Source organism: Flavobacterium sp. DG1-102-2 (assembly GCF_033042555.1).
Taxonomy (GTDB): Bacteria; Bacteroidota; Bacteroidia; order Flavobacteriales; family Flavobacteriaceae; genus Flavobacterium.
Genome location: NZ_JAWLIK010000008.1, coordinates 1 through 115343, shown reverse-complemented (window position 1 = coordinate 115343; position 115343 = coordinate 1). Strand labels below are relative to the sequence as shown.

Annotated in this window: 101 protein-coding genes and 1 tRNA gene (1 of these 102 running past the window's edge); 36 read left to right on the top strand and 66 right to left on the bottom strand. The window is 40.5% G+C overall.

Features of this window, described 5'->3' with window-relative positions; genetic code table 11:
* The 9 genes in view from R1T16_RS12580 to R1T16_RS12540 are tightly spaced (at most 54 nt apart) and all read right to left on the bottom strand, a layout consistent with a single transcriptional unit that may run on beyond the window.
* Window positions 1-347: the start of a beta-ketoacyl-ACP synthase III gene (locus tag R1T16_RS12580; protein ID WP_317501461.1), read on the bottom strand. The gene continues 787 nt to the left of window position 1, outside the view; only the first 347 of its 1134 coding nucleotides appear in the window; the start codon lies at window positions 345-347; its stop codon lies off the left edge, out of view.
* A gap of 15 nt (window positions 348-362) precedes the next feature.
* Window positions 363-1274 (bottom strand): dialkylrecorsinol condensing enzyme DarA, encoded by a 912-nt coding sequence (locus tag R1T16_RS12575; protein ID WP_317501460.1) that lies wholly within the window; start codon window positions 1272-1274, stop codon window positions 363-365.
* The gene (locus R1T16_RS12570) at window positions 1275-2954 is read right to left on the bottom strand and encodes an NAD(P)/FAD-dependent oxidoreductase (RefSeq protein WP_317501459.1); all 1680 of its coding nucleotides are present in this window, start codon (window positions 2952-2954) and stop codon (window positions 1275-1277) included.
* Between the two features lie 54 nt (window positions 2955-3008).
* Window positions 3009-3890 carry a lipid A biosynthesis acyltransferase gene (locus R1T16_RS12565; protein ID WP_317501458.1) on the bottom strand — a complete coding sequence of 294 codons (882 nt, stop codon included), beginning with the start codon at window positions 3888-3890 and terminating at the stop codon, window positions 3009-3011.
* Window positions 3890-4141: an acyl carrier protein gene (locus tag R1T16_RS12560; protein WP_317501457.1), complete on the bottom strand. Its 252-nt coding sequence runs from the start codon at window positions 4139-4141 to the stop codon at window positions 3890-3892. The genes R1T16_RS12565 and R1T16_RS12560 overlap by 1 nt, the downstream gene beginning before the upstream one ends.
* Window positions 4142-4143: 2 nt before the next feature.
* On the bottom strand, window positions 4144-5361 hold the full coding sequence (locus R1T16_RS12555; protein WP_317501456.1) for a beta-ketoacyl-[acyl-carrier-protein] synthase family protein: 1218 nt from the start codon (window positions 5359-5361) through the stop codon (window positions 4144-4146).
* Window positions 5362-5389: 28 nt separating this feature from the next.
* Window positions 5390-6121 (bottom strand): 3-oxoacyl-ACP reductase FabG, encoded by a 732-nt coding sequence (fabG, locus tag R1T16_RS12550; protein ID WP_317501455.1) that lies wholly within the window; start codon window positions 6119-6121, stop codon window positions 5390-5392.
* 10 nt (window positions 6122-6131) lie between these two features.
* The gene (locus tag R1T16_RS12545; RefSeq protein ID WP_317501454.1) at window positions 6132-7235 is read right to left on the bottom strand and encodes a WG repeat-containing protein; all 1104 of its coding nucleotides are present in this window, start codon (window positions 7233-7235) and stop codon (window positions 6132-6134) included.
* A 29-nt stretch (window positions 7236-7264) separates the two neighbouring features.
* Window positions 7265-8782 (bottom strand): aromatic amino acid ammonia-lyase, encoded by a 1518-nt coding sequence (locus R1T16_RS12540; RefSeq protein ID WP_317501453.1) that lies wholly within the window; start codon window positions 8780-8782, stop codon window positions 7265-7267.
* A 130-nt stretch (window positions 8783-8912) separates the two neighbouring features.
* Between R1T16_RS12540 and R1T16_RS12535 the strand changes: the two genes are divergently transcribed.
* A complete protein-coding gene (locus tag R1T16_RS12535) occupies window positions 8913-10157 on the top strand; it encodes an NAD(P)/FAD-dependent oxidoreductase (RefSeq protein ID WP_317501452.1) in 1245 nt (414 codons plus the stop codon).
* Window positions 10158-10187: 30 nt separating this feature from the next.
* Here the strand turns inward: R1T16_RS12535 and R1T16_RS12530 are convergent, their stop codons facing one another.
* From R1T16_RS12530 to R1T16_RS12485, 10 genes are all read right to left on the bottom strand, one after another.
* On the bottom strand, window positions 10188-10793 hold the full coding sequence (locus R1T16_RS12530; protein ID WP_317501451.1) for a hypothetical protein: 606 nt from the start codon (window positions 10791-10793) through the stop codon (window positions 10188-10190).
* A 155-nt stretch (window positions 10794-10948) separates the two neighbouring features.
* Window positions 10949-13105 carry a T9SS type A sorting domain-containing protein gene (locus R1T16_RS12525; RefSeq protein WP_317501450.1) on the bottom strand — a complete coding sequence of 719 codons (2157 nt, stop codon included), beginning with the start codon at window positions 13103-13105 and terminating at the stop codon, window positions 10949-10951.
* A 34-nt stretch (window positions 13106-13139) separates the two neighbouring features.
* On the bottom strand, window positions 13140-13658 hold the full coding sequence (locus tag R1T16_RS12520) for an ankyrin repeat domain-containing protein (protein ID WP_317501449.1): 519 nt from the start codon (window positions 13656-13658) through the stop codon (window positions 13140-13142).
* 6 nt (window positions 13659-13664) lie between these two features.
* Window positions 13665-14216 carry a YceI family protein gene (locus R1T16_RS12515; protein ID WP_317501448.1) on the bottom strand — a complete coding sequence of 184 codons (552 nt, stop codon included), beginning with the start codon at window positions 14214-14216 and terminating at the stop codon, window positions 13665-13667.
* A gap of 11 nt (window positions 14217-14227) precedes the next feature.
* Complete coding sequence (locus R1T16_RS12510) at window positions 14228-14593, bottom strand: cytochrome c (RefSeq protein WP_317501447.1); 366 nt, start codon at window positions 14591-14593, stop codon at window positions 14228-14230.
* A gap of 1 nt (window position 14594) precedes the next feature.
* On the bottom strand, window positions 14595-15440 hold the full coding sequence (locus tag R1T16_RS12505; RefSeq protein ID WP_317501446.1) for a DUF5777 family beta-barrel protein: 846 nt from the start codon (window positions 15438-15440) through the stop codon (window positions 14595-14597).
* 13 nt (window positions 15441-15453) lie between these two features.
* Entirely contained in the window at window positions 15454-15843 is a 390-nt protein-coding gene (locus R1T16_RS12500) for an OB-fold protein (protein WP_317501445.1), read from the bottom strand.
* Between the two features lie 276 nt (window positions 15844-16119).
* Window positions 16120-17172, bottom strand: coding sequence for a phytase (locus tag R1T16_RS12495; protein WP_317501444.1), 1053 nt, complete (start codon window positions 17170-17172; stop codon window positions 16120-16122).
* Window positions 17173-17192: 20 nt separating this feature from the next.
* Complete coding sequence (locus R1T16_RS12490; protein WP_317501443.1) at window positions 17193-20003, bottom strand: TonB-dependent receptor; 2811 nt, start codon at window positions 20001-20003, stop codon at window positions 17193-17195.
* Between the two features lie 120 nt (window positions 20004-20123).
* Window positions 20124-20528: a hypothetical protein gene (locus R1T16_RS12485; RefSeq protein WP_317501442.1), complete on the bottom strand. Its 405-nt coding sequence runs from the start codon at window positions 20526-20528 to the stop codon at window positions 20124-20126.
* A gap of 203 nt (window positions 20529-20731) precedes the next feature.
* Here R1T16_RS12485 and R1T16_RS12480 point away from each other — a divergent pair, with 203 nt between their 5' ends.
* Genes R1T16_RS12480 through R1T16_RS12470 form a run of 3 tightly spaced genes read left to right on the top strand, consistent with a single transcriptional unit; the run spans window position 20732 to window position 26028 of the window.
* On the top strand, window positions 20732-24286 hold the full coding sequence (locus R1T16_RS12480) for a PAS domain S-box protein (protein ID WP_317501441.1): 3555 nt from the start codon (window positions 20732-20734) through the stop codon (window positions 24284-24286).
* A gap of 15 nt (window positions 24287-24301) precedes the next feature.
* Window positions 24302-25009 carry a hypothetical protein gene (locus R1T16_RS12475; protein ID WP_317501440.1) on the top strand — a complete coding sequence of 236 codons (708 nt, stop codon included), beginning with the start codon at window positions 24302-24304 and terminating at the stop codon, window positions 25007-25009.
* 59 nt (window positions 25010-25068) lie between these two features.
* On the top strand, window positions 25069-26028 hold the full coding sequence (locus R1T16_RS12470; protein WP_317501439.1) for a hypothetical protein: 960 nt from the start codon (window positions 25069-25071) through the stop codon (window positions 26026-26028).
* A 27-nt stretch (window positions 26029-26055) separates the two neighbouring features.
* On the opposite strand, the gene rlmF is transcribed toward R1T16_RS12470, so the two are convergent.
* The 6 genes from rlmF to R1T16_RS12440 all read right to left on the bottom strand — a co-directional run bounded on the left by rlmF (window position 26056) and on the right by R1T16_RS12440 (window position 30561).
* The gene (rlmF, locus tag R1T16_RS12465) at window positions 26056-27012 is read right to left on the bottom strand and encodes a 23S rRNA (adenine(1618)-N(6))-methyltransferase RlmF (protein ID WP_317501438.1); all 957 of its coding nucleotides are present in this window, start codon (window positions 27010-27012) and stop codon (window positions 26056-26058) included.
* A gap of 611 nt (window positions 27013-27623) precedes the next feature.
* Window positions 27624-27965, bottom strand: a complete 342-nt coding sequence (locus tag R1T16_RS12460; RefSeq protein ID WP_317501437.1) for a hypothetical protein — start codon at window positions 27963-27965, stop codon at window positions 27624-27626.
* A gap of 205 nt (window positions 27966-28170) precedes the next feature.
* Window positions 28171-28572 (bottom strand): hypothetical protein, encoded by a 402-nt coding sequence (locus tag R1T16_RS12455; protein ID WP_317501436.1) that lies wholly within the window; start codon window positions 28570-28572, stop codon window positions 28171-28173.
* A gap of 46 nt (window positions 28573-28618) precedes the next feature.
* Window positions 28619-28795, bottom strand: coding sequence for a hypothetical protein (locus R1T16_RS12450; protein WP_317501435.1), 177 nt, complete (start codon window positions 28793-28795; stop codon window positions 28619-28621).
* 991 nt (window positions 28796-29786) lie between these two features.
* On the bottom strand, window positions 29787-30311 hold the full coding sequence (locus tag R1T16_RS12445) for a hypothetical protein (protein ID WP_317501434.1): 525 nt from the start codon (window positions 30309-30311) through the stop codon (window positions 29787-29789).
* A gap of 176 nt (window positions 30312-30487) precedes the next feature.
* Window positions 30488-30561, bottom strand: a tRNA-Ala gene (locus R1T16_RS12440).
* 119 nt (window positions 30562-30680) lie between these two features.
* On the opposite strand from R1T16_RS12440, the gene R1T16_RS12435 reads away from it, so the two are divergent.
* Window positions 30681-31451, top strand: coding sequence for an enoyl-CoA hydratase/isomerase family protein (locus R1T16_RS12435; RefSeq protein WP_317501433.1), 771 nt, complete (start codon window positions 30681-30683; stop codon window positions 31449-31451).
* On the opposite strand, the gene R1T16_RS12430 is transcribed toward R1T16_RS12435, so the two are convergent.
* Complete coding sequence (locus R1T16_RS12430; protein ID WP_317501432.1) at window positions 31452-32078, bottom strand: 2OG-Fe(II) oxygenase; 627 nt, start codon at window positions 32076-32078, stop codon at window positions 31452-31454. It lies immediately after the preceding gene.
* A gap of 107 nt (window positions 32079-32185) precedes the next feature.
* Here R1T16_RS12430 and R1T16_RS12425 point away from each other — a divergent pair, with 107 nt between their 5' ends.
* Entirely contained in the window at window positions 32186-32638 is a 453-nt protein-coding gene (locus tag R1T16_RS12425; RefSeq protein ID WP_317501539.1) for a 6-carboxytetrahydropterin synthase, read from the top strand.
* Between the two features lie 270 nt (window positions 32639-32908).
* Here the strand turns inward: R1T16_RS12425 and R1T16_RS12420 are convergent, their stop codons facing one another.
* The 3 genes from R1T16_RS12420 to R1T16_RS12410 all read right to left on the bottom strand — a co-directional run bounded on the left by R1T16_RS12420 (window position 32909) and on the right by R1T16_RS12410 (window position 42076).
* Entirely contained in the window at window positions 32909-34774 is a 1866-nt protein-coding gene (locus R1T16_RS12420) for an OmpA family protein (RefSeq protein ID WP_317501431.1), read from the bottom strand.
* Between the two features lie 20 nt (window positions 34775-34794).
* The gene (locus R1T16_RS12415) at window positions 34795-35724 is read right to left on the bottom strand and encodes a type IX secretion system membrane protein PorP/SprF (RefSeq protein WP_317501430.1); all 930 of its coding nucleotides are present in this window, start codon (window positions 35722-35724) and stop codon (window positions 34795-34797) included.
* Window positions 35725-35875: 151 nt separating this feature from the next.
* The gene (locus R1T16_RS12410) at window positions 35876-42076 is read right to left on the bottom strand and encodes a choice-of-anchor L domain-containing protein (RefSeq protein ID WP_317501429.1); all 6201 of its coding nucleotides are present in this window, start codon (window positions 42074-42076) and stop codon (window positions 35876-35878) included.
* A 228-nt stretch (window positions 42077-42304) separates the two neighbouring features.
* Here R1T16_RS12410 and R1T16_RS12405 point away from each other — a divergent pair, with 228 nt between their 5' ends.
* On the top strand, window positions 42305-43057 hold the full coding sequence (locus R1T16_RS12405; RefSeq protein ID WP_317501428.1) for a UDP-2,3-diacylglucosamine diphosphatase: 753 nt from the start codon (window positions 42305-42307) through the stop codon (window positions 43055-43057).
* Window positions 43058-43064: 7 nt separating this feature from the next.
* Here R1T16_RS12405 and R1T16_RS12400 read toward each other — a convergent pair whose 3' ends face one another.
* From R1T16_RS12400 to R1T16_RS12380, 5 genes are all read right to left on the bottom strand, one after another.
* On the bottom strand, window positions 43065-43418 hold the full coding sequence (locus R1T16_RS12400; RefSeq protein ID WP_317501427.1) for a hypothetical protein: 354 nt from the start codon (window positions 43416-43418) through the stop codon (window positions 43065-43067).
* A 121-nt stretch (window positions 43419-43539) separates the two neighbouring features.
* Window positions 43540-45237, bottom strand: coding sequence for a single-stranded-DNA-specific exonuclease RecJ (gene recJ / locus R1T16_RS12395; protein ID WP_317501426.1), 1698 nt, complete (start codon window positions 45235-45237; stop codon window positions 43540-43542).
* Window positions 45238-45285: 48 nt separating this feature from the next.
* The gene (locus R1T16_RS12390) at window positions 45286-46053 is read right to left on the bottom strand and encodes a hypothetical protein (protein ID WP_317501425.1); all 768 of its coding nucleotides are present in this window, start codon (window positions 46051-46053) and stop codon (window positions 45286-45288) included.
* A 4-nt stretch (window positions 46054-46057) separates the two neighbouring features.
* Complete coding sequence (rsmI, locus tag R1T16_RS12385) at window positions 46058-46768, bottom strand: 16S rRNA (cytidine(1402)-2'-O)-methyltransferase (RefSeq protein WP_317501424.1); 711 nt, start codon at window positions 46766-46768, stop codon at window positions 46058-46060.
* Window positions 46768-48141: a hypothetical protein gene (locus R1T16_RS12380; protein ID WP_317501423.1), complete on the bottom strand. Its 1374-nt coding sequence runs from the start codon at window positions 48139-48141 to the stop codon at window positions 46768-46770. Before R1T16_RS12380 ends, rsmI begins: the two co-directional genes overlap by 1 nt.
* 101 nt (window positions 48142-48242) lie before the next feature.
* Here R1T16_RS12380 and R1T16_RS12375 point away from each other — a divergent pair, with 101 nt between their 5' ends.
* From R1T16_RS12375 to R1T16_RS12325, 11 genes are all read left to right on the top strand, one after another.
* Window positions 48243-48875 (top strand): thymidine kinase, encoded by a 633-nt coding sequence (locus R1T16_RS12375; RefSeq protein ID WP_317501422.1) that lies wholly within the window; start codon window positions 48243-48245, stop codon window positions 48873-48875.
* A gap of 10 nt (window positions 48876-48885) precedes the next feature.
* Entirely contained in the window at window positions 48886-49062 is a 177-nt protein-coding gene (locus R1T16_RS12370) for a hypothetical protein (protein ID WP_317501421.1), read from the top strand.
* Window position 49063: 1 nt separating this feature from the next.
* Window positions 49064-51505, top strand: coding sequence for a bifunctional UDP-N-acetylmuramoyl-tripeptide:D-alanyl-D-alanine ligase/alanine racemase (locus R1T16_RS12365; RefSeq protein WP_317501420.1), 2442 nt, complete (start codon window positions 49064-49066; stop codon window positions 51503-51505).
* Between the two features lie 64 nt (window positions 51506-51569).
* Complete coding sequence (mscL, locus tag R1T16_RS12360; protein WP_317501419.1) at window positions 51570-51956, top strand: large conductance mechanosensitive channel protein MscL; 387 nt, start codon at window positions 51570-51572, stop codon at window positions 51954-51956.
* Between the two features lie 170 nt (window positions 51957-52126).
* Window positions 52127-53116, top strand: a complete 990-nt coding sequence (locus R1T16_RS12355; RefSeq protein ID WP_317501418.1) for an aspartate-semialdehyde dehydrogenase — start codon at window positions 52127-52129, stop codon at window positions 53114-53116.
* Between the two features lie 448 nt (window positions 53117-53564).
* Entirely contained in the window at window positions 53565-53921 is a 357-nt protein-coding gene (locus tag R1T16_RS12350) for a hypothetical protein (RefSeq protein WP_317501417.1), read from the top strand.
* A 66-nt stretch (window positions 53922-53987) separates the two neighbouring features.
* Window positions 53988-54329, top strand: coding sequence for a hypothetical protein (locus R1T16_RS12345; RefSeq protein ID WP_317501416.1), 342 nt, complete (start codon window positions 53988-53990; stop codon window positions 54327-54329).
* Window positions 54330-54582: 253 nt separating this feature from the next.
* Window positions 54583-56934 carry a TonB-dependent receptor gene (locus R1T16_RS12340; protein ID WP_317501415.1) on the top strand — a complete coding sequence of 784 codons (2352 nt, stop codon included), beginning with the start codon at window positions 54583-54585 and terminating at the stop codon, window positions 56932-56934.
* A 17-nt stretch (window positions 56935-56951) separates the two neighbouring features.
* The gene (locus R1T16_RS12335) at window positions 56952-57518 is read left to right on the top strand and encodes a type 1 periplasmic binding fold superfamily protein (protein WP_317501414.1); all 567 of its coding nucleotides are present in this window, start codon (window positions 56952-56954) and stop codon (window positions 57516-57518) included.
* A gap of 257 nt (window positions 57519-57775) precedes the next feature.
* The gene (locus R1T16_RS12330) at window positions 57776-58153 is read left to right on the top strand and encodes a DoxX family membrane protein (RefSeq protein ID WP_317501413.1); all 378 of its coding nucleotides are present in this window, start codon (window positions 57776-57778) and stop codon (window positions 58151-58153) included.
* Between the two features lie 41 nt (window positions 58154-58194).
* Complete coding sequence (locus tag R1T16_RS12325; protein ID WP_411162033.1) at window positions 58195-60321, top strand: prolyl oligopeptidase family serine peptidase; 2127 nt, start codon at window positions 58195-58197, stop codon at window positions 60319-60321.
* A gap of 182 nt (window positions 60322-60503) precedes the next feature.
* Here the strand turns inward: R1T16_RS12325 and R1T16_RS12320 are convergent, their stop codons facing one another.
* From R1T16_RS12320 to R1T16_RS12280, 9 genes are all read right to left on the bottom strand, one after another.
* Complete coding sequence (locus tag R1T16_RS12320; protein WP_317501412.1) at window positions 60504-62189, bottom strand: ABC transporter ATP-binding protein; 1686 nt, start codon at window positions 62187-62189, stop codon at window positions 60504-60506.
* Between the two features lie 670 nt (window positions 62190-62859).
* Window positions 62860-63069 (bottom strand): hypothetical protein, encoded by a 210-nt coding sequence (locus R1T16_RS12315; RefSeq protein ID WP_317501411.1) that lies wholly within the window; start codon window positions 63067-63069, stop codon window positions 62860-62862.
* A gap of 62 nt (window positions 63070-63131) precedes the next feature.
* A complete protein-coding gene (locus tag R1T16_RS12310) occupies window positions 63132-64508 on the bottom strand; it encodes an N-6 DNA methylase (protein ID WP_317501410.1) in 1377 nt (458 codons plus the stop codon).
* Window position 64509: 1 nt separating this feature from the next.
* Entirely contained in the window at window positions 64510-65451 is a 942-nt protein-coding gene (locus R1T16_RS12305; protein WP_317501409.1) for a hypothetical protein, read from the bottom strand.
* A gap of 117 nt (window positions 65452-65568) precedes the next feature.
* The gene (locus R1T16_RS12300; protein ID WP_317501408.1) at window positions 65569-66282 is read right to left on the bottom strand and encodes a 3'-5' exonuclease; all 714 of its coding nucleotides are present in this window, start codon (window positions 66280-66282) and stop codon (window positions 65569-65571) included.
* Window positions 66283-66390: 108 nt separating this feature from the next.
* Window positions 66391-67605 (bottom strand): serine hydrolase, encoded by a 1215-nt coding sequence (locus R1T16_RS12295; RefSeq protein WP_317501407.1) that lies wholly within the window; start codon window positions 67603-67605, stop codon window positions 66391-66393.
* Window positions 67606-67719: 114 nt separating this feature from the next.
* Entirely contained in the window at window positions 67720-67920 is a 201-nt protein-coding gene (locus tag R1T16_RS12290; protein WP_317501406.1) for a helix-turn-helix transcriptional regulator, read from the bottom strand.
* Entirely contained in the window at window positions 67910-68389 is a 480-nt protein-coding gene (locus tag R1T16_RS12285; RefSeq protein WP_317501405.1) for a hypothetical protein, read from the bottom strand. The genes R1T16_RS12290 and R1T16_RS12285 overlap by 11 nt, the downstream gene beginning before the upstream one ends.
* 187 nt (window positions 68390-68576) lie before the next feature.
* Window positions 68577-69062, bottom strand: a complete 486-nt coding sequence (locus R1T16_RS12280; protein ID WP_317501404.1) for a DUF1573 domain-containing protein — start codon at window positions 69060-69062, stop codon at window positions 68577-68579.
* Between the two features lie 253 nt (window positions 69063-69315).
* On the opposite strand from R1T16_RS12280, the gene R1T16_RS12275 reads away from it, so the two are divergent.
* Both R1T16_RS12275 and R1T16_RS12270 read left to right on the top strand, forming a co-directional pair.
* Window positions 69316-70593 (top strand): HAMP domain-containing sensor histidine kinase, encoded by a 1278-nt coding sequence (locus R1T16_RS12275; RefSeq protein WP_317501403.1) that lies wholly within the window; start codon window positions 69316-69318, stop codon window positions 70591-70593.
* Complete coding sequence (locus tag R1T16_RS12270; RefSeq protein WP_317501402.1) at window positions 70590-71273, top strand: response regulator transcription factor; 684 nt, start codon at window positions 70590-70592, stop codon at window positions 71271-71273. The genes R1T16_RS12275 and R1T16_RS12270 overlap by 4 nt, the downstream gene beginning before the upstream one ends.
* Before the next feature lie 240 nt (window positions 71274-71513).
* Here R1T16_RS12270 and R1T16_RS12265 read toward each other — a convergent pair whose 3' ends face one another.
* From R1T16_RS12265 to R1T16_RS12245, 5 genes are all read right to left on the bottom strand, one after another.
* Window positions 71514-72458, bottom strand: coding sequence for a lipid A deacylase LpxR family protein (locus R1T16_RS12265; protein ID WP_317501401.1), 945 nt, complete (start codon window positions 72456-72458; stop codon window positions 71514-71516).
* Window positions 72455-73138, bottom strand: a complete 684-nt coding sequence (gene mtgA, locus R1T16_RS12260) for a monofunctional biosynthetic peptidoglycan transglycosylase (RefSeq protein WP_317501400.1) — start codon at window positions 73136-73138, stop codon at window positions 72455-72457. The genes R1T16_RS12265 and mtgA overlap by 4 nt, the downstream gene beginning before the upstream one ends.
* A gap of 442 nt (window positions 73139-73580) precedes the next feature.
* Entirely contained in the window at window positions 73581-74693 is a 1113-nt protein-coding gene (locus tag R1T16_RS12255) for an FAD-dependent oxidoreductase (protein WP_317501399.1), read from the bottom strand.
* A gap of 12 nt (window positions 74694-74705) precedes the next feature.
* Complete coding sequence (locus R1T16_RS12250; RefSeq protein ID WP_317501398.1) at window positions 74706-75425, bottom strand: DedA family protein; 720 nt, start codon at window positions 75423-75425, stop codon at window positions 74706-74708.
* Window positions 75426-75457: 32 nt separating this feature from the next.
* On the bottom strand, window positions 75458-76687 hold the full coding sequence (locus tag R1T16_RS12245) for a dicarboxylate/amino acid:cation symporter (RefSeq protein WP_317501397.1): 1230 nt from the start codon (window positions 76685-76687) through the stop codon (window positions 75458-75460).
* A 213-nt stretch (window positions 76688-76900) separates the two neighbouring features.
* Between R1T16_RS12245 and R1T16_RS12240 the strand changes: the two genes are divergently transcribed.
* From R1T16_RS12240 to R1T16_RS12230, 3 genes are all read left to right on the top strand, one after another.
* On the top strand, window positions 76901-78808 hold the full coding sequence (locus tag R1T16_RS12240) for a S9 family peptidase (protein ID WP_317501396.1): 1908 nt from the start codon (window positions 76901-76903) through the stop codon (window positions 78806-78808).
* A 74-nt stretch (window positions 78809-78882) separates the two neighbouring features.
* Window positions 78883-80085: an aminopeptidase C gene (locus tag R1T16_RS12235; protein WP_317501395.1), complete on the top strand. Its 1203-nt coding sequence runs from the start codon at window positions 78883-78885 to the stop codon at window positions 80083-80085.
* A 194-nt stretch (window positions 80086-80279) separates the two neighbouring features.
* Window positions 80280-81863, top strand: a complete 1584-nt coding sequence (locus tag R1T16_RS12230) for an FMN-binding glutamate synthase family protein (RefSeq protein ID WP_317501394.1) — start codon at window positions 80280-80282, stop codon at window positions 81861-81863.
* Window positions 81864-81886: 23 nt separating this feature from the next.
* On the opposite strand, the gene R1T16_RS12225 is transcribed toward R1T16_RS12230, so the two are convergent.
* The 9 genes from R1T16_RS12225 to pdxA all read right to left on the bottom strand — a co-directional run bounded on the left by R1T16_RS12225 (window position 81887) and on the right by pdxA (window position 88577).
* Window positions 81887-82282, bottom strand: coding sequence for a hypothetical protein (locus tag R1T16_RS12225; protein WP_317501393.1), 396 nt, complete (start codon window positions 82280-82282; stop codon window positions 81887-81889).
* 181 nt (window positions 82283-82463) lie between these two features.
* Window positions 82464-82841, bottom strand: a complete 378-nt coding sequence (locus tag R1T16_RS12220; protein WP_317501392.1) for a hypothetical protein — start codon at window positions 82839-82841, stop codon at window positions 82464-82466.
* Window positions 82842-82960: 119 nt separating this feature from the next.
* Window positions 82961-83398 (bottom strand): DUF4890 domain-containing protein, encoded by a 438-nt coding sequence (locus R1T16_RS12215; RefSeq protein ID WP_317501391.1) that lies wholly within the window; start codon window positions 83396-83398, stop codon window positions 82961-82963.
* A gap of 122 nt (window positions 83399-83520) precedes the next feature.
* Window positions 83521-84867 carry an acetyl-CoA carboxylase biotin carboxylase subunit gene (accC, locus tag R1T16_RS12210; protein WP_317501390.1) on the bottom strand — a complete coding sequence of 449 codons (1347 nt, stop codon included), beginning with the start codon at window positions 84865-84867 and terminating at the stop codon, window positions 83521-83523.
* Window positions 84868-84958: 91 nt separating this feature from the next.
* Window positions 84959-85453: an acetyl-CoA carboxylase biotin carboxyl carrier protein gene (gene accB, locus R1T16_RS12205; RefSeq protein ID WP_317501389.1), complete on the bottom strand. Its 495-nt coding sequence runs from the start codon at window positions 85451-85453 to the stop codon at window positions 84959-84961.
* A 30-nt stretch (window positions 85454-85483) separates the two neighbouring features.
* A complete protein-coding gene (locus R1T16_RS12200) occupies window positions 85484-86482 on the bottom strand; it encodes a beta-ketoacyl-ACP synthase III (RefSeq protein ID WP_317501388.1) in 999 nt (332 codons plus the stop codon).
* A 163-nt stretch (window positions 86483-86645) separates the two neighbouring features.
* Entirely contained in the window at window positions 86646-86840 is a 195-nt protein-coding gene (gene rpmF / locus R1T16_RS12195; RefSeq protein WP_026993360.1) for a 50S ribosomal protein L32, read from the bottom strand.
* 9 nt (window positions 86841-86849) lie between these two features.
* Window positions 86850-87392 (bottom strand): DUF177 domain-containing protein, encoded by a 543-nt coding sequence (locus tag R1T16_RS12190; protein ID WP_317501387.1) that lies wholly within the window; start codon window positions 87390-87392, stop codon window positions 86850-86852.
* A gap of 135 nt (window positions 87393-87527) precedes the next feature.
* On the bottom strand, window positions 87528-88577 hold the full coding sequence (gene pdxA, locus R1T16_RS12185) for a 4-hydroxythreonine-4-phosphate dehydrogenase PdxA (RefSeq protein ID WP_317501386.1): 1050 nt from the start codon (window positions 88575-88577) through the stop codon (window positions 87528-87530).
* A gap of 52 nt (window positions 88578-88629) precedes the next feature.
* Between pdxA and R1T16_RS12180 the strand changes: the two genes are divergently transcribed.
* The 6 genes from R1T16_RS12180 to R1T16_RS12155 all read left to right on the top strand — a co-directional run bounded on the left by R1T16_RS12180 (window position 88630) and on the right by R1T16_RS12155 (window position 94340).
* Window positions 88630-89220 carry a riboflavin synthase gene (locus tag R1T16_RS12180; RefSeq protein WP_317501385.1) on the top strand — a complete coding sequence of 197 codons (591 nt, stop codon included), beginning with the start codon at window positions 88630-88632 and terminating at the stop codon, window positions 89218-89220.
* 228 nt (window positions 89221-89448) lie between these two features.
* Window positions 89449-90711 (top strand): putative DNA modification/repair radical SAM protein, encoded by a 1263-nt coding sequence (locus R1T16_RS12175; RefSeq protein WP_317501537.1) that lies wholly within the window; start codon window positions 89449-89451, stop codon window positions 90709-90711.
* A gap of 96 nt (window positions 90712-90807) precedes the next feature.
* Window positions 90808-91584, top strand: a complete 777-nt coding sequence (locus R1T16_RS12170) for a TIGR03915 family putative DNA repair protein (RefSeq protein WP_317501384.1) — start codon at window positions 90808-90810, stop codon at window positions 91582-91584.
* Between the two features lie 108 nt (window positions 91585-91692).
* On the top strand, window positions 91693-92511 hold the full coding sequence (locus R1T16_RS12165) for a helix-turn-helix domain-containing protein (RefSeq protein ID WP_317501383.1): 819 nt from the start codon (window positions 91693-91695) through the stop codon (window positions 92509-92511).
* A 47-nt stretch (window positions 92512-92558) separates the two neighbouring features.
* Window positions 92559-93671, top strand: a complete 1113-nt coding sequence (locus R1T16_RS12160; RefSeq protein WP_317501382.1) for an NAD(P)/FAD-dependent oxidoreductase — start codon at window positions 92559-92561, stop codon at window positions 93669-93671.
* Window positions 93672-93758: 87 nt separating this feature from the next.
* Window positions 93759-94340: a tRNA-(ms[2]io[6]A)-hydroxylase gene (locus R1T16_RS12155; RefSeq protein WP_317501381.1), complete on the top strand. Its 582-nt coding sequence runs from the start codon at window positions 93759-93761 to the stop codon at window positions 94338-94340.
* Between the two features lies 1 nt (window position 94341).
* Here the strand turns inward: R1T16_RS12155 and R1T16_RS12150 are convergent, their stop codons facing one another.
* Window positions 94342-96804, bottom strand: coding sequence for an AsmA-like C-terminal region-containing protein (locus tag R1T16_RS12150; RefSeq protein WP_317501380.1), 2463 nt, complete (start codon window positions 96802-96804; stop codon window positions 94342-94344).
* 425 nt (window positions 96805-97229) lie between these two features.
* A complete protein-coding gene (locus tag R1T16_RS12145) occupies window positions 97230-98057 on the bottom strand; it encodes a carboxypeptidase-like regulatory domain-containing protein (RefSeq protein ID WP_317501379.1) in 828 nt (275 codons plus the stop codon).
* A 128-nt stretch (window positions 98058-98185) separates the two neighbouring features.
* On the opposite strand from R1T16_RS12145, the gene R1T16_RS12140 reads away from it, so the two are divergent.
* Window positions 98186-98740, top strand: a complete 555-nt coding sequence (locus R1T16_RS12140) for a 2'-5' RNA ligase family protein (protein ID WP_317501378.1) — start codon at window positions 98186-98188, stop codon at window positions 98738-98740.
* A 122-nt stretch (window positions 98741-98862) separates the two neighbouring features.
* Here R1T16_RS12140 and R1T16_RS12135 read toward each other — a convergent pair whose 3' ends face one another.
* Complete coding sequence (locus tag R1T16_RS12135; RefSeq protein ID WP_317501377.1) at window positions 98863-99621, bottom strand: SDR family NAD(P)-dependent oxidoreductase; 759 nt, start codon at window positions 99619-99621, stop codon at window positions 98863-98865.
* 271 nt (window positions 99622-99892) lie between these two features.
* Window positions 99893-100288: an AraC family transcriptional regulator gene (locus R1T16_RS12130; protein WP_317501376.1), complete on the bottom strand. Its 396-nt coding sequence runs from the start codon at window positions 100286-100288 to the stop codon at window positions 99893-99895.
* Between the two features lie 525 nt (window positions 100289-100813).
* Between R1T16_RS12130 and R1T16_RS12125 the strand changes: the two genes are divergently transcribed.
* Both R1T16_RS12125 and R1T16_RS12120 read left to right on the top strand, forming a co-directional pair.
* Window positions 100814-101425, top strand: a complete 612-nt coding sequence (locus R1T16_RS12125; RefSeq protein WP_317501375.1) for a 2'-5' RNA ligase family protein — start codon at window positions 100814-100816, stop codon at window positions 101423-101425.
* Window positions 101426-101489: 64 nt separating this feature from the next.
* Window positions 101490-105398 (top strand): hypothetical protein, encoded by a 3909-nt coding sequence (locus R1T16_RS12120; protein ID WP_317501374.1) that lies wholly within the window; start codon window positions 101490-101492, stop codon window positions 105396-105398.
* Between the two features lie 12 nt (window positions 105399-105410).
* On the opposite strand, the gene R1T16_RS12115 is transcribed toward R1T16_RS12120, so the two are convergent.
* Window positions 105411-106241: an AraC family transcriptional regulator gene (locus tag R1T16_RS12115; RefSeq protein ID WP_317501373.1), complete on the bottom strand. Its 831-nt coding sequence runs from the start codon at window positions 106239-106241 to the stop codon at window positions 105411-105413.
* 93 nt (window positions 106242-106334) lie between these two features.
* Between R1T16_RS12115 and R1T16_RS12110 the strand changes: the two genes are divergently transcribed.
* The 3 genes from R1T16_RS12110 (at window position 106335) to R1T16_RS12100 (ending at window position 111282) form a co-directional block, all read left to right on the top strand.
* Window positions 106335-107501 carry an MFS transporter gene (locus R1T16_RS12110; RefSeq protein ID WP_317501372.1) on the top strand — a complete coding sequence of 389 codons (1167 nt, stop codon included), beginning with the start codon at window positions 106335-106337 and terminating at the stop codon, window positions 107499-107501.
* Window positions 107502-107856: 355 nt separating this feature from the next.
* A complete protein-coding gene (locus R1T16_RS12105) occupies window positions 107857-110634 on the top strand; it encodes a PAS domain-containing protein (protein WP_317501371.1) in 2778 nt (925 codons plus the stop codon).
* 69 nt (window positions 110635-110703) lie between these two features.
* A complete protein-coding gene (locus R1T16_RS12100) occupies window positions 110704-111282 on the top strand; it encodes a hypothetical protein (RefSeq protein ID WP_317501370.1) in 579 nt (192 codons plus the stop codon).
* A 62-nt stretch (window positions 111283-111344) separates the two neighbouring features.
* Here R1T16_RS12100 and R1T16_RS12095 read toward each other — a convergent pair whose 3' ends face one another.
* The 3 genes from R1T16_RS12095 to R1T16_RS12085 all read right to left on the bottom strand — a co-directional run bounded on the left by R1T16_RS12095 (window position 111345) and on the right by R1T16_RS12085 (window position 113198).
* Window positions 111345-111866: a GNAT family N-acetyltransferase gene (locus R1T16_RS12095; RefSeq protein ID WP_317501369.1), complete on the bottom strand. Its 522-nt coding sequence runs from the start codon at window positions 111864-111866 to the stop codon at window positions 111345-111347.
* Window positions 111867-111869: 3 nt separating this feature from the next.
* Entirely contained in the window at window positions 111870-112760 is an 891-nt protein-coding gene (locus R1T16_RS12090) for a DMT family transporter (protein ID WP_317501368.1), read from the bottom strand.
* Between the two features lie 246 nt (window positions 112761-113006).
* Window positions 113007-113198 carry a cold shock domain-containing protein gene (locus tag R1T16_RS12085; protein WP_317501367.1) on the bottom strand — a complete coding sequence of 64 codons (192 nt, stop codon included), beginning with the start codon at window positions 113196-113198 and terminating at the stop codon, window positions 113007-113009.
* Window positions 113199-113812: 614 nt separating this feature from the next.
* Between R1T16_RS12085 and R1T16_RS12080 the strand changes: the two genes are divergently transcribed.
* Complete coding sequence (locus tag R1T16_RS12080) at window positions 113813-115072, top strand: phage integrase SAM-like domain-containing protein (protein ID WP_317501366.1); 1260 nt, start codon at window positions 113813-113815, stop codon at window positions 115070-115072.
* A gap of 34 nt (window positions 115073-115106) precedes the next feature.
* Here R1T16_RS12080 and R1T16_RS12075 read toward each other — a convergent pair.
* Window positions 115107-115343, bottom strand: a 237-nt coding sequence (locus R1T16_RS12075; protein WP_317501365.1) for a hypothetical protein, incomplete at its 5' end; no start/stop codon positions are given.

Genomic DNA, 115343 nt, shown 5'->3' with positions numbered 1-115343 from the left:
TCTATAGACCTGTTCCCCATAAGACCATGCACCATAGAGGCATGCGAAGGAAAAAGATTATCAGGAGATGATGTACCGCACGACAGCAGTTCTACATCATTTTTTGTAAACACCTCATCATAAAGCTGTTCTATAGCATTATGTGTAAGCTGTGCATTGTTGTGTGTTATATTACCTTCCCTGTCAATTGCATAGTAGCGGTTTGTAATACCGTTGTTGCGAAGTACTATCCTGCGTGCTTTAGATGTAGTTTCATTTATAAGCCCCAGTATATCTTCCATCTCATCATTAGAAACCGGTTCATTGGGCAAATATTTTCCCGCTCTCGTTATATAAACATCAAACATAGTTCTCTATCTCCTTTATGCGCTCTCGACGCCTTTATAATATTGTACTGTTTTTTTGTGTTTGCTAATTGTAAAAGGATAAGTAAGGACGTGCAAGATATACACAATTGGCGATATAACCCAAATTGCAAGCACCAAATAAATCACAAAAATCTTAAGCAGCTGCCTACGTTTTTCGTTCCTTTTACTAATAATTCCTGTCCATTTAGTAAACACATAATTGCCTTTTTTATCTACTGCAACAAGGTATGGGCTAACCGTTACGGCATCCTGTTTTAGCAGGTTTTTCTGCAGGCTGTCAAACTCATCATGCTGCAATGCTGTATTTATGGTATGGCCAAATTTAACCGAATCATCTATATCTTTTTGTGATACCCCCGGCAATGGAAAAATGCCAAGGTGTTTCGCTTTTTTGCCACTAAACATCCATTCTACGATGGTAATAACGCTTATCAGGTTGCCTGCCCTATCCACAAGGGCTATATTACCTTTAAGCAATGCGCCGTTTTGTTTAAGCAATGCTTTTATTTTTTCCTGTGCAAGGAACCACATATTCCTGCTGCCGCTAACGGTTACCACGGGCGTATTATTGAGCAGCTGTTTAGCTTCGGGACTTTTTAAGAATGAATTTACAGGGATGGAAGGCGACAGGAACCACACCTGGTAATGCAGCAATACCAAATCGTATTTTACATTTAAAATTTCTTGTGGAACTGGTTTAAGCTTTGCCGGAATCTGCAGAAAAGATTCTGGGAAAGCATCAAAAAATGATTCTTTTTCCCACGGAAATGGAAATGGCTTTTCCATCTCAATCTTATGGAACACCACATTAACATTAGGGTCATCAATTAACGGCTTAGCAATGGTGTCGGCTATTTCCTTTAACTGCCCTGACTGCGAAAAGTATACTACAAGAACATTCTTCATTTAAACCTTATCCTTACTTACATTTATTTCTTTAAAATGCCTTATTTTATCTTCACGTTTTTTATGTACCCACTCAGGCCATGAACCAGCATCATCGGCATCAAAAATCCTTAATTTCTGCTCGTCGTCAGCTACCATCAAATCGTCGCGTGAGCAGCCCAGTATTTTAGCTGCTGCCTCCATACCCGAATAAGTTGCCCCGGCCACACCATGCGACAGCGTACTTGCGCCGCAAAGATACAGATTATTGATCTCTGATTTATTTTTATATGCGAATGGCCCTACAGCTTTCAATGTCTTTTCCGTTCCGTAAACATTACCATTGGTACTGTTTACATAAAACTGGTTCGTTTTAGGCGTACCAAGCTCTGCCTGAACAATTTGCTGCTTTGCTCCCGGAATTACACGCTCTATCGTGTTCATGAATTTCGCGATCACTTTTTCCTTAAAAGCAGTATATTCTGCACAATGATAATCTTCAGAACCCTTAAAATCCTGCAAATTATCATAATCTATATAAGTAACCGCCTCAAAATTATGATACCTGCCATTAAAGCTCACGGGGTCTTTAAGTGTGGTACAACTCACAAACATTGCCGGAAACTCTTTACCTTCAGATATATCGCCGGTAGTCAAATCTTCAAACTGGGCATCAACATCGTCATCCCTAAAAATCCATGTATTACCGGAGTCTATTCCCGCAGCAGTTACATCCATATCTAACGTAAGGAAAAGTATCAGGGAGGTAACAGAATATTTAGTTTTATCAAGCCGCTTTAACAGCTTTTTACTCAAATTTTCACGTCCTGCCAGTCCAAGATATGTAATCGACGGATCGGCATTAGATATAATTGTTTCAGCAAATATTTTTTGGCCGTCAGCCATTTCAACACCTATGGCTGAATTGTTTTCAATAAGTATTTTTTTTACATCTGCACTTACCCTTACTTCGCCGCCATGCCGCTTAATGGCATTTGTCATTGCTTTTACAATACCGCTGCCACCACCCATAGGGTAATACCCCCCATCAGAATAGTGGCCCATTACAGAGCTGTGCACTATAAAGCTGGCTTTTGCAGGCGGAAGTCCGTGATCGCCGCACTGTACATTAAGTATGGCACGCACTTTACTGTCCTTTACATTTTTGTTGATGATATATTTTAAGCTGAAAAAAGCGTTGTGCACAAAATCTTTAGTCTTAAAAGGCGCAGTAATTATCTGCCAGACCCCCCTTAGTCTGGGCATCATCTGCATCTGATAATTTACTTTTTGTATAAGCGTCAGGTATTTTTTTATCTCTTTTTCACTTTCAGGAAAAGAGCGGCTAAGGCTTTCGGCAAAATTATCCAGCCCGGCAGGAATATCAAATTTTTCATCGCCAATGACACAATGCTCAAATGCCTTTGTATTCATCCTGAAGAAGACTAGGTCGTTAGCTATGCCAAGCCCCTTGTATAAATCGCTTGTAGCCTGCCCTTCGTTAAGAAGCCCTACATAATGCACGCCCGGGCTAAAACGCTGGCCTCCCAACGTAAAGCTATGGCACCAGCCCCCAGGGACATAATGCTGCTCAAGCACAAGCACTTTTTTGCCTGCCCTTGCAAGACACAATGCTGCCGCAAGGCCTCCGGCCCCGGAGCCTATTATAATAACATCTAAATCGTTGCGTGAGTGCTCCATGCACTAAAGATAGAAAAGATGGTCAATATTACTATATAGCATAGTAAAAATTATCTATTTTTTAAAGGACTGCCAAAAATCAAAGTAATTAAACCATTGCAGCGGATACTTTTTGAGCATCCATTCAAGATTATCTGCATAAGCTGCAAGCAGGCCTTTATCGTCCCTATGCTTAACCTCTGCCTGACGGGCAAAAAGGTGGTAATGCAGGTTCTTTTCTTTCATTACATATACAAAAACAACGGGAACTTTAAGCCGTGACGCTATAAGAAAAGGCCCGGCAGGAAAGTTAGCATTTTCACCCAGGAACGAGTGCGTGTAGTGCTTAACACCTTCCATGTAACGATCGCCGGTAAGGCATATCAGTTCGTTATTGCTTAGTGCATTATTTATTTCATAAATATGCGAAAGGTCTTCTTTAATAATGATAAACTTTACCGACGATTTAGACGCTATGCTCTCCAGATATTCTTTTATGGCTCGGTGTTCCATATCTGTAGTAAGAAGGTTGATCTGAAACTGGTCGTCAAGGTCTGATAAAAAATATTCGGCAATCTCAAAGTTGCCGATGTGCGCACTTATAAGCACCCCCCCGTTTTTATCGGCCAGCAGATCGCGCAGCCGCTGAATACCGTCAAACTCATAAGTAAACCTGTTGCGCATTCCTGCCGAAATAGCGGTTTTATCTATAAGTGTCTGCCCAAAGGTGTAATAACTCATAAAGACCATTTTCCGCGCTTTGGCACGTGAATAGCCCAAACGGTTATGAAAATAGTAAAAGGTAACCCTATTAGTCTTTTTCAAGAATAAAAAGTAGTAGGTGGCTACAAAGTATAATACAAAATAAGACGGCCTTATACCCAGCTTCCTGATACAGAATACAAATATTTTGTATCCTATCAGGCTTCCTTTAGATTTGCCATCCCATTCGCTCATTACTGTTTTGCCTTGATCTTATTTTCTATAAGGTCATAAAAATTCTGGAAAGTAGAAATGCCTACAAAATCGGCTTCACCCAGTTTTACGCCAAAGTTAGACTCAACCGTTACTACAAGATCTACATAATCAAGGCTGTCAAGACCAAGTGTATCTTTTAAAACGGCATCTGGTGTTATAGCATCTCCATCAACTTCAAACTCATCGATTAAAAAGTCATTAATCTTATCTATAATCACTGTTTTGTCCATGTCTAGTGTTTTTTTATAATTAAAGCAGAGTTGGTTCCTCCGAACCCGAAAGAATTCGACAAAAATATATTAATTTCCTTATTTATAGTCGTTGCTGCCAAATTTAATTTAGCCGAGTCTTCATCCGGATTTTCAAGGTTAATATTTGGCGCTACAAATGAATTCTGCATCATGAGTATCGAATAGATAACCTCGCTTGCACCGGCCATCCAGCATTCATGCCCCGTCATAGACTTGGTAGAACTTACATGAGGCCCACTACCAAATATCTCATAAATAGCCTTTGCCTCATTGCCATCGCCTACAGGTGTAGATGTAGCATGTGCATTGATGTAATCTATATCTTCTGCCTTAAGGCCTGCCTGATCCAGTGCTTTTTTCATGGCACTTGCAGGGCCTTCAACATTTGGTGTAGAGATATGCCCACCGTTAGACGAGAATCCATACCCTATAACTTCTGCTAATATTGTCGCCCCTCTTTTTACTGCCGAATCATAATCTTCTAAAATAAGGGTTGCGCCTCCGCCACTTGGAATCAATCCATTACGCGATGCATCAAATGGGCGAGATGCCTTTATAGGATCGGCTTCATCGGGAGAAAATACACCAAGCCCGTCAAAACTTGCCATAGCATATTTGTTGATTTCCTGTGCACCTCCGCAGATTATTGTATCCTGAAGGCCGCTTTTTATAAGATAATACCCCATACCTAACGAGTGCGATCCGCTGGCGCAGGCTGCACTAATGGTAAGGTTTATACCCCTTAGCTTAAATATGGTAGAAAGATTCATGGTTACTGTAGAGTTCATCGATTTAAAGATGGCTCCTGACCCTATAAGTGCTGTATCTTTCTTTTCCCTTATAACATCTGTAGCATCAATAATAGCTTTAGACACACTATCGTTGCCATACATGATACCCACTTCGTTTTGCTCAAGGAAACTGTCATCAATACCTGCCTGTTCAAGTGCTTGTATTGTTGCCATATAAGCATACTCTGTTTCTTCGCCTATGCTTATCCGCTGCCTCCTGTTAAGCATATCCTTAAGTTCCGGTTTCGGAACCATGCCCGTTAAGCATGACCTAAACCCAAAATCCTTCCTGTCTTCATCTATCACTATACCCGACTTACCGTTGTACAGCGATTCCTTCACCTCCTCAAGCGATGTGCCAATACAGGAATAGATCCCCATGCCGGTAATTACCACTCTTCTTTCCATCTTTTAGTGTTTTGGATTTAGTATATATTTACGAGTAAATTCCGCCGTTTATATTAATAACCTCTCCTGTAATATAGCCTGCTTTTTTTGAAGCAAGAAAACTCACAAGATCTGCCACTTCTTCTGCTTCGCCAAAACGGTTTGCCGGAACCATCTTAATAAGTTCCTTTTCATCAAGGTCTCCGGTCATATCTGTGCGAATAAACCCGGGAGCTACAGCGTTAACCGTAATATTGCGCTTTCCTACCTCTTGTGCCAATGCTTTAGTGGCCGCAACAACTGCGCCTTTAGCAGCAGAATAATTTGTTTGACCCGGTGTACCTTTTACACCCGATACCGAAACCATATTGATGATCCTCCCGTATTTGTTGCGCAGCAGCTTCTGGATAAAGAAATTAGTCACATTATAAAAACCATGAAGGCTTGTATTTATAACGCTTGACCAGTCTTCCTGAGACATCCACATAAAAAGGCCGTCTCTGGTAATGCCCGCATTATTTACAATAACCTCAACAACAGCATCAGGATTATTATCCTGCCATTGCCCCAAAACGGTTTTTACTTCATCGGCATTTGCCACGTCAAATTTTAGCAGCTCGCCCGTGGCGCCGTTTTCAATGACTTTTTGTAAAGTCTCTTCGGCTGCTGCTGCGTTAGACTGGTAATTGATAAGAATATGGTAACCTCCATCGGCAGCAAGCTTTTGGCAGATAGCGCTGCCTATACCTCGTGAACCGCCTGTAACTAATGCACACTTCATAGAATATATCTTAATTAAATAATTCGGCATTTTCATACCATTGGTTACCTAACAATTGCCCCTTAGTATCTAAAAAGCCCCATTTGCCATTATTCTTGACTCTGGAAACCCCTTTTATAAAACCTTTTGCATCGCTGTTCAAAAAGCTGAAAGCAGTGCTTATATCATAGTTTGTAGGTATTACAACCTTACCTTTTACATCTATAAAGCCCCAGTCTTTTTCCTTAACAGGTGCAAGACCATCTTCGCTAAAAACCTCTGCATCATTGTATATAGCCTGTACAACAAGCGTACCTGTTGTATTTACATAACCCCACTTTTTACCTATATAAACAGGCGCAAGGTTTTTGTTGAATGCACGCGCCTTATCAAATTTAGGTTCTATAAGCCAGTTGCCTTTAGTATCTATAAAACCTATCTTTCCTCCTTTGCGTGCATAGGTATTATCCTGTACATGAAAATCCCAAATCTTATCTACGCCATCTATGGCTTTGAACTTACCTCCAATAATCAGTCCAAAAGATGTTCCGTTCTTTGCCCAGGTAACTCCCTTAAAGTAGTTCCCTATCTCATCATAAATAACCTCAACAACTTCTTTACCCGCTTTATCTATAATGCCCCATCGGTCATTATTTTTTACGCGAGCATAACCGCCTTCAAAAGATTTGATCATGTCATACTTTGGCTGAAGCACGATTTCGCCTTTAGGGTTTATCAATCCTACTTTTTTAGTCTGTAGTATAAAAGCAACACCATTTTCAAAAGGGAAGTATTTATCTGTAGGTGGTGTTTTTACCTCTTCTCCTTTTTTGTTGATGTAGAAACGTCTTTTATCTTTTTCTACAATACAAAGACCGCTGTTAAAGTCTTCGGCATCATCAAAAGAAGCCTTGATAACCCATTTGCCCTTTGTATCTATAAAACCCCATTTAGACTGGTCTTTAACTGCAGCAAGCCCTTCAGAAAAACCTCTTGCCTTATCGTAAGAAGGTGTGATGGCAAGCTTACCTGTTTTATCTATATAGCCTATTTTGCCATTTTGTTTTACAAGCGCCATTTCCTGCGCAAAAGATACCTGTGTACATAAGATCAGCAAGAACAGAATTTTTTTCATGATGTGATTATTACAGATTAATTAGTTGGTTACTTCATTAAATAGTCTTTGATTGCCTGCACATACGGATACATTGCCTTGTCTTGAGAGAAAACAGGAAGTATCGCCCTCACTTCATCATATATTTTTCGCGTACCCGGAGACACTTCATCTTTATAACCTAATGCATCTACCGCCTGAACAATTGCCATTGCCTCTATAGCCAGTACCTCAAAAGTATTTTCTATAACCTTTGCGGTAAGCACCGCTGCATTTGTACCCATGCTCACAATATCCTGGTTGTCGTTATTGTTAGGTATACTGTGCACGTACATTGAGTTAGACAGCATCTGGTTTTCGGCAGTTGTAGACACTGCGGTAAACTGAACACCCTGCAATCCAAAGTTAAAGCCAAGCTTACCCAGGTTTGTAAACGGTGGCAGCAGTTCGTTTATCTTGGCATTCATAAGGTAGTTAAGCTGGCGCTCCCCAAGCATAGAAAGTTTAGTAACAACAAGGCGCAGCTTATCCATTTCAAGCGAAATATAATCGCCGTGAAAGTTACCACCATGATATACCTGCCTGTTCTTAACATCTACAATTGGGTTATCGTTTGCAGAGTTAATTTCGTTTCCCAGCACTTTGGCTGTTTCATTTATAGTATCTAATACAGGCCCCAAAATTTGCGGAACGCAGCGCAATGAGTAATATTCCTGTACTTTTTCTTTAAATATCGTTTCGTTGTTTTCGCCGGTATACAGATGGTCTGCCCTTTTGCGTATAAGCTTACTGCCTTTAACATGCTCACGCATACGCTTGGCAATTTCCTGCTGGCCTTTATGCAGTTTTGTCCCGTTTAGCTCTTCAGATAAATGGTCATCATAAACCCTTACCACTTCGTTTATCGCTGCCGAAAATTTAAGCGACAGGTCGGTAAGTTTTCTTGCATTGGCAAGGTTTACAATACCTATCCCCGTCATTACAGATGTACCATTCATAAGGGCAAGGCCTTCGCGAATTTCCACATTTATTGGTTTAAGTCCTTCAAGAGCAAAAACCTCTTCTGTATTTTTGCGTTCTCCTCTGTAGAACACTTCGCCTTCGCCAATAAGCACTAAGGCAAGATGGGCAAGCTGAACAAGGTCGCCGCTCGCACCCACGCCGCCATGCTCAAAGATAAGCGGGGTGATATCCCTGTTGATGAATTCTTTCATAAGGTGGATAACCGACTCATGAACACCGGAGTTGCCTAGCGAAAGCGTATTAAGCCTGGCAAGCATAGCCGATTTTACAAAAACCTGAGATAACGGCTTTCCTGTACCAGAAGCATGGCTCCTTATAAGGTTATATTGCAGCTGGTTCCTGTCTTTATCCTCAATACGGTATTGGGCCATTGGGCCAAAACCTGTATTTACGCCATATATAACTTTGTTCTCTGAAAACTCCTTCAAAAAATCAAAACTCGCTTTCACTCTTTCAAGCACCTCTGCACTAACCTCTACCTTACTGCTCCCGAATACTATAGATTCAAATTCTGCAAGGCTTAAATACTGGTTTATACTGCTCATTCTTGTTTAGTTATGTTATTTGGCGTACCTTAAAATATAATTTTCAATCTATGTAAAATTCTTATAATTTTACAGGGTTACAAATGTAGAATTTTTTTTAAGAGAATTTTAAGATTAATACGACTTATCAATGTTAAAAGAAAGTGTAGAAGTACTGGTTATAGGTGCAGGGCCGTCTGGCTGTGTTGCAGCATCTTATCTCCACAATAATGGTGTAAAGGTTAAAGTTGTAGAAAGGTCAAAATTTCCGCGGTTTGTTATTGGTGAAAGCCTAATACCAAGGGTAATGGATCATTTTGACGAAGCAGGCCTGCTGGATGCTTTGTTAGTTAAAGATTTTGAGAAGAAATTCGGCGCACGCTTTATACGGGGTGAAGAGCTTTGCGTGTTTGACTTCAGCATAAAATTTGGCGAAGGCTGGGACTGGACATGGCAGGTACCGCGCGCTGATTTTGATAACACCCTTGCGCAGGAAGTTATACGAAAAGGCATTGACCTTGAGTTTGAGACCGAGGTGCTCGATGTTGTTTTTAATGGAACAGATTCTGTAACTACTGTTCGCAATAAAGAAGGCGAAACACGCCAGATTGAGGCTAAATTCATTATTGATTCGAGCGGATATGGTCGTGTGCTGCCGAAAATTTTAAAACTTGATGCTCCGTCATCAATCCCCGAAAATTCTTCTATGTTTACCCATGTAAAAGAGATAAAAAGACCGGAAGGTGTAGAAGGAACCCAGATAACTTTTGATATCCTTGAAACCGAAGTATGGCTATGGGTAATTCCTTTCTCTAACGGCAATACAAGCATAGGCGTGGTAGGCCCTACAAAATATATTAATTCTATTGGCGGTGCAAATAATACCGAGGCGCTTAAGAAGATAATAAATAAATCTGATTTTTACCGCGACCGTTTTGAAGGTGTAGACTTTTTGTTTGAACCGAATAAAATAGAAAACTATTCCTGTTCTGTTACCCAACTGTACGGCCCGGGCTATACCCTTACAGGAAACGCCTCTGAATTTTTAGATCCTGTTTTCTCATCGGGTGTATGCTTTGCTACAGAATCGGGCATGCTGTCTGCCAAGTTATTCCTTAGAGAAAAAAATGGCGAAAAGGTAGACTGGGAAGTTGAATACTCTGATTACATGCGACGCGGTGTAAACGTATTTGCTACTTATGTAAAAGAGTGGTACACCGGAAACCTGCAAACTTTATTTTTCCATAGGCCGGAAAATCCTGAGGTAAAAGAAAAAATATGCTCTGTACTTGCCGGCTACGTTTGGGACGAAGAAAACCCATTTGTAAAGAAACACGACAGGGTCATAAAAACCATGGCATATATGCTGCAAAACGAAAAAAGCGCCCAGGAATAGGCGCTTTTTTTATGTTGTATCGGTTCAGGATTATTTTAATTTCTTAACGATCATCTTACCGATTGTTTTTGCAGTCTTGGCAAAGCCTTCACCAATTCTTGACTCGTTGCTAAAGTTGTTACCCCACTGGTCACCAGGAGCTTTATCTGTTTCAATTTCCATTAAAACGTTGCTTTTGTTAGCTGTTTCAACAAAACGAAGTACTGTAGATACTTTTGCAGGCTGCTTCATGATAGCTGCATCCCATCCCGGATAGATCCAAACCACATCTACAACAAGCGTGTATTTTGCGCTTTTAAGGTCGTCGCCTATGTTCACATCTTTTTCTTTTCCGTAGGTTTTTAATAAAAGCTCAAGGAATTTAGTGTTCCATATCATATCCGGTGCCGACTTCCATTTCTTTTTCCAGATTTCGCCGTTACCCTTGTCTTTTTCGTTAAGGTCTTTAGCCCTTTGCTCTACATACTGCTCGTTAGTAAGGTTTTCTTTAAGTAGCCTTAAGTTGCTGTAGTTAAACTCTACATTAAGTTCTTTCTCTCCTTTTAAGAAACCGAAATCACCTTTTTTAATGTCTACATCCTGAGCAAAACCTGCCACAGAAGCAAACAGCAATGCTACAAATAAAATTTTTTTCATGTTTGGTATAATTGATTAAGTTGCGTCAAAAGTACACATTAATTTAAAGTGACAATAAACCCCATTGCTATTTAATATAGAACTAATTATCATATAACCCAAAACAAAAAAAGACTCCCTTGCGGGAGTCTCAAATAAATCAACACAATTTTTATTTACTTAACGATTTTCACTGTTGCTGTGCCTGCACCAGCCGTAACTTTCAGGATATAAGTTCCGCTTTGCAGTTTAGCCGTATTTACCTCTACAGTATCGCTGTTTGTTTTTTGAGTTATAACCACCTGACCCAGCATATTAATTACAGAAACCTCTGTAATCGTTTCCTTGTAAGATACCGTAAGCGCATCAATTACCGGGTTAGGGTATACCATCAGGTTTTTAATACTGAACGCAGGAGTTCCCAGGATCATATCTGCTGTAATTTTTAACGGAGCACTTTCGCAGCCGTCAATTGTTTGAGTAACATAGTAATCTACACCATCAGCAAGAAGATGATCTGCGCCTATTGGCTGTAATGTACCGCCATCCATGATGTACCATTGAACAGTAGCTCCTACAACAATACCTATTGTAAAATCACTAACTGTTTCGCCTTCATCAAATTGCTGTGTTGCCGCACCCGACGGAGTTTCAGGCGCAGGAAGCAATGTAACATTCACTTCTTTAACAGCGCTTGTACATCCGTTAACCGTTTGCACCGCATAATAATTACCTGCTTCAAGCACTGTGCTGCCTGCTAATGTCGGGCTGCCCTGTGGCCTGTGCCAGGTAATTACAGCACCTGTAACACCTGTTGCTTCAAGGTCTTCTACCGTAGACCCTTCACATAACGTTTGGCTTGACTCGGCTTCCACTAATGGCAGTTCGTCAATATTTATCGTTACTTTTCTCCTGTTGCTCACACACGTTCCAACAGTTTGCGATACAAAATAATCTTCGCCGTCTACAAGCACTGTTGTAGTTGCTACGGCGTTGCCGCCAGTTTCATTTTCATACCATGCAAAAGTTGCATTTGGCAATCCTGTAACGGTAAGGTTTGCAATAGTAGATCCTGCACAAACTGTAGCGATTTCATTTGGCACTGTAGGCGAAGCAAGCGTTGTATAGCCTACAGCCACAAGTTTTCTGTTACTTACGCAAGATCCTACTGTTTGAGACACGTAATAGTTACCTGCTACAAGCACTGTAGTAGCGGCAAGAGGTGTTCCGCCAGTAGCAACATTATACCAGTTTATAGTTGCACCTGTCGGGCCTGTCGCTGTGAGGTTTGCCACCGTACTTTCTGAACAGAAAGACTGGTTTTCGCTCGCTGTGGGCATAGGGACAGGTACAAACTGAGGTGTTATCATTAATCGGGCACTTGTACATCCATTTACGGTTTGCGACACATAATAATTAGTGCCGTTTACCAATGCTGTTGTGGTTGGCAGGACTGTACCTCCATTAGGTTCATTATACCATGTAAATGTTGCACCTGTCTGCCCTGTAACTACTAAACTTGCAATAGTTGAAGATGCAGCACAAAAATCAGGCGTAGTATCTGCAGTTTGCGGAAGCGGCACTGTAGTAATCGTAACTGCAGATGGTGTTCTTGTACTTTCGCAGTCGCCCACCGTTTGCGACACATAATAGGTTGTGTTGTTAGTTAAAACAGTTGTTGCAGCAAGAGCTGTACCGCCCGTAGCCGCAGCATACCATTTAAAGGTCGCGCCTGCCGTGCCTGTAGCCGTTAAATTGGCTACCGTAGCACCTGAACAGAACGTTTGTGCCGAAGCTGTAGGGGCACCCGGAGCTACACACGTATAGACATTGTTAAGGCTGTATCCGCGAAAATTTCCATGCGACACAAGCACGTTTGAAGCGCTGCTCGCCCTTGCCCAGGCAAAATCTATGTTTGCATCGCTGTATACAAAAGTAAAATCTTCAGCACTGCCTGTATTAAACGCCCTTGTAGCAGTTATTGTTCGTGTGGTTCCCGAAACGGTACTGGAACTTGTCCAGTCGTTTACAGCATCCGGACTTGGAGAGGCACCAATACCATTTTGAGAAGCATCAACCAATGTTGTACCGTTCCAGTAAACCACATCTGTTCCTTCCTGCATACCACCGCCGTTTGCAAAAGACCCTATCTGAAGGGCAAACCACCTATCTGAAGGGCCTGTAAATGTAAGCGTGGCAACAGATGTTGAACTATTAAGTTCCAGCTTTGCAGTCATACCCGTTGTAAGGGCTACCGCTGCAGTGGCCTTAGTCTGGGCGTTCAGTGCTGCCGTACCCATAAGTAAGGAGGTAAGTAGTAAAAGTTTTTTCATCGCGTTAGTTTTATTTATATTAGTAGTTCATGTTCTATTTCAGCAGTGCTTCAGCTTCACTACTCTTGTTGAATACTGCAAAATCCATTGCCGATTTTCCGTCGTTATTCACGATCGTCCTGTTTGCCTTGTATTTTAAAAGCAGTGTTATCATTTCCTTATTATCAAACTGTGCTGCATATAGCAAAGGCGTCATGCCTGTAGCATCTTTTACATCAGGATTAGCCTTGTTTTCAAGAAGTATCTTAACCATTGCTACATTTCCTTTTACCGCCGCCGCCGCAAGGGCTGTACCGCTTGGGCTATCGTAGTTAATGTCTTTTACCGTTTTGGCAAGATATTCTGCCACCGGCGCATTGCCTCTGTAACACGCGAGGATAAGCGGAGAGAATCCACTTGGGTTTACCGCATTTATGGTGTCCTTCTTTTTTTGTACCAATGCGGTCATTTCGTCAACAGTGCCCGACCGTGCAACATCAAATACATCTTTTGACTTTACCTGAGCTGTAGCGGCAACGCTGATAAAAAGCAATAATGCAGCAATCTTTTTCATGATCAATTATTTTGCAAGAGTGAAATTGTAAGTGACCTGTACTTTTTCAGACACTTTACTGCTAACCATTTTTGGTATCTCAATATCAAAATCAGCTGGCTTCACAATAAAATTTCCCGAAATAATTATGTTATCTCCCGATTTGCTGATTTTTGCAGCGTCAGTAATTTTCTTTGTTTTACCATGAAGGGTAAGGTCGCCGGTTATGTTGTAGGTTTTAGCTTCAGCCGTCACCTTTGAAACATCAAAACCTTCAATCTTTCCTTTAAAAGTAGCTTTGGGGAACTTGTCTGATTCCACATAGTTTTCATTAAAGTGCTCCTCCATAAGTGCCACCTTAAAACGGAAACCTTTCATAAGTCCAAGAACTGCCAGCTCTCCTTTTTGCGAATCAAGCACTGCAGATGCCGTTTTATTATCGCCTACAATCTCTTCAAAAGAAGGTACAGTAGCCTCAAATTTTAAATTACCGTTCCTTGTACTGTATTTTTGTCCGTAAAAAACAGCCGATGCCAAAAGGCAGCTGATACAAATTAAAACCTCAATATATTTTTTCATAGCGCTTTATTTTAGTTTTCTAACAATCCGTCTTCGTTCCATTTCAGGATAAGGTCTATCCTGTTTTGCGGCATCCTTCCGCCCTGCGGCATTAGTCCCGGTTCGCCGTTCTCAAGCTGAATGCGATCTAATAGTCCTGCATTTTGCACTGCATCTTTTACCTCTGCATAGGTAGTAAGCGGCCTGAACGATGCACTTCCATTTGCCGAATGGCAGCTGGTACAAACGTTGTCTATAATCGTTTTTACATTTGCAGTATACGTAACCTTTCCTTCTACAACAGGCGGAGTTTCTTCCAGTTCTGTGTAGGTATGCGAGTCGCAGCTGTATAAAAACAGGGCCATAAGCGCCGCACTTAAAAATTGTATTGCTTTCATATTAAAAAACCCTGTATAAGTTAAACCCAAAGAAAAAATCTGATTTGCCCCAGTCTCCGGCGGCATTGGTTATGTATCCGCCTTCGGTCATTGCCTGAGAATTTGTAAACAACAGCTGGAAAACGTGTCCCCCTGTTTCTATATCAAGCCCTACCGATAGCGGATTTGCATAAAAGCCGGGCTTATCAAAATTGTATACATACTCTGCATTAAGCGAAAGCCTTTTGGTAAGCTTAAGCCTTCCGCCTGCACCCATGGAGAATTGGTTATCATTCTCTGTTCCGGGATTGTAAAGGTTCTTATGGATGTATGAAGGAATAACCTCAACCGAAAGCTTGTCTGATATTTTTCTTGATACTAATAGCTGCGTTATGTATGTTAGCCTGTCGCCAAATTGAATTTTAGGATAATCCTCTTTCTCTAAAAAAGTATTTATATCTACCGTATTGTAACCCACTATCTCTAAGGGAAAATCGGCACTTTGCCTTGCCAGTCTGTATTTTACTCCTACTTCATATACTTTTAAAAGCGTATGGCGTGACGCACTAACCGAAAGCCAGTCGGTAACTCCATACACCCCTCCTATTTTTGTAGTAGCTTTATCAAGCCCAAAAAATTCGGAAATCCCATCTTTCACTGTACCAAAACGGTGAGACACTACAAAATATACCTCTTTGGCTGCAGGCATTTTGGTGGTTTGCAGAGTAACAATCTGTAACCCTTTAAAAGCCGCCGAAGCATGCGTATCTACTACCTGCGTAGAGTCAAGTTCAGATAACAGGTCGTCCTGGCTGTAAGCTGTTGCCAAACCAAACAGGCACGCCGTCATTACAAAAAATCGTTTCATTTGTTTCATTCTGTTATTTAATGGTGCACTGGTCAAATTTCACTTCGCCAAAAAGTTCGTCAAACCCAATGCATCTGCCTTTAATGGTTATTTGTTTGTTTAGCCCAACAGTTGGTTTCGTATCAAAACTGCAAACTATCCGCTCATCAAGTATCAGCAAAGAATCCCTTATTTCGGTCACTCTGCCGTTAACCTCAACCGTATGGTTAAGATATTTGGCATCGGCCGTCTTCATATTCCTCTCATATTCATCTGCCAGTGGGCCGGCGGCCAGTTTAAACGCCGACTCTTCGGTACTTATATCCCGTACCGGCTTATACAAAATGCCATAGTAGCCATAAAGCAGTCCTGAGAGTATTATCAGGCCTGCTATAGCCCCTATTTTCAAGGTTCTCTTTTTCATTATAATTTGATAATCAACTTTTTTCAATGTTAACAAAACAAATCTTTCGCTTATTTTAACAAAAAAACGAAAGATTAAAAACACACATCTTATTAAAAACCCGAAATTACTTATAATAAAACCGTAAGATGCGGCAATTTAGAATTCGACAGGTATGACCGAGAATTGTAACATTATGATTTAGAAAATCATTTTTTTGATTTGATAAAAATGAAAAATCCCCTTTCCTGAGGATGGAAAAGGGATTTGACAACTAAACCTACTAAACAACTATCTTTATTTTTTTATCTGTTCATCTATGCGGGCCTGTATATCATCCCACGAGTAGTAATGAAATGTCATGCCGTTGCTCATGGCTACAAACATTCCGTTCTTGAATTTACCGCCAAGGTTAACGTTGGTTACATCGGCACCGTCGCATTCTATGGTAGATGTTGGCACTTCGGCAAGCAATTTATATTCATCAGGATTGCCATTGTCACCTTCACGGGCGTATACCATAAACGTGTTGGCCTGCTGGTTAGACACAAGAATATATCCTGTTTTAATGTCTTTTTTATAGATGGCGATGCCTTCATGGTCTGCCTTAAAATCTTTCATGCCAAAGAAGGCCAACTGCGTATCGTTCTTTGCGGCAGGATCGGCAAGATATTTACGAATTCCAGCCTGCTCATCGCAATAATATATATAACCCAGTTCATTATCTACAGCAATTGCCTCAATTTCTTTTTTACCGCTAAACTGGCCAAACTTCCTTACGACCGCAGCAGACACTTTACCATTGGCTCCTGAAAGCTGGTATTGCCAAAGGTATGTTCCCGCAGGACCTGTCTTTCTGCCTACGATGGCAAATATTGCCTTGTCTGACGGACGGGTGTAAAGCGCCACTCCCATAGGATCGCGTTCTGTTTCGCCTGTAAACACTTCTATCCCTCCGCCATCAATCGGTTCAAGATCAGGCAGGCTGAATATCCTTATTTTATTGGTAAGCCTTTCGGTAGTTACAGCAATGTCAGTCTTTTTCCCGTCTATCATCAGTCCGTAAGCAATATCAACGTTGTTAGGGCGTAATAACGGGATAGATTTTTTGAGGATCTTACCCTGAAGATCGTACATGTATAAAGCACCATCGGTATCTTTATCGGTGCCTATCACAAGGCTTTTTGAAGCATCTGCCGGATTTATCCATATCGCAGGATCATCGGTATCATGCAGTGTCTGGTCTGTTACCACTGCCGGCCTTACGGCATCTTGTCTTACTGCGGCCAATTTTGTGCTGCACGAAAAATAAAATGCTGCAAACACAAATAGTACTATTATTTTTTTCATGTCTTTGTTTTTAGGTGCTCTTATAAATCAAATTTTACACCAAGGTTAAAGCGTGCCTGGTAGTATTCAAGCTGTTTTACCCTTGACGACACTCCCTGGTAATAACGTAACGGCTGATTTGTAAGGTTCTTCGCTTCGGCAAAAATGCTCAGGCTCTTTGTTACTTTAAACGAGGCATTTATATCTAAGAAAAACTGCTTGTCATAATAGCTGTCGTTAAAATTGTCAGAGCCCAGTTCGTCAAGGTAATCTGATGCAAAGTTACCCGATGCCCTCGCCGAGAAACGACTGTTTTCCCACGATAAAGATCCGTTGAACATGTGCGGTGCAGTACCCGGAAGGCTAACATTTTTTCTCTCGTTACCATCTTCATCGGCAATACCCTTAGCTTTAGAATCAGTATATGTATAGTTAACATACACACCCAAATGTTTCAGGAAACCCGGAAGGAAATCAAGCTGGCGCTGAAAGGCCACCTCAAAACCATAAACATCCACATTATCGCCATTTCTTGACTGGATAAGCGTCCACTGCTCTCCAAGCGGAACCGGATTCATCTGGTCAGGGAAATCTGAAGCAAAATCGGCTGTAGAATACTGGTTGTTGCTGTAAGTATAAATAAAATCCTTTAGGTTTTTGTAGAATACACCTCCTGAAATAAGCCCAACCGACTGGAAGTAATTCTCTGCCATCAAATCAAAATTATAAGAATAAGTAGCATCAAGGTTAGGGTTACCGGCCTGTATCTCAGAATCTGATGCTATGTTATTGATGTATGGCGCAAGCGCATAATAGTTAGGCCTTGCTAATGCCGTTGTAGCCGCTGCCCTTATAACAAAATCGTCGGTCACATTATATTTAAACGACAGGTTAGGCAGTACGTTAGTATAGCTGTTGGTGTTATTAACCGTGCCTTCAAGCTCTTCTTCATCCAATACCCTGTTTCCTGTATAATCTATATGTGTATTTTCTACACGTACCCCTAAGATCATTGAGAGCTTATCGCTTAAATCCTGATCCCAGCGCACATAAGCCGCATAAATGTTCTCCTTAGCTTTGTAGTTTACAGCAAGGAATTCTGATGGGTCTGCTTCCTGCTCAAATAATGCCGGATTGCTAAGATTAAGTCCGCCAAGGTATGCCGCGCTTGCAAAAGTTCCTGCAACATATTTACTGCCCGGATTAAATCCGTCACCGCCAAAATATGACTTAGGCACATTAGCTAAGGTAACATCGCCTGAAAGTGGCGAATACGAATAAAAGCTATTGTTCCTGTCCTTGTCTTTTATCCTGATGCGAAGACCTGTTCTTAAACGGCCTTTTTGCCCTGCAAATACAGAAAACGGCATACGGATATTAACTTTAGCCCCAAATTCTGTCTCTTTTGTATCATCTGTACTCTGAGTAAGTTCTGACATTTCAAAAGCCGAAAGATCTTCGCCTGTACTTGTTACCAATGGCTTTTTAGGATCAAGCAGGTTCTGACCCATATCAAGGCCTTCCTGTTCAAATTCTATGTAACGCTCATTTGGTTTGTACTCGCTTGCATACGCATAGTTCATAGACCAGTCCAGGTCAAGCTTAGAGCTTAAAAGATGCTCCCCGCGAAGTGCATAATTTTGTACTTTTTGTACTTCAAGCCTTTTGCTTTTACCCCGGTCACTGTCTATACCTCCTTTATTCTCACGTTTTACGTTTCCTGTAAAACCTGCTATCGTTTCGCCATCATATACAGGTTCCATATCATCGTAGGTAAGAGCAAAACGGTTTTCGCGGTCATCCCTCCAGTTGTATATGGCATTGGCATAAATGGTATTATTTTCGTCAAATTTAAAATCAGCTGCAAGGGCAACACTTCTTCTTACACGCTGCACATCATATTTCCTGATTTGCTGCTGCTCAACATAAGTATTATTAAAATCGTCCTGAACCCAGGCCGCTTCAATATTATCCGATCCAAAATTGTTATTATTGTATGATCCGCTGGCCACGATACCCAGCCTGTTTTTCAGGTAACGGTTACCATATACAAAACCTCCAGTGTAAATCCCTTTTTCCCTAATTGGCCCATATCCACCGGCTAATGTGGCAGATATCCTCTCGCCGTTTGGCGTTGCGCGGGTAATAAGGTTTACCGATCCTCCTATCGCATCGGCATCCATATCGGGTGTAAGGGTTTTGTTTACCTCTATGGTAGCTATCATGTCTGACGGAATAAGATCCATCTGTACATTACGGTTATCGCCTTCTGCCGAAGGTATCCTGTCGCCATTAAGTGTAACTGAGTTTAAAGACGGTGCAAGCCCGCGGATGATAATATTCCTCGCCTCGCCCTGGTCATTTTGCATCGTGATTCCCGGTACGCGCTTTAATGCATCGCCCACGTTAGAATCAGGAAAACGGCCTACCTGGTCAGATGAAATTACGTTAGTAATGTTCCTGTTGTTCTTTTGCTGGTTTAATGCCCTTGCCTGCCCTTTAAGCGCATCGCCCACAACAACAACTTCGTTCAGTGTTTCTGTACCGCCTGCCAGTGTAAAGTTTATTACGGCGTGTTTGCCTTCTTCTACGGTTACTTCCTGAAACTGCGTCTGGTAACCAAGATAAAGCACCTCTACTTTATAAGTGCCGGCAGGGATGGTAAGAAATTCAAAATCTCCTGTTTGGTTAGACACCGTGTAGCGGTTAGTTTCTGCTAACCTTACCGTTGCGCCGGGAAGCGAAAAGTTTCCGTCGGCATCAATAATCTTTCCTGATATGACCCCTGCCTTTTGGGCATAAACAGAAAAGCCTGCCATTACTATTAATAGCAATACGAGTAATTTTTTCATCTATAAGAACTTTGTTTGTGTTAATTGGCGCGAAACTAAACCACAAACGTAAAGCCGATGTTACCCATACATTACCGTTACTTAAGAATAACGCTACTAAAATGTTACCAACTAATAGTATCAGGCCGAAAGAAGAGGACTTCCACTGCCAAAATTAGGAGGAATGTTACCCAGGTCTATATAATCAAGGGTAACAAGCTGAAAGTTATCATCAGCATCAATCAGTGCCTCCGAATTGCCTACTTCGAGAAGATCTCTGGCTTTTTGAAGAATAAGTTCTTCATTGTTTATTTCATGCTTTTCCAGCATAAGATAGAAGATAAAATAACTGGCAAAACACTTGCCGCAAACATGGCTGCGAAGCTCTTCAGATACTCCTGTATCCTGCCGGATAGACACGATGTGCGCTTCTTTATTATTTATAGCTTCAGAAACTGTTTTCCAGAAGTTTCCGGGACTGTTTCCGTCTATAAATTTTAATCCGCAGCTGCCTGGCAGCTGAAGGACTACAAAATAAACCTCCATAACACCTCTATTTTACTTAAAGTTAACTCAAAGTATTTTTTATATTATGTTAATTATAAGAACCTTAACACCAATCATTGACTACAAAAACGATTTTATCGCCAATTTTGAGCCGATTAAAGTATTTCTTCAAAATTGTTTGTTTTTGATTTGCCATTATTATATTTTTATTTGCTTGGGGGAAATCCGGAATATTTAACGTTATGCCATTACAAATCAAATCCGAATTTCAGGATTTACTTACAACAGATTCAGATCTTTTTAACTGGATAATGGAAGATGCACATCTTGGCATCGTGCATTATAACCTGTCAAAACCGCAAGGAGTGTGGACAAGCGATTCGTTTAAAAAAACGCTGGGTTTTGATGCTTCTAATGCCGGTAACGATTACAACGATACTGTAACTGATTTGATCAAAAAATCAGGAGGGAATGATTTTGAAGACTCCGCAAGTCTAAAAAATGCCGAAGACAATACAGTTTCTTTTAAGGCATCGGGAAAATTTATCGTTAAAGATGACACCAGGCACGTTGTTATTAAATTCAGTGAAAATAAACCAGGCGCTTGCGGCGATATGGAAAATCCTGAAAACCTTAACCGAATATACGAAACCACTAACACTATAGCCAAAATAGGTGGTTGGGCATCTGACGTTGCCACCGGACAGCTTATCTGGACCAATGTCACTAAAGATATACATGAAGTAGACCAGGATTATGAGCCTACTATAGAAAAAGGAGTGTCTTTTTTTAAAGAAGGCTGGAGCCGGGATAAACTTACATCTCTTTTTAACGAACTACTGGAAAAAGGAACTCCATTTGATGCCGAGTTAAAAATCATCACGGCAAAAGGAAACGAAAAGTGGATACATGCCTTCGGCAAGCCTGAGTTTGAAAAGGGCAAATGCGTAAGGATATTCGGTGCGTTTCAGGATATTGATTTTAAAAAGAAACAGGAAGAAGAATACCTTCTTACCCGTGAACGTTTTGAGACAATTTTTAATTATTCCGCAGTTGGAATTGTATTGGTAAATACCAATAATAAGATATTAATGGCCAATCCTGCCAGTATAGACATTTTTGGTTATGCGCCCGAAGACAAGGAGTACATAATGCATTATATGTCTTACAAGGATATGGTTCATCCTGATGACCTGCCTAATGCCGTAAAATTAAGAACACAACTTCTTGCAGGGGAGATACCGAGCTACACCATGGAAAGCCGTTTCTTTAGAAACAACGGGGCAACTATATGGTGCAGGGTAAATACATCGCTTGTAAAAGGACACAATGGGTCTGACGATCTTATCATTACCCAGGTTGAAGACATTACGATAAGCAAAAGGCTTGAAGAGCTTGCTACCGAAAATTCTAACCGTTTTATAAGTGCCTTTGAATATTCACCAAACGGTATGGCGCTTGTAGGACTTGACGGCAGCTGGCTAATGGTAAATGAGACGATGTCACAGATGTTAGGCTACGACCGTGAAGAGTTCCTTACGCTTACCTTCCAGAATATGACGCATCCTGAAGATCTGGATGCAGACCTTCGCCTGCTGCATGAAACGCTGGACAACAAAAGAAAGACATATAGCATAGAAAAACGATACATCCACAAAAGCGGAAATATTGTTTATGGCTTGCTAAACGTATCGTTAATACGCGATCCCGAAGGTCAACCGCTTTATTTTATATCGCAGATAAACAACATTACCAAGAGGGTAATTACACAACTGGAACTCCAGAAAAGCCTTAACGAGCTGGAGAACCTTATGAATGCCACCACACAGGTTGCGATTATAGAAGCCGATATAACAGGCATCATTACAAAATACAATAAAGGTGCAGAAAATCTTTTAGGCTACAAGCCTGGCGAAGTGATTGGCAAACACAATGTGGGCATATTCCACGTTGAGGAGGAGGTTGCCAAAAGAGCCGCTGCGCTTGAAGCAAAACATGGCAGGCCTTTTAGCGGATTTGAAGTTTTTACCCACAGGCCAAAACAAGGCAAGTATGATGCTGCCGACTGGACCTTTATCCGGAAGGACGGAAGTAGTTTTTCTACCCATCTTGTTATAACATCTGTACTAAACCCGGAAGGCGAGATTACCGGATATCTTGGTATAGCAACCGATATTTCTACACTTAAAGAAATGGAAGTTTCACTTATGCTGGAAAGGGATAAAGCAGAAGCGGCCAGCAGGTCTAAGTCAGAATTCCTTGCTAACATGAGCCACGAAATAAGGACACCGCTTAATGGTGTTATTGGATTCTCTGACCTGCTCATGAAAACAGAGCTGAATGACAGCCAGCGAAAGTACATGCAGATGGTAAACACATCGGCACATTCGCTGCTTGACATTATTAACGACATTCTTGATTTCTCTAAAATTGAGGCAGGTAAACTGGAGCTCAACGAAGAAAAGACAGATATAATTCAGCTGTGCAGCCAAACTATAGATATTGTTAAGCATCAGGCACATGCCAAATCGCTGGAAATACTTTTGGATATAACACCCGGTCTCGACCGCTACATTTATGCCGACCCTGTGAGGCTACGCCAGATATTGGTCAACCTTTTAGGCAATGCTGTTAAATTTACCACCGACGGTGAGGTTGAACTTAAGGTACGTGCCAATCCCGATGATTACAGTAACGAGATGCTGTTCTCTTTTGCTATACGCGATACAGGCATAGGTATTGCGCCACAAAACATAGACAAAATATTTAATGCTTTTGACCAGGAAGATGCCTCTACCACCCGTAAATACGGAGGCACAGGCCTTGGCATCACCATAAGCAACAAGCTGCTGGCATTAATGGGTAGTGAGCTTGAGGTAGAAAGCGAGCTTGGTAAAGGGAGTACCTTTAGCTTTAAGATAAAATTCCGCACAGAGAAAGACAGCGGCGACATTAAGAAGACCAAGGTTAACGTTAAAAATGTACTTGTAGTAGATGATAACGCAAACAACCTTACCATCTTAAAAGAAATGCTCGCTGTAGCCCAAATTAAAACCACCCTTGCCTCAAACGGTATTGAGGCACTGGAGATTCTGGAGAACAATACAGGTTTTGACCTCGCCATTGTAGATTATAATATGCCATACCTAACGGGTACAGAACTTGTTAAGCAAATCAGGGAAACCCTGAATATTGATGCAAATGAGCTGCCTGTTATGCTGCTGCACAGCTCTATAGATGACGAAAAACTGATACAGGACTGCATAGACCTCGATATTCGCTTTAACGTGACCAAGCCAATATTGAGTGATGACCTGTACGACCTGCTCGATAACATCCACAAACCTGACTCAGGTATTACAGCAATTGCTGAAACTACACAGTCAGTAGGTTTCGATGCGTTATACAATGTGCTTATCGCCGAAGACAACCCGGTAAACCAGATGCTGGCAAAGACTATTATTCAGAAAATAGTGCCCAACGCAGCAATAATGCTGGCCGAAAACGGCCTTGAAGCGGTTAAAGCCTATCAAACACAGGAGCTTGACATTATATTCATGGACATACAGATGCCTGAAATGAGCGGCTTTGAAGCGACAGAACAAATACGCCTGCTGGAAAATGGCGAATCGCGAATACCTATAGTTGCCATCACAGCACGTGCTCTTGTAGGAGAAAAGGAAGAATGCATTAAACTGGGCATGGACGATTATATTACCAAACCTATAAACTATGATGCCCTTCAGGAAATAATACGAAAATATTTAGTTAATCCATACAACGACAGGCAGGTTTAAGCCGGCTTTATTTATATGAGCAATAATAAAAACATCCAAATACTTCTTGTAGAAAGCAATCAGGAAGAAAAAGAAAACTTTAATAGTCTTGCTGCTACCGAAAACTGGACGGTAATCCAGATGGGAAGCAGCTATGAGGCTATACAGTGGCTCAAGAAAAATGATACTGCTTCTCTTGTTGTCGTACCACACGATGCGGCACCACTAAATGCCTACCAGACTTTTGACTATATACGAAAAGAAATCAAAATCGACATTCCTGTAGTGATAAGTAGAAATAACGCCACCGAAAGCAACGACGGGCACAACTACATTGATAAACCTTTTACTGCAAACAGCATAAAGTCGCTTAAAAATACACTTCAGCCCATTGAGGATGAAAATACTCAAAAAGTGTATTCGTTAGAATACCTTGAAACAATTTCAGGAGGTAACCACGAATTTCTTATTGACTGCCTTAAAACATTCATCTCATCTGTAAGCGGTAAAATGGATGAATTAAAAGTTGCCGTGCAGGATAATAATATTGAAAACATAGGTGCTATTGCCCATAATATAAAACCATCATTTGAAATGCTGGAGAGTACCATTGGCAGGGATATCTGCAATAAGCTGACGTATGAAGCAGAAACGTCGGACATTCCTGTGTTGGCAGAAGAACTTAATAACGAATTTTCAACTATTGAAGCGGCTCTTAAAAACGACTTTAAGGAATTGAGATAAGTTTAATAAATCATGGTTAGGCTTTAAGAGGCGGGCATTTAATTAAATTGACAATGGCTATGAAAAGGCAGACATTATGTTTCATATTATCATTTTGCCTCCCATGGCTTAATTCTTTCGCCCAGTTACCACGCATCAAATTTCAAAAGGCGGAAAGTTATAACTCCAATGAATCTGTCTATACAGGATCGGTAAACCCTGATTACCTGGCCTCTTTTGAACCTGTAGCTTTTAACATTTACTTTTGGGGAATAAATAGAGGCGATGGCACTTCAGAAAAACCTATGACATATAACGACGTAGAAGGCGTTATGCGCTCCATAAACGAGGTGTTTAACCCTCACGGAATATATTTCGTATTAAAAGGCTATTCTTACGTTAATAATGACGCCCTGAATTCAGGCGCCACACATTGGCAAATTCGGGATTATATGCAACAAAACAAGCACATAGTATCTGACGCCTTTAATTGCTTTGTACCATATGATTTTAAAGAAGGCGCAAGCGCAAATGGATGGACAGAGCTATTTTCTAAAACGCTTTCAATACGAATGAAATGGGCCTTCAATTACAAATCTAAATCTACGCCCCATGAACTGGGACATATACTTGGGCTTTACCATACATTTGGCAAATCAGGAAATGGCGACATTATAAAAGAACATGTGACAAGAAATCCTGATGATCCAAACTACAATGCGCTAACCGAAGGAGACTATATACACGACACCCCAGCCATGCCCAACTTTTTCAATCCAAAAAGCTTTGGTACTGTACCTAAACCGCCCAATCAGGACGCATCAGTTGTTGACTGCATTTATATAGGCAACATTACAGACGAACAGGGCACCCCATTTGTTCTTACTCCATATGATGTCGGTAATATTATGGGTTATACCCCATGCAAAAATGCTAATTTTACGCCGGGGCAGGCGATTAGAATAATGGAAACCATTTATTGTAATGAAGCAAAAAATAAAAGCATACTGGAAGCTAAAACAAAAACGCTGAAAAAATAATTTTAGAAGCTAACACGCAGCGCTATCTCACTTCCATCTGAATTCACGCCATTGCTTTTGTTCCTCTTTAGACAGAAAGGACCACGCAACCACTCTTGTAGATTTATTGCCTGTACCCATAGGTATGGTTTTTACCTGTACAGCTTTTAGGATTTCCAGCGCTTTGTATATACCTTTAAGATTAGATTGCTTAGATACGAGCGTTGAGAACCAATACACATTCTGCGCTACTTTTTTGCTCTCAGCGATCATGGTATGAACAAACTGGTGTTCTCCCCCATCATAAATTAGTTCATTGCTTACGCCCGAAAAATTCAGTTGGGCAGATTCAACCTTCCTGTCGGTTAAATTCTGTACTTTTCGCTTAGCGCCCTTTTGGGCATCTTCCGCAGAAGAATGGAACGGAGGATTGCAAAGCGTTATATCTATCTTTTCGTCTTGACAAATTATATTTTTAAAAATTGCTGATTTATCTTTTTGCAGGCGAAGTTCAATTTTGGCATCAAGTCCGTTTGCCTCAACAATTTTTTTTGCCGATTCTAACGATTTTGGATCAATGTCTGAGCCGATAAATCTCCAATCATATTCCGTTACCCCAAGGAGCGGGTAAATGCAGCTAGCGCCTGTTCCCGTATCAAGACAGGTTATTTTTTCTCCGGCGGGCATCCTGCCGAAATTACTTTCTTTTAGAAGGTCGGCGAGATTATGGATATAATCGGCACGCCCCGGTATTGGAGGACACAGGTTTTCATCGGGAAATTCCCAATATTTTATTCCGTAGTAATGCTTTAGTAAAGCCGTATTAAGCAATTTAACCGCTTTAGGATCGGCAAAATCTACTGTATCATCTCCAAATTTGTTAGGCTTAATATGCGCTTTCAAATCAGGAACTGCAATTAAAAGGGCTTTCAGGTCATATCTTTCCCTGTTTTTATTACGGGCGTGAAGTTCTGATTTTTCCTGCTTATTTTTTTCTGAAGACATACAATGTTTTTGAGTCTTTAAAGGTAGTAAAAATAGAATTAACCGTCTTGCGAGATTCAAATAGCGACAGCCCTCAAAGATAAATATCTAAGCAGAAGGTGGATTAAACATAAACAACGCCATTGGTGATCAATGGCGATTTGGTGGAGTGAGAAGATGGGAGTCGAACTCCATCCGTAAAGCCTGCATAACTGCTGGCTTAAAATATTTAAAATTTCAAAATGCCACGAAATTGCAATAATTTACAGTTATTGTCTTAACTTAACAAGTGGTATAATTCAATGCTGTAAATATACGTAAAGTTAACAGCCCATCTACCCAAGTCAAATACGGTATAGTGGCCAGCAAGTTTATGACTGGCATAGAGAACCACCACAAGCGCAACCCACCAGTATCTTTAAGCAATGACGTTGGGTTAGTTGGAGCTGTTTTACAAGGTCTGGTGGCCTCGGCTTTAATTCTTACAGCAGGTATACGGTGGGCTTTTAAAAAACTATAAAACCACTCGACCAGGAATGGTTTTCTAGCCTACACCGTATTATAAGGGAATAGTCATAGCTTATGACTTGTTAACCGTATTAAATTATAGTCTATATACATTTTAAAGAAACCTAACCTTTTTCAGCATAACGTATTCTATGTTCCCTCGTAAATAAAATTACATAAATTTTCTTATCCTGTTTTTCCGAGTAAGAGTTTCTGTAATAATTATCACCATATTTTTCAAATTCTTTTAAATTAATTTTTTTAACCATTTGGTTGTAATCGTTTATATTCAAAGTAATATCTACTATTTTTAAAGATTGTCTAAACCCTTCATTACTTGAATTTACCTGTATATTGGTTGCAGGCATATTTACCCCTAAAAAGTCTTCTATATCTTTTATGTTTTCAGATTCATTATTAGAACATGACACTAGAAAAAAAAATAATATCAAAAATAAATTTTTCATTTAATCAGAAATTTTAGTTGTACCAATAAAGTTTATCCAATATTGAGTTTCACCTACATTATACATTCCTCCTACGAATAATTTGAGTAACCGCGCGCATTACCATAACCGTTACCTACATCCATATATTGAAACATATCAAACTTATATTAAAAAGAATCTTGAGGTTTTAAAAAAACAATAGGAATCTTATTTTTTAACTTAATTACACCGTTAAAAATTTTATAGTTGTTTTTTTTTTAATAGTTTGCAAGTCCGGCTTACTAATTTTATTAGCATAATCATGGCCGTCACTATATATATAAAATTCACTATAATAACTTTTAGTTTTATCCAAGTCTATGTAATATCGAATGTCTTCTGCAAAAGTACCGAATGGTAACACTAAAAACCATTCAAAATACAAGGTTTCATGGGCATGTATGATAATACTATTTTTGCTTTGATAAGGATTAAGATTATTGTCAAAATATTGGTTCATCACATACGTGCAATTATTCTCCGTCGCCCGTCCCTTTACGTTGACATTTATTCCATTATTATCCAAAAAGGCAACAGACGCTTTATCAATAGGAATAAAATAATCTTTGTTTTGCTTCCTGTTCAAATCACCAATATTAAAATAATATGTATCATCAGTGTTGTTTGTTAAGCTATATTCTACAATTGGTTAAAGATTCTCTAGGAGGATTTTTCTCACCTGAAAAATAATCTTTATAATTCTCAACATCTAAATAATTTACTTGCTTGGTTTGAATTTCCAATTCAAAATTTTGTTTAGGCTTACACCCTACAAAAGTAAAGGATAAAAAAATGATAAAAAATTTCATATGCTATCTTGTTTAATATCCCGGAGGTAATGGATAGTTTGAATATACTTGTTCAATAATTAATAGTTTACCTTAACAAAAGATTCGCTACCGCTACATCTAAACCTGTTTAAAAGACTATTTTTAAAATTTAAAACCCCTCCATTTATGCTCCCTGATCCTCTATATGATCAATATCCCGCGCTAGCGCCTGATAAATTTAAATTATGCTTCAAAATTATCTCTTCCTCTGAATGTTTTTACATTTGTTCTCCTCATACCACTTTAACCAAGTAACCCTGTCTTCTTCATAAACTCCGTACGGGTAGCCTCCACTATAATTTGCCATCGACTCAAATGAAACACGAGTGTATTGCGATATAAATAAGAGCGACGATTTAAAGTCAGCTATTTTTTGTTCAGTTATCACCCTTTCCAGTTCGTCTATGTCTTTGAATTCCCTACTTTCAATCGACATAAAATCGTCAATTATATTTAAACGTCTCACAAATTCGTCCTTAAATTTTAAATTCTCAACACATGGTGAATCCGTTACGTTCGTTTTTTTTATACTTGAACACGAGCAGCATATCAACGCCAACCAAAGCATTATTAATCTCATAATTTATTTTTTTTAAACCGATAATTGTTGAAGACAATGAATCAAGTACGATTAATTTGTTCTGATATAAAATAAACGACATTATTAATTTAATCTTGAATATCTAATTTCCTCATCGATTAACAAAAATAAAACCTTCCCGTCTTTTAAAAATTTCAAAGTATCGTTGTTTGGTTTCTTGCTTTTAATTACAAAAGGAGGATTAAAATCTTTTAATCGAAATACTTTGCCTTTATAATGTACTCTTGAATACCCACTAATACCTCCTGCATAACAAGCTGTCATTTAAAAATAAACCGTTCCTCTCAAATGAAATAGACGTAATATCCTCCTCCAAAGGACGCATAAGTTCCTTGAATCATATCATAAAATAACCAGATCCTGAAGTGTCTACTTAAATTTTAAGTTTGGAGATACATCCATTGCGTTCAATTGGGCATAAAAGTCTTTTTCGGAAAATGGCCCATACACCTTTTCAGAATTTTTATCAATAATGTAAAAATTTATTTCCCTCGAAAACATTTTTTTAAAGAATTCATCTTCTGATAAAACAATTCTGGCTGCTTTTTGAAGTGCTCTGTAATTTCGGATATAATTTCCTCGGAGGATTTCATTACTAATATTTCGATTCCATAAACTATCTTTCCAAACTTTGGAATTTAAAAAAGAATTAGCAGATGTTGGTAACAATTCATCAGAATATAAAATATATCCATATTTAACTCTTAACTGATCTATTAAATAAGGCTCTACACTTTCTTTGGTCGCTTTCTGCATTACCAATATATAATTTTCATCAAATGTATAATTCAATACGTTTGGATAAATACCGTCCTTGAAAATAAAATCAGTAATAATAAACCTGTTACTTCCTTCAGATAAAAACGTGTAGCCTTTTCCTAAATCCTGGTCCATATCGCCGATCCCAGGCCCACACGACAAAAACGAAGACAAAATAAAAATATATAAACAGCGCATATTTACTTATTTGGATTAAATTTAAGTGAGTATTTTCCAACAAAGTTAATAATGAAAGGTGTTCCAGCTAAATATAAATAAACAACGCCATTGATGGTCAATGGCGTTGTTTGTGGAGAAGATGGGAGTCGAACCCACGACCTCTTGCATGCCATGCAAGCGCTCTAGCCAGCTGAGCTACATCCCCGTTAAGTCAGGGCAAATATAGCATAATTAATTGCGAACTCACAAATTTCAAAATATAATCTTTTAAAGATAGCTCCGGTTTTTGCCAATTCTTTTAAATTTACCTAAAATTTATTTTATATGTCAGTTACAGCAAGGTCAAACGGTTCATTATATACGAATATCGAAAATAAAATAGCCACGGTAGAATTTGGGCATCCGGCAAGTAACTCGTTTCCTGGAGAGTTATTGCAGCGGCTTACAGACGAGCTGAAGATACTAAGCAACAATAATGATGTTAACCTGATTATCCTAAAAAGCGAAGGCGATGGTGCATTTTGTGCTGGCGCATCTTTTGACGAACTTTTAGCTGTAACAAACCTTAAAGAAGGAGCTGTTTTCTTTTCAGGATTTGCAAATGTCATCAATGCCATGCGCAATTGTTCAAAGCTAATTGTGGGTCGCATACACGGTAAAGCCGTTGGAGGTGGTGTAGGATTAGCCGCAGCATGCGATTATGCCATAGCAACGGTAAATAGTGCGGTTAAATTATCAGAGTTTACCATTGGCATAGGTCCCTTTGTTATAGCTCCCGCAGTAGAGCGCAAAATGGGTGTGGCAGCACTGGCAGAAATGACGCTTGCTGCACATGAATGGAAAAATGCATACTGGGCACAGGAAAAAGGACTTTATGCCAAAGTATTTGAGACCATACATGACCTCGATAAAGAACTCGACATCTTTACGCAAAAGCTGGCAGGCTACAATCCTGAGGCTTTGGCCGATATGAAAAAGGTTTTATGGGAAGGAACTGAAAACTGGGACAAGCTGCTAACTGAGAGAGCCGCCATATCAGGCCGACTTGTATTGTCAGACTTTACTAAAAATGCCCTTGGGCAGTTCAAAAAATAATTATCCCCTTGTTTTAAGCCATCCCGTAATACTAAGCCGTGCGCGTTTTACGGGTTTTACTTCATGCTCCAGTACCTGGCTTTCAAAAATGACCATCCTGCCTTGCAGCGGATAAATATCTATGGGCTTTTCAGAACCATTTTCGTCAAGATAAATAGTCAGTTCTCCACCATATTCCGGCTTCCAGTCTTCGTCATTAAGATAGCAAACCATAGAAAGTTTACGCCTGCTGTCGTTCTGAAACGTATCCAGATGCCTTTTGTAAAAAGTACCTTCAGGATATAGTGCATAATGAAATTCCTTTTCATTAATACCCATAAAGCACGTCCTGTTAAGGTACTCTTTAAAGCCATTTAGCTTATCAAAGAATTGAGCTTCGCCACCTGATGCATTATGTTCATCAAGCCACAAAATAAAATCGCCCCTAACAGCATCAACCACCTGTTCATTAGATTGCTTGCCTATGGCCGATTTCTTAAACATGTCCTCTTCATATTTCTCTAAAAGTGAGGTGCGTAATAACAACACTTCTTCTTTAGAAAAAAAATCATCAACAATGCTATACTGCTGACCCATAAGATCATCAATAACTTTTTCGTATAACGGATTCAACTGCAATTCGTCCATGGTAAATTAAATAAGAACAGGCAAAGATAGTTTGAAAACCAATAGCATTACAATAAATTAGAATGCTGCATATTATTTAGTAAATTTGTTGGCTTAATACCATTATGATGAGCAAAATCAGGATTACCAAGCAGTTTACTTTTGAGACCGGCCACGCACTTTATGGCTACGACGGCAAATGCAAGAATGTACATGGGCATAGTTATAAACTGTCGGTAACAGTCATCGGGTCGCCCATAACCGATTCAGGCAATGTAAAATTCGGCATGGTAATAGACTTTGGCGATCTTAAGAAGATAGTAAAAGAGGAAATCGTTGATATTTTTGACCATGCAACGGTGTTCAATAAAAACACACCTCACGTAGAACTGGCTCACGAACTGGAGCAGCGTGGCCATCACGTAATACTAGTAGGCTACCAGCCTACCAGTGAAAACATGGTAATAGACTTCGCTAAAAAAATAAAAGACCGCTTACCGCAAAACATAGCATTACACTCACTGCGCCTGCAGGAAACAGACACTTCTTTTGCAGAGTGGTATCAAAGCGATAACTTATAATAATCAGCCTCCTCACAAGGTAGGCTTTTTTATACTGAAGCGGCCCGCTAAGCGCCTATTTGCATTCGCCGGTCCTGCTAATCGCCTTTATACCGCTTCGCTCAAGCTGCGCGGCGATAACGGCTCTATCAGGGCTAACAGTAAAGCTTCTGTGTATTCTGTGATTGAAAAGCTTCACGCAGACTCCGGCATAATAAATGCGTTAAACAAAAAATCCTGCCCATTGGGCAGGATTTCTGTTATTATAAATAATGGATTTCTTTCGTAAGATTATTTCTTAACGATAAGGAATTCACTACGTCTGTTTTGTGCATGCTGCTCTTCAGTACAATTGTCGCCACAGTTAACTTTAGGCTCGCTCTCGCCATAACCCTGTCCTGAAATGCGCTCTTTAGCAATACCTTTAGAGATGATGTACTGCACTGTAGATTTAGCCCTTCTGTTAGACAGGCTCATGTTATATTTATCAGAACCTCTGCTGTCAGTGTGTGCTTTAACCATAACAACCATAGTTGGGTTTTTCTTCATTGCCTCAACAGCTTTGTCAAGTTCAAACGCACCTTCTTTAGTTATGTTACTCTTATCAAATTCAAAGAATATATCGTTAAGCGTGATAACTTCTTCAGTAACAATTTTCTCGATTGGATCAAGATCCGCAGCTACATTTACAGTACCACCATTTGTTTTAGCAATTGGGAAACTACCGTTTACATAACCTTCTACTGAAGCCTGAACAGTGTAAGCCCTGTTACAGTCTATGCTGTATTCAACTTTACCATCTGCACCAGAAGTTCTTGTTTCAATAACATTGTTTCTGTCATCAAGGATAGCAACCCTTGCACCAGAAAGAATTTTACCTGTAGATTTATCTCTAACCACAATAGCAGCTTCTACACCACATACCGGAGTTGCAAGATAAAGCTTGTCTACACCAGAACGGTTACTTGAGAAGAAACCAATGTTCTTAGATGTATTAAAGCTGAATGCAAAATCGTCTTTAGCTGTGTTAACCGGAGCCCCAACGTTTTTAGCCTCTGTACCTTTGTTAATATCCACAACAAATACATCAAGTCCTCCAAGACCACCTGGCCTGTCAGTTGAGAAATATAATTTATTGTCTGAAGTTATGAAAGGGAAACTTTCTTTTCCTTCAGTGTTAATCTTGTTACCAAGGTTTACCGGCTCGCCGTAGCTATTGTTACCTTTAACCTCTACTTTCCAGATATCCTGTCCACCTATAGTACCAGTCCTGTCAGATGAAAAATATAACCATTTACCGTCTGCGCTGATAGATGGGTTTTGAGTAGACCATTCTTTACTGTTAAAAGGCAGTAATTGAGCCTCGCCCCATTTGTCACCCTCTTTAACCGATTTGTAAAGGAAAACCTGACCTAATTTTAGGTTCATATCTTTATCCCTTTCAAACTGTTTCTTTTCGTTGAAACTTTCACTATTAAAGTATATTGTCTTACCGTCAGGGCTTAAAGCTGCCGGTCCGTCATGCCATTTGGTATTCAGGTCAGATACCGGAGTAGGCTCGCTGAAAGTACCGTTAGCATTGTAAGTAGATGTATAAAGATCTAAGAAAGGCTGCTCGTTTGTACCATATTTCTTTCTTGCAGTATTTCTTGTACTTGTAAAATAGAAGCTGTTATCATCAGCTAACACACCACCAAATGATCCGTATTTGTCATCGTTGATGTCAAGTACTTTCTCATCAAAAAGTTTAGTCTGGCTTTTTAATTTTGGTAAATAGTTAGGATCCTGATTGAAAAGAATTGCCCTTTGGTCGCTCGGTGCTATAGATGCAAATTTTTTCATCTGTACGTTTGCCTCTTCATATTTACCTTCTGCCTTAAGCATTTGTGCATAGTGGTAGTAAATGTCAGCTTCCTGCTGTGTAGCAGTAGCTTTAGCATACCATGTTACAGCATTCTTTGAGTCAAAGATGTTGTAGTAGCTCTCAGCAATTTGTTTGTAAACATAAGGCGTAGCCTCAAGTTTCTCATACTCTTTAGCAGCGTCAATATAGTCAAGCTTTGCATACAGCTTGTCTGCTCTTTCCGTTTCTTTTGTCTGGGCTGATACTGCCATAGTAGCTAATACCAGTCCAAGTGTAATATATAAGTTCTTCATTTTCTTTAAGTCGCTTTAGATTAGAAATAACGTGGTGAACGTGATACTTTTTTAGGGAAGTTCAGGTCAAACAACAGTATGATCTCGTGAGATGCCGGTGTTGTTACATTAAGGTCAGATACGATGTGGTCGTAAGCATAACCCACTCTAAGGTTTGGAGTAATGGCAAAGTTTACCATACCGCCAAAGCTGTCGTCAAGCCTGTAGGTTGCCCCTATCTCAAAACGTTCAAAGAATAAGAAGTTTAATGATCCATCGATAGATGGCGATACATTGAAAGATGATTTAACCATAAACGATGGTTTCATCTTTAAATTATCGGTAAGCTGGAATACATATCCACCGGTAATGAAGTAGTGTGATTCCTCAGATCCAAATTTTTGGTTGTTTGGCTGGAAATCAAGGTGCTTGCTTTTTAGCATGTTTGGAACCGATGCTGCAAAGTAATATTTGTTCGTGTAGTAAAAGAATCCTGCTCCTACGTTAAAAAACGTATTATTTACGTTTGATGAGAATGCCGGGTCATCAGCTGCAGGCACACGACCATCTCCAATATCGCTGAACAAACCTACTTTATGGAAAGTCGCCCCCGCTTTAAGTCCTAAAGCAAGACGGTGCTCACCACCAAGGTTAAGCGTATACGAGAAATCTGCGTAAGCATTAGTCTCATCTACAGGACCAATCTTGTCATTGATAACAGATAATCCAAGACCTACATTTTTACCTACAGGGCTGCTCCCTGAAAAGGTCATTGTAGTTGGCGAATCTTCTATATCAACCCACTGCTTACGGTATAGCAATCCAAAAGAAAGGTTCTCTTTTGAACCCGCATAAGCCGGGTTAATTACGTTCATGTTGTACATGTACTGCGTGTAGTGTGGGTCCTGCTGGGCAGTAGCGTCCGCAAGGCCGCCAAGAGCCAATAGTGCTGCAAGGTAAAGTTTCTTCATGTAATGTGTGTTGGTTAATTTTGCAAAAAAAATATAGGGCAGATTTTTTATAAGCACCCTCTGAAAAATCAATTACTAAGTTGTTAGACTTTTTAAATCGTAAAAGGTTTAATCAGAAAGTAAAAAAATCTGCCCTATTTATTAAAAAATTTTATTCCTGTCTATTTATGTATACCCATCCGGTTTTTGTTTCACCGTTTTGGCGCTCTATCATATAGTAGTAAGTACCCGTTGGAAGTTCGTCTCCGTTGCTTCCTTTACCGATGAACTCTTTAGTATAGTTAGATTTGCTGTATACTTCCTGTCCGTAACGGTTAAATATCTCAAGTTTCTTAACATTAAGTGTAGTTAAGTCAAACTCGTCGTTTTTACCATCGCCGTTAGGAGAAATACCACGCGGAATTAAACATGTTGTATTATCAATTTGTGCCTCAACAGTAACAGGACATCCTGAACCATTACCTACAGGTGTTACAGTAAGGTAGTAATTACCCACTTCTGTAATTGTAAGCGTAGCATCTGTACCTAATGTTGCACCAGCTTCGTTTTTCCATTCAAAAGTTACATTGTCTGCAGTGTAAACTTCGTCATTATCAAAATTAGCTTCAAGAACATAGTCATTACCATGACACTCTTCAAGTATAGCTACAATTGCTGTTGGTATGATCGTAACAACGAAGTTGCTTTCAGCAAAGCACTCACCTGAAGCACTGTTTCTTGCAACGATAAATATTTCACCACTAGCTGTAATTACATCACCAGCACTATACTGAGTACCTGTAGAACCAGTACCTGAGAAATAATTATTATTTGCATTTAACGCAGGCAGTACATAGCTGCTGCATACAATAACATCATCAAGCTCATCTGCTACCGGCGTAGGTATTACTGTAAGAACTACTGCATCTGTAGCAGTACATCCCTGGTTGTTAACCGTTACCTCATACGTACCTTCTGTACTTACAGTGATAGATGGCGTTGTTTCAGCAATTGGGGTACCATTAAATGTCCAGCTGTAAGTAACGCCTTCTGCCTGAGCAGGAGAAACACTTATAACAGTTGTTGTATTCTCACAGATAGAGAAATCGTCATTGATTGTAAATGCAGGCGTAAGATCTTGTATAACAAGAGCAAACGTTTTAATACCCACACAACCTTTTTCATTAACGATTCTTACATAGATCTGCTGGTTACCCTGAGTTACGTTATCATAATCTGTCTCCGGAAGCGGGTTCAGGTTATCCTGAGCATCAGCTTCTGTTAAGTGGTATGAAATGGTGTAATTAGCCGGATTAGTTACCGGAGCAAGTATTACAGGCGTATTATCAGACAGATTAAATGTTCCGAATCCGTCAGCATCACACACAATAAGATTAGTAGGCTCTCCTGTAACTTCAACAATAGCGTTATAGAACTCTATCACGATACTGTCTTCAGCTGAACAAAGTCCGCCGAACGAAGCTACAACTTTATATTCACCTGTACCGTTTCCATCATCATTACTAACTGTATAAGTTGGTCCTGTCGCTCCAGTAATTTCAACAAATTCATTCGGGTTAGGAACAGTTTCAGATGGTTCTTTTTTGTACCACGTAAAGGTATAATCATCAGCCGAAAGCGTACTTTCTATAGTATAAGTAGCTTCGCTACAAACACCGTTACCATCATTGATTGTAAGGTCTTCTCCAAGATCAGGTTTACCGATATCAAATGCACCAATAAACACAGCAGAATCCATAGAGTTGTCATTCCTATCAGCGATTACCAGTTTGATATGGTAGGTCTTATTAGGGATAACATCAGATTCAGCGTACATTTTAACAGTAGAACCATTAAAGTTGATTGGGGCAAACATAGGATCTACCGCAGCGTCAGGATTCTGAATATTAGCTGTAGGACCATAATAATCTGCAAAGTATTCAGGATTAACCGAAGGACAGTCACTAAATATAGGATTAAAGTTATTATCCCTAATCGTTACAACTGAAACAGGATCGTTAGTTCCCGGAACAATTGCAAGGTTAGTAACCGGTCCATCAGGCGTTCCAGCTGCATCCAGCGGCGTAAGGAAGAATGCAAATGCATCTGAATAATCACACTGATACTGCCCATATTCTTCTGAAGCAAATACAAACGGGAATCTCAATTTGCTTGCAAGAGGCGTAAAATCAAACTCAAGCACTGTAGCATCATTGTACGTGTACAGATTAGGATCTATACCAAGGTCTGTAATATAGTCAAACAACTGTTGGTCTCCTGCCCAGCTTCCGCCAGATAGGTTAGCACCTAAATTTGGACCCGGAGCTTGAGAAGCAACACCTGTCATTAAAACTATTCCATTTTCTATACCAAAGTTAGAAAGCCCTTTTTCAAAGTATGCAATACCATTTACACCTGCATCTGTACCAGTACTGTACGTGATGTTTTCAGGAGGTGAAGCACAAGACTCAACAAATAAGGTATTCATAACTATATCTTCTACAGCTATAGTATCATCTACAACGATACTTGCCGGTGTAGTTATACAAATATTAAAACTTGTAGGGTCTGATGGGTTTGGCATATAAGATGCGTAAACCTGAATATAATAGGTAGACCCAACAGTTAATCCGTGAACAACACCTTTAGCGCCATTTTCAGGGTAATTAGGATATTCACAAGCAATCTCAGTAAGGTTACCACAATCGTCACCTTCGAATACTGCATATGAAATCGAAACTCCGGTAGCATCATTTAGTGCGACTGCATGGCTATCTCCCGTTGCAGTAAATTTATACCACACATCATAATCAGGAGCCGAGAAGTTACAGTCATTAGCAACACCAGACGATGTAGCACCTGTCACCGTACCAGGCGTAAACTCGGTACAGTTAAGACCTGAATTTACCGGAACGTTTATAGCTTCATCACAGTCGTCATTCTCAATCGCAGTTACAAACACGCGAGGAGATGAAATCGTACTATAACCATCTGCAGTACCACAATTAGCTCTTACGTAGTATACATAAGGCGTACCTGAGGTAAGATTTTCTGCTGTGTAAGGATTAGTTGTTACAACCGTACCCGGCGTTACAGCAGGATCAGGAACTGGCGAACCAAATGGCAGTACCCAAACCTCCCAGCTTGTAGCTGTAGATCCCTGGGTATTCCATGAAAGCTCAACAGAGTTCTCTCCTATTGCATTTACTGCAAGCTCAATTGGTTTGATACAAGCAGGAGGATCACAGCTTACAAGACCTGTAAAGATCGTTTCTCCCTGGTTGCCTTCACCAAAATCTTTTACGAATACATCTTCCCAGTATGGAGAGTATACGTGAAGTGCTTTATCATCCTGGTCGTATCCCTGGTTTTCCCAAACGATCTCTACTTCAAGACCAGGGCAAAGAGGAACGTCTACCATGTATGAGTGAGAATCCGGTGCATTCCAGTCAAAGCCAGGCCCTAGAACCACAGCAGGAACGCCTCCCTGATAAACAGTCATTCTGTTATCGCTAAAGTTCCATCCGTTTTCGCTTAAAAGCTCAAAATGGAACATACATTTATCTTCTGGGTTACACGCTTCAGAATGCATTGCATAAGGACCTGCCCAAGTACTTGTAGGCTCGGCAGCACCTGTACATACAACTCGTACATAGTACTCGTAGTTTGTTGCAGGAGCGGCTAAAGGCACAGCAACCGCAGGATTTGTAGCCGTAGCTACACCTGGTGTAGCAGGAGTAGGCGCAGGAGAACCTGCCGGCAATACAATATATTCCCATGCTCCCGTAGCAGGACCATCCCATGCAAGATCAATGCTTGTCATCGTTCCGTTAGAAGCGGTTAAGCCCGTAGGAGGTAGACATGCAGGGTGATCACAATCAACAGCAGCGCTGAATATTACACTGCCTGCACCTGCATTAGAATAAAGTTCCTGAAGGAAAAGTGTCTGGTCAAAGTTATTGATAACCTCGATACCAACCTGGCCTCCCCAACCTGCATCATCATTCCAGAAAATTTCAAAAGGAATGTTAGAACACAGCGGTACATTCACCGTCATTGTAGTTCCGCTTGTAAAGCCCGGGCCTAAAAGCGCAACATTAGTATTATTTTGTCTTACTGTAAGCAGAACATCGTCATCCCATCCGTCCCACGGTGCAGTAAGTACAAACTGGTACTCACATTTTGTTGCAGGATCACAAACAGAAGAGCTGAATTTAGAAGCAGTACTCCACGGACTTACATCGGTACTTGCATTTTCACAATGCATCCTTACATAATACTCGTAGTTTGTTGAAGCTACAAGCGGACCTGCCGCAACGGTAGGATTTGTAGTTGTAAGTACTCCAGTATCAGTATCTGCCGGTGCAGGAGCACCTTCAGGTACAATAAAATATTCCCACTCACCTGTTGCAGGGCCATTCCATGCTAAGTCCACGGTAGTTTCTGTAGCATTTGTAGCCGTAAGCCCTTTTGGAGCAAGACAGTATGGATTTTCACAATCTACAAGTACTTCATAAAGAAGTGTGTTTTGTAAACCTTCGCCAAAATCTTTTACATAAATTTCCTGATTAAATGAGTTTTTAACGCTTATCGCTATCTCATTACCTGCCCATGTACTGCCGCCTGCATTCCAGAATAGCTGTACCGGCATATTGTCACAAACTTTAACAACCTGGTCTACCGGCTGTCCATCTGAACCCGGGCCTGTTAATGTTGCTAATGTAACACCATTTTGTTTAACAGACATTGTGTGTCCGTTCCATGTATCCCACTGATCCCACATTGTAAATGTAAATTCACACTGGAACGCTACTTCACATATCATTGTATTGAATCTGAAAGGGCCTGCCCACGCACTAAAAGTACCGTTTCCGCAGTCTGCCCTTACCCAAAATTCATAAGCTGTAGAAGCCGTAAGGTTACTCCATGTATAATCAGAGTTGTCGGTAACCGTAGTGCCCGCACCCTGTGGTACGCCTGTACCTTGTGGCTGAACAACAAGTCCCCATGACGTAGCCCCTGTAGGGTTATCCCAAGAAAGGTCTGCAGCAGTCATACCAACATTGTCAACCGAAAGGTTAGTTGGCTCATCACAAGCAACCGCCTGAATTGTTAACGTATAAGGAGTTGTTGGGTTATCATAACTTGAAATTACGATATAATAATCTTCGCCCGAAACAACAGCAAAATCATCAAAAGAAACTGGAGTTCCATCCTGACCTGCGGTTCCTCCTTCTAAACATGCAGAACCAATATTTTCACATTCGTTATATATGAATATACCAGAATAAGGCCCATTGTCGCTAAGGTCTATATTTACAGCACCTGTAAAGTTTGCCGTATATTTATATACTACGTCATTACCGCTCAGGTAGTTTTCCCACGGACTGTTTCCACAACCTGTACCGGGAACACCTTCATAAGTATCGGCAAAGTTTCCTGTATTATCTGAATCAGAAAACGGAAGCGTAGTTATCGCAATAGGATCATTACAATCATCACCTACACGCTTAGTACAAAAGTAATAAGCACCTACCCAGCCGCTTTTTCCGCCGCCGTCACATAATGCACGTACATAGTACTTATAACATGTATCTTCAGTAAGATTTGTAAAAGTATACGGCATAGTATTTACTGTTATACCTGCACCGGTAGGCGTATCATTTTCACCTACAAGTTCAATCTCCCATTGTGGAGCCTCACTTGTGTTTTCCCATGAAAGCGTTGCCGAAGTCAGGCCAATTGTATCAACCGTAAGGTTTTGAGGATCAACGCATCGTTTTACAACAGACACATTATCAACAAGCCAACGGTCTGCGTCATCTCCTGCCATCATAAAGGCAATACGCACGTTAGCCCCTACATAAGCATCCGGGATGATTACTACTTTCTCAACATACTCTGTCTGCACAGGGTTGATCTGTAGCTCTGTCCACGTCTGAAGCTCAGTGTAAGAAGCCGGAGAGTTTAAGTCTGCCGTAGGATTGGCAGTAAGGTTAAGGATAAACACCTTATAGATGCTTCCCTGGTCTCCCGGAGTTGTTAAACGGGAAAAGAAGTGAATCTCAGGATTCTGAGGAACAGAAAACTGTTTAGACACTAAGTAATCTTCAGGAATTCCTGTAGTTACATTTTCTTTTTGCAGGTAAGCAGCCCGCTCACCGGCATAAGCAGGTTGTGTCGTGGTGTTGTTTGCAGCACCCTGAACCCACTTAACTGTTAGCCCCACGCCGTTTTGCATTGTAAACCAGTCAGTCGTACCCGTGCCTGTGGCAGCAAGTGTCCATCCGGTTTCAAAGCCTTCCATTGCAAGCTGGCTATAGCCGCAAAGTGAAAGCAACGACATGAAGATTACGAAGGTAATTTTCTTCATAGACGAAATAAATTAATTAGTAGTTTACGTTTAATGTTCGGAAAATTAGCAAAAAAAACTGTTCAGCAAATAGATTTATTAAAGATTATTTATCTTTTTGTTAAAAAAAACAAATTAAGCGTCAATTGTTACGAATATAAAATTACCAATCATAATTTTATATAGGTTAATTTACACATAAAGCATCCTGAAAAATAGTTTTATCTTTGCTCCTCTCTTACAAACCTTATGGACACAAACAAACGCATATACTTTGCTTCAGATCAGCATTTTGGAGCACCAACACCAGAACTAAGCTTTCCGAGAGAGCAAAAATTTGTAGCGTGGCTTGACGAGATCAAACATGATGCAGGCGTGCTTTTCCTTTTAGGAGACCTTTTTGATTTTTGGTTTGAATACAAAACTGTTGTACCGCGCGGATTTGTAAGGGTACTTGGAAAACTCGCTGAGTTGCGCGACAGCGGAATCACGATTTATTTCTTTACCGGTAACCATGACTTATGGATGGGCGATTATTTTGAAAAGGAACTCAACATACCGGTTTTTCACAGGCCGCAGCAATTCACTTTTAACGAAAAGGTGTTCCTTATAGGTCATGGCGATGGTCTGGGTCCCGGTGACAAGGGGTATAAGCGCATGAAAAAAGTATTTACCAACCCTTTCTCAAAATGGCTGTTCAGATGGCTTCATCCCGATATTGGTGTAAAACTTGCCCAATACCTGTCTGTTAAGAATAAACTTATATCCGGCGATGAGGATGTGAAATTTTTAGGCGAAGAAAACGAATGGCTGGTTTTATACTCTAAACGAAAACTGGAGACCAAACACTACGACTATTTTATATTTGGACACCGACACCTCCCAATGACTATTAAAGTAGGTGAAAACTCAACTTATATGAATCTGGGTGACTGGATAGGTTATTTCACATACGGCATTTTTGATGGAGAGAAACTGGAACTTAAAGAATATAAAAAATAATGCAGGATTAGTTCCTGCATACATTTGTTATATAGTCATATAGATCCATATTAAAGAGCGTTCCTTCAACAAGGTCTTTAATCTGATACAATTCATTACGCGACACGGCAAGATCTATCTGCTCTACAGGCGTCTTAAGCAAAAATTTATGACACTTGCCTTTGTGGCAGCAGCCGTCACAGCTCATTTCTTCGCAGGTATTATCTATTATCTGGGCGAAAGCTTTTATTTCTTCATACGAAAGATAAAAACCCATCTCCTTAAAAACGATTTGTACCTTTTGTGTAAACACTTCATTGTTTTTCTTCCAATGAAAAGCTACACCAAACTCATTATAATATATCTGTTCTACTTCTCTCATGTCGCGATTGATTTCAAACAAAAATAACGATTATTTAAAACCATTCTAAATAAAAACGGATTATTTTTCACTATCGCTTATTTGAAAGAGATTCTTCCTCCGCTAGAATGATAAAATAAGATTAATCCTTACACCTTATGTCGCGTAACCTCAACTGAAGGCTAACCGTTCCATTCCATTCATTTTCATCAATAGAATAAGCAGCATCAAAAACTTCTCCGTTACAGGCAAGGTCCATTTTTTTGGCAAGGCCGAAGCCTATCGCGGCATATCCTTCCGATTCTCCCTGCTTTACAAACAGTCTTAAATGAGTTTGGTCACCCCCTATCGGTTTACCAAAACCGGTGTCCTTAACGCCACGCGAAATAAACACAGGCGACATATTACCCGGGCCAAAAGGCTCAAACTGTTTGAGCAGGCGATGAAACTTTGGTGTGATATCTGCAAAATCAATTTCAGCATCAATAGATATTTCAGGAATCAGCAGGTCAGGATGTATGGTTTGCTGCACTACTTCCTCAAACTTTTGCCTGAAAAGCGGATATTGCTCTTCTTTAAGCGTTAATCCGGCAGCATACATATGCCCCCCAAACTGCTCCAGATGTTCGGCGCATGCCTCAAGGGCGTTATACACATCAAAATCTTTAACCGATCGTGCCGAAGCCGCCAGTTTATCGCCACTTCTGGTAAAAACCAATGTTGGCCTGTAATAGGTTTCTATAAGGCGCGATGCCACGATACCAATTACACCCTTATGCCAGTCTTCCTGATATACAACGGTTGTAAATTTATCGTGATCACTATTATCTTCTATCTGAAGCAGTGCTTCAGCAGTTATAACTTTATCAAGGTCTTTACGATCGGCGTTCAGCCCTTCGATCTGCGAAGCAAATTCCTCGGCCTGTTCCAGGTTAAATTCGGTAAGCAGTTCTACCGCATGGTTGCCGTGTTTTATACGTCCCGCGGCATTAATGCGCGGTGCAATGATAAACACAACATCACTTATAGTCAGCATTTTCTTTTTTACATTCTGAATAAGTGCCTTGATACCCGGCCGCGGAAATGTATTGATAACATCCAATCCGAATTTTGCCAGTACGCGGTTCTCGCCTGTTATAGGAACAATATCTGCTGCAATGGCAGTAGCTACAAGGTCAAGGTAAGGCACGAGATTTTCTATGGTCTGCCCCCTGTTGGATGCCAGCGCCTGGATCAGTTTAAAGCCAACCCCGCAACCACAAAGCTCGTCATACGGATAATGGCAGTCTGCACGTTTAGGATCAAGTACCGCAACAGCATCGGGAAGTTCGTCACCGGGGCGGTGGTGGTCGCAGATGATAAAGTCGATATTCTTATCATTGGCATAAGCCACTTTATCAATAGATTTGATACCACAGTCTAACGCTATAATCAGGGAGAAGCCGTTATCATCGGCAAAATCGATCCCCGCATTAGATACGCCATAACCCTCTTTATAACGGTCGGGAATATAGGTCGCCACATTTGGATAATACGAACGCAAATAAGAAGATACCAGCGAAACAGCTGTTGTACCATCTACATCATAATCGCCAAAAACCAGTATATTTTCACCTGCTGCAATAGCATGTTCAATACGCTCCACGGCCCTATCCATATCCTTCATCAGGTACGGATCATGCAGATCGCTCAGCATAGGGCGGAAAAACGTTTTTGCCTCTTCATAAGTTTCAATACCGCGCTGCACCAGCAATGCTGCCGTAATAGCATCTATACTCAGTACCTCAGCAAGGTGATTGACTTTATGGGAATCGGGTTTTGGTTTAAGGTTCCAGCGCATTTAAATTATTGGAATAATTATCCTGATAAAAAATCAGACATGAGAGTATTAATACTGCACTAAATCTGCAGATTCAGATAAGATCGCTTTACCGCTTTTGTAAATTGTGAGATAAGCGGGCGAACTATTTTCTTCACCAATCACTACAATGCCGCACTGATATATAAACTTGCCGTTTTTAAAGGTGTAGTGATGGTTACCTCCGCTGCCATCGGGCGAAAATTCTCCGTTCTCAATAATAAGATCCGGCTTATCACTTATCTTGGCAGATTTGCTCCACGAGGCATAGCGATACCTGCCCTGCCCCAAATCGTCGATACGAATTCTGAATTTTTTAGTTTTCAATACCGCGATAGGCTTATAGAATTTATTTACAGACGGATGTAATGCCTTTTTTTCTGAAGCTATTAACTCCGCTGATTTTTTAACTTCCTGAGCAGATTGGTAGTTTATGGCGAGCAGGGTGCCGTCGTAATCCAGCCACAGGTCTCCATTACCCAGCATGATGCCGCGCCAACCTACAGCAGACCAATCATCTTCTTTTAAAGGATTTGAGTTTACAATTGTTTTGATGAGTTTTGAATCAAAAACCTCATTAAACCGGTCTAAAAATTCAACTTTACTTTTTATTTCAGGGAGCGGATATTCCCTCTTTAGAGGGTATGAAACATTAGCTGCAATCTTCTGCCTGTCGTTGTTTTTAAAGAAGCCTATAAATTCTGTTATCGTTTCCTGATGTGCCTTAGTAAGCTTATCCTGAGCATTAAAATGCACAGAGTAAAACAAAATCAGTGCTACAATAACTGCTTTTTGCATATGATTATTCTTCTTCGTCCCTATTCTTTTTCTTCTTTCCTTCAACTACAAACCCACCAACAATAACCACAATCTCGCCTTTAGGTTCTTTCTTTTCAAAATGTGCCAAAACTTCCGTTGCGGTACCTCTCACAGTTTCCTCATGCAGCTTAGACAACTCACGTGAAACGGAAACCGGTCGGCTTTCGCCAAAGTACTGGATGAATTCGGCTAAGGTTTTAACCAGTTTATGCGGCGATACATAAAATATCATGGTACGGGTTTCTTCTGCCAATGCAAGAAAGCGCGTCTGCCTTCCTTTTTTATCGGGCAGGAAGCCTTCAAAAACAAATTTATCGTTGGGCAGGCCACTGTTTACGAGTGCAGGCACAAAAGCCGTAGCGCCGGGAAGGCACTCTACAGGGATATTGTTCTCTACACAGGCACGGGTCAGCAGAAATCCGGGATCTGAAATGGCAGGTGTCCCTGCATCCGATATAAGGGCAATCGTTTCGCCATTAGCCAGGCGCTGAATAATACCCTCAACCGTTTTATGCTCATTGTGCATGTGGTGGCTGTGCATGTGCGTACCAATATCAAAATGCTTGAGCAGTTTGGCGCTGGTACGGGTATCTTCGGCGAGGATAAGGTCTACTTCCTTAAGCACCTTAATGGCACGGAACGTCATATCCTCCAGATTGCCGATAGGTGTAGGAACTATATATAGTTTGGACATTAATTAAATTTTTTCTCAACTATAGCCATAAAGCGCTCTTCATATTCCTCTTTGCCATCCCAGTTGTTATAATCTGGTTTTACAAGATTTTCAATAAAGCCTTTAGCTTCGTCATAGGTATTTATGGTGTTTAGCTGAGACAGTACGCGGTTAAGGTCGTCTGTGCTTCCGCTAAAGAGGTTCTTTTCAAAAGCAATGCGGTCATTAAGGCCCAGCGAAATGCTTTTACCTAAACTGTCATTAAGCGATTTCGGCCTCTCAAAATCAGAACGTGTTGCAATATTGCCTCGTACGCTGCTTTCCTGCTTTGGCTCTTCTTTAGGTGCTTCCTGTTTTGGCTGTTCTGCCACAGGTGCGGACTTAGTCTCTTCTTTAGCAGGTTCAGCCTCTGCAGATTTTGATGGTTCCCAGTCGCGCCAGTCCCTGTACTCTTGCTTTAGCTCTTCTTTAACCGGTTCAGCCTGTTTTGGGCTATTTGCATCTTCTTTTTTTACAAACTCAGGCTCTTTATAGTCCTTATAGTCTTCAAAAGTAATCTCTTTTTGTTTTGCAGGCTCTTCCTGTGCGGCAGGCCTTTCAAAAGCGTAATCAAAGCGAAGCCCTGAATCTTCTACTTTTGTTTTAGGATCCGGCGCTATCGTAATTATTTCGGCATCGGCAGCTTTTTCCTCTTCTTCAATGGAGCTCTCGTCTTCTTTCTTAAAAACGGCAGCCGCTGCTTCTTCCATTGCCTTTAATTCTTCTTCAGGTTTTTCAACCTCTATCTTTGTTGCAGGCTCTTCAACCTTTTCTTCTTCTTTAGGTTCAGGTGTCGATTCCTCCTCTACTTCAGTTTGTTTCTTTTCGGTTTCAGCTTCTTCCTTGGCTTCTTCAACAGCAGGCTCTTCTTCAGCATCTTCTGGTTTCGGATCGCCTTCCTCTTCTTCAGCCGGAAGTTCCTCATCAGACTGCTCTTCTGTTTCCTCTATCTCTTTTTCAGAAACAGGTGCTTCTTCTTTTTCTGCCGCCACGCCTTCGCCGCTTTCATCAGCAGTTTCTTTCTCTATAGCTTCTTGTTTTGGTTCAGCTTCAGCTTTTTTCTCCTGTTCGGCTTTCTTTTCTTCCCTGGCTTTTTCTTCTTTAGCCTCTACTTCATTAGCGTGAACTACAGGTTCTTCTTCAAGTCCGTATATTTCCTCAAGCGTCTCCTCTGCCGATGCATGCCCTATAGTAGGCTTTACATCGCTAAAATTATCTTCCACAAACCTAAGCACAGCTATTTTTTCATATAGCTTAAGTGTTTCCTGCTGTAGCTGGTCAAGCTCGGCCCTGTTCTTCAGTTTCAGTATCCTGTGAGCGATGCTTATCAGTTCGGCTTCTAATCTTTTCTTCATAACTTTTAGAATTATAGGAAGTGGCGCAATAGTTTTTTAATAAATTTGTTTTATACAAAGTAAAACAAAACATTTAAGTTTTACACCCTGAAAAATACAAAATGTTTCTTGAAAATACAGTAAATCATAAAGAACAATTCGGGTGGATAGAGGTCATCTGCGGATCGATGTTCTCAGGTAAGACCGAAGAGCTGATACGCAGGCTCAAAAGGGCACAGTTTGCAAAACAAAAGATAGAAATATTTAAACCTGCAATAGAAACCCGCTACCACGAAGAGATGGTGGTCTCTCACGACGCCAACGAAATTCGCTCTACCCCTGTAACTTCTTCTGCCATGCTTAAACTGCTGGCGCAGGGCTGTGATGTGGTGGGCATAGACGAAGCCCAGTTCTTTGACGATGAGATCGTAACCGTTTGCAATGACCTTGCTAATAGCGGTATTCGCGTTATTGTAGCCGGACTTGATATGGATTTCAAAGGAAACCCTTTCGGTCCCATGCCTGCCCTAATGGCTACCGCCGAATATGTCACCAAAGTGCATGCTGTCTGCACCCGCACAGGAAACCTTGCCAACTACAGCTTTCGAAAAGCCAATAATGACAACCTTGTATTGCTTGGAGAAACCGAAGAATATGAACCTCTTAGCAGGGCTGCTTATTATGCGGCGATGAAGGAAGCGGCAAAGCCAAAAACCTTTAAAGGAGGTGCTGAAGGACAGGCAGAAACTTTGTAATTTACATCTTATGAAACATAAATCAGACAGTTTAGGTTTTGATTCAGAAGGAAATCCAATAATTGCCCATGAATTTATTGAAGATATAAATTCAGCTTTGTTACAGATTAGTAATAATACTGTCGAAACACTATCAAACGAACAATTAAGGCTGAAAATACTTGGCTCTAACAATACCGCGATCTAACTTGAGCATAAAAATCCAGGATATCATCCCCGCGCTGCATTCTCACTTTGAGGGAATTGAGCAAAATATGGAAATTGATAATGTTTCTATAGACAGCCGTTCGCTGCAAAACAACAGCGGCACATTGTTTTTTGCCCTTGGCGGACAAAACCGCGACGGACACCAGTACATAAACGAGCTCATTAACAAAGGCGTTGTCAATTTTGTGGTAACGCATATCCCTGCTGAAACAAAAGACAAAGCCAACTTTTTTATCGTTGACAATACCCTGAAAGCGCTTCAGGATTTTGCGGTATACTACAGGCAGCTTTTTAGTTTTCCGGTTATTGCCGTTACCGGCAGCAGCGGAAAAACCATTGTTAAGGAATGGCTTAACTATCTGTTGAGTCCTGATTATACTATTATCAGAAGCCCGCGGAGTTATAACTCTCAGGTGGGTGTGGCATTATCTGTCATCGGTATTAACCAAAAGCATAATCTTGGCATTTTTGAAGCCGGTATTTCTATTCCCGGCGAGATGGAAAAACTGGAGCCGATAATCCGCCCGGATATTGGGTTGCTGACCAACATTGGCTCAGCCCATGACGAAGGTTTTAGCAGTCGTGACGAGAAGATCAGCGAGAAGCTGAAACTTTTTACCAATGTAAAGACGTTTATCTATCAAAAGAATGATGCCGTTTCTGCATTGCTCAACCCAAGCATAAAAACGTTTACCTGGAATTTTGAAGCAAGTGCTGATGTTACCATTGGCAAGAATCAAAACTTCGGAAAAACCACACTTACCATTACGCAAGGCATAATTAGCTTTAAAGTTGATATCCCATTTACCGATGATGCTTCGGTAGAAAATGCCATCAACAGTATGATGGTATTGTTATATCTCGGCTATAGCCATGAGATTATAAAAGAACGCCTTGCCGGATTGTACCCTGTTGAGCTTCGCCTTCAGGTAAAGAACGGCATTAATGGCTGTACGATTATTGACGACAGCTTTAGCTCTGACTACCAGTCGCTTAAAATTGCGCTCGACTTTTTAGAACAGCACAAGACACATACCAAGAAAACAATAATACTCTCTGATGTTTTCCAAAGCGGATTTGAAACCGAAGAGCTCTACGCTAAAGTTGCTAAATTGCTATCAGGGCATAACATTAGCCAGGTAATAGGTATTGGTGAAACGATAAGCCGCGAACTGGCCGATTTCCCCAACTTCTTTCCGTACGACACAACGCAGGAGTTTCTTGCCCATTATAAAGCCAATGCTTTTGAAAATGAAACCGTACTGGTTAAAGGCGCACGAAGCTTCCGTTTTGATGAGATCGTGGTATTCCTTGAAGAGAAGACCCACGAAACAGTATTGGAGATTAATCTCAATGCCATCATCCATAACCTGAACTTTTACAAAAGCCGCCTGAAACCCGAAACCAAAATAATGGTGATGGTCAAAGCTTTTGGCTATGGCAGCGGCAGTTATGAGATTGCAAAAGCCCTTTCACATCAAAAGGTAGATTACCTGGGTGTAGCGTTTGCCGATGAAGGTATCGCCCTGCGCAATGCAGGCATCAAGACACCTATTATCGTAATGAACCCGGAACGTAGTGCCTTTGCAGCAATGGCAGCCTACAACCTGGAGCCGGAAGTATATTCGGCTAAAGAGCTTAGGGCATTTATAGCAGTAGCACAACAAAAGAACCTTTCCAACTACCCTATCCATATTAAGCTCGACACCGGCATGCACCGACTTGGTTTTATGGAAAATCAGCTTGATGAGCTTATTGATCTGCTTAAGAACAATAATCTTGTGTCGGTCAAAAGCATCTTCTCGCATTTATCGTCAAGCGATGTGCCGGAGTACCGCGACTTTACTTTAGGACAGATTGACAATTTTGAGCATTGGTCATCAAGACTGATTTCTGAATTAGAGATAGATCCTCTCCGCCATATACTGAATACCTCAGGTATTTATAATTTCCCGCAGGCGCAATACAATATGGTGCGCCTGGGCATTGGCCTGTATGGCGTAGGCAACGATGAGACCGAACGTACCCATCTTGAAACCGTAGGCACACTAAAAACTGTTATACTTCAGATAAAAGACATAGAGCCGGGCGAAAGCATTGGCTACAGCCGAAAATTCATTGCTACAGAAAACATCCGCATTGCAACCCTGCCTATAGGCTATGCCGATGGTATTCCGCGCGCGTGGGGCAACCAGAAAGGCTATGTAATCATAAACGGCAAGAAGGCTGTGATAACCGGAACCATATCTATGGATATGATGATGGTAAACGTTACAGGCATTGATTGCAAAGAAGGCGACAGGGCTGTAATTTTTGGAAAAAACCCATCGGTTGTTAACATGGCAGAGGCGCTGGGCACCATTCCGTATGAGATCTTAACAAGCATTTCACAACGCGTTAAGAGGGTTTTTTATAAAGAGTAAAAAATTGTTTGTACCTTAGCTTTCATACCAAAACAAAATTATTCTAAAACTAAAATTTGAGCTTATGGGATTAATGAAAGAATTTAAAGACTTTGCCCTTAAAGGCAATGTAATGGATCTTGCTGTCGGTGTTATCATAGGTGCTGCTTTTAGCGCCATTGTAAAATCGCTGGTAGAAGATATCATCACGCCGCTGATATTAACCCCGGTTCTTAAAGCCGCCAATCTTGAAAACATTAAGGACCTGACCTGGGGAGCGGGAGTTAAATACGGTAATTTCCTGTCTAACGTAATCTCTTTCCTTATTGTTGCCTTTATCCTTTTTCTTATTATTAAAGGAGTAAATGCTGCACGCAAAAAAGACGAGGCTGCTCCGGCAGCCCCTCCTGCACCAAGCAACGAGGAAAAACTACTTATGGAAATCAGGGATGCCCTAAAATCAAGGCCATAAGTTATAGCCGCAACAGGCTTGTTATAAAAGACGTATCCGCTACGCTATATATTCTATTGTTTAACAAAACCGCTCCGTGAGGGCGGTTTTTCTTTGTTATATTTTTGTGTTTTGAAACACTTTTATAACTAATTTTGCCTGAAATATTATAATTAATAACACGTAAAATTATGAAAGTTGCAGTTGTAGGCGCTACCGGAATGGTAGGCGAAGTAATGCTGAAAGTACTGGCAGAAAGAAATTTCCCGATAACCGAATTAATCCCCGTAGCCTCTGAGCGATCTGTAGGTAAGGAAATTGAATTTAAGGGAAAGAAGTTTAAGGTGGTAAGCCTTGATACTGCAGTGAGCATGAAGCCGCAAATCGCGCTTTTCTCGGCAGGCGGCGACACTTCTAAAGAGTGGGCACCTAAATTTGCCGAAGCAGGTACTACCGTTATTGACAACTCAAGCGCCTGGAGAATGGACCCAACCAAGAAACTGGTTGTTCCTGAGATCAATGCAGGCGAACTGACTACAGACGATAAAATTATAGCCAACCCTAACTGCTCTACCATACAAATGGTATTAGCTTTAGCCCCGCTGCACAAAAAATACAACATTGAGCGCGTGGTGGTATCTACCTACCAGTCGGTTACAGGAACAGGAGTTAAGGCTGTTAAACAATTAGAGAATGAATATGCGGGCATTGAAGGCGAAATGGCCTACAAATACCCTATTCACCGTAATGCGATCCCTCAGATAGACGTTTTTGAAGAGAACGGATATACCAAGGAGGAAATGAAAATGACGAAAGAGACAAAAAAGATCTTATCTGACGATTCTATAAAAGTGACGGCTACAACAGTGCGCATACCAACTGTAGGCGGGCATAGTGAAGCAGTTAACGTAGAATTCTCTAATGATTTTGATGTTAAAGAAGTACGTTCTATTTTAGAAAACACACCGGGCATCACCGTTCAGGATGATATCAGTGCGTTCTCGTACCCAATGCCATTGTATGCAGAAGGTAAGGACGATGTTTTTGTAGGCCGTATCCGTCGTGATGAAAGCCAGGACAATACCCTTAATATGTGGATCGTTGCCGATAACCTTAGAAAAGGTGCTGCAACCAACGCAGTACAGATCGCGGAGTATTTAGTGGCGAATGGATTAGCATAGTCTACATAAAATATGATATAGAAAACCTGCAGGCAAAAGCTTTGCGGGTTTTTTTATTCTGTATCATTTCGACAAGCGTCAAGCCAAATATAGACTAAAGGTCGAAAGTTGACTGGAGCAATCTCAAAATAAAAGAGATTTTTCCTATCGTCAAATGACAAGCAAAATCTAAAAAATAGTACATTTAACTTATGAGATTAAGTAAAAAATATCTTTTATCGGGAGTTATTGCAATTGTTTCTGGCTGGTTAGCTATAGGTTTTGGCTATTCCGTTAATTTGGGCCCTCACCCAATAAATACGATTTGCTTTTGTGGGGGCATGATTCTTCTACTGTTAGGTATAGTAAGTTTTATAATTGGACTAATACTAAATCTTAGGAAACATATCTCTTGAAAACCGATAAATCATTATATAATATATCAACGGCCGCCATTAAGCGATCTTCAATGGATCCTGAAACATGGCTATATTCGAAAATCATAGCAACGCCAACGGTGTACGGCTTTTCTTTAAAAAAAGAGGAATTGCCCGTTTTTCTAATTGAAGGCAATAATGCCAAAACACTTGTCACTACACGAAGGATCATTGAAATATCAGGTATTGAAAGGAAAGAAATTTCAATTATAGATATAGATGACATTATTTACGGCGACTTTAAAGGGCGCCCAAACAAACCCTCGATGTCAATATTTAGAACTATTGATTTGTACGGCGATGAATTAAACTTTCAGCTGGAGACCGGAGCAGCGTCTGTGGGACTAATTACAAGCCTTAATACGCTGATAAATCTAATATCTGAATAGTAATAAATCAAACCCTAAATGCAACTTTATTGCAATTACTAAAATTCTTTTTATATCTTTGCTTCCATGAAAAGAAAGTTCGCCATATTTAACCTGGCCCTGATGGCATTAGTGCAGCTCACTATTGCGTATCAATCTTTTCATGCCTTTAGCCATGTCCATGAGCCGTTTGCGCACCATGGTGAGCTAAAGAAAGAAACCAAACAGATAAGTGCAAACGATCATGAACATGAAGAAGATTGTTCTGTCTGTGATTTCCATTTTGACTATTTTATCCAGCCACAGCAATTCTGCTTAAGGCTTGATTTTCCTTTTTCAGAGATACCTTATCGCGCTACCAGCGTAGAAAATAATGTTGCGGCATTCGCCGGAAGTTTATTTTCTCATAGGGGGCCTCCGTTAGTATAATTTATTATACCACAGAGACACACTGAGTTTACACAGAGACACACGAAGATTTTAGTTTGAGTAGGACTCAAAGCGGCATCTAAATTAGGATAATGCTTTGCGAACTATTCATTACTATACTTTACTCATTATTTCCTTTGCAAATCTTTGTGCCTTCTTTGCGAATCTCTGCGGTATAGCTCTCTTCACCTCAATATTCATTACTGAATAAAACTTTCCTATGCGATTTTATTATTTAATCCTGGCCATATTTATGGCAGGAGGCCTGTGTGCGTATTCCCAGAACACCATCAGCGGAAGCGTAACCACAGCCGACAAAACCCCTCTTGACGGGGCACATATTCATATCGAACAGCTGCATGCTGTTACTAAACCTGACGGTCTATATACGCTTTATAATGCACCATCGGGTCAGCATCATGTGGTGGTATCGTTTGTAGGCTTTAAAAACGTTGACACCCTTGTTACCATCAACGGACCTATGCGCCTTGACGCTGTCCTGAAACCCGAATCAGAGCAATTGCAGGAGGTGGTGCTTAGCCAGTCTTCGGTACTTTCTAAAAACTCCGTACACGAAGAAAAGCTAAAGACAGAGACCATCGAGAAATACAGCATCGCTTCACTGGGCGATGCCTTAAAGGAGGTAGCCGGGGTGTTCAGCCTTAAGACAGGAAACACGATTGTAAAACCTGTCATTAACGGACTGCACAGCAGCAGAGTGCCGATAATTTCTAACAATGTGCGTATGGAAGATCAGCAATGGGGCACTGAACATGCCCCTAACCTTGATATCAACTCCGCCGGAAAGATATCGGTCATTAAAGGGGCGAATGCCCTGCAATATGGTGGTGATGCCATTGGCGGACTCGTTTTGGTAGAGCCTGTATCGGTACTTAAGGATACACTTTTTGGCAAGACCATTGTAAATGCGGCAAGCAACGGCCGTGGCGGCAGCATCTCATCCAGCCTGCATCAGGGTGCCGAAAAAGGCTGGGCATGGAACGCATCGGGCACGTACAAAAATTTTGGCGACAGGCAGTCGCCAGATTATATATTGTCTAACACCGGAAACCGTGAAACCAATTTTGCAGGCGATTTAAAGTACATTGGCGACACGTATGAAATTACCGCTTCGTATAGCCTTTATGATGCCACGATAGGTATTGCAAAAGCAATGCACATAGGAAATGTATCCGATCTTGTGCGTGCCATTAACAGCGGACAGCCTTCGGTAATTGAGCCATTTACACACGATATCGGTTCGCCGAAACAGGAAGTTATGCATCATTTGGGCAAGCTGAATTTCACCAAACACTTTGAGGACAATTCATCGCTTTCGGTGCAGTATGCCTTTCAGCATAACAGCCGTAAAGAATTTGACATCCGCAGGGCGCAGTTTACCGATAAGCCTGCCCTTGACCTAACGCTCATTACCCATTCGGCGCAGGCCGACTGGAAAAAGGAAATGGACAACCTTACCCTTAAAGCCGGGGCAAGCGGATCGATGCAGAAAAATACCGCCGACCCGCTGACGGATATCCGTCCGCTTATTCCTAATTACAAGAGGTTTGATGCCGGAGCGTATGGTATTGCGAGTTATGCGATATCTAACACCCTTACTGCCGAAGCAGGGCTGCGTTATGATTTTTCTAAAATGGAGGCTTCTAAATATTACCAAAAATCAAGATGGACAAGCCAGGGATATGACGGCATGTATGATCAATTTATTGTAGCCGACGCCGGCACACAATGGCTTACTGCCCCTGAGTTTACTTTTCATAATATATCGGCTAGCCTTGGCATACGCAAGCAGTTAGGTTACGACTATCAACTTTTGGCCAATGCCGGGCTTGCCATGCGTAACCCTAACCCGTCGGAGCTTTTTAGCGACGGGCTGCACCATTCTAACGGAACGATCGAACTGGGTAACCTAGGCATAAAAAAAGAGAAAGCCTATAAATTTTCGGCAACTTTGCTTAAAACCCACGGCGATTTTACGTTTGAAGCAACGCCCTATCTTAACCTGATAGATAATTTCATCTATCTGTCCCCAACAACTATAGAATATACCATAAGGGGAGCATTCCCTGTATACCAATATAAACAGGCCGATGCAGTTATGGCCGGGGTCGATTTGCATACCAACTGGAAGATAGACAGCCACTGGCAGCACAATTTTACCGGAGCTTACATTTATGGACAGGACAATACAAACAATCTTCCGTTGATAGATATGCCGCCACTAAATCTTACCAACACCATCCGTTACACAAAGGATGACTGGCACAATCTCTACCTGGAAGCACGGAGTGAAGCTGTTTTTAAGCAAACCCGCTACCCTGATAACAATTTTAGTGTAGATATTCCGGTAGACGGTCAGCAGGTTAGCACGCTTGTTGACATAAGTACTCCGCCAAAAGGGTATCATCTGGTGCATTTTGCATCGGGCATGACATTTAAAACTTCAGAACATACATCCCTTGCGGTGAACTTTTCGGTACTCAATATATTCAATACAAAATACCGCGACTACCTAAACCGCCAACGATTATACACTGACGACATAGGCCGCAACTTTCAATTGCAATTAAAATTTAATTATTAATCCATAAATATCATAAAATGAAAAACGTAAAAATTTCACTATTTGCCCTTTTAACTGCTATTACTATCACTTCGTGCAGCGACGACGATAATACTGCTGCAATCGTAAACGAAGAAGAAGTGATCACGACCATAACAGCAACTCTTACCCCTGCTGACGGCGGTACGGCTATAGTACTTAAATCTCAGGACCTTGACGGCGATGGGCCAAATGCTCCGGTGGTTACGGTATCGGGTAATTTTGCAGCCGGTAAAGTATACAATGGCACAGTTGCCTTTTTAAACGAACTGCAGACACCGGCAGATAACATTACCGCAGAAGTTGAGGAAGAAGGTCACGAGCACCAGATATTCTTCCAGCAGTCGGGCCTTGGTACTTTCACGTATGGCGACCAGGATGTTAACGGCAGGCCGATAGGACTAAAATTCACGTATGCAGCGTCACAGGCTCCGGTATCAGGAAACCTTACGCTAACGCTTAGGCATGAGCCAAACAAAGCGGGCGAAGGCGTTTCTAATGGAAATATAACAAACGCAGGCGGTGGTACCGATGCAGAAGTTGTATTTCCTGTAGTTGTGCAGTAGTTTATTTTTTTTTTGAAATAACACACCCCTAACCCCTCTCAAGAGGGGAACACTCAGACGTGTTTACTCATACTTACTATTCGAGTGAAGTTGGTTCCCCTCTTGAGAGGGGTTAGGGGTGTGTTTAAAAATTAAGGCTATTATTCTTACTATTGCAATTTTACTATATCGAATATCATTTTTGTTAAATTCCTAATAATAAATTTATTAACTTTCAGCTAATGTTCTTTAATTCACAAATTTAAACTCATTAGCCTATGAATTCCAAATTTACTCAAATTGTCAGGATACTGCTTGGCGTTATCCTTATTGTCTTCGGCGCTAACAAGATCCATCCTTTTATTCCGCTGCCACAGCCGCCACAGGATGCAGCCGATTTTATGGCATCCCTGGCAGCAACCGGCTATGTACTCACAGTTGTAGCCATCTTCGAAATTTTTATCGGCATACTATTGCTTACCAAATTTTGGGTACCTTTTGCCATCCTCCTGCTTGTTCCCATATCGCTTAACATACTGCTGTTTCATCTGTTTCTGGATATCCCGGCCATTGGCACGGCTATACTCGTAGTAGCGCTTAACGGAATACTGCTGTATAAGCACAGGCAGAAATACAGGCCGCTATTCGCATCTTAAACAGATAGTTTTGTTATTTTTGTGTATCTAACAACCAACTGATGAAAAAAGCAATAACCCTGATGGCCGCAGCCTGCAGCCTGACCATTAACGCACAGATGCACGATAATAACAAAACTTCTATTAAATATCCTGTAACACGTAAAGCTGACAACACCGATACTTACTTTGGAACTAAAATTCCCGATCCCTACAGATGGCTTGAAGACGACCGCTCTGAAGAAACAGCGGCCTGGGTAAAGGCAGAAAACGAGGTTACATTTGATTATCTTTCTAAAATACCGTTTCGTAACCAGATTAAGGCACGCCTTGAAAAATTGTGGAATTATGAAAAGATAGGTGCTCCTTTTACAGAAGGCGACTATACTTACTACTATAAAAACAACGGCCTGCAAAACCAGTCGGTGCTATACCGCAAGGACAAGAGCGGCAAGGAAGAAGTTTTTCTTGACCCAAATACATTGTCTAAAGACGGAACAACATCGCTTGGCGGTATAAACTTTACAAAGAAAGGTGACCTTATGGCATACTCCATATCTGAAGGCGGAAGCGACTGGCGAAAAGTCTTTGTGATGGATACCAAAACAAAAAAACTGGTAGGCGAAACCATTGTTGATGTAAAATTCAGCGGTGTTTCATGGTATGGCAACGAAGGTTTTTACTACTCTAGCTACGACAAACCTGTAGGCAGTGAACTTTCGGCAAAGACCGACCAGCACAAATTATACTACCATAAGCTGGGTACTGCGCAAAAAGATGACAAAGTGATCTTTGGCCTTGAGCAGAAAAGACGCTATGTGGGCGGAGGCGTTACAGAAGATATGCGCTACCTAATCGTTTCGGCAGCGAATTCTACTTCTGGAGGAGAGCTTTACATTAAAGACCTTACCAAGCCAAACAGCAAATTTGCAGTTATAGTAGATAACTTTGACAGCAACAGCCACATTATAGATAATAACGGCAGCACTTTATACATCGCCACCGATTATAATGCGCCAAACATGAAAGTGGTTACTGTAGATGCTGCCAACCCACAGCAAAAAAACTGGAAAGACCTTATCCCCGAAACTGAAAATGTACTTTCGGCTTCTACAGGATCGGGATATATTTTTGCAGGATATATGAAAGATGCCGTATCGGCAGTAAAACAATATGACTACAACGGCAAGCTGGTGCGCGACATCACCCTGCCCGGATTAGGCACTGCCGGAGGCTTTGGCGGTAAAAAAAATGAAAAAGTACAGTATTATTCGTTCACCAATTACATTACCCCGGGAACTATCTATTCGTTCGACCCAAAAACAGGAAAGTCGGAAATATACCAAAAACCAAAAGTAGACTTCAACAGCGATGATTACGAATCAAAACAGGTTTTCTATACGTCTAAAGACGGTACGAAGATACCAATGATCATTACCCATAAAAAAGGCCTTAAACTTGATGGCAAAAACCCAACGATACTTTACGGTTACGGCGGCTTTAACATAAGCCTTACGCCAAGCTTCAGCATATCTAATGCGGTTTGGATGGAAAACGGCGGTATTTATGCTGTTGCCAACCTTCGCGGTGGTGGGGAATACGGTAAGAAATGGCACGATGCCGGAACAAAACAGCAAAAACAAAACGTATTTAACGACTTTATAGCAGCAGGAGAATACCTTATATCCAACAAGTACACATCGTCAGATTATCTTGCAATTAGCGGAGGCTCTAACGGCGGATTACTTGTAGGCGCAACCATGACGCAACGCCCTGATCTTATGAAGGTAGCTTTACCTGCGGTTGGTGTGCTTGATATGCTTCGTTACCACACCTTTACGGCAGGCGCCGGATGGGCATACGATTACGGTACCGTCGAAGACAACGCCGAGATGTTTGACTACCTGAAAGGCTATTCGCCTGTTCACAACGTAAAGAAAGGCACTAAATATCCTGCAACACTGATTACCACAGGCGATCATGATGACCGCGTTGTACCGGCACACAGCTTTAAGTTTGCTGCCGAGCTTCAGGAAAAGCACCAGGGTAACAATCCTGTATTGATACGCATTGGCGTGAAAGCAGGCCATGGCGCAGGAAAATCTATCGCACAGATGATTGATGAATACACCGACATTCAGGCATTTACACTTTACAATATGGGGGTAACGCCAAACGTGAAGAAGTAGTGTTAAGTATTTAAACTTGACCCGAAAAATCATAGTATAAAATGAAATCTATTATTGCACTTTGATAAGTGTAATAATAGATTTTTTTATTGGAGATAATCGATATTTTCAGTCAGCTTCGTTTGTTTATTATGACCTGCAAAATTTAACTCTGGAAATCCGACCAACCTTGGATAAAACAGCTAATTTTTCGGTATAGCAGCGATAAGTTTCTTAGTGTATTCTTTCTGCGGATGCTTATACAGGGCATCGGCTTCATTCATTTCTTCAATTTTTCCTTTATTCATAACCAGCACCTGGTCGCTCATGTATTTTACTACGGCAAGGTCGTGAGAAATGAAGATATAGGTAAATCCAAAGTTTTCCTTAAGCTCATTCAGCAAGTTGAGCACCTGTGCCTGCACGGAGATATCTAGAGCAGAAACCGATTCGTCACAAACAATTAGCTTGGGTTGCAGGGCAATGGTACGCGCAATACCTATACGCTGCCTTTGGCCTCCTGAAAATTCATGAGGGTAGCGATTAAAGTGTTCTTCGCCCAAACCAACGCGGTTCAGTATCTCAATTGTTTTTTCGCGGCGTTCAGTATCATTTTTACAGAGCTTGTGTACCTGCATAGGTTCCATGATAGCCTTACCTACCGTGATACGCGGGTTTAGTGATGAATATGGATCCTGAAAAATTATCTGTATCTCTTTACGCAGCGCGCGAATGTCTCTAGCGGATAATTTTGTAAGGTCTACACCGCGATATAATATGTTTCCGGCTGTAGCTTTGTCAAGCTGCAAAATGGCATTGCCAAGGGTAGATTTACCACAGCCCGATTCACCCACAAGGCCTAAAGTTTCGCCTTCGTAAATTTTAAAGCTAACATCGTCAACAGCTTTAAAGCTTACATTTTTCCCTAAGATTCCGGCAGAAGAAACATATTCTTTCTCTACGTTCTTCACCTCAAGCAATGGTGTCTGGCTGTATAGCTTTTCCAGGCGTTCTTCGCGTTGTTTTGGGGTCACTTCTTCAGGGTTTACCGTGTTTTCAAGATAGTCTTGTATTGTGGGCAGCCTTTTGAGGCGAACATCCAGTGATGGCCTCGAACTAATAAGCGCTTTAGTATAAGTATGCTGTGGATTGTTGAAAATTTCAGATGCATTGCCCTGTTCCACAATTTCGCCCCTGAACATTACCAATACCCTGTTGGCAATCTCTGACACCAGCGACAGGTCGTGCGAAATGAAAAGGATGCTCATTTTGGTTTCCTGTTGCAGTTCTTTCAGCAGCAGGATTATTTCTTTCTGAACCGTTACGTCAAGCGCTGTAGTAGGTTCGTCGGCAATAAGTATTTTAGGTTTGCAGGCAATAGCCATAGCAATCATAACACGCTGCTTTTGCCCACCCGATATCTCATGCGGATAACGGTTGTATATCTTCTCAGGATTCGGCAGCTTTACCTTTTCGAATAAGGAAAGTACCGCAGCCCTTATATCTTTTTTTGATAATGATGTGTGTTCTGCCAGTATCTCTTCTACCTGAAAACCGCAATTTAACGATGGGTTGAGCGAACTCATAGGCTCCTGGAAGATCATCGCGATATCGTTGCCACGAAGATTACGCAGTTCCTTTTGGCTCATGGTCGAAATATCTTTCCCGTCAAATTCGATTTTTCCTTCGGTAATCTCAAGTATGCCTTTTGGAAGCAATCCCATTACCGCCAGAGAGGTAACCGATTTCCCTGAACCCGATTCGCCCACAATACCCAGTATCTCGTTTTGGTTAAGCGTAAAATGGCTGTTCTTAACGATAGGTATCCATTTGCCGTCCTTTCGGGCATAAATGGTAACGTGGTCTATGTGGAGCAGGGGATTGTTCATGAGATAAAAATACTACTCTTTCTTTTGTCTTGAAGCAAAAGCGTTAAAAATTAGAAAAATATTTATATTCATAAATGACTGAAGTACAGGTAGTGGCGATTTTATTGTTAAAATAAAAAAGAAATAGCTTGTCGAAATGAAAAATTTTTGATAATTTTGCAAAATTATAGCTACTCCCGTCTTGTGAAAGGGTGCTATAATTTTTGATGTTTGATCAGATTATATCCGATTGTATAAATCTGAAGATGTAATGTTCTTTGATAAAAGACTCTGATAAGTTTAGTTTGCAGACTAAACTATTAACCGTTTAATTTTAAATTCGACAAGTGAAAAAGATTTGTTTCTGGAGCTTCATCCACTGGAGGAGTAAAAAAAGAGTACAACTTAGTAAGCCTTTCTGCTTCTGTAAAAAGTAGCGAATAGTAAACTAAAGTTTTGGGTTTACAGGTCTGTCAAAGATGCTGTTTGAAGGTCAACTAAACTCTGTAATCGGACAGAGTTTTTGTTTTATGTCCTAAACACGAGACAAATATATATGTTTCTTTATTTGTAGACAAATTTTAATGGTTAATTTTTACTCAGTCTAAATAACAGGCTTTATGTCAATTAAAAAATTTCTTCCTTAGATTATAAATAAAAGCAAGAGTATGTAATTAAGTACTTTAATAATCTAAAGAACCTTCTGTAAATAAAATTTGCGGCCGTCTTCGGCTATGTGTTCCATATAGTCTATTTTTTTGAACAGCCTGTAGTAGAACATATAGGGTTTAAGGTTTTTTACCACGCTGTTTAGCGAGATCACAAAATCCTTAAGGTTTGAGCCGTGAACAATTACTTTATTGTCTATCTGGGCTACATATAAATTAGGAAAGTCTTTCATCCGGTAAAAGTAATTTAATTACTTTTAACTTAATTCAACAACGGTTAAATTAATACCATTTATCATTCGATAGATTTAGAATATGGTAGGCTCTTAACAAAATTTTCCATAAACTTAAAGTCAGGTTTTCCATTAATAGCAGGTAATTTTATAGTGGATAATTCCATTCTAGCTTTACCCCATTTTCTACCATAATTAAATCTATATTTTTCCATTCTTATAACAGTTATAAAAAAGATTGCTATATATACATTTAATTCAAATTTTGCGTGTAATATGTTAACATCTCCAGTTGCAAAATATTCATAAGGCTGATAAAACGCTTCCCCAGTAGATGCCCCATTTGAAGGTACAGTAATGGTATTGATGGGGAATAATTTATTCCCTTCCAAAATGAAACTGTTTATTCCATTATTGTCTCTCGTAGCACTTATTAAAGGAATATTTCCTTTTTCATTGCCGCCAGAAGAATCCCTTCCTTTCTCAATATTAAATAAATCTCCAAGGTTAAAAAATTTCCATTCAAATGAGTCAATTATTATGTTATTCGTAAATGTTTTTTCATTAGATATATTCGCTTTCTTTTTATTAAACAGTAAATATGTAGAATATTTCAGTATTTCATTTTCAAAAACATCGTTGTTAATTGTGGAATAATCAGTTTCCATAAATGCTTCTGCACACCATTCATCCTCTGCTGAAACTATTTTATTAACACTAAAACCGGGCTCTTCATTACGGCTTAAAAAATTATTTACCCATTTTTCTTTTACTTTTTCCCATGTTCCAAATTCATCAATCCTTCCTTTGTATTTACGTTTAATAAATCCATCATTCTTATAATAGCCAAAATATGTTCTCTTACTGTAATTGTGAGGTCTATGAGCTGTTAGAATCATTATACAAGATATAACTCCAACATCAGAATTAATAAATAATTCATCAGGCATAGTTAAAACAGCTTCCAAAGTGTGATTTTTTAAAAGACGTTCCTTTAATTCAAGTATTTTTCCTTTTTGTTCTAATGCGCAGTTAACAGGAATTATTGCAATGCATGTACTATTTGTGCTAAGACATTCTAAATTGTTTAAGATGAACTCAAGTTCATCTGTGTCAACTTTTTTATCTGATTTATATGGAGGATTAAGAAATCCTACGTTTGGATTTGATTTTTTGACAGTTTCAATCACATCAGCATCAAAACAACTTCCATTTATTATATTAGTTTTTCCATCCTGATGGATGTACATATTTGAGACAGCTAAAGCAAATATATGTGCTTGATATTCAACCCCTATAAGTTGAGTTGATTTAATTTCAGCAATTTTAGAAGTATCACCTTTTGCATCTTCTATCATTCTTTTCATGGCTGAAATTAAGAATCCTCCTGTTCCTGTACAATTGTCGAAAGCAATTGAATCTTTATTGACCTGAGCCAATTCAGCAAATAGTTCTGTTATATGTGGGGGGGGTTAAAACAATCCCTAAACCTTTATCACTATTAGCATATCTTAGAAACTCAATATACAATTGTCCCAAAACATCAAAATATTCATGAGTTTTAATAAATTGATTAATGTTTATATCAATTTCTTCAACTAGTTCTTTAAGAATATCCTCTTTAGAGGATAAAGATGTGTCAGTTTTAATAAACCCAAATTGTATATTTAAATTTTCAAGTTTTTTCCCTGCGATATTTGCTTCTTCTAATTTTTCAGAAACTGTTTTTGTCAAAAAATCTGCTAAACTTTTTGGCGTTGTTTTTTTCTTAAAAGATGTTTTAAATGCTTCATCTTCAAGAGCTATTAATATGCAGCTAATTAATAAGCTTCGTTGACTTTCTAAGATTTTATGACTATGAAGTTTTTCGTTTAATTTTTTTGTAAAATCTAATAATGTGTTATAATCTTGGCGAAATTTTTCTGGACTTTTAATGTATCCTTCGATGTAATCAGAAGAAGAAAGAAGTTTATCTCCAAAAATATCAAAAGCATTTTTCTCACCTTTAAGATGTAAAAAATGAGAAATTTTGAGTTCATTTTCCTTCTCACCGCTTACTGCAATAGCAAGAACGTCATATTCTTTTGCAAGAAAAGATGTATATAATAATACTCCATCAACAGCATAATCACCATATTTATCTCGGGTTTTACTTTCATGTTTTCTAATATCATGCTTACATTCTATAACGATCAAAAGATTGTCATTTTTATTAAATGATATTATAAACTCTGGATTGCCGTGATTTAATCCTTTTTTAGATGCATTTTTTAGTAGTTTATTTATCTTTATACTATCAGATTTTTGTTCTTCAATACTTAAATCTGAGAAAGTCTGAAAGTGCTTTCTAACAATATTTTCTGTTTTTCTTTCGTTTCCCATTGTTATCAAGTTAAATCGTGAGGCTATTTAGTTATAAATTCTTAATAGTTGTAAATAAATATTTTGCCTAGATGAAAAATTTAATTTTTGCAAATATAAGGCTAAAATTATCATAGTTTACACATGGATAATCTCATCATCCGCCAATAACTCTTCCCTGCGGAAACGCAGCAGCACCTGTGCCACGGCAATAACGTCTTTTTCGCAATAGGTAACAATGCGGTCTATGTCTTTTTCAACGTAGAAAACATGACCAACCTGGCTGCCGTCTATATCGCCTTTTGGCGATGGGATACCAAGAATTTTGGTCAGCAGTTTTAGCGATGTGAAACTTTTATAATCCCCAAATTTCCATAGTTCCATAGTGTCGAGATGTGGCACTTCCCACGGTTTTTTGCCAAAGAGGTTTAGCTTAAGCGGAATGGCAATATTGTTTATAATCATCCTGCGGGTAATAAACGGAAAGTCGAATTCCTTAGCATTATGCCCGCACATAATATGCTGCGGCTGGCTGAAATGATTGTTCAGCAGGTTGTTGAAATCTTTGAGTATCTTAGGTTCGTCGCCAAAAAAGGATGTAACCCTGAAATGGCGGATATCGCCCTTAAAGGTAAAGTATCCCACAGAAAGGCACACGATCTTACCAAACTCTGCCCATATCCCTGCACGTTCATAGAACTCTTCGGGCGATTGCCCATCCTTGCGCTGATATTGCGTCTTTAGGTCGTAGAGCTGTTGGGTTTCAGGATCACATTCGTTAAAATCAGGATGCTCCGGTACAGTTTCTATATCAAGGAAAAGTACATTTTCCAGGTTTATTCTTTCAAGCATATTCTTTTAATACATCTTTGTCATCCTGACGAAGGAAGGATCTCTATTATATCTATGAGGAGATTCTTCACTACGCTGCGCTGCGTTCAGAATGACATACTGCGCGACTTACTTTTTCATTCCCTGTGCTTCTGCCTCTTCTTTTGTCATTGCCAGTTCGTTGCCTTTGCCATCGTTTGGCTTCATGAATCCCATCATTTTATAGGCTTCGTCTACATAAACATAAAAGTCGTTGCTGTGCGGGTCGGTGTCGGTTTGCAATCCTTTTGTATGACCAAGGCGAACAATGATTATATCGTCCTCAGGAATAACGATTACAAACTGACCCAGGTGACCGCGCAGATAATACATCTTTTTGCCAAGGTAGTTATTAAGCCATGTTCCGTAACCATATTGCGGCGAAGCAGCAAACTTAGGCGTAATCATTTTTGCAACGGCAGTACTGTCCAGAAGCTGCTGGCCGTTCCATTTGCCGCTGTGTTTAAATAATTTACCAAAACGTGCAAAATCGCGCGCGTTGCTGGCAAAGCAGCAATATGCTTTTTCTATACCGCCTTTATGGTCGGTTTGCCATAAGGCATCGTTCTCGGCGCCCATTGGCTTCCAGAATTTATCAGAAACATAATCTGATAATGTCTGCCCGGTCGCTTTAGTGATTACCATAGCTAACAGTTCTGTAGCGCCGCTCACATATTCAAATTTTGTTCCCGGCTCATAAATTACAGGGACTTTAAGCATGGTTTCTTCCAGATGGCTGCCAAAGTAAGCGCGGGTAGTAATGGAAAACGCACTGCTGTACTGCTCGCCCCAGTCTAAACCCGTACTCATGGACGAAAGGTCACCAACGGTAAGCTTTGCCGCAAATCCTTTAGAAAATTCAGGGAAATAATCGCCTACTTTCTGGTCCGGGCTTTTGATCTTTCCTTCTTCAATAGCCTTAAACATGGCTGCAGTAACAATGGTTTTTGCCATGGAAAATGAATTCGACTTAGAATCTTTACCATAGCCGTCGTAATAACTTTCATGCCAGATGCTGTCGTTCTTTATGATAAGATAGGCAACAGTGCCAAGTTCTTTATGCACCTCTTCCAGTCTCTTGGTAGCCTTAATTTCATTGTAGTCTTTATGTACTGCCCATGGCTGTCCTGTTCCTTTTGCAACGACACGGTTATCAAAATGGGTATAGTCGTCAAGATAGGCCGTAGTTTTGCCATGGAGGTACACTACACGTACCGCCTTAATAAGGTAATCAACATCAAAAATGTATAACAAAACAATGATGGCTGCAAGGACGCCTGTAAACCAGAGCAGGAATTTTTTCATAATGATCGGTTAGGATGGTATGACGAATTTACATAAAAAATGTTTTAGCACTACAGAATTCTTTAAATGCAAAAAAGCGGATGTTTTACATCCGCCTTCATAGTATCTATAGATTTAATCTTCATCTTCGAGTTCAAATATCTCGTTAACCGGTTTGTCAAAAAGTTTAGAAAGCTTTAGGGCCAAAACGGTAGAGGGTACAAATTTTCCTGCTTCAATCGCATTTATCGTCTGCCTGCTCACAGCAATTTTTTCTGCAAGGTCTGCCTGGGTAAGGTTGGCAATGGCGCGTTCTATCTTTAATCTATTCTTCATTTGAAATTCGGTTAAATTTATAAATTTCCCAGTTGAAGCGCAGTATAAAAAACAACAAATGTGTAAAAAAGGCAAACATAATAATATTAAGGAAGATCATGCCGTAAATAAATATCACGCAGAACAGAAAGATAAGGTAGTTGGCATAAGTAGCCCAGACAAGGCTTTCAAGGCGAATCTTAGAAGTCATCTCGTCTTCAATTTTCTCTTTAGAAAAAGCAAATACAAGTCCGCTTATAATAACTGTCGCCATAAGCAGTTCGTCAAGGATATTCGTGTCTATTATGCCAAAAAATACATTGTCGCCCATAAAAGGTGTTTCTGCAATTGCAAATACTTTAGTCTTAATTTCAATATCTTTAAAAATATCAGGTTCTATGAGCCAGATAAGAAGGATTGTTACAGACAGGGCGAAGATTATTCCGCTTATCCACTTAAACTTGTTTGGAAATAAATAATTCGTTTTCATGATGATTGATTTTAAAGTTGAAACGAATGTAAAACAAAATTTCCAATATGACAAACAAACTTTACATTTTGTAAAACAAAACATCCTTTAAGTCAAAAAATGTTTACATATTATTGTTGCTTACAAACAAAAAAGCCACCGCATTGCGATGGCTCTTAAGCTATATAGTGAGGTGATTTACCTTTAATTACTGGTTTGATGCAGGTGTTGCAGGTGCAGAAGCATCAAGAACTTTACCTTTGATAGTAAGGATCTTGTTAACATCGCTGTCGTTTGTAGTAACAGTTACATTTTTAGAGAAGCTTCCTGGGTTAGCAGCATTGTAAGTAGCAGTTACAGTAGCAGTTTCTCCTGGTTTGATAGGAGTCTTAGTGTAGTTTGTAGCTGTACATCCGCAAGATGCCTTAACGTTTGTGATAAGGATCGTTTGTTTTGTAGTGTTTTTGAAAGAGAAATCGTGAGATACAGGTTTTCCTTTTTCAATATCACCAAAGTTATGAGTATCTTCTTTCCATGTAACTGCAGATGGAGTGTTGTTTTTTGGAGCCTCCTGTGCAGCAGCAGCCGGAGCAGCAACAGCTTTTTTAGCAGTAGCTTGTTGTGCAGATGCACCCTGAGAAACAAAGAAGAACGCACCTACAAGAGCAAGAGCAGAAAGTTTTAAAGTTTTCATAATCGTAAACAATTAATATTAGTTAATAAATTTTTTTCGGTTTTTCAATTACACAAATATATTCAGTAAAGTTTAGATATTTGTTAATCGGTTTCAAAGTATTGTTAATGACATGTTAACGACCTGTATGTTAGCACTTTTTAATCTTGCGGCATACTAATTTTATATCCTGCCGTTTATACCGGTACATTTTGCTAACATAAAACCCCTGTTTCATAACAATGCATGGGGTATTACAAATAACATTCCAAAGTTGAAATTCAATACGTTAAATATAATTGTCCTGGTGGGCCTTATCGCCATAGTAGGCGTTATTACCATGCAGCTGGTCATGCTCAATCAGGCCTATACCTTCGAAAAAAAGGAACTTGGTGAAAAGATACACTTTGCGCTTCAGGATGTGGTAAACAAGATTTACCGCGACAATAAGAATGAACTACCCAATACTTCGCCCATAAAAAAAGTGTCTGAAGATTACTATGTTGTAAACGTAGACGATGTTTTTGAAGCCGACATCCTTGAGTTTTACCTGAAAAACGAGTTCCAGAAGGTAAAGCTGGACATGGATTATGAATATGCCATCTACAATTGCGGATCTGACGAGATGATGTATGGCAAGTACATAAATGCCATGGGGGTAAAAAAGAACGACAAGCTTAAGTGCAAGAACTGCTTTACCAAACGTGCCGGGCTGGTGTATTACTTTGCGGTACGTTTTCCGCAGCTGCGTTACAATTACATCACGTCGTTACAGCAATACTGGATTTATACCGGGGTATTATTCCTGGTACTAGTCATTTATGTGTATTCTGTTATCCTTTTGCTAAAGCAGAAAAAATATACAGAGCTGCAAAAAGACTTTATCAATAACATGACGCACGAGTTTAAAACACCACTGTCGTCTATACTTATAGCATCTAACTATGCTGCAAAACAGGAGGCCATAGAGTCTAACCCCAAGCTGAGCAAATACCTGCGGATTATTATTGAGCAGAGCAATAAGCTTAACCAGCACATAGAGCGTATCCTTTCGGTCGCCAAGACCGAATCTGGTGTAGTATCGTTAGAGAAAAAGGAATTTAATGTTGTTGAAACGCTGGACCTTGTAAAAGAAAATGCCGGACTTAAATTTGACAAAGCGACCGTAACACTGCAAAGCAGCAGTCCTGATTATCTTATTAAGGCCGATGAATTCCATTTTTACAATATTGCTTATAATGTTGTTGAGAATGCTATTAAATACGGCAGCGACAGGCCAAATATAGCTATCAGCATAAATGAGGAACACAAGGGACTCGCCCTGCGTTTTACAGACGACGGCCCGGGTATTCATCCTGACCATATCGATTATGTGTTTGACCGCTTTTACAGGGTTCCGAGGCAGGACAAATCAGAAATTGAAGGATTTGGCATCGGACTTTTTTATGTGAAAAAGATATGCGAACTTCACGGATGGAAAATCAGCATTCATAATAACGAGGGCAATGGGGTAACCATAACCATCCATATTCCTAAAAGCAGCATCGTATGAGCCGAAAGAGAATATTATATGTAGAAGACGACAACACACTGGCATTCTTAACCGCCGATAACCTGGAGCAATACTATGATGTAGTTCATTTTGCCAATGGCAAAGAAGCTTTTGAGGCGTTTAAAACCGAAGAATTTGACCTTTGCATCCTTGATGTAATGCTGCCCGAGATGGACGGTTTTGAATTGGCCGCCGCCATTCGTGAGCGTAATGTGGCTGTGCCTATTATTTTCCTTTCGGCAAAAACACTTAAGGAAGACCGTATTAAAGGGCTTAAGCTTGGCGCTGATGATTACCTTGTTAAGCCTTACAGCATTGAGGAACTTATATTGAAAATTGAAGTCTTCCTGCAGCGCAGCCACAAGGTCGCGCCCGTTAAGAACACAATATGCACAATAGGCTCTTTTACATTTGACCCGGAAAACTATGTTGTCATAAAAGGCGAAGAACGTACCAGCCTTACCGAAAGGGAGTCGGCATTGCTGAAGCTGTTTATAGATAACAAGAATACAATACTAAAACGCGAAAATATACTTACCGCGCTTTGGGGGACAGATGATTATTTCATGGGCCGCAGTATGGACGTATTCATTTCGCGCCTGCGAAAAATATTTAAGGATGATGAAAACATCCGCATCGAAAACATACCAAGAATAGGCTTTAAGCTGGTAGCGCCTTAGTGCAGTGTCAGTTGGAAAGTTTTTAACTTAAAATTTTAACCTAAAATGAAATCTATTATTGTACTCAGACAAGTGTAGTAATAGATTTTTATTGAGGTTAAATTCTAAATGCGACGAAGTGGGATGAAGAATCTATAGGCACTATCATATTCGTAGGCGATTCTCCTAATCCAGAATGGACTTAACGATTTTCGGCGCTCAAAAAAATCCCTTTACAGCATCGGACTTCTGACCGCCGCCTTACAACATATACGACACCTGTATCGACCCGTAATAGAACCCTGAAATCACATTATTAGAAAGTTCTTTACCGCGGTAGTTGAAAGAGTACGAATAGTTCCAGTTGTTGTAACGGTATTTCACACCAACTTCGGCATTAAAACGAAAGGGAATAAGCGGAAACGTAACCGGGCTGGTATCGTTAAAATGGCTGCCCTGTATCGTGGCGTCATACTGCATGTATTGCAGGTTAGGGTTTAAATATAGAAAGAGTTCGCGGTGGTCTTTATAGGTTTCTTTATCCTTATTGAGAACCGAGTTGTGCAGGCTTGAGTTATACATCGCCTCGAGTGGCCTTTTAAGGCTTATACGCATCATTCCGCCAATGCTCGCGCTATTCCATATCGTACCAACATTTAATTCGCCTAACAGATGAAAATCTACTTTTTCTTTAAAGCGGTTTCCTAAAACTTTATGCGAATAATAAGCGCCAAGCTGTGCCGCTGCTGTAGTGGTGATCTGGTGCTGCCAGCCGCGTACTGTTGGGTAATGTATTACCTTATGAAGCCCACGCTGTACAGCTTCCGCTCCAGCCTCGGGACCCACGACTCCGCCCTGGACTTTTAGTTTCAGCACGCTTTCGTCAGAATAAAAATAGTTGATGCCAAACTCCCCGAACAGGTAGCCTGCAAAAGGCCTGTCGTTTACGTTTATATCCTCTGCCCTTACCGACTGTGGATTGTAAATGTACTGCCCTATCCTGAAGTCATATATTTTTTTAGCCAGCTTATCGTTACTTTTATCGCTAAGATAGCGATAAAATAATGTCGTACCGGCAGTGTAATACTGGTCGTTTACGGGAGAAGTATAAAGGTCATTATCGGTAATAAGTCCGATTTCAGCAGGCTTTTGCGCCCGGGCGAAACCAAAACATAAAAATGCCGTTATGGCTAGGATTTTTTTCACTTTTCGTAGTCAAGCTTAACGTAACGCATGAGTTTTACAATCCTGCCTTTACGTCGTTCTGTATATCCTGACGATCGTATAGCCCTGAATTTACGCGGGTTGGGTAATATGGCCGCTATACCGGCAGCCTCATATTTAGTTAAGTTTTTAGCATCTTTGTGGTACCAGTGCTGCGCTGCAGCCTGTGCACCATAAACGCCATCGGCCATTTCTATACTGTTAAGGTATACCTCCATAATACGCTCTTTGCTCCACAGCATTTCTATAAGCACGGTAAAATAGGCCTCAAGTCCTTTACGCACATAACTCCTGCCCTGCCATAAGAATACATTTTTTGCTGTTTGCTGTGATATCGTACTGCCGCCCTTAAGCTTTTTGCCCTTGCTATTGCTTTTAAAAGCCTTATACATGGCATCAAAGTTAAAGCCGTTATGTTCTAAAAACCTATCATCTTCGCTGGCAATAACCGCTTTTTGCAGGTTAGGCGAAATTTCGTCTATAGAAACCCAGTCATGGCTGGATGTCATTTCCTTTCCGTTGTCTTTTTGCTCAAAGGCTCTTGAGATCATTAAAGGGGTAAACGGCACCGGAACAAAACGAAACACGACTACCGATAACACAGACAGCGCGATAAACCATAAAAGCACCTTAAAAAGGAAACGGGCTATTTTTTTGAACATAAAACTAATTGGTTAACAGACCGCAAAATTACAAATTTGTTGGATATGTTTTTACCTTGCCTGTTACACTATTATAAAAAAATAGCCATAATACAGTAGCTCCTATCACGGCATTATACAAACCATTATAATAATCTGATGTTGAAGCCAGCCAAGTATATACCAGATATTCTAATGCAACAACAATTACAAAGACACATATCCATAGCCTTTTAGTATTTAGCGCATAATGCAGCATGACTATAAAGAGTAAACAGTATGCAATTGGCAGCGATAAAAAAATATAAAGATAATACAGCCAGTCTGCAAACGTCTTTAGCTGAAAGACTGACACCAATGTGTAATCCTGATTTTTAAACATCATAAATACATAAAACAAAAGGTATTTTAAGAATATAAACAGAAGCAGGTTTTTGAGATTGGTATTTAGCATATTACTATTCTAAACCAAATCTGCCAGTTCAGCCCCTACCACACTTCCAATCGCCACACCCATGCCGCCAAGGCGCACGCCGCAATAGGTATGCTGCGATAACTGCTCAACAATAGGTTTTTTGTGGTTGCCCATACCCATAATTCCGCTCCAGCGATGGGCAATGGTAAAGTCGGTGTTAGGGAGAATAACTTCGCGCAGTATCTTTTCCAGTTGGTTTTGAATAATATCCGACGTTCCAAATTCGGTAGTGGTTTCAGCTTCAAAGTCAAGGTTACGCGCACCCCCAAAAAGGATTCGGTCGTTTATATTTCTAAAATAGTAGTATCCGCGGTCTATATGAAAAGTACCTTTTATATCAAGATTAGGGATTGGCTCTGTGATAAGCACCTGTGCACGCGCAGGCTTTACAGCACCATCCGTAAGCTGTGATGCAAAACCGTTGGTCGCAAAAAGAAGTTTTTTGGTAAAAAAGCTAAAATCGCCCAAGACAACATCTACGCCATCGGCCTTTTCATGATAAGAAGTCACGGTTTGACTGTTCAGGATAAGGATACCATTAGCTATAGCCTCTTTAAGCAAAGCCTGCATCATGTTTCCGGTATCTATCTGCCCTTCAAAAGGATTGAAGATCAGGTATTCGTGAATGCCTTTAAAATCAAAACGGTCTACCTCTCTGGCAAAAACATCGGTTTTAAAAAGTGGTTTGAGCACCTCGTTTACAAAAGGCATGCGGCGCAGGCATTCTTCATACCCTGCCGAATCTTCTTTCAGAAAAAGTTCATACCCGCCGTAGGGCCTAAAATCTATAACGGCATCGCCTAAGCGTTTTCGCAATAGCTGAAGCCCTGCCCAACGCTTTTGTATAAGCGCCAGTACTTCTTCTTCTGTATGGGTCTTTAAATCGTCGTTGATTTCAGACAGGCTGCCAAAACAGGCAAAACCTGCGTTTTTAGTACTCGCTCCCTGCGGAAGCGGCCCATGTTCTATAACAAGTATCTTGCTTTCAGGAAAACGCTCACGAAGGCGCAGTGCGGCATGAAGCCCCACGATACCGCTCCCCACGATGGTATAGTCTACATTGGTAAACCAGTTCTTAATTTCCCAATAGCTGAAAGTCATTACAGCGTTTTATTACAGTTTGTCGCCTTTTTTTGCTTCTTCCTTAGCCTCTTCTTCGGTAATTTTATTTCCTTTCAGGGCATTAAGAAGTAATGGTACGGTAGTGATAAGTACGATTCCTATAATAATGATCTCAATGTGCTTTTTAAGATTGATATCAAATTTATTAAGGAACAGTTCATAAAGGTAATGCCCTGCAAATATCAAGGTGATAGACCACAGGAATGAGCTGATAACATTAAACAGCATGAACTTCTTTTTATCCATCTTAACGATACCCGCAATAATTGGGGCAAACGTACGGATAACAGGTAAGAAACGCGCAAATATGATGGCACGCCCGCCGTGTTTTTCAAAAAACTCATGCGACTGTACAAGGTACTTTTTCTTGAACCAGAACGAATCTTCTTTGGTGTACAGGTAGCTTCCGCTCCTTGAGCCAAACCAGTAACCGAAGGTATTACCCACAATTCCGGCAAGTGCCACAAGTACCGATAACAGCAGAACATTAAAGAAATCGCCCTCTATGGAAAACAGTGTAGCCATAAGCTCTGAACTGTAGATCCCTGCAAGGAACAAAAGGCTGTCGCCCGGAAGAAAGAAACCTGCAAAAAGGCCTGTTTCTGCAAAAACAATAAATAAAACCACGTAGATACCTACCGGTACCCCCGCTATATGAAGATTGATATAAAATTCAGGGTTGATTAGCTGCGTCCAGTGAAAACTGTCCATAATGATTGTGTCTTTTGATTGATGTGTGTTAACTAATTATTCTTTGCTTCCCATTTGTCTACGGCACTAGTGGCTAACGCATTTCCCAATACGTTTGTCATACTGCGTGCCATGTCGCAAAAGTGGTCTATAGGCAGGATAAGTGCAATACCCTCCGGCGGAATGCCAAACATAGCACAGGTTGCCACAACCACGATAAGAGACGCCCTGGGAACACCGGCAATCCCTTTGCTGGTAAGCATAAGCACCAGCAGCATTAAAATTTGCTTTTCAAGCGGCATATCTATACCATACACCTGTGCGATGAATAAGCTCGCAAAGGTCATGTACATCATGCTGCCGTCAAGGTTAAACGAATACCCTAACGGTAAAGTGAACGAAACTATTTTAGGATCGCACCCAAATCGTTCCAGTTCTTCTGTAAGCTTAGGGAACACTGCCTCGCTGCTTGTAGTAGAAAAAGCGATAAGCAGCGGGCTTGCAAGCCTTTTTAGCAATGGCCAAAGCCTGTTGCCTAAAACAAGGTAACCCACTCCCAGCAATACGATCCAAAGGCACAATATACCAAACGCAAATGCAGCAAGATAATTGGCATACAGTTTCCAAATATCAAAACCGTAGATAGCCACTGCCCCGGCTACCGCACCAAAAACACCTACAGGCGCCACCCACATAATGTAGCCTACCATCTTAAGGATGGCATGCGCAAGTGTATCGAGCACCTTGATTACAGGTTCTGCTACTTTACCTAATGATGATAAAGCAATCCCGAAAAGTATAGAAAAAATAACGATTTGCAGTATTTCGTTTGTTGCCAGCGCCTCAAAAATACTTTTAGGCACTACATGGGTAACAAACTGCTCCAGTGAAAAAGAATGGGTATTATTTACCAGGTCGTCAGCCGGTTTTACATCGGCCATTGAAATACTGGTGTTCTTACCCGGCTCTATCCAGTTGACAAGCACCATACCAAGTAAAAGCGACATTAGCGATGCGGTAATGAACCATATCATTGCCTTACCTCCCACACGGCCCACCATTTTCATATCGCCCATTTTAGCAATACCCACCACAAGGGTAGAAAAAACCAGCGGCGCTATGATCATCTGCACCATACGGATAAAGATGGTTCCCAACAGCTTAATGTTTTTAGCAAAGCCATCCGCGCTTTCGGTATATTGATAATGTACAAGTCCGCCCAGGGCTACGCCCAGGATAAGGCCTGCCACTATTGCAATAAAAAGTTTATTGTTGCTCTTCACTAAAGTCAGGTTTTAAGTGCGTGAAAATAGGCATATTTTTTCAAATTTGGGTTTCCATATTCTTTTTCAGTAATTATTTTGCACTATTTGCAAACATTTAACACAAGGTTCGTTTTTAAAATTACATTACTACCAAAAACACGGCAAGATATCGCAAATCAGGCCAAATCAAAGAAAATCATTACTTTTAGGGCCTGTTAAAATTGTGTTTCAATGAAAAAACTTTTACTTCTAACTGTAAGCATCATGGGATTAACGGCTTCGGCACAACAGGTGATGACACCCGAACTACTTTGGAAACTGGGCCGCGTGAGCGCACTGGGTATTACCAAAGACGGAAAAAACATTGTGTACAAGGTAGCTGTACCCAATATTGAAGAGAATAAATCGGCTTCAAAATTTTATACCATTCCGGTAAACGGCGGCAATGCCACCGAAGTTACCGAATACAAGAACCTGCTTGCTGATAAATATATTTCGGCAGACGGCAAATGGGCGCTAACATCAAAAGAAGTAAAGATTGACAAAGTAAACGGTAAAGATTTTTACCCGGAGCTTGAAAAAAGCAATGTCCAGGTATATGACGGGCTTGATTACCGCCACTGGGACACCTGGAACGACGGCACGCACAATCACGTAGGTTATACCACAGCAGGCGATGCCGACAAGAAAAGCTTTATAGACATTATGCCAAACGAGCCATACGACTCACCCCAAAAACCTTTTGGCGGCGAAGAAGACTATATCTGGTCTCCCGATGGTAAAAACATAGTGTATGTTTCTAAGAAAAAAGCGGGTACTGCTTATGCTACAAGCACAAACACCGATTTATACGAATATAATCTTGATACCAAAAAGACAGTAAACCTTACACCGAACAATCCGGGATATGATACACAGCCTGCCTATTCGCCGCAGCGCGACTTAACTTGGCTGCAAATGAAACGCGACGGTTATGAAGCTGATAAAAACGATATCATAGTACGCTTTAAGGGAGCTGATATTAACCTAACGTCCGGATGGGACGGAACCGTTGACAGTTTTACCTGGAGCCCTGACGGAACGAAAGTCTATTTTCTTGCCCCTACCGATGGCACAAAACAGCTATTTGAAGTAAATTTTCCGGGCCTTACAAAGATTGCTGTTACCGTAAGGCAGATTACCGACGGCTTTTTTGATATTAACAGTATCGTAGGTTTCAGCGGGGATAAAGTAATCGTGGAGCGCACCGACATCAACCATGCGTCGGAGATCTTCAGCTACGATTTCAAAAAGAAAAAATGGGCACAGCTTTCTAAAGTTAACGATGCGGCATACGCCGGAATTGCAAAAAGCAAGACCGAAAAGCGTTATGTAACTACTACCGACGGTAAAAAGATGCTGGTATGGGTAGTGCTTCCGCCGAATTTTGATGCTAAAAAGAAATATCCAGCATTATTATACTGCCAGGGCGGGCCTCAAAGTGCACTGACTCAGTTTTATTCTTTCAGATGGAATTTTCAGGTAATGGCTGCTCAGGGCTATATCATAGTGGCACCTAACCGCCGCGGCATGCCGGGGCATGGTGTAGAATGGAACGAGGCAATTAGTAAAGACTGGGGCGGACAGGTTATGGACGACTATCTTTCGGCTATAGATGATGTGGCAAAAGAGTCGTATGTGGATAAAGCAAGGCTTGGCGCCGTGGGCGCAAGTTATGGAGGCTACTCTGTATTCTACCTTGCGGGCATACACAACAACCGTTTTAAGACTTTCATTTCGCACTGCGGTGTATTTAATCTGCAGAGTATGTATGGCACTACCGAGGAAGTATTCTTTACCAACTGGGACAGTGGCGGGCCGTATTGGGAAAAAAACAACGCAGCAGCACAAAAAACATATACGCAGTTTAACCCTGTAAACAATGTAGACAAGTGGAACACCCCTATTTTTGTTATCCAGGGAGGTATAGACTACCGAGTTCCTATCGGGCAGGGGCAGGAAGCATTCCAGGCAGCACAATTAAGAGGCATAAAAAGCCGTTTTATGGTGTTCCCAGAAGAGAACCATTGGGTCCTGAAACCGCAAAATGCCATGGTATGGCAGCGCGAATTCTTTAAGTGGCTAAAAGAGACTTTATAGTAATTTCATAAAAACGGGCTATTTTATAAATTTTCAGTATTTTAGCCCCACAAAAAATAATAAACCCTACTTAGATGTATAATTTTTCAGTTAAACCGTTTGTAGCAACTGCTTTGCTATTAGCGGGAATGCAGACAGGCTTTGCACAGGACTACCTGGTAAATTCATTAAAAAATAACCAAAGCGCAAACAGTGCTTCGGCTTTTAAATTTACCGATGTTATAAACATAGAGAACACCCCGGTAAAAAACCAGGGATCTTCTGGAACGTGCTGGAGCTACTCTGCAAATTCATTTGTTGAGTCAGAAATGATACGCATGGGCAAACAGCCTATAGAGATATCTCAGGTATATACGGCACGTAACGCCTATATTGAGAAAGGAAAGAACTATGTGCGCATGCATGGCGCAATCACCCTTGGTGATGGTGGTGCACTGCACGATGTTATAAACATGTACCGCCAGTATGGCGCGTTACCGCAGAGCCTTTACACAGGCCTTAACTACGGTACTTCAAATAATAAATTTGCAGAAATGCAGGCTATGGGCGAAGGCGTTCTTAAAGCTGCTGTTCAAAATCCTAACGGCGAGCTTTCTCCTAACTGGATAAAAGCATACACAGGCGTTATTGATACATACCTTGGTGAAGTACCTCAAAACTTTGAATGGAAAGGCAAAAAATATACACCGCAAACATTTGCAAAAGATGTTATAGGCATTAATCCTGATGATTATGTTGAAATCTCTTCATTCTCAGACCACCCTTACTATTCTAAATTTGTTCTTATGGTGCCGGACAACTGGTCGCTTGACCAGGTGTATAATGTGAAGCTTAATGAGCTTACAGACATTATAGACAATGCACTTAAAAAAGGATATTCTGTAGGATGGGCAGGAGACGTTAGCGAAAAAGGATTCAGCTGGAAAAACGGGGTTGCTTACATCCCTGCAAAAAGCCCGTCTGAAATGACACCTGAAGAAAAAGAAGGCATGTTCCTTGGGCCAAAAGACGAGCTTGAGATTACTGAAGAAATGCGTCAGAAAGCTTTTGATAACTACAGCACACAGGATGACCACGGTATGCACATTGTAGGTTTATCTAAAGACCAGAATGGCAAAGAGTACTATATCATAAAAAACTCATGGGGTGCATCTAACGACTATAAAGGATACATGTACATGACTAAGAACTTTGTAAAATATAAATCGACAGCGATACTATTAAATAAAGGTGGTATACCATCTGCAATCGCTAAGAAACTTGATATCAAGCAGTAATCTGCTTTTACATCTTACTTTATAAAAGACCCGAAGCGCAGCTTTGGGTCTTTTTTTTACGCCCTTATTTGGACTGTTTCTAAGGTGCAATCAGCCAAAATACTCTTTATATTTGTTAGGTTGCTCTCAACAATTTTACTAATAATACAAAACTAACCGCTTTCAATTATTGAAAGTTCAATACTTCGCTGTTTATGAGAAAAGTATTCTTACTATTTACAATTACCTCGTTATCGATTATTGCACTGCTTACCTACATCAATGTAAAGTCTATATTGCTGCTGCTCATATTTTTGCCGCTCATCCTTATGGGCTTCTATGATATGTACCAGTCTAAAAAAGCCATACGACGCAATTTCCCGCTATTGGGCAGGATGCGTTACCTGCTGGAATCCATCGGCCCAGAGATACGCCAGTATTTTGTAGAGACAGACCTTGACGGAAAACCCTTCAACCGCCTTCAGCGCAGTCTGGTGTACCAGCGCAGCAAAAAAGAAACAGATACTAACCCTTTTGGCACCCAGCTTAATGTATATGACATGGGCTATTTATGGATCAATCACAGCATCAGGGCGTTACCTCTTGGCGAGATAGACCATAACCCAAAGATAAGGATCGGATCTGAACAGTGCACGCAGCCTTACAACGCCAGTTTGTTTAACATTAGCGCCATGAGTTACGGTTCACTAAGTAAAAACGCAATTCTTGCGTTAAATGCAGGTGCAAAACAGGGTGGCTTTTACCATAACACAGGAGAGGGTGGGCTTTCGCCTTATCACCTTGAGCCGGGCGGCGATATCGTTTGGAACATTGGTACCGGCTATTTTAGCTGCCGCGACAGCGAAGGCAGATTCTCGTATGAGGAATATGCAAAAAGAGCAGTACTGGATAAGGTGAAAATGATAGAAATAAAATTCTCGCAGGGTGCCAAACCGGGCCACGGAGGTATATTGCCAAAAGAAAAAGTTACCGACGAGATCGCAAATATACGTATCGTATCAAAAGGCCATGATATTGTTTCTCCTGCTTATCATTCGGCATTTACAACACCGCTTGAGCTTATGGATTTTGTAAAATTATTGCGCCAGGGTTCTGGTGGAAAGCCTATAGGCATGAAGATATGTATTGGCAATAAATCAGAATTCATTTCTATTTGCAAAGCCATGGTGCAGACAAAAACCTATCTGGATTTTATAACTGTAGACGGCGGCGAGGGCGGAACAGGAGCTGCGCCTCAGGAATATTCAGATCACGTAGGTATGCCGCTTCGCGATGCACTTGCCTTTGTACACGATGCGCTTACAGGCTTTGACCTTAGAAAACAGATTAAGATTATTTGCAGCGGAAAAATAGTAACCGGCTTTGATATCGTAAAGACACTTGCTACCGGAGCTGACCTCTGCAACTCGGCACGCGGAATGATGTTTGCCCTGGGCTGCATACAGGCCTTAGAATGCCACAAAAACACCTGCCCTACCGGAGTTGCCACACAGGATCCAAAACTCACTAAAGGGCTTGTTCCTGAAGAGAAAAGCGTACGTGTTTTCCGTTTCCAGCAGGAAACTGTTAAGAGTGCTATGGAGCTTATGGCTTCTGCAGGGTTAGCACACCCAGATCAGGTAGACCGCAGTGTGGTAAGCATGAGGGTAGACAGGACACATATAGAAACATTTTTGGAAACCTATCCCGAGCTGACAACAGGCTGCCTGCTTAAAGACAGTACCATACCCGGCAAATGGCTGAGTAACTGGAACAGGGCATCTGCCGAAAAATTCTAAGAATAAACCCCGCAATTGCGGGGTTATTTATTATATCTTCTTTTAGCCATAGACACGAACCGCCTTACATAATCTGTATTTTCTTTAGGCACATGTATTTTAGTTTTACTGCCATCTTTCATATAGAACAGTATAAAATGTTTTTTAGACACCATCATAAGCGTAAAAACACTGGCGGCAAGTACAACAGCAGCTAAAGGAACAAAATAACCACTCAATGCCTTACCGGTGAGGCATATATTTATAAATATTGAAGCAATGATAACAATCCATAGCCAGGCCTTAAAGCTTAACCGGGTTTTGAATTCAAGTCTTTTTACGTCTAAAAAATCAATCTGATTCCATCGTGGCAATGATGCATGAGCAGCGCGGCTATAACTTTGCTGGCGCCTGCCGTTTACTAAAGATACACTTTCCATTCTGTTCTACATTTTACACTTTAACAATAACTTCTTTATGTATAAACATTTCGTAAGCAGAAAACCCTAATCAGGGATTAAAAAAATAACGCCTAATAGCCAAAATCATTTCTAAATAATACGTTAAATCTTAAAATTTAACATCAAGGCATAAAAAAACCTCACTAAGTGAGGTTAAAGGTTAGATCCCTGCGGTCTCTTTTAGTTTTTTTAAATTCTCTGCCCTTACAGAAGCATATTTTTTATACTGCGTTTCGGTAAGTACAGATTTGAATTTTGCATCCCTTTCTTCATTTATAGCCTGCATTTTTTTTGCTTTTGCAGGAGCCGTATCTCCTGATGCTTTGCAGTCTTTTACCTTTTTTAGGTAAGCTTTATTAACATCAACCACCTGTGTGTACTGGTTATCATTAAGCACCAGTTTTGTTTTCATTTCTGAAGCAGCAATTTTTGCACCTTCAGAAATCTTATCGGTTTCCTGCGCTGTTGCTGTTATAGCGAAAAATAACATCGTTCCCGCAAATGCTGCTTTTGCAGCAGAAGAAAATCTTTTTATCATGTTTGTTAAAAGTTAGTTGTTAGTAACGAAAAATGCCGCTATGGACAAATATAAAAGAAATAAAGTATCAAAAACAAAAAATCCCCAAAATGGGGATTTAAATTTTTACGAACAACTCCCTATTGCTTTACAGGAGCTACTGTAGCTCGTGAAGCCGGAATAGACGCTTTGTTATCAAAACGGCGCTGTTGTAAATTATTCTTACGTTCTTCTTTTTTAGCAAGGTATGTTTTGTACTGCTCTTCTGTTAAAACAGTTTTTAGCTTGGCATCTTTTTCTTCATTAAGTGCTTTCACAGCCTTAGCCCTTTCAATCCTTGCTTCTTTTTGATCGGCTATCGAAGTTTGTTTTGTTTCTTTAGCTTTATCAGCAAACTCATTATTAATTTCCACTACCTTATTGTATTGGTCATCGTTTAAAGAAAGTTCAGTTTTCATAACATCTGCCTGTCTTTTTGCTCTATCGCTTTTAACACGATCCTGGGCAGATACTGTAGTTGTAACTGCAAGCAGCATAACAACAGCTGCTGCTGTAGTTTTAACTGCGGTAAAAATCATCTTTAACATTGTTTAAAATTTTTTATGGTTTATAGATTTTCAGCAATACAACTTCTGTACCACTTTTTTTTTAGGCTACTAATATAAATAAAAAAGCCTCTGAAAACAGAGGCTTTTAAGTATTATGCGGGATCCTTCATTTTAAAAGATTCCATAAATTTAGTAGTGTAATTACCGGCTACATAATCCGGTTCATCCATCAGCTGCCTGTGGAAAGGTATTGTAGTCTTGATACCTTCAATTACAAACTCATCAAGGGCACGCTTCATTTTGTTGATAGCTTCTTCCCTTGTCTGGGCAGTAGTGATCAGCTTAGCGATCATTGAATCGTAGTTTGGCGGAATCGTATAACCAGAGTATACGTGAGTATCTAAACGTACTCCGTGGCCACCCGGCATGTGTAGGGTAGTAATTTTACCCGGAGACGGCCTAAAATCGTTATAAGGATCTTCAGCATTAATACGGCATTCGATAGAATGCAGCTGCGGAAGATAGTTTTTTCCCGAAATAGGAATACCTGCGGCAACCATTATTTGTTCGCGTATAAGGTCATAATCAATTACCTGTTCAGTAATAGGGTGCTCTACCTGTATACGTGTATTCATTTCCATGAAATAGAAATTCCTGTGTTTGTCTACAAGAAACTCTACTGTACCTGCTCCTTCATACTTGATGTATTCAGCGGCTAAAACAGCGGCTTCACCCATTTTAGTACGAAGCTCATCTGTCATGAATGGCGATGGGGTCTCCTCAGTAAGTTTCTGGTGGCGTCTTTGTACAGAACAGTCCCTTTCAGAAAGGTGGCATGCTTTACCAAAAGAATCACCTACAACCTGTATCTCAATATGGCGCGGCTCTTCAATAAGCTTCTCCATATACATACCGTCGTTACCAAAAGACGCAGCAGCTTCCTGCTTAGCGCTTTCCCACGCTTTTAAAAGCTCTTCATGTTTCCATACAGCCCTCATACCTTTACCACCACCACCGGCAGTAGCTTTAAGCATTACAGGGTAACCAAACTCCTTAGCAAGTTTTTCGGCATGTTCGTAAGAATCAAGAAGTCCGTCAGAACCTGGCACACATGGTACACCGGCAGCTTTCATGGTCGCTTTAGCCGTAGCTTTATCGCCCATTTTATCAATCATATCCGGAGACGCACCGATAAATTTAATTCCGTGCTCACCGCATATCTTTGAGAATTTTGCATTCTCAGATAAAAACCCGTAGCCCGGGTGTATAGCATCGGCATTTGTAATTTCTGCCGCAGCTATGATATTAGATATCTTAAGGTAAGACAAGTTGCTTGGCGGTGGGCCTATACATACAGCCTCATCGGCAAATTTTACGTGTAAGCTTTCAGCATCGGCAGTAGAATAAACCGCAACGGTTTTAATTCCCATCTCCCTGCAGGTTCTTATTACACGAAGTGCAATCTCTCCCCTATTTGCAATTAATATTTTTTTAAACATCGTCGCTTTTATTTTAAATGTTAAATCTTAAACTTTAAATTATTGAATACCTAATTGATAAGGCATTCAAAATTCATCATTCAAAATAATATTAAGACGGGTCTACTAAGAATAATGGCTGATCAAACTCAACCGGAGACGCGTCATCAATTAAAACCTTAACGATTTTACCTGATACTTCAGACTCGATTTCGTTGAATAATTTCATTGCCTCGATAACACAAACCACATCACCTTTAGAGATAGTGCTTCCTACTTCAACAAAAACCGGTTTGTCCGGAGATGGTTTTCTGTAAAGCGTACCAATAATTGGCGACTTGATTGTAATGTATTTTGAATTGTCGTCTGCAGCCGGTGCAGCTGGCGTAGCTGGAGCTTGTTGCGCAGCAGCTGGAGCCTGAGGTGCAAAAGACTGTTGTTGCATTGGCTGGCCCATTGGCATGTGCTGAACATACGTTGTGTTTTCAGCAGCGCCTGCTTCAGTTGTTTTTATGGTGATCTTAATATCATCCATCTCCAACTTAACTTCTGTAGCTCCGGATTTTGCTACAAACTTGATTAGGTTTTGAATCTCTCTAATATCCATAATTTCCGTTATTTTGTATAGTTTGTTTTGTTATTTTTTGTCGTAAGCCCACTTAAGATAAATAGAGCCCCATGTAAATCCGCCCCCAAAAGAAGCAAAGATAATATTATCTCCCTTTTTAAAAAGGTGTTCAAAGTCGTGTAACAGCAACGGCAGCGTAGCTGATGTCGTATTACCGTATTTCTCGATATTAATAAGAACTTTAGATTCGTCTACGTTCATTCTTGAAGCGGTAGCATCTATAATCCTTTTGTTTGCCTGGTGTGCTACCAGCCAGTTTACATCGTCGTGAGAAAGGTTGTTATTCTGCATGATCCTTTCGCTTACATCTGCCATGTTAGAAACAGCGTATTTAAATACTGTTTTACCATCCTGATGTACAAAGTGCTGTCCGTTGTCTATAGTCTCATGAGACGGAGGCAGTAAAGAACCTCCCGCATCAATCTTAAGAAACTCACGGCCTATACCGTCACTCCTTAAAATTTCGTCCTGAAGGCCAAGGCCTTCATAATTAGGCTCGAATAATGCCGCTCCTGCACCATCACCAAAGATAATACAAGTAGCCCTGTCTGTGTAATCTATTATTGAAGACATTTTATCTGCCCCGATAACCAATACTTTTTTGTAACGGCCTGACTGAATATAGGCCGCTGCGGTACTCATACCATATAAAAAGCTGGAACATGCCGCCTGAAGATCATAGGCAAAAGCATTAATTGCGCCTATTTGTGTTGCAACATAAACTGCTGTTGCTGCCACAGGCATATCGGGTGTTGTAGTTGCTAAAAGCACCATATCAATCTCTGCGGGATTGGTGCCGGACTTTGCTAATAAGTCTTCGGCGGCTTTTATAGCTAAAAAGGAAGTTCCTTTATCTTTATCTTTAAGAATGCGCCTTTCTTTAATGCCTGTACGGGAAGTAATCCATTCGTCGTTTGTGTCTACCATAGTCTCTAACACCTGGTTAGACAACACAAAATCCGGAACATATCCCCCTACTGCTGTAATGGCGGCTGTTATTTTACTCATAGGATACATTTTTCAATCTCAGTTGTGAGGAATTTGAAAAGCGGGGGAAATTACAAAAAAATTGCAAATTGAATCGTAATGAGCCCCATTAAATTAAGAAAAAACGGGTATCTAAAAAAAAAACTCTCACGTTGTGAGAGTTTTACCCTATTTTTTATCGCAATTATGCTACAGCTTCCGCTTTGTCTATTACAACCTGACCTCTGTAGTACATTTTACCTTCATGCCAGTAAGCTCTGTGGTATAAATGCGCTTCTCCTGTTACAGGACATGTAGCGATTTGAGGAACAGACGCTTTATAGTGTGTTCTTCTCTTGTCTCTTCTGGTTTTCGAGGTCTTTCTCTTAGGATGTGCCATTTTACTATATTATTTATCCGTTAATAGTTTTTTTAATTCGTCCCATCGGGGATCTGTATCTTCTTTTGTTTCTTCTTCTTTTTGCTCTTCCTTTGGGGAAAGCTCGTTCAGTTTGTCTAATATATCGGCGGCGACGGTACCGTCCTTGACTCCCGGATGTATTCGTTTTGTAGGAACCGAGAGCACGATCATCTCATAAATGTATTGTGACACATCTACCTGATATTCGCCATGCGGCAGGATAAGTATCTCATCGTGATCGTTGTTAAACTCATCGCCAAATTTTACCAGAAGCGTTAGCTCACCTTTAATAGGCAGGTCAAAATCTTCGTTGGTAACATCACAAGGTACGTTTACTGTTCCTTTATGCTTAAAGGTAAGCTCCAGCATCGTGATCTTTTTCTCCAAAACTAAATCTACTTTAACATTGACGTCATTATATTCATCAAAATCAAAGTCATCAAAGAACGCTTTATTTATCTCAAACTCAAACTGGTGCTTTCCTTGTTTTAATCCCACAAAAGGAATCAAAAATTCTTTATTCACTTTCATTCCAGTCGGTATTTTATTTCGTTAAACGTAATATTTACGGCCTAAAACACCGCAACTCATTTCGTTACAACAGTTTTGAGCGTGCAAAGATATAAAATTATTGCAATTCCAAAACGGTTATGAACATTTTTTTGTTTATAACTGCTTTTCCTTGATTTTCAAGGGGTTTTTAGTAATTTCTGCATACTGTTCCCTTGAATGATAAATATCAAGTGCCATATACACAGCTTCTTTAAACGAATTATGGTCGGCCAGCCCCTTACCTGCAATATCATAAGCAGTACCATGATCGGGCGATGTCCTTACTGCCTCAAGCCCCGCTGTATAGTTTACACCTCCGCCAAAGGCAAGGGTTTTAAATGGTATGAGCCCCTGGTCGTGATACGCCGCGATTACCGCATCGTATTTTTCATATTGGCCGCTGCCAAAAAAGCTGTCTGCCGAATAGGGGCCAAAAACAAGCACGCCTTCTTCAAACAATTTTTTAAGCGCCGGTTTTACCACTTCATCGTCTTCTTTACCTATCACACCGTTATCGCCACCATGCGGGTTAACACCAAGAACAGCGATCTTTGGTTTATTGATGCCAAAATCCTGTTTAAGGGAATTGTTTACCGTAATAAGCTTTTTGCGGATAAGTTTCTCTGTAAGATGCGCAGATACTTCGTTTACCGGGATGTGGTCTGTAAGCAAACCTACACGCAGGTTGTCCTGTACCATTAGCATAAGCGCATCACCGTTAAGCTGTTTATCGAGATAGTCGGTATGTCCGGGAAATTTAAAGTCTTCCGACTGAATATTGTATTTATTGATAGGCGCTGTAACCAGCACATCTATTTTTCTTTCTTTTAAGGCTGCAACAGCTTCTGTAAACGATTTGATGGCATACTGCCCTACCGTTTCATCGTTCTTGCCAAACTCTATGTTTACGCTCTCTTTCCAGATGTTAAGCACATTTATCTTGCCTGTAATAAGCTGCTCGAGATTATCTATACCGTGAAGATTATCGGTAAGATCAATTGTCTTTTTAATAAACGACAATACTTTTACATTACCAAAGATTACCGGAGTGCACATTTCCAGCATACGGCTGTCTTCAAAGGTTTTTAAGATTACCTCCGGCCCTACGCCATTAAGGTCGCCTATAGATATACCTACGATCACATTTTCTGCCTTTTTTGTCATGATGCTGTTTTATTGTACTTTTGAAGTCACAAATTTAGCAAAATAAATCAGCATGTTTACAGGAATTATAGAAACACAGGGAACGATAAACGAAATAACTAAAGATAACGACAATATTAACATAACAATTGCGTCGGCCATTACTCACGAACTCAAGATTGACCAAAGTGTGAGCCACGATGGCGTATGCCTTACAGTGGTTGCCATTAACGGCGATTATTATACAGTAACCGCTATTAAGGAAACACTTGATAAAACAAATCTTAAAGACTGGGCCGTAGGCGGTATTGTGAACCTGGAGCGCGCCATGAAGCTTGGTGACAGGCTGGACGGGCACATCGTTCAGGGACATGTAGACCAGACCGGTGTATGCAAATCGGTTGAAAATGCAAACGGAAGCTGGTACTTTACCTTTGGTTACGACAAAGCAGCCAATAACATCACGATAGAAAAAGGTTCTATTACGGTAAACGGAGTTAGCCTTACGGTTGTAAACTCTAAAGACAATGAGTTTAGCGTGGCTATCATTCCGTATACTTTTGAGCACACCAATTTTAACGCTATTAAACCCGGCACTATCATAAACCTAGAGTTTGATGTGGTAGGCAAGTATGTTGCCAGGCTGCATGCTTTAAGAAACTAACATCAAGCCCCGCTGAAAAGTGGGGCTTTTTTTGACCTCACCCCCATCCCCTCTCCAAAGGAGAGGGGTGCACTCAAATTTATCACAGTACGGCAACAATCTGGTTCTTCCCCCCCCTCCCCTTTGGAAAGTCCCGATAACTATCGGGATGGGGTAAGGATACAACTTTAACAATTGTTCAATTTTAGCGGGCGCAGTTATTGCTTATTTTTGTAAAAACACTCCCCCATTATGTACGACAGGATTAGAGAGAAGCTGGGCATCCTTGCCGATGCCGCAAAATATGATGTGTCCTGTTCTTCTAGCGGAAGTAAACGGAAGAATGACAACAAAGGCATTGGAGACGCCAGTAACGGTATTTGCCACACCTATACCGAGGATGGACGATGTGTATCGCTCCTAAAGATTTTGTTGACCAATCATTGCATCTATGATTGTGCTTTTTGCGTTTCGCGCAAGAGTAACGACGTTAAACGCGCTGCCTTTACGGTAGATGAAGTTGTAGAGCTTACCATGAGCTTTTACCGCCGCAATTATATTGAGGGATTGTTTCTTAGTTCTGGTATTTTTAAAAATGCCGACTTTACCATGGAACGCCTGGTGCGAATTGCTAAACGCCTGCGCCTTGAAGAGCGCTTTAATGGCTATATTCATCTTAAGACTATACCCGGTGCCAGCCAGGAATTGCTTACCGAAGCAGGACTGTATGCTGACCGTATGAGCATCAATCTTGAGATGCCTACCGAAATGGGCCTAAAACTATTGGCTCCCGAAAAATCGCATGAGGATGTAAAGATGCCTCTTGGCTTTATAAAAGATACCATTACCCAGTTTAAGGATGAGAAGAAAACCGGACTGATAAAAAGTGTACCCAAATTTGTACCAGCAGGCCAAAGTACACAAATGGTTATAGGCGCTACGCCCGAAACCGATATGGAAATCATGTACAGTGCAGACGAATATTACAAGAACTTTTCGCTGAAGAGGGTGTATTATTCAGGATATATACCAATCAGTTATGATGACAGGATGCCGATGATAGGAAGCCAGCCTCCGCTATTGCGAGAAAACAGGCTTTACCAGACGGACTGGCTTATGCGCTTTTATGGCTTTAATGTAAAAGAGCTTCTCAACAGCAAGAATCCGCACCTGGATACCGATATCGACCCTAAACTGAGTTGGGCTCTGCGTAATCTTGATCAATTTCCTATAGACATCAATACGGCAGATTACCGTATGATATTACGCGTGCCGGGAATTGGGGTACAATCGGCTAATAAGATCGTACAGGCACGTAAGTTCGGCAGGCTGCGAAGTGATCAGTTGCAGAAAATTGGCATTGCTTACAACCGTGCAAAACATTTTATCCGCTGTGCCGATAGCCCTGTTATACTTAACGAACCTGATGCCCCGCATTTGAAAAATGTTATCCTGACGGAGAGCAGCAGCAAGTATCTAAAAGTAGCCCAAAATCAATTGAGCTTATTTTAGGTTCAACCTGCAAGGTTTTAGAAACCTTGCAGGGTTAAAAACAAAAGTAATACCTATAAGGTCTTCAAGACTTTGCAGGAAAAAGCCAATACCATAATGACCACCTATATCTTTGACGGTTCTTTAGAAGGGCTTCTAACTTCAATTTTCGAGTTTTACGACCGAAAAGAAAAGTCGGTCCAATTGGTATGGGATAAATTCTACCAGCCCTCAATGCTGGACGAGGCACTGGAAGTTATAAATGATGAAACCAAAGCCAGGCGCGTATGGGAAGGCCTGAAAAAGAAACTAAGCCCTGACTGGCGCACGCGTTTCTATAAATCATATTTATCGGAAGATCCGCAGACGTTTCAGGATCTGTTTGATTTTGCCCGTTATATATTTGATAGTCCCGGAGGCGCCGAAGCCAACTTTGGCAATCCGCACGTTATGGCTATTTCTAAAATGGATAAGAGGGTAAACCGCGAAAAACACCGTATGAAGGCGTTTATCCGGTTCCAGCAGACTGCCGATGGTATTTACTACTGCCCGGTAGAACCCGACTTTAATGTGCTGCCACTAATCGTCTCGTTCTTTAAGAACCGTTATGCCGACCAGCAATGGATCATTTATGACGTTAAACGTAAATACGGCCTCTTCTATGACCTCAACAAGGTTCAGGAAATCACGTATGAGTTTGTCTCTGAAATAGACACCAAAAAAGTGGCGCTGCCTGCCGAACTTACTGATGCTAAAGAAGAGCTGGCGTCTGTTTTATGGAAAGACTACTTTAACAGCACTAACATCCCGGCACGGAAAAACATGAAGCTTCACATTCAGCATGTACCAAAACGATACTGGAAGTACCTGAACGAGAAAGAAGGGAAGAATTAAATTTGGTTATGCCCGGATCTGGTTATTTGTCACACTTAGACCACAAATAACCAGATGGACAAATCCACTACAGGCAATAATCCGTAATTTTGAGTATAATTCAATAGTATGCACCATCTGGAATTTGAACCGCCTGCACCATTACAGGATGCCATAAAATGCTTTTGGTATCACGAGACCTATTATCCGGAGGTTGACACCGAATTTGAAGTGGTTCCCGATGGCTATGCCGAGATCATTTTTTACTTTGGCAGCACATGCAGCATTTTACAGGATGCTGCCGCCCTGCCGCTACCCTCTCCTTTTATAATGGGGCTGCTTAACCGCCCTGCCCATTTTATTACAAAAGGCCGTTTTGAGATCATTGGCGTCCGCTGTTATCCATGGATGGTTTTTGACCTGCTAAAGCTCCCGTCGGGGAAAAATGGCGTTCAGACATTTGAGCATGCGATTACAAAGCTTCAACCCGCCTTACAACAATGCGTAGAAAGCGGTAAAACAGACGACGCAATTGAACTATTGAGAAACTATTTCCTTCACGAGCATCCCCAACTAAATACAGACAAAGTGCTCCTTAAAGCGGGAACAGCTTTAAACACTATAAATGGCAGCATTGCCGTAAATAAAGTAGCGGCAGCCGCCCATGCCACCGTGCGAACACTGGAACGAAAGTTCAGGCAATCATCAGGACATAGCGTAAAAGATGTGTCTGCGTTAATGCGCTTTGAGCAGGTACGCAATAATTTATGGCTCGACCCTACTCTTAATCTTGCGGGTATAGCTCAGGAATTAGGTTATACCGACCAATCGCACCTTAGCAGGGAGTTTAAGCGCTTTAGTAACACCACACCTGCGGCATTTGCCCGAAAAGCAAAAAAGGACAAACTGAATATTGATGCCGATTTTGTCGCATTTGTACAATCTTAAGACAACGTCATTGCGCAATTTTGTATCATAATTAAACACTACAAAATATGCTGCTTAACAGTAAAAAAGTTGCCATCATCGGTGCAGGCCCTGTTGGCCTTACTATGGCAAAACTAATCCAACAGAATGGCGTTGACGTAACCGTCTATGAACGGGATGAGAATGCGCACGCCCGTGTTTGGGGAGGGCCGCTAGACCTGCACAAAGGCACAGGACAGGAAGCCATGAAAAAGGCGGGGCTTATGGAACAATACTTTACCTTAGGCATACCGATGGGAAGAACCATAACCAATGAACACGCCGACATATTGTTTTCTGTAGACACCCAATATGACACCCCAGAGATAAACAGGAACGACCTGCGCACGATTTTACTCAACAGCCTCACCAAAGACAGTATAGCCTGGAACCGAAAATGCACAGGGCTTTCGGTATCTGACGGAAAGTGGCTGCTGCATTTTGAAAACCATCCTGATGCTGTGGCAGATGTTGTTATAGGTGCTAACGGGGGGATGTCGGCAGTACGCAAATATGTTACCGATGCCCAAGTAGAATACACCGGGAGCTTTATCATTCAGGGCGAAGTACCTCAACCTAAAACAAACTGCCCCGAATTTTTCAGCCTTTGCAACGGCAACATACTTATGGCTTCAAAAAACGGAATAACATTTACAGCCAACCCTAAAAATAACGGTGCGCTGATGTATGGCATAAGCTTCAGGAAAACTGAAGATTGGACTTGCCTGAACTATACGGACGCCAATGATATTGCTAACCGTTTATGTAACCTGTTCGCCGAATGGCATGAAGTATATAAACATCTTTTTAAAGCTACAACTACTTTTGCGGGATTACCGGCAAGAAAGATTTCACTTGACCTGCCCTGGAAAGAAAATCGCCCGCTGCCAATAACACTTATAGGCGATGCGGCACATATAATGCCGCCTTTTGCAGGTCAGGGCGTAAATACCGGAATGCGTGACGCCCTGATTTTGTGCAGCAACCTGACCAATGAAGAATTTGAAAACATAGAAAGTGCCATAGCAGATTATGAGCATCAGATGTTTACCTACGCACGAGAAGCACAACAGGCAACGGCAATAAACGAGATAGCGATGCATCGGCCGGAATTTTCTTTTCAGGAACGCTTTGGCAGCTAACACTAATCCTATAGACGCAGAACAAATAGCCAAATCCTCAAATAACCAAATAAACTAATTTGTATTTTTGCTCCATAATTTCATTGTATGCTTGGATTAAAACTTTTAACCGACCCGCGATGGGCCAACATAGCCGAATCTGACCTGGAAGAAATACTTACAGACCATGCCTGGTGTGAGCAGAAAGCGGCATCTAATGCGCTTTACCTTATTACCAATAACTCTGAACATATAGACCTGGTGCAGACATTAGCTGCGATAGCCATGGAAGAGATGGACCACTTTAACCAGGTGGTAGAAATTATAAAGCAGCGTGGCTACACCCTGGGCAGGGAAAAAAGGGATGACTACGTAAATGAGCTTATGAAGTTTGCCAAAAAGAACTGCAGCCGTAATACCTCTTTTATAGACCGCCTGTTGTTTGCTGCCATGATAGAGGCACGAAGCTGCGAACGCTTCAGGGTGTTGTCTCAAAATATAAAGGATAAAGAACTTGCCAAGTTTTACCATGAACTTATGGTATCTGAAGCTACGCATTACACCACATTTTTAGGCTTTGCACGCAAGTATGCCACCGATGTAGACGTTGAAAAACGCTGGGCAGAATGGCTGGAATATGAAGGCAAACTAATACAGAGTTACGGAAAATCGGAAGCGATACACGGCTAACCTATTTATCTTTCTTACCGCCAAGCTTTATCCCTACCTTACCATCTTCATCGTCCTGCGCGGTTAAATGCACTACGATACCGCGGGTACGGCGTTTGGCAAGTTCTTCTTTGTCGGTGATTTCTTTATCATTTTTAGGGTTGCGCAGTGGCACGTCTACATAAATCTGCGTACCCCTGCCAAAAGAGTATACTCCCTCAACATCCATATTCAGGACGCTGGAATTTATCTGCATGGGGTGTATGGTTACCTTCTCGCCGGCAATATCAAAATTACCTTTAAGATTATAGAACTCTATTGTATTCATATCACGAAACGGAAAAGCAAATTTACCCACCTTGCGTATGGGGTCAAAATTAAGCAGTCTTCCTTTTTTTAGCCCAAACGATACATTGCCGTACATCGACTTTGGCACCAATTCTCCACTGCCTGTAATATTGCCTGACACATTAACGGTAGAAGACACTATACCCTTAAGATTTTCTGATTTTAGCGATTCCATCCCGAAATTATTAAAGGCGTGGAAAAACTTGTTTACATCTACGTTATCAATAACCGCCTGCATTGTATAGCGGTTCAGTTTCCCTTTTTGCATCATATTGCCCTTCATCGTTAGCGATCCGCCTGCGTGTTTGAGTCCGGCATCTTTAAGTACAATACCATTCTCGCCCATCAGCACATTTGCTTTAACCCCCGTCGCCAGGAATTTTTTATAGTAAAGCTTATCTACGTTAAGGTGGATGTTTACATTGGTCTTCTCAAAAAACTCATTCATCTCCTTGGTAACATTTCCTTTTTTGCTTTTGGCGATAGCCGCTTTTGCCTTACCACGGCTGCCTAAAAAGTACATTACCTCGCCTAGATTAAGTTCGGGGCTGTTTACATTCCAGTTTAGCACTATCTTTTGGGGATCTGTATAATACAGGTTCATGAAGTTTTTGATGTTACCATCCATCGTCAGGGTGCTCTTACCTGTTTTGAGCGCTATTTTACTTATGGTAAAGTCGTCAGTCGTGAAATTAAGCTGCACCGACACATCATCAAAATTCATCTTTCTCGGCACATACTGAAAATCTGAATTTTTAATATTGACCATCCCCTTAATATAAGGCTTGGTAATCTTGTAATCTACAATATCTGCTTTAAAATCCACCTTCACATCTGCCGACCCAGATTTAAAATCCAGAAGGTCGCTGTCTATAACCGAGGCAAGCTTAGCCATCTCAAAGGTGGATGAAAAATCGCCCACAGCCATTGGTTTTTCAAGGTTCAGGATAAATGCCTTGTTCATATTTACAGGAAGGTCATTATAAGTCCCCTTAAACTTATACAGCCGTATGGCAGAGTTTGCATCGTTCATCCCCTTACCCTCCACATGGTTGTTGATGAACTCACCGTGGAAACTGCAATTGCTTACCACTCCCCCAGGCGTTGTAAGCTCATTGTCATTTACCTCAGCCTGTACAAAAATCAACGGGTCGCCTTCGGCATTAAAATCACCCTCCAGCTTACAAGTAACTTTAATAGGCTTACTAAGATTAAACATGTCCAGCTTTTCGGTAATATTTGGCGAAAGCAAATGCCCGGCATTATACCAAAGGATGCTTTCGTTAGCAATATCAATCCTGAATTTTGCCGTTTCGGCACCCGTCTGGATCTTTGCGCCGATAACAAAATCGTCGCCGCCTATTTCAAGGTGGTTTGGCGCCGCAGTAATATAGCCATCATCTTCGTTATACGACAGCTCAAACCTGCCGTCAAGGGTTTTGTTTTTAATAAAACTACCGCGTTGGGTATTAAATGCCATGCTATGCGCAAGGGCATTGAGGTCTGCATCGGCCTCCCATCCTGACAGGTTATATTTTACATGGGCATCAAGGTCATAAACAGTAAATTTGTAGAGTTTGCTAGTCTGGCGGTTATCGGCAACAAGCGTAACGTTTTCGAGCGAAATATTCCGCAGTTCAGGGAAGCTGCCTGCTTCGCCATCGGCAGGTTTATCTTCTTTCTTTTTAAAAATAGCCGTGTTGCTGTAACCTTCTTTGGTCGTAAAAATATCAATATAAGCTCCGCTTATGCTTATCTTTTTGATGTTTATCGCACCGCGAAGCAGCGAAACGACATTAACCGCTACATCAAGTTCTTTAGCTTTTAAGAGCATTCGCTTATGCTCGTCATATCGGCTGTCTTTAATGAGCACCTGTTCCAGACGCAGTGATACATTAGGGAAACCGGTAAGGAATGCCGGCTCCATGTTTTGTACGGTAAGCGACCCTGTAAGCCCTCCGTTAAGTTCTTTAAGCAGATTCGCCTGAACCTCCTGTTTATGAGTATTGATGTACCACGCAAGCAGAATGTAAGACAGGACGACCAACATGAATAATCCTAACACTATACCCGACATAATACGGGCCCAGCGCGGGAGATGCAGGTTTATAAAAAACTGTTGTATTTTTTTAAGCATGGTATATAGTTAGGGGCGAAAGCAACAGCATAGTACAATTGCACATTAAATTTAAGATATAGATTTCACATAAAATCTTAAACTGCGGCTTTTAATGGATAATTTGGAAATTAATTAACAAATCGAAGCAAATAAAAAATGCAGCCGCAGGGCTGCATTTAAAAAGTAATATTAACATAAACTACTAAATTATCCGTCTACATCACTTTTTTTCCGAGAAAGTATGTTTGATTTGTAGAATCCAAATACAATAAAAAAAATTCAGCTCTCAGCGATGCAATGCCAAAAAATCGTGCAACTGCAACTATTTCCCATTCATCTGCAATTTGATTATGACTTAATATACCGCTAAAAAACAACTTTAAATATAATGCCGCGACTATCTGTTACATTTACAAATGTTAACGAAATGTGAATATAATAAATTATTTCCAATATTTAGTGTCAACTGTAAAACCTACACCTGCAATGCCAAGTTTTGTCCAGGCACCCTGGCTGGTATCGCGTGATATGATCGGCGTGGCAAACAATGCCGCTGAGAACCATATCCTGTTACTGCCCGGGGAATCTTCAATCCATTCCAGGCTGGCAAAGAAATCATCTTCAACCATGATGTTGTACGGCGTAAGGTCTACCACAAGCTTACCGGAGCTTTTAGGCACGGCAACGATTATATTCTCGTTGATAAGCAGCTGATCGGGCATTCCTTTCTTAAGGCTGTAAAAGTTGAGCCTCAATTTTACCGGCGGGTTATTATCTGAAGCTATAGAAGCCGTAAATGTTTTCAGCAAAGCGCTGGTGCCTTTGATCTTCATGACAGTCCCTACTTCGTTACCCAGCTTATTTGACGTGAACGCTGCCGTAACGCTCTTAGATTCGGTTTTGTTACCCAGCAGCTTGTCACCCGATTTTCGGTTAGACACAACGACCTCTTTGAGCTGCGTAACATGCTGCTCCATTTTAATCTCGCTGTTTGCGTTTACGACTTTGGCAAAATCTGAGACGATATATTCTTTGGTTTTGTAGCCCAGCATAGAGATACGCAAGGTGTCTTTATCATGCCCTTCAGGGACGGCAAGCGTAAACTTACCCGTTTCGCCCGATACGGTACCAATGCCCTTGTTTACCACACCGATATTTACATAGGGCAATGTTTCGCCGGTAGTGGCGTCTTTAAGGGTTCCGGTAAAGGTTTGGGCATTAAGCGACATTAGTGAGCAAAAAAGTACGAGTGCATTTAGAAGTAGTTTCATATTGAGTGGTTTTGGCATTTGACGAAGGTACTGTGTAAATGTTACAATTGTAAAAATAGTTTAACCTTAAAAACACCCGTATCATAAGGCTGAAATGCTATATTTGTAATAATCAAAGCCGCATGACTATGCCTAAGGAGAATTTATATTTTGTAGCCCTTATCCCTCACGACACCATCGCCGGAGAGGTAACGGGATTTAAAAATGATTTTGCCGACAACTACAATAGCAGCAAAGCCCTAAGGTCCATGCCGCATATTACCCTCAAAGCACCATTTAAGCTTCTCGCGAGGGAACACAAGAATTTAATGGAATGGTTTACCGGCATCAGGCCCGTAGTGGAGCCTTTTGTTGTAGAGCTTCAGGATTTTGGCAGTTTCCCAAATAAGGATAATCCGGTGATTTATGTAAAACCGGTAATGACACCATCGCTGGAACGCCTTCAAAAAGCAATACTTACCTCTTTTGAACACGCTTATCCCGAAATATCCATACCGTATACCGAACGCAATTTTCATCCGCACATGACCATTGCCTACCGCGACCTTACGCCCGAGCAGTATGAAAGAGCCATGGATGCTTACCAGCATAAAAAATACAGTGCCAGTTTCAGGGCCGATAAATTTCACCTACTGCAGCACGACGGCGAACGCTGGAGTGTAGTGGCGGAACATATCCTTTAATTGGTTGTTAGTTGATGGTTGTTAGTTGCCGGACTTTACCAATAAATCATAAAAAAAGGGTAACCTCTCATTTTCAGAGTGCTCCCTTTTCCTATCTGACAACCGGCAACTGGCAACCAAATTTATATAAACATTCCGCCAGACACCTCAATCCTTTGGGCAGTGACCCATTTGGCATCATCGGTACAAAGGAAGGCAACCACGCCGCCTATATCATCCGGAAGGCCTACGCGGCCAAGGGCAGTTTGCGAGGCCAGGAATTTATTTACATCGGCGTTGTCGCGCACCATGCCGCCGCCAAAATCGGTTTCAATAGCGCCCGGAGCTACAATATTACTGCGGATACCCCTGGCGCCAAGTTCTTTCGCCTGGTATTTGGTAAGTACTTCCATACCGCCTTTCATTGATGCATAGGCCGCATATCCCGGTGTGCTGAAACGCGCCAGACCCGTAGAGATGTTTATCACACCGCCGCCATCGTTTAAATGTGCCAGTGCTTTCTGTGTAATAAAGAAAGGTGCTTTAAAGTGGATATTTACCAGGTCATCAAACTGGGCGATGGTTGTTTCTGCGAATGAAGCATGGATGCCAACACCTGCATTGTTAACAAGGTAATCGAATTTTGATGCTCCAAAAACCGAAGAAAGCGTTTTGGCTACCTCTTCAAAAAACGGATCAAAGTTGGCTGCATCTGACACATTGAGCTGTAGCGCTGCTGCTTTACGACCAAGCGACTGGATCTCTGCCACTACGGCATCGGCTTCATCTTTTTTGCTGTTATAGGTGATTATGACATCAAGTCCTTTGTTTGCAATGGCAATTGCCATGTTTTTTCCCAGTCCGCGGCTGCCGCCGGTAACGAGTCCTATTTTATTTGACATTGTATTGAGTTTTTTTGGCCTCACCCCCGACCCCTCTCCAAAGGAGAGGGAAGATAGGATTAGCGATTATTTCTTATACAAAGTTACAGGGCAAGCGGGTGTGAAAAATGGTGGAGACTTCAGTTTTTCAACTGTCGAAAATTTATAAAGTCATAAGTCCGTAACGTTTTGTCATCCTGACGCAGGAAGGATCTCTTTTTACTACAATCTATTTCTGAGATTTTTCGACTCCGTTGCACTTCGCTCAAAATGACACGGTGTGCAAAGGCCTTTAAGACTTTAAATGACTCTTCCTGAACTGCAACGGCGTCATACCCGTCATGCCTTTAAAGAATTTGGTAAAGTTGGTGGCTTCGCTGTAGGCAAAGCGTTGGCCTATATCGGCGATGGAAAGGTCGGTTTCGGCGAGGAGCCTGTTGGCTTCCTCAATGATACGGTTTTCCATATAGTCGCATACCGAAGATCCCATCGTAAGTTTTAACGTCGTGGTGAGGTGGCGCGGATGGATGAACAGCAGCTTCCCGAAGTCCGACGCACTGAGGCGTTTTGGCGCGGAGCCTGCCATAAGGCTTGCAATATGGTTTTCGGCAAGGGCGATGAAGTCGGCGGTTATCTCGTCTTTGCGGGAAAGGAGCTTTGCGGGAAGGAGGTCTTTAACTGTTTCCATTGTGGTTGCCGGTTTACGGTTGTGGGTTGTGGGATAGTGCTAAGTTACGAAAAAGTCCGAACACATGACCTTCCGAACCCAATCCACCTCACCCCCTCCCGATAGCTATCGGGACTCCCCAAAGGAGAGGGGTGCACTGTTGCTGACCACTGTTACTTCGGTATGAGTGAAGCCGGTTCCCCTCTTGAGAGGGGTTAGGGGTGTGTTATACAAACAACAGCAAAGCAAATAGGCCTCACTCCCTCCCCCTCAACAAAGGAGAGAGGTGCACTCCTGCGCTAATCTGCGCTAAATCTGCATAATCCGTATTCCACACACACGCTCTGACATTCTGAGCGAAGTGCAACGGAGTCGAAGAATCTCAGAAACAGATTGGAATAAAAAGAGATCCTTCCTCCGTCAGATGACAAAGCAGTATGGAAAAAGCCCCCCAACCGTTAACTAAATCACAACAGTGGTAAAACTTTAAACATTTAAACCTTAAACTTTAAACTTATTTCTATTTTTGCAATCACATAAAAAACAATGGCCAAAAAGAACAACGCGCAATTAACCCTTTTTAATGAGAATGTGTACGAGTACTTCGTACTGCTTTCGCCGTCCGATCCTATAAAGGAAGCGGTAGACGGGCTAAAGGATCAATTGCATGCGCTGATAGGCCTTGAAGACTACAACCGCAGAAGTGTGGCACATGTGTCGCTGTTCAAGCAGAGGGCAACGTCTGACAGCCAGGTTTTGAAACTGGTAAAAAAAGTGGCTGCTTCTTTGGAGCCGTTTACCATAAAACTTGCCGGACATGAGGTGCTGAAACACGGTGGCGTTTCGCGTACGCTGTGCCTGAAGATTGAAGACCCTGAGCCTATAAACAACCTTATGGCGCTGCTTGACCCTAAGCCGGTTGCCAAAAAGAGCTACCGCCAGACCAGCATTTTAGATAAAGCGCCACGTGCCAAAAAGGTAATACACCCTCACATTACCATTGCCCGCAATATTGCTACGGCCGACTTTGACCGTATTGAAGATTTTACGCCGTTTGATTACCACGAAGAATGGCTGTGCGACCGCATTACCATTTTACGCCGCCTTGAAGGCAGCACCGGAATTTTTAGCCCGGTGAAGGAAGTGATGTTGGGGTAGGAATATTTATACAATTATTAACAAATAATTACTATTTTTATTTAAATATTAAAACCTATTGAATATGGTTGCTGATAAAGATTGGGACAAAATCAAAGAAGAGTTAAATAAAAACATTGAACCAGTATTTCGAAAAACACTTGGAAATCTTGATCTACCATTTGATCAAATCGTAGATTTACTTAGAGTTGTTTTAGAAAAAGAAATTGGTGATAAAGATCTTGATGATAGGGAAGAAATAAAAAAAGCTATTGCAATAAGATATAAATTTAAAGATGTAGAAGCATATAGTACTGCTGTTGTAATTTTAGCATTAAAACTCGAATCTTTTTTTAAAAGATTATTTTCAATCGTCGGTGAATCGCTGTGGGTAAATGAAAATAATATGCTAAAAGGTCAGATAGTTACATTTATAAGAAAATTTAAATTCACATATTTAGACCCAGATTTTTCTTCTGCAGATGATACTGTCTTAAATCGAGACGGAGAATTTTTTAAAACTGACACAGATAGAAAACCTACATTTGAACCAAACTATTTCACTACTAAGTTACCGTTTGGAAAAGAATTTAAAGTAGCATACGATATTCGAAATAGCGAAGGTCATCTTGACCCAGACTTTAATGATGATGACAACTCATTAATTATTAAAGATTTAATAATAGTATATCTATTTACAGTATACAAGTATCATAAAAAAATACAAACTATTGCTATTCATAAGCCCACAAATAATAACGTAACGAATTGGAATATATTTAAAGCTTTGTCAAATGGTTTTGATCGAAGACAAGCTTATTTTTTAATTATTGATAAATTATTTTTAACTGATGATCAACTTAGAGGTTTCAGTAAAATAAATTGGGATTTTGTATTTGACTTTGATTCTAATTCTGACAACGATGGACTACAATATAATGTCAGTAAAAACTATAACTTAGCGATAAATCAAATTATTCACACCACTGATGACAGAAATAATTTACCCAGCTTCCCTGATAAAACAACTTTTTGGTATTATGCAAAAGGAAACAACAATATACAAAGAAGTAAGCCCAACAATGACACGTATTCCGACTGGAGAACAATGTATGGTAGGTTTTCACAAAATTTGATGGTGAAATTTTACGAAGAAAATTTCTCCAGAAAATCAACAATTATCAATGTCGTAATTATTTCGAAGCAAATTGCTTATATTAAAGATATTATATATGCGATTAAAGACATGGAAAGTAATCTGCAAATTCGATTCATTTTTGCAAATGAAGATAATAGTTTATGCAAGACCTTAATCAATGAATTGAATGCAGAGTCTGTAGAAATTGCGACAACAGACATTTTAGAAGGATTTCGACAAATCGAAAGTAATAAATCATTTGATCCTAATGCAGTACATGTCCCTTGTATTTCTGCTAAAGGAAAATCTATACTTCTACCTTCCGATGTTGTCTTATTTGTAAGACAATATTTCAAAATTATCCATAAAGACATAGTTCAAGAAAATGAACCTGAAATTTCAAATAAAAGCTTTTATCAGGGAAGATCAATTACTTGGACTGAATTAGATAATAATTACGACGTTAACCGAGATATCACTAAAGACATAATTAGCTCTCTAAAGACTTGGTTACAAGCGAGAGGAGATAGCGGCCTTTTTAATTTAATACATCACCCTGGCTCAGGAGGTACAACAATAGCACGAAGAATCGCTTTTCATTTTCATCAAGAATTTCCAGTACTACTACTTAATGAAACTATTAGCGACTTTGATGAAAATAAAATTGCCGATCGGCTACACCAGATTTTTAGTATTACAGAAATACCAACATTGGTTATCATTGATAATTCAAATATTTCTAGACCACAAATTGAACAGCTGAAACGTACAGTTGAGCACAGACTTGCAAAAGCCATATTTTTAAATATTGAAAGTGGCTTTAATATACCTAAACAAAATGACAATATCTTTTATTTAAAGTCAGATTTAGACAAAATAGAAACATCTCGATTTATCACTAAATTTTCAAAAGAATTTAGTGATAAATCAGAAATTTTTTCAGAAATTATCAATGAGAGCAATAGATCTTTATTAACCCCTTTCTATTTTGGGTTAATTGCAAACGAAGAAAATTTCATTACAATTGAAAAATATGTTCGTATAAGATTAGAATCTATCACCGAAAAAGAAAAGGATTTATTATTACTTCTTGCCTATTTTAGTCATTATGCAAAAGGTAAACTTAGGGAAGTCCCACATTTTGTAATAAGCAATTTTCTAAACATTGATGAAGACTTTATCCAATTAGAAAAACATATAGATAATAAAAAAATCTTAGATCTTATAATAGAAACTGAACCTGATCAACACATCTATTGGAGAACTATACATCCAATTATTTCATATGAAATTTTAAAACAAAATTTTAGCTATAATCAAAATAATCAATTAAATCCATCTAAACTGAAACAATTTTCAGATAGGGTTATTGAGTCACTAAGAAAAATTTCAGATTTGAGAAACAGTGAAATTTTATCACTTCTATATAGCGTTTTTATACAACGTAATGAAACGTACTCGACTGAAGAAAATGAAGAAGAAGGAACTAATGACAACAATAATATATTTTCATCCCTGATAAACGATTTACAAACAAATCAAAACAGAATTGAAATATTCGATAAATTAACAACTGAATTTCCTAAAGAGCATGCCCATTTTTGGGGACATTTTTCAAGAGCATATAGTATTGATAAAGATTTTACAAATGCACTCAAAGCTATTGATACAGCTATTAAAATAGATGAAGAAGATAATCGCCTATATCATATTAAAGGGATGTGTTTTAGAACTGAACTATATAGAATAAAAGATTTATATTTTGGTAAACGTGAAGAAATTACTCAAGACATATTCAATGATGTGGTGAAATTTTTCGAATTAGCTGAGGAGGAATTTTTCAAAGTTTTCGATTTAGCACCTCAAAAAGCTTATGCTTACGTTTCGTATATCCAAATGGTTACCCAAACATTAGATTTTGGTTTTTCGGTTTCGTCACATAAAAATGCCGAAAGAGATTTTACTTCTTTTATAACTTCACCCTCAACAGAGTGGTATAGATCAATATTAACGAAAGCTAAGGAATCAATTGACGAATATAATTCGAACAATAAAGAAATAAAAAACTCAAAACTGGAACAACACAATATAAGCTTGTTAAAATTTTGGGGGAAAAAAGATCAAATGGTTAATGCTTGGCAGGGCTTGCTTGGTAATCCAAACTATGACCAAAATTTAGTTAGAAGACAATTAGCTTATGCTTATTTGGCTAAGGGTGATTTTAACTGGAATAATTTAAAAGGAAAAGAGCTTTTAAGAATACAAGAGTTAACATCTATAAATCTTCAAGGATTTTTCACAGACAAAGATCTAAATTTATGGTTCGAAGTATCAAGACGTTTAAAAGAAAACATTAATACATTAATAAATAAACTCGAAGACTTGGAATTTAAATATGAAACTTTAAATTCAGCTTATTATTTGATGGCACTTTATGCGGTTAAAGCTCTTGTTGGCGGTTCTCTAAGTGCAGTCGATAGCCATGAAAAATATAAGGAAAAAATTAAGGGACGGACTAAAACTTTATATAACAAGGTCTTCTGTCCAGAATGGATAGGAGAAAGTAACGATGAAATAGTTTTAATAAACCACAAAGACATAGGGAATTGGAGCAAAGAAAATCAGTTTTTCATGGATTATTCTTCATTAAAAAAACTTGAAGGTAAAGTTATTAAATATAATCGCCCTCAAGAAGGATTTATTGAAGTCAAAGGTACTGGCATAAAAGCTATATATCAGCCAGCAAAATTCGGTCACTATCATACTGATGCAGAAAAAGGTACTAAAGTAGAATTTTATTTAGGATTTAATTATGACGGTGTTCGAGCATTTGAAGTTAAAACTATAATTGAATAGGCCAGCTTTGGCTTACCTCCCAAACTCACTTGGTTTAATATTTTTCCTCTTTTTAAAATAATTGGAGAGGTGGCTTTCGTCGGTAAAGCCAAACTCGTGGGCAATCTGTTTTATGGGCATGTTGCGGCTGGCAATGCGCTTTTCTATAAGCTGGGTACGCAGGTTGTTGATGTAGTCGCGGTAGGTCATGCCAAAGTTGCGCTTAAAATAGGCGCTAAAGTAGCTTTGGGCAATATTAAAATGGGTGGCAATGGCCTTTACCTGAACGGTTTCGGGCGTGTATACGTTCTGGTGTATGTAGGCAATGATCTGCTTGTTGTTAAAGTCGCAGCCCTGTGCCGGCAGCTCCATACCCTTTATCGCCTCCTTTATGAGCCCGAATATCGAGAGGATCTGGTAAAACACTATGGGCGATACCGAAACGTCTTTACGGCAGTTGTAGGCCGTGATATTCCTCACCGTGTTCTTTAGTATGGTGCGGCAGGGTTCGTCGAGCTTGAGCACGCTTTCCTTAAGCAGCTTTTCGCGCATAAAATGGTAGGGCGTGTTGAGCAGCAGGTCGTCGGTCGCCAGGTTCTTCTTAGTGCTGAAATAACTGTCGGTAAATTTTATGTACACAAAGCGCGTGCTTTTATGGATGTCGAAATAATGTTTGTCGTCGGGAGAGATCACAAAAAGGTCACCCCCGGTATACGCTATCAGGTTGTTGTTCAGGTGGTGTATGCCCTCGCCATGCACAATGTAGATCAGCTCATAGTAGGTATGGCTGTGTACCGGCAGGTGAAATTTCTCTTCTTCAAACTCGTCTATAGCGAGTGTTTCAAACTGGCTTAGCTTCTTCATATCACAAAGTTACAATCATGTATCATAAATATACAACTTTATATACAGATTTGTGCCGTAAATTTGTGCCTCCAAAAATCTAAACATCACAAAATGAAATTAAGTTTACTGCCGCTCGCGCTGGGCGGACTCACCATAGGCATCACCGAGTTTGTGATGATGGGATTGTTGCCGGACATTGCCCGCGACCTGGATATCAGCATCCCAACAGCAGGCCACCTGATCTCGGCCTACGCCCTGGGTGTGGTTATCGGCGCCCCGATACTCGTTATTGCCGGGCGTAATTTTCCACCCAAAAAAATGCTGTTCGCTATGGCGCTGATGCTGACCATATTCAACGCGCTGTCTATCATTGCGCCGGGCTATAACCTGCTGTTTGCCTCACGTTTCCTTAGCGGACTGCCGCATGGGGCGTTCTTTGGCGTAGGTGCAGTAGTCGCCAGCCGACTGGCTACCAAGGGCAAAGAGGCGCAGTCGATTGCCATTATGTTCTCAGGGCTTACCATTGCTAACGTAGTAGGCGTACCGATAGGGACGTATATAGGCCATAACTTCGATTGGCGCTATACCTTTGTACTGATCACCGCCATCGGGCTTATCACCCTTATTGCCCTGCTGTTATGGATGCCCAACCTGGAATCTAACAAGGTGGACAGCGTTAAGGAACAGCTGAAATTCTTCGGAAGGATTGACTCCTGGCTTATCATCGCTATCGTTGCCATTGGCACGGGCGGGTTGTTCTGCTGGATCAGCTATATCTCCCCACTGCTGACCGACATATCGCATTTTTCGCAGGAAGATGTACCGTATATCCTAATCCTTGCCGGAGTGGGCATGGTTGTAGGCAACTTCCTTGGCGGCCACCTGGCTGACCGTTTTTCGCCGGCTACTACCGTACTGGCACTGCTTATCATTATGGCAACCAACCTTTTGGCGGTATACTTTTTCTCGGGTAACCAGATTACATCACTGGTACTGGTTTTCGTTACCGGAAGCTTATCGTTTGCTGTGGTAGCTCCCGTACAGATGCTTATGATACAGGCTGCTAAAGGCGCCGAGATGATCGCCTCGGCATCGTTACAGGCCGGCTTCAACATGGGGAATGCCCTTGGCGCTTTCCTTGGCGGGCTTCCGCTGGTAATGGGATATAATTATGCGTCCCCAAATCTTGTTGGTGTCGGTATGGCCCTGATAGGTGCTTTTATCGTTGTGGTAATCATTAGCCGAAACAGAAAGTTAGCCGCAGTGAAAACGGCATAAAAAATACTTTAATTTTTGAATTCTGGAAACAGCTCCGAAATGCAATTTTCGGGGCTGTTTTTTTATGACCCTGCCACTTTGAAAATTTGCGGCTCTGCGCCTTTTTTTCAAAAAACGCAAAGCGTAACATTATTTCACAACCTGTTGATTTTTAGATTTTTGAACCATTCTAATTTTACGCACGAAAACGGCGTTTTAAGAACCAAAAGCGTAACATTAGAATGCAAAAATTTTAAGATTAGAATTTATAATATTGTGCCGTTTTTGTTACAAAATGAGCAATTTAGCTCGTTTCCCAATACAAAAAAAGGTAACTTAGCGTTTGCATTAATGCAATCGCCCCACTCAATACTATATGAAGAACAGCAAGGAAGTTAATTTTACCGATGCCCTGCGGCTTATTAGGCAGCTTAACGATTCGGTAAAAGACTATATATCAGGAAGTAATGAAGCAGTAGACCTCAGCGTTTATCATATCCCCTTTGATGTACTCGTTACCGATGACGCACGGGACGCCCATACCCCTGCCCTGACTGCCATTGCCACATCTGCCGATGCATTACTGAGGTCGGCCGAACGAACCATTGCCCTGTATAATGACGGCAATAAAGCGGAAGCCAACAACAGTCTGGAACTGGTTAACCTACATACAGACAACATCTTACTCAGGCTTCAGCTGCTTCAAAACAACCTTGATAAGAACGACACTAATGAAGTGCCACAGCAGTCTGTTGTATATCATGACGCACTTACACGAGGTGTGGAAGACATCAATGCCCGCTACATAGAGCAGTCTGAAACATTTGATAATGAATTTGTTAAACTAAATAATTACTTCAGCCAGGCGCCAATTGGCATCTGTATCCTTAAAGGCCCCGATCTTATTGTAGAGGTGGCTAATCCGCTGTATTTGCAGCTGATAGATAAAGAAGCCGCTGATGTTTTACACAAGCCTTTGTTCTCGGCTTTGCCTGAGCTTGAAGGACAGCAGATAAAAAACTTACTTACAGAAGTTTACAACTCCGGAAAACCCTATGTAGGCGATGAAATAGGTGTGTACCTTACGCGCAATGGAAAACGCGAACTTTGCCACTTTAACTTCGTCTACCAACCTCTTTATGAAGGCTATACAGTTAACGGGATCATTGTTGTCTGTACCGAAGTTACCGCCATTGTGAAAGCAAAAATTGAACTTACCTCCCGTAAAAAGGAGTTTAGAAATATAGTGATGCAGTCGCCCATAGCGATGACCATCCTTAAAGGAAAAGATCTCATTATTGACATCGCTAACGAAGTGATGCTGAATGACCTATGGCGAAAAGACATTAGCGAAGTAGAAGGAAAAAGCATACTTGAAGTCTTCCCCGAGCTGCTTGAGCAGGACTACGCACAACTGCTTAGAAATGTTATGGAAACAGGCGAAGCGCACCGCGCACTGGAGTCGCCTGCGTATGTAGATTCGCATGACGGACGCAACCTGTATTACCTTGATTATGAATACTCCCCGCTTTATGAGATAGACGGATCTATAAGCGGCATCATGTGTACGGTTAACGACGTAACGGCCCGTGTTAAATCGCGCGAAGGCGAAAAAGCTGCGCAAAAAAAGCTTGAAAACCTGATCTACAACCTTCCGGTAGCGATGTATACCATTGATGCTAAAGGATATATTGACTTATACAACCAAGCTGCAGAAAAACTATGGGGCCGCAAGCCGGAACTAGGTGTAGATCGCTGGTGCGGATCGTACAAGCTTGCCGCGCTGGACGGTACTCCCGTGCCACACGACTCCTGCCCTATGGCAATGGCGTTCAAAGAAGCGAGATCTATACAGGAAGAAATCTATATGTTTCGTACCAACGGGGAACGCAGGCATGTTATAGTCCACCCACAGCCACTATATGATGACAGTGGGGCTATAATTGGCGCTACGAAAGTTATGCTCGACATTACCGAAAGCAAGGAAGCAGACGAGGCACTGCATAAAAGTGAAGAGAAATTCAGGCTGCTGGCAAGTTCTATTCCTCAGTTTATCTGGACTTTCGGCCCCGATAAAAAGCTGAGTTACTTTAACGATTCACTGCTGCGCTATTCCGGCCATACGGCAGAAGAACTGCTTAATGGGGCATTTGCAGCCATGGTTCACAAAGACGATCTGCCTAAAAACAGGGAAATGTGGAAACGTTCTTTTGAAACGGGAGAAGAATTTAATATAGAGCATCGTATGCGCCGCCACGACGGCCAGTACAGGTGGCATCTGTGCAAAGCCACAGCTCAATATAATGAGCAGGGTGAGATAACGCAATGGGTAGGTACAAGCACCGATATACACGACCAAAAGGAATTCCAAAAAACATTGGAGACCGTAGTGGAAGAACGTACCAACGACCTTCGAAGAGCCAATCACGAGCTGGAAAACATGAATAAGGAACTTTCCTCTTTTGCCTATATATCCAGCCATGACTTACAGGAGCCGCTGCGCAAAATACACACCTTTGGCAGCATCATCATGTCTAACGATTATGAAAACCTCTCAGAATCAGGCAAACGTAATTTTTCGCGTATGCAGCTTGCCGCCGACAGGATGACTAAGCTGATTCAGGACCTGCTTACCTATTCGCGATCTAATGCCGCAGAAAAGACCTTTGAGGAAACAAACCTTTCGCTTATCCTGAAGGAAGTAGCCTCTGATTTTGCCGATTCTATAAACGATAAGAACGGCATATTGTCCATTGGCCCCATGCCAACGTTGAATGTTATTCCGTTCCAGATAAGACAGTTATTCAATAACCTGATTTCTAACGCGCTCAAATTTTCAAAAGAAGATGTTCCGCCATCCATCACAATTTTATCAGAAACCGTAACAGGCTCTTTAATAGATAACCCTAATGCACAGGCCGATAAAAATTACCTGCACGTAAGCGTGGCAGATAATGGAATTGGTTTCAGTCCGCAATACGCCTCACGTATATTTGAAGTATTCCAGAGGCTGCACGGCAAAACAGAATATGAAGGAACAGGTATAGGCCTTGCCATCTGCATGAAAATTGCCGAAAACCATAAAGCCATACTCAATGCATCGTCTCAGCCAGGAGAGGGCGCAGTATTTAATATCTATTTTCCTATAAATTAAATTATAACAATGTTAACAGGATAGAGCATAACTATTATATTTGCTTTATCCTATTAACCTTGCTATATAATGAAATTAAAACATTTATTCCTTGCGCTCCTGATAGCCGGAGGCGCTGCGACAGCCCAGACAATCGCTGTAAATACTAACGATATTACAACAGGTACAAGAGTAATAATGACCCGTAACCACAGAGGGTCTGATATTAATGTTGATGACAGCGTAGCCAAAAGCGGACTCTTATTTTTTTCTGCCGGATACCAGCGCTCAACAGTAAAAGGTCAACAAGTGTCAACTTATTTTATTGATCTTGATATGTTTCACAACAACAATAAGCTGGGATGCATCAATCAGTTCTCTGAAGATGTTACACTTGTCCTGGAAGATGGCAGCGAAATAAAATGTTTCCAAATGTCTGACACAGAATGCGGACAGGAAGCTTATAAGGCTGCATTTGCACTTAGTGCTAAAAAAGCATCTGCGGGGCAAAATGAAGACAACTTTAAGAAACTGCAACAGCAAAAAATTGTAAGGATTAAAGTGAAAACAAGTGAAAGCCTGCTTGATTACAAGATAAAACCTAAAGCGTCTGACACTATGAAAGCTCATTTCGCACTTATCGAAAAAACGCTTAACGCATCGAAATAAAAAAAGGCTTCCCGATATATTCAGGAAGCCTTTTGAATTATAATTAGTCTCTGCTAAACGTTTTACACTAACGTAATTTTCATTAAAATATCCAGCTGTTCATCGTTGCCCAGCATAAAGCTATGTGTACCAAAAGGAGTAAATCCATTTTTTGCATAAAATTGCTGCGCATTGGTGTTTTTATCCCATACGCCAAGCCATAAATAGTTCTTTTTATCCCGTAGCGCCACATTTAAGGCAGCATCCAGCAGGAACTGGCCTATCTTTTTGCCTTGGTATTCCGGCAGTACATAAATACGCTCCAGCTCAAGGCTTTCACCATCGTTAACATCCGTCTGAGCACCGGCATAATTTACTTTTATATATCCAAGAGGCGTTTTATCTGCTACAGCAAAATAAAAGGATGCATTGGCACTTTCTATTCCCGAGAGCAGTTTTTGGATTGAAAATTCGGTCGTTATATAATTCTCCATATCCTCTTTGGTATTATACTCAGCATAAGTAGAAACAAAGGTTGCAATACTTAGTTCGCGCAATGCATCAACGTCATTGGCTTTTACCTTTACAAATTCAAGCGCGTCCATAATTTAATCTCTTAGTTCTTTAATATTAAGCAGCACTACAGATGCTATAATCACAGCTATACCTACCCATTGCAAACCAATTACTTCTTCGTTAAGCAAAAAGAAAGCCATACATACCGAGACCGGAATTTCAATTGAAATAAGTATCGATCCCAGGCCTACGCCCGTTTTCGGCATACCCATATTAAACAATACAGGAGGCAGAATTGTACCAAAAAGTGCCAGAGGCAGGCCCCATTTCCAGAATACAGAGATATCGTAATGCGGAGGCATATTTAGTATACCCACTATAATTACGGTTATTACACCGCCCAGTAAAAGGAAAAAGCTTTTTTTATGCGGATGCATATTCAATGCAACCTTGTTAGACACCAACAACATTATGGTATACATTAACGCAGCAGCAAATCCCCACAGGATTCCCCTTATATCTAAACTATGGAGGTTATTAATGGCATTGGTAGCCATAAGCGTGCCTGCAAGCACCATAATAACAGCAATGCTTTTGTAGATATCAGGCATTTTGCCCGATAGTATGGCCTCAGCCACGATGCCCATCCAGATGGCCTGCATAAGAAGCACTACGGCTACAGAAACTGGTATATAGATAACAGATAAGTAATAGAAAAAACCAGTCAGGCCGAAAGTACTTCCGCCCAGCATGAGCTTAAGCGGCAGGTTTTTACCCGAACCGGCAGGCGTTTTCTGCCTTGCTTTGGGGTTGAATATAACAAGCAAGCTTATTGCAAAAAGGCCTATGAGGTATTGAGAGGTCACCACTTCGGTAGTACTGAAGCCCTGTTTATAGGCCAGCCCCACAAGTGTGGCAAGCACACCATAGCTCGCTGCGCCTACACTCACTAACAGGATGCCCTTTATGTTAGAATTGTTCATATAGTAATTTTGAAACGCAAAAGTACTACGAATAGGCTGTCCAAAAAGAAATCAGGCTTTAAATAACACAATCTTTACCAATTGCTTTGCGGTATCAGCGACTGTATGTAATTTAAGAGGTGTTCCTCACAAAATAATGAAAAAACAAGAGCCTTCACATTGCTGTGAAGGCTCATTCAATTTTATATATCCTTTTCAAAAAATTATTAACCTTTCAAATACAGATATTATACGATTGTGTCAGGATTATATAACTGTTACGTTAACAGCGTTTAATCCTTTTTTGCCGTTTGCCACTTCATAAGAAACGTTATCGTTTTCTCTTACTCTGTCAACAAGACCTGTAGTGTGTACAAATACGTCATCACCACCCTGATCTGGAGTAATAAATCCGAAACCTTTTTCTTCATTGAAGAATTTAATTTTGCCTGTAGCCATAATATTGTATTAATTAAAGGTGCAAATATGTAACAATAAAATGATAAATCGCTCTTTTACAGCATAAATTATTCATAAAAACTTTAAAAAGTTGCTTTTCGCTTAAAAAAGTGCCCCGTAAAGCCCTTTAAACACTGTAAAACACTTGTTTTCAATAATATAAAATTTTTATTGTAAGTTTCTATATCGATGTAAAATTATGGTGTTACGAATCAAATTTTAAAGATTTTACACTTTACACGTAATTGAAATTGAAATTTATGACTCAGAAGTGTCATAAATTTGAACGTAAAACATTTTGTAAAGCCAAAACGAATACCCCTATTTAAGATGATCAGGTAGGTGATATTTAAACAAAAACAAAAAACCCTCCACATTGCTGTGAAGGGTTATGTAAAACCTGTGGTCCCACCTGCTCCACCATGGATACAAAACTACAAATATTAAAACCGTCAATTTTCCCATAATAATGAGACTTAAACTCAACAAAATTAGGCTTCTTAATAAATCTCTTCATATTGATACAGATTGCTTTGTTTTGAATTAGTTTTTACATCACCGTACAATTACCGTACAAATAATCATATATTTGTATTGTTTAATTTACATAACGAATGGCAACAGTTAACTTTTTATATCGCTCAACCAAAGATAAGGCAAGCTTATCATTACGCCTCCTATACAGATTTAATGATATGGATTTTTCTTTTGCAGCAAGTACAAAGCTATGTGTTACGAAAGAATACTGGAATAAATTCCACAAAGCAAAAAGGCTGGATATTGATATTAAAAATGAGCAACACAGAATAAATACAGAACTTCATAAAATACAAAATCATATTCTCGAAGCTTTCGGCAAGATAAATCCAGACGAGGCTAACAAGGAATGGTTAAAATTACAAGTTGATTATTATTATAATCCACCTGTCCCAATGAAATCTTTGCCTCTAGAATTAATTAAGTATATAGAAAAATATATTGATATAAAGAGGAATGAAGTAACAAACAGCACAACCAAAAAGAGTAATGTTATCAAGCAATTGTTGATCAGGTATCAAGCCCAGTATAATAAAACGCTCTTAATTACAGATATAGACTCTAATTTTAAAAACCACTTCGAAAGTTATTGTCGCAGTAAGGCATATGCACCAAATACAATAGCGAGAGCAATTCGATTTGTAAAAACTATTTGCAAACATGCAAAGTCTCATGGCTTAGATACTAACTTCCAACTGGACAACATCAAGATTAAATATCATAAAACAGATACTATATATTTGACAGAAGACGAAATTGAGACTATTATTAAAGTTAACGATCTAACTGAGTATTTAGACAATGCTAGGGATTGGCTTTTGATTTCTTGTTACACAGGTCAAAGAGTTTCTGACTTTATGCGCTTCAAAAAAGATATGATTAGACAGGAAAGAAACAAAGAAGGCATTTTAAAGCCCCTCATTGAGTTTACTCAACAAAAGACGGGCAAAGTTATGACTATACCATTATCATTGAAGGTAGTCGGTATTTTAAACAAAAGACAGGGTAATTTCCCTCGCCAGCTATCCGATCAAAAGTATAATGACTATATAAAACTAGTTTGCAGGAAAGCCGAGATTACTCAATTAATCAAAGCTACTAAAAAAACGGAAACGGAAGAAGGTAGCAAAATTTATAGAAATCAAACAGGGATGTTTGAAAAATGTGATTTAATTAGCTCCCATATAGGAAGACGCTCTTTCGCGACGAACAATTACGGATTAATACCTACATCTTTTCTAATTCATATGACAGGACACAGCAGCGAGGCGATGTTTCTAAATTATATTGGAAAAAGCAACAAAGATATTGCCATGGAATTAACCAACTATTTTTAGAATCAATTTGGGTTTACTGGTAATTTTATTATGTTTAGCCCTCTGTAAAATTAGTTAATGATACTTTAATTGAGTTTACACCACCGTAAATAGGGTTTACGGATACTTTGATTAAGTTTACACCATCGTAAATAGGGCTTACGGATACTTTGATTAAGTTTACACCACCGTAAATAGGGCTTACGGATACTTTGATTAAGTTTACACCACCGTAAATAGGGTTTACGGATACTTTAATTAAGTTTACACCACCGTAAATAGGGTTTACGGA

What these genes read in the sequence shown, in the direction of transcription:
- R1T16_RS12500 (WP_317501445.1), bottom strand. Translation starts at nt 15,843, where the DNA reads ATGAAAAAGAGAACCTTGAAAATAGGGGCTATAGCAGGCCTGATAATA.
- R1T16_RS12425 (WP_317501539.1), top strand. Translation starts at nt 32,186, where the DNA reads ATGAGCAAAATCAGGATTACCAAGCAGTTTACTTTTGAGACCGGCCAC.
- R1T16_RS12095 (WP_317501369.1), bottom strand. Translation starts at nt 111,866, where the DNA reads ATGGACGCGCTTGAATTTGTAAAGGTAAAAGCCAATGACGTTGATGCA.
- R1T16_RS12325 (WP_411162033.1), top strand. Translation starts at nt 58,195, where the DNA reads ATGAAAAAAGCAATAACCCTGATGGCCGCAGCCTGCAGCCTGACCATT.
- R1T16_RS12460 (WP_317501437.1), bottom strand. Translation starts at nt 27,965, where the DNA reads ATGAAAAATTTATTTTTGATATTATTTTTTTTTCTAGTGTCATGTTCT.
- R1T16_RS12565 (WP_317501458.1), bottom strand. Translation starts at nt 3,890, where the DNA reads ATGAGCGAATGGGATGGCAAATCTAAAGGAAGCCTGATAGGATACAAA.
- R1T16_RS12430 (WP_317501432.1), bottom strand. Translation starts at nt 32,078, where the DNA reads ATGGACGAATTGCAGTTGAATCCGTTATACGAAAAAGTTATTGATGAT.
- R1T16_RS12515 (WP_317501448.1), bottom strand. Translation starts at nt 14,216, where the DNA reads ATGAAAAAATATATTGAGGTTTTAATTTGTATCAGCTGCCTTTTGGCA.
- R1T16_RS12255 (WP_317501399.1), bottom strand. Translation starts at nt 74,693, where the DNA reads ATGACTTTCAGCTATTGGGAAATTAAGAACTGGTTTACCAATGTAGAC.
- R1T16_RS12470 (WP_317501439.1), top strand. Translation starts at nt 25,069, where the DNA reads ATGAAAAGGCAGACATTATGTTTCATATTATCATTTTGCCTCCCATGG.
- R1T16_RS12505 (WP_317501446.1), bottom strand. Translation starts at nt 15,440, where the DNA reads ATGAAACGATTTTTTGTAATGACGGCGTGCCTGTTTGGTTTGGCAACA.
- R1T16_RS12215 (WP_317501391.1), bottom strand. Translation starts at nt 83,398, where the DNA reads ATGATTTTTACCGCAGTTAAAACTACAGCAGCAGCTGTTGTTATGCTG.
- R1T16_RS12220 (WP_317501392.1), bottom strand. Translation starts at nt 82,841, where the DNA reads ATGATAAAAAGATTTTCTTCTGCTGCAAAAGCAGCATTTGCGGGAACG.
- R1T16_RS12350 (WP_317501417.1), top strand. Translation starts at nt 53,565, where the DNA reads ATGGATCCTGAAACATGGCTATATTCGAAAATCATAGCAACGCCAACG.
- R1T16_RS12370 (WP_317501421.1), top strand. Translation starts at nt 48,886, where the DNA reads ATGAAACATAAATCAGACAGTTTAGGTTTTGATTCAGAAGGAAATCCA.
- R1T16_RS12555 (WP_317501456.1), bottom strand. Translation starts at nt 5,361, where the DNA reads ATGGAAAGAAGAGTGGTAATTACCGGCATGGGGATCTATTCCTGTATT.
- R1T16_RS12140 (WP_317501378.1), top strand. Translation starts at nt 98,186, where the DNA reads ATGCCTAAGGAGAATTTATATTTTGTAGCCCTTATCCCTCACGACACC.
- R1T16_RS12345 (WP_317501416.1), top strand. Translation starts at nt 53,988, where the DNA reads ATGAAAAGAAAGTTCGCCATATTTAACCTGGCCCTGATGGCATTAGTG.
- R1T16_RS12495 (WP_317501444.1), bottom strand. Translation starts at nt 17,172, where the DNA reads ATGAAAAAAATAATAGTACTATTTGTGTTTGCAGCATTTTATTTTTCG.
- R1T16_RS12410 (WP_317501429.1), bottom strand. Translation starts at nt 42,076, where the DNA reads ATGAAGAAAATTACCTTCGTAATCTTCATGTCGTTGCTTTCACTTTGC.
- rlmF (WP_317501438.1), bottom strand. Translation starts at nt 27,012, where the DNA reads ATGTCTTCAGAAAAAAATAAGCAGGAAAAATCAGAACTTCACGCCCGT.
- R1T16_RS12400 (WP_317501427.1), bottom strand. Translation starts at nt 43,418, where the DNA reads ATGAGAGAAGTAGAACAGATATATTATAATGAGTTTGGTGTAGCTTTT.
- R1T16_RS12235 (WP_317501395.1), top strand. Translation starts at nt 78,883, where the DNA reads ATGTATAATTTTTCAGTTAAACCGTTTGTAGCAACTGCTTTGCTATTA.
- R1T16_RS12270 (WP_317501402.1), top strand. Translation starts at nt 70,590, where the DNA reads ATGAGCCGAAAGAGAATATTATATGTAGAAGACGACAACACACTGGCA.
- R1T16_RS12100 (WP_317501370.1), top strand. Translation starts at nt 110,704, where the DNA reads ATGAAATTAAAACATTTATTCCTTGCGCTCCTGATAGCCGGAGGCGCT.
- R1T16_RS12420 (WP_317501431.1), bottom strand. Translation starts at nt 34,774, where the DNA reads ATGAAGAACTTATATATTACACTTGGACTGGTATTAGCTACTATGGCA.
- R1T16_RS12485 (WP_317501442.1), bottom strand. Translation starts at nt 20,528, where the DNA reads ATGGAGGTTTATTTTGTAGTCCTTCAGCTGCCAGGCAGCTGCGGATTA.
- rpmF (WP_026993360.1), bottom strand. Translation starts at nt 86,840, where the DNA reads ATGGCACATCCTAAGAGAAAGACCTCGAAAACCAGAAGAGACAAGAGA.
- R1T16_RS12080 (WP_317501366.1), top strand. Translation starts at nt 113,813, where the DNA reads ATGGCAACAGTTAACTTTTTATATCGCTCAACCAAAGATAAGGCAAGC.
- R1T16_RS12340 (WP_317501415.1), top strand. Translation starts at nt 54,583, where the DNA reads ATGGCAGGAGGCCTGTGTGCGTATTCCCAGAACACCATCAGCGGAAGC.
- R1T16_RS12320 (WP_317501412.1), bottom strand. Translation starts at nt 62,189, where the DNA reads ATGAACAATCCCCTGCTCCACATAGACCACGTTACCATTTATGCCCGA.
- mtgA (WP_317501400.1), bottom strand. Translation starts at nt 73,138, where the DNA reads ATGTTCAAAAAAATAGCCCGTTTCCTTTTTAAGGTGCTTTTATGGTTT.
- R1T16_RS12315 (WP_317501411.1), bottom strand. Translation starts at nt 63,069, where the DNA reads ATGAAAGACTTTCCTAATTTATATGTAGCCCAGATAGACAATAAAGTA.
- R1T16_RS12110 (WP_317501372.1), top strand. Translation starts at nt 106,335, where the DNA reads ATGAAATTAAGTTTACTGCCGCTCGCGCTGGGCGGACTCACCATAGGC.
- R1T16_RS12280 (WP_317501404.1), bottom strand. Translation starts at nt 69,062, where the DNA reads ATGAAAACTTTAAAACTTTCTGCTCTTGCTCTTGTAGGTGCGTTCTTC.
- R1T16_RS12145 (WP_317501379.1), bottom strand. Translation starts at nt 98,057, where the DNA reads ATGAAACTACTTCTAAATGCACTCGTACTTTTTTGCTCACTAATGTCG.
- accB (WP_317501389.1), bottom strand. Translation starts at nt 85,453, where the DNA reads ATGGATATTAGAGAGATTCAAAACCTAATCAAGTTTGTAGCAAAATCC.
- R1T16_RS12560 (WP_317501457.1), bottom strand. Translation starts at nt 4,141, where the DNA reads ATGGACAAAACAGTGATTATAGATAAGATTAATGACTTTTTAATCGAT.
- R1T16_RS12450 (WP_317501435.1), bottom strand. Translation starts at nt 28,795, where the DNA reads ATGAAATTTTTTATCATTTTTTTATCCTTTACTTTTGTAGGGTGTAAG.
- fabG (WP_317501455.1), bottom strand. Translation starts at nt 6,121, where the DNA reads ATGAAGTGTGCATTAGTTACAGGCGGTTCACGAGGTATAGGCAGCGCT.
- R1T16_RS12380 (WP_317501423.1), bottom strand. Translation starts at nt 48,141, where the DNA reads ATGAAGAAAAGATTAGAAGCCGAACTGATAAGCATCGCTCACAGGATA.
- R1T16_RS12335 (WP_317501414.1), top strand. Translation starts at nt 56,952, where the DNA reads ATGAAAAACGTAAAAATTTCACTATTTGCCCTTTTAACTGCTATTACT.
- R1T16_RS12295 (WP_317501407.1), bottom strand. Translation starts at nt 67,605, where the DNA reads ATGAAAAAATTCCTGCTCTGGTTTACAGGCGTCCTTGCAGCCATCATT.
- R1T16_RS12125 (WP_317501375.1), top strand. Translation starts at nt 100,814, where the DNA reads ATGGCCAAAAAGAACAACGCGCAATTAACCCTTTTTAATGAGAATGTG.
- R1T16_RS12575 (WP_317501460.1), bottom strand. Translation starts at nt 1,274, where the DNA reads ATGAAGAATGTTCTTGTAGTATACTTTTCGCAGTCAGGGCAGTTAAAG.
- R1T16_RS12520 (WP_317501449.1), bottom strand. Translation starts at nt 13,658, where the DNA reads ATGAAAAAGATTGCTGCATTATTGCTTTTTATCAGCGTTGCCGCTACA.
- R1T16_RS12510 (WP_317501447.1), bottom strand. Translation starts at nt 14,593, where the DNA reads ATGAAAGCAATACAATTTTTAAGTGCGGCGCTTATGGCCCTGTTTTTA.
- R1T16_RS12535 (WP_317501452.1), top strand. Translation starts at nt 8,913, where the DNA reads ATGTTAAAAGAAAGTGTAGAAGTACTGGTTATAGGTGCAGGGCCGTCT.
- R1T16_RS12570 (WP_317501459.1), bottom strand. Translation starts at nt 2,954, where the DNA reads ATGGAGCACTCACGCAACGATTTAGATGTTATTATAATAGGCTCCGGG.
- R1T16_RS12225 (WP_317501393.1), bottom strand. Translation starts at nt 82,282, where the DNA reads ATGGAAAGTGTATCTTTAGTAAACGGCAGGCGCCAGCAAAGTTATAGC.
- R1T16_RS12405 (WP_317501428.1), top strand. Translation starts at nt 42,305, where the DNA reads ATGGACACAAACAAACGCATATACTTTGCTTCAGATCAGCATTTTGGA.
- R1T16_RS12285 (WP_317501405.1), bottom strand. Translation starts at nt 68,389, where the DNA reads ATGAAAACGAATTATTTATTTCCAAACAAGTTTAAGTGGATAAGCGGA.
- R1T16_RS12390 (WP_317501425.1), bottom strand. Translation starts at nt 46,053, where the DNA reads ATGCAAAAAGCAGTTATTGTAGCACTGATTTTGTTTTACTCTGTGCAT.
- R1T16_RS12415 (WP_317501430.1), bottom strand. Translation starts at nt 35,724, where the DNA reads ATGAAGAAACTTTACCTTGCAGCACTATTGGCTCTTGGCGGCCTTGCG.
- R1T16_RS12170 (WP_317501384.1), top strand. Translation starts at nt 90,808, where the DNA reads ATGACCACCTATATCTTTGACGGTTCTTTAGAAGGGCTTCTAACTTCA.
- R1T16_RS12165 (WP_317501383.1), top strand. Translation starts at nt 91,693, where the DNA reads ATGCACCATCTGGAATTTGAACCGCCTGCACCATTACAGGATGCCATA.
- R1T16_RS12545 (WP_317501454.1), bottom strand. Translation starts at nt 7,235, where the DNA reads ATGAAAAAAATTCTGTTCTTGCTGATCTTATGTACACAGGTATCTTTT.
- R1T16_RS12230 (WP_317501394.1), top strand. Translation starts at nt 80,280, where the DNA reads ATGAGAAAAGTATTCTTACTATTTACAATTACCTCGTTATCGATTATT.
- R1T16_RS12475 (WP_317501440.1), top strand. Translation starts at nt 24,302, where the DNA reads ATGAGCAATAATAAAAACATCCAAATACTTCTTGTAGAAAGCAATCAG.
- R1T16_RS12180 (WP_317501385.1), top strand. Translation starts at nt 88,630, where the DNA reads ATGTTTACAGGAATTATAGAAACACAGGGAACGATAAACGAAATAACT.
- R1T16_RS12155 (WP_317501381.1), top strand. Translation starts at nt 93,759, where the DNA reads ATGCTTGGATTAAAACTTTTAACCGACCCGCGATGGGCCAACATAGCC.
- R1T16_RS12480 (WP_317501441.1), top strand. Translation starts at nt 20,732, where the DNA reads ATGCCATTACAAATCAAATCCGAATTTCAGGATTTACTTACAACAGAT.
- pdxA (WP_317501386.1), bottom strand. Translation starts at nt 88,577, where the DNA reads ATGACAAAAAAGGCAGAAAATGTGATCGTAGGTATATCTATAGGCGAC.
- R1T16_RS12435 (WP_317501433.1), top strand. Translation starts at nt 30,681, where the DNA reads ATGTCAGTTACAGCAAGGTCAAACGGTTCATTATATACGAATATCGAA.
- R1T16_RS12135 (WP_317501377.1), bottom strand. Translation starts at nt 99,621, where the DNA reads ATGTCAAATAAAATAGGACTCGTTACCGGCGGCAGCCGCGGACTGGGA.
- R1T16_RS12355 (WP_317501418.1), top strand. Translation starts at nt 52,127, where the DNA reads ATGAAAGTTGCAGTTGTAGGCGCTACCGGAATGGTAGGCGAAGTAATG.
- recJ (WP_317501426.1), bottom strand. Translation starts at nt 45,237, where the DNA reads ATGCGCTGGAACCTTAAACCAAAACCCGATTCCCATAAAGTCAATCAC.
- R1T16_RS12305 (WP_317501409.1), bottom strand. Translation starts at nt 65,451, where the DNA reads ATGGGAAACGAAAGAAAAACAGAAAATATTGTTAGAAAGCACTTTCAG.
- R1T16_RS12130 (WP_317501376.1), bottom strand. Translation starts at nt 100,288, where the DNA reads ATGGAAACAGTTAAAGACCTCCTTCCCGCAAAGCTCCTTTCCCGCAAA.
- R1T16_RS12190 (WP_317501387.1), bottom strand. Translation starts at nt 87,392, where the DNA reads ATGAAAGTGAATAAAGAATTTTTGATTCCTTTTGTGGGATTAAAACAA.
- R1T16_RS12090 (WP_317501368.1), bottom strand. Translation starts at nt 112,760, where the DNA reads ATGAACAATTCTAACATAAAGGGCATCCTGTTAGTGAGTGTAGGCGCA.
- R1T16_RS12105 (WP_317501371.1), top strand. Translation starts at nt 107,857, where the DNA reads ATGAAGAACAGCAAGGAAGTTAATTTTACCGATGCCCTGCGGCTTATT.
- R1T16_RS12290 (WP_317501406.1), bottom strand. Translation starts at nt 67,920, where the DNA reads ATGAAGAATAGATTAAAGATAGAACGCGCCATTGCCAACCTTACCCAG.
- rsmI (WP_317501424.1), bottom strand. Translation starts at nt 46,768, where the DNA reads ATGTCCAAACTATATATAGTTCCTACACCTATCGGCAATCTGGAGGAT.
- mscL (WP_317501419.1), top strand. Translation starts at nt 51,570, where the DNA reads ATGGGATTAATGAAAGAATTTAAAGACTTTGCCCTTAAAGGCAATGTA.
- R1T16_RS12445 (WP_317501434.1), bottom strand. Translation starts at nt 30,311, where the DNA reads ATGGACCAGGATTTAGGAAAAGGCTACACGTTTTTATCTGAAGGAAGT.
- R1T16_RS12530 (WP_317501451.1), bottom strand. Translation starts at nt 10,793, where the DNA reads ATGAAAAAAATTTTATTTGTAGCATTGCTGTTTGCTTCTGTGGCAGGT.
- R1T16_RS12160 (WP_317501382.1), top strand. Translation starts at nt 92,559, where the DNA reads ATGCTGCTTAACAGTAAAAAAGTTGCCATCATCGGTGCAGGCCCTGTT.
- R1T16_RS12240 (WP_317501396.1), top strand. Translation starts at nt 76,901, where the DNA reads ATGAAAAAACTTTTACTTCTAACTGTAAGCATCATGGGATTAACGGCT.
- R1T16_RS12120 (WP_317501374.1), top strand. Translation starts at nt 101,490, where the DNA reads ATGGTTGCTGATAAAGATTGGGACAAAATCAAAGAAGAGTTAAATAAA.
- R1T16_RS12375 (WP_317501422.1), top strand. Translation starts at nt 48,243, where the DNA reads ATGTTTCTTGAAAATACAGTAAATCATAAAGAACAATTCGGGTGGATA.
- R1T16_RS12490 (WP_317501443.1), bottom strand. Translation starts at nt 20,003, where the DNA reads ATGAAAAAATTACTCGTATTGCTATTAATAGTAATGGCAGGCTTTTCT.
- R1T16_RS12525 (WP_317501450.1), bottom strand. Translation starts at nt 13,105, where the DNA reads ATGAAAAAACTTTTACTACTTACCTCCTTACTTATGGGTACGGCAGCA.
- R1T16_RS12150 (WP_317501380.1), bottom strand. Translation starts at nt 96,804, where the DNA reads ATGCTTAAAAAAATACAACAGTTTTTTATAAACCTGCATCTCCCGCGC.
- R1T16_RS12300 (WP_317501408.1), bottom strand. Translation starts at nt 66,282, where the DNA reads ATGCTTGAAAGAATAAACCTGGAAAATGTACTTTTCCTTGATATAGAA.
- R1T16_RS12085 (WP_317501367.1), bottom strand. Translation starts at nt 113,198, where the DNA reads ATGGCTACAGGCAAAATTAAATTCTTCAATGAAGAAAAAGGTTTCGGA.
- R1T16_RS12540 (WP_317501453.1), bottom strand. Translation starts at nt 8,782, where the DNA reads ATGAGCAGTATAAACCAGTATTTAAGCCTTGCAGAATTTGAATCTATA.
- R1T16_RS12330 (WP_317501413.1), top strand. Translation starts at nt 57,776, where the DNA reads ATGAATTCCAAATTTACTCAAATTGTCAGGATACTGCTTGGCGTTATC.
- R1T16_RS12200 (WP_317501388.1), bottom strand. Translation starts at nt 86,482, where the DNA reads ATGAGTAAAATAACAGCCGCCATTACAGCAGTAGGGGGATATGTTCCG.
- accC (WP_317501390.1), bottom strand. Translation starts at nt 84,867, where the DNA reads ATGTTTAAAAAAATATTAATTGCAAATAGGGGAGAGATTGCACTTCGT.
- R1T16_RS12250 (WP_317501398.1), bottom strand. Translation starts at nt 75,425, where the DNA reads ATGGACAGTTTTCACTGGACGCAGCTAATCAACCCTGAATTTTATATC.
- R1T16_RS12115 (WP_317501373.1), bottom strand. Translation starts at nt 106,241, where the DNA reads ATGAAGAAGCTAAGCCAGTTTGAAACACTCGCTATAGACGAGTTTGAA.